96 protein-coding genes and 2 pseudogenes (1 of these 98 running past the window's edge) are annotated in these 115,343 nt (G+C 55.1%); 45 read left to right on the top strand and 53 right to left on the bottom strand.

The window, feature by feature from the left end; genetic code table 11:
- The coding region (locus tag DHN60_RS00005) for an integrase core domain-containing protein (protein WP_159089057.1) at nucleotides 1-345 on the top strand (345 nt) is incomplete at its 5' end.
- A gap of 341 nt (nucleotides 346-686) precedes the next feature.
- Here the strand turns inward: DHN60_RS00005 and DHN60_RS00010 are convergent.
- Entirely contained in the window at nucleotides 687-1,055 is a 369-nt protein-coding gene (locus tag DHN60_RS00010) for a diacylglycerol kinase (protein WP_234423461.1), read from the bottom strand.
- Nucleotides 1,056-1,198: 143 nt separating this feature from the next.
- Here DHN60_RS00010 and DHN60_RS00015 point away from each other — a divergent pair, with 143 nt between their 5' ends.
- Nucleotides 1,199-3,061: an LTA synthase family protein gene (locus DHN60_RS00015; RefSeq protein ID WP_159089058.1), complete on the top strand. Its 1,863-nt coding sequence runs from the start codon at nucleotides 1,199-1,201 to the stop codon at nucleotides 3,059-3,061.
- A gap of 146 nt (nucleotides 3,062-3,207) precedes the next feature.
- Here the strand turns inward: DHN60_RS00015 and DHN60_RS00020 are convergent, their stop codons facing one another.
- From DHN60_RS00020 to DHN60_RS00050, 7 genes are all read right to left on the bottom strand, one after another.
- Nucleotides 3,208-3,915, bottom strand: coding sequence for an IS6 family transposase (locus tag DHN60_RS00020; RefSeq protein ID WP_108835234.1), 708 nt, complete (start codon nucleotides 3,913-3,915; stop codon nucleotides 3,208-3,210).
- A gap of 76 nt (nucleotides 3,916-3,991) precedes the next feature.
- Complete coding sequence (locus DHN60_RS00025; RefSeq protein WP_108835235.1) at nucleotides 3,992-4,984, bottom strand: ABC transporter ATP-binding protein; 993 nt, start codon at nucleotides 4,982-4,984, stop codon at nucleotides 3,992-3,994.
- Complete coding sequence (locus DHN60_RS00030; protein ID WP_108835236.1) at nucleotides 4,981-6,009, bottom strand: Gfo/Idh/MocA family protein; 1,029 nt, start codon at nucleotides 6,007-6,009, stop codon at nucleotides 4,981-4,983. Before DHN60_RS00030 ends, DHN60_RS00025 begins: the two co-directional genes overlap by 4 nt.
- Nucleotides 6,006-6,845, bottom strand: coding sequence for a carbohydrate ABC transporter permease (locus tag DHN60_RS00035; RefSeq protein ID WP_108835237.1), 840 nt, complete (start codon nucleotides 6,843-6,845; stop codon nucleotides 6,006-6,008). Before DHN60_RS00035 ends, DHN60_RS00030 begins: the two co-directional genes overlap by 4 nt.
- Before the next feature lie 10 nt (nucleotides 6,846-6,855).
- Nucleotides 6,856-7,770: a carbohydrate ABC transporter permease gene (locus tag DHN60_RS00040; RefSeq protein ID WP_108835238.1), complete on the bottom strand. Its 915-nt coding sequence runs from the start codon at nucleotides 7,768-7,770 to the stop codon at nucleotides 6,856-6,858.
- A 63-nt stretch (nucleotides 7,771-7,833) separates the two neighbouring features.
- Nucleotides 7,834-9,087, bottom strand: a complete 1,254-nt coding sequence (locus DHN60_RS00045; RefSeq protein ID WP_108835239.1) for an ABC transporter substrate-binding protein — start codon at nucleotides 9,085-9,087, stop codon at nucleotides 7,834-7,836.
- A 36-nt stretch (nucleotides 9,088-9,123) separates the two neighbouring features.
- Nucleotides 9,124-10,011, bottom strand: a complete 888-nt coding sequence (locus DHN60_RS00050) for an N-acetylmuramic acid 6-phosphate etherase (protein WP_108835240.1) — start codon at nucleotides 10,009-10,011, stop codon at nucleotides 9,124-9,126.
- Nucleotides 10,012-10,179: 168 nt separating this feature from the next.
- On the opposite strand from DHN60_RS00050, the gene DHN60_RS00055 reads away from it, so the two are divergent.
- From DHN60_RS00055 to DHN60_RS00075, 5 genes are all read left to right on the top strand, one after another.
- Nucleotides 10,180-11,061, top strand: a complete 882-nt coding sequence (locus DHN60_RS00055) for a BadF/BadG/BcrA/BcrD ATPase family protein (RefSeq protein WP_108835241.1) — start codon at nucleotides 10,180-10,182, stop codon at nucleotides 11,059-11,061.
- Nucleotides 11,048-11,827 (top strand): GntR family transcriptional regulator, encoded by a 780-nt coding sequence (locus DHN60_RS00060; RefSeq protein WP_108835242.1) that lies wholly within the window; start codon nucleotides 11,048-11,050, stop codon nucleotides 11,825-11,827. Before DHN60_RS00055 ends, DHN60_RS00060 begins: the two co-directional genes overlap by 14 nt.
- Nucleotides 11,817-12,845, top strand: coding sequence for an SIS domain-containing protein (locus DHN60_RS00065; RefSeq protein ID WP_108835243.1), 1,029 nt, complete (start codon nucleotides 11,817-11,819; stop codon nucleotides 12,843-12,845). The genes DHN60_RS00060 and DHN60_RS00065 overlap by 11 nt, the downstream gene beginning before the upstream one ends.
- The gene (gene nagA, locus DHN60_RS00070; protein WP_108835244.1) at nucleotides 12,842-14,011 is read left to right on the top strand and encodes an N-acetylglucosamine-6-phosphate deacetylase; all 1,170 of its coding nucleotides are present in this window, start codon (nucleotides 12,842-12,844) and stop codon (nucleotides 14,009-14,011) included. The genes DHN60_RS00065 and nagA overlap by 4 nt, the downstream gene beginning before the upstream one ends.
- Nucleotides 14,012-14,077: 66 nt before the next feature.
- On the top strand, nucleotides 14,078-14,902 hold the full coding sequence (locus DHN60_RS00075) for a PP2C family serine/threonine-protein phosphatase (protein ID WP_108835245.1): 825 nt from the start codon (nucleotides 14,078-14,080) through the stop codon (nucleotides 14,900-14,902).
- A 214-nt stretch (nucleotides 14,903-15,116) separates the two neighbouring features.
- Here DHN60_RS00075 and DHN60_RS00080 read toward each other — a convergent pair whose 3' ends face one another.
- Together DHN60_RS00080 and DHN60_RS22550 are read right to left on the bottom strand one after the other, a co-directional pair.
- Nucleotides 15,117-15,824: an IS6 family transposase gene (locus tag DHN60_RS00080; protein ID WP_108835246.1), complete on the bottom strand. Its 708-nt coding sequence runs from the start codon at nucleotides 15,822-15,824 to the stop codon at nucleotides 15,117-15,119.
- A 59-nt stretch (nucleotides 15,825-15,883) separates the two neighbouring features.
- Nucleotides 15,884-15,979, bottom strand: a pseudogene (locus tag DHN60_RS22550) (IS6 family transposase); the annotation flags it as partial.
- A gap of 324 nt (nucleotides 15,980-16,303) precedes the next feature.
- On the opposite strand from DHN60_RS22550, the gene DHN60_RS00090 reads away from it, so the two are divergent.
- On the top strand, nucleotides 16,304-19,018 hold the full coding sequence (locus DHN60_RS00090) for a hypothetical protein (protein ID WP_108835247.1): 2,715 nt from the start codon (nucleotides 16,304-16,306) through the stop codon (nucleotides 19,016-19,018).
- Between the two features lie 39 nt (nucleotides 19,019-19,057).
- Here DHN60_RS00090 and DHN60_RS00095 read toward each other — a convergent pair whose 3' ends face one another.
- From DHN60_RS00095 to DHN60_RS00110, 4 genes are all read right to left on the bottom strand, one after another.
- Nucleotides 19,058-20,494 carry a phosphatidic acid phosphatase gene (locus DHN60_RS00095; protein WP_108835248.1) on the bottom strand — a complete coding sequence of 479 codons (1,437 nt, stop codon included), beginning with the start codon at nucleotides 20,492-20,494 and terminating at the stop codon, nucleotides 19,058-19,060.
- A gap of 55 nt (nucleotides 20,495-20,549) precedes the next feature.
- Entirely contained in the window at nucleotides 20,550-22,340 is a 1,791-nt protein-coding gene (locus DHN60_RS00100) for an adenylate/guanylate cyclase domain-containing protein (RefSeq protein ID WP_108835249.1), read from the bottom strand.
- 234 nt (nucleotides 22,341-22,574) lie between these two features.
- Nucleotides 22,575-23,279 carry an IS6 family transposase gene (locus DHN60_RS00105; protein WP_108835250.1) on the bottom strand — a complete coding sequence of 235 codons (705 nt, stop codon included), beginning with the start codon at nucleotides 23,277-23,279 and terminating at the stop codon, nucleotides 22,575-22,577.
- A 121-nt stretch (nucleotides 23,280-23,400) separates the two neighbouring features.
- Entirely contained in the window at nucleotides 23,401-24,300 is a 900-nt protein-coding gene (locus DHN60_RS00110; RefSeq protein WP_108835251.1) for a LysR family transcriptional regulator, read from the bottom strand.
- A gap of 117 nt (nucleotides 24,301-24,417) precedes the next feature.
- Between DHN60_RS00110 and DHN60_RS00115 the strand changes: the two genes are divergently transcribed.
- Both DHN60_RS00115 and DHN60_RS00120 read left to right on the top strand, forming a co-directional pair.
- Entirely contained in the window at nucleotides 24,418-25,047 is a 630-nt protein-coding gene (locus DHN60_RS00115) for a pyridoxamine 5'-phosphate oxidase family protein (RefSeq protein WP_108835252.1), read from the top strand.
- Nucleotides 25,048-25,099: 52 nt separating this feature from the next.
- A complete protein-coding gene (locus DHN60_RS00120; protein WP_108835856.1) occupies nucleotides 25,100-26,080 on the top strand; it encodes an alpha/beta fold hydrolase in 981 nt (326 codons plus the stop codon).
- Nucleotides 26,081-26,385: 305 nt separating this feature from the next.
- Here the strand turns inward: DHN60_RS00120 and DHN60_RS00125 are convergent, their stop codons facing one another.
- The 3 genes from DHN60_RS00125 to DHN60_RS00135 form a co-directional block, all read right to left on the bottom strand.
- Complete coding sequence (locus tag DHN60_RS00125; protein WP_108835253.1) at nucleotides 26,386-27,786, bottom strand: amidase family protein; 1,401 nt, start codon at nucleotides 27,784-27,786, stop codon at nucleotides 26,386-26,388.
- A gap of 371 nt (nucleotides 27,787-28,157) precedes the next feature.
- A complete protein-coding gene (locus DHN60_RS00130; protein WP_108835254.1) occupies nucleotides 28,158-28,595 on the bottom strand; it encodes a DUF6632 domain-containing protein in 438 nt (145 codons plus the stop codon).
- Nucleotides 28,596-28,619: 24 nt separating this feature from the next.
- Complete coding sequence (locus DHN60_RS00135; RefSeq protein ID WP_108835255.1) at nucleotides 28,620-30,548, bottom strand: DUF3604 domain-containing protein; 1,929 nt, start codon at nucleotides 30,546-30,548, stop codon at nucleotides 28,620-28,622.
- A gap of 115 nt (nucleotides 30,549-30,663) precedes the next feature.
- Between DHN60_RS00135 and DHN60_RS00140 the strand changes: the two genes are divergently transcribed.
- The gene (locus DHN60_RS00140; RefSeq protein WP_108835256.1) at nucleotides 30,664-31,662 is read left to right on the top strand and encodes an AraC family transcriptional regulator; all 999 of its coding nucleotides are present in this window, start codon (nucleotides 30,664-30,666) and stop codon (nucleotides 31,660-31,662) included.
- 159 nt (nucleotides 31,663-31,821) lie between these two features.
- Here the strand turns inward: DHN60_RS00140 and DHN60_RS00145 are convergent, their stop codons facing one another.
- Nucleotides 31,822-32,781 carry an IS481 family transposase gene (locus DHN60_RS00145; protein WP_108835257.1) on the bottom strand — a complete coding sequence of 320 codons (960 nt, stop codon included), beginning with the start codon at nucleotides 32,779-32,781 and terminating at the stop codon, nucleotides 31,822-31,824.
- Between the two features lie 607 nt (nucleotides 32,782-33,388).
- The gene (locus DHN60_RS00155; RefSeq protein WP_108835259.1) at nucleotides 33,389-34,102 is read right to left on the bottom strand and encodes a response regulator transcription factor; all 714 of its coding nucleotides are present in this window, start codon (nucleotides 34,100-34,102) and stop codon (nucleotides 33,389-33,391) included.
- Nucleotides 34,103-34,507: 405 nt separating this feature from the next.
- Here DHN60_RS00155 and DHN60_RS00160 point away from each other — a divergent pair, with 405 nt between their 5' ends.
- Nucleotides 34,508-37,024 carry an ATP-binding protein gene (locus DHN60_RS00160; protein WP_159089059.1) on the top strand — a complete coding sequence of 839 codons (2,517 nt, stop codon included), beginning with the start codon at nucleotides 34,508-34,510 and terminating at the stop codon, nucleotides 37,022-37,024.
- Between the two features lie 35 nt (nucleotides 37,025-37,059).
- Nucleotides 37,060-37,407, top strand: a complete 348-nt coding sequence (locus DHN60_RS00165; RefSeq protein WP_159089060.1) for a response regulator — start codon at nucleotides 37,060-37,062, stop codon at nucleotides 37,405-37,407.
- A 124-nt stretch (nucleotides 37,408-37,531) separates the two neighbouring features.
- Here DHN60_RS00165 and DHN60_RS00170 read toward each other — a convergent pair whose 3' ends face one another.
- The 3 genes and pseudogenes from DHN60_RS00170 to DHN60_RS00180 form a co-directional block, all read right to left on the bottom strand.
- On the bottom strand, nucleotides 37,532-38,068 hold the full coding sequence (locus DHN60_RS00170; RefSeq protein WP_108835262.1) for a hypothetical protein: 537 nt from the start codon (nucleotides 38,066-38,068) through the stop codon (nucleotides 37,532-37,534).
- Between the two features lie 333 nt (nucleotides 38,069-38,401).
- Nucleotides 38,402-39,733: pseudogene (locus DHN60_RS00175) on the bottom strand (IS3 family transposase).
- 54 nt (nucleotides 39,734-39,787) lie between these two features.
- On the bottom strand, nucleotides 39,788-40,153 hold the full coding sequence (locus DHN60_RS00180) for a hypothetical protein (protein ID WP_108835263.1): 366 nt from the start codon (nucleotides 40,151-40,153) through the stop codon (nucleotides 39,788-39,790).
- Between the two features lie 352 nt (nucleotides 40,154-40,505).
- Between DHN60_RS00180 and DHN60_RS00185 the strand changes: the two genes are divergently transcribed.
- From DHN60_RS00185 to DHN60_RS00210, 6 genes are all read left to right on the top strand, one after another.
- Nucleotides 40,506-43,661: an AAA domain-containing protein gene (locus DHN60_RS00185; RefSeq protein ID WP_108835264.1), complete on the top strand. Its 3,156-nt coding sequence runs from the start codon at nucleotides 40,506-40,508 to the stop codon at nucleotides 43,659-43,661.
- Between the two features lie 4 nt (nucleotides 43,662-43,665).
- Nucleotides 43,666-45,306: a hypothetical protein gene (locus DHN60_RS00190; protein ID WP_108835265.1), complete on the top strand. Its 1,641-nt coding sequence runs from the start codon at nucleotides 43,666-43,668 to the stop codon at nucleotides 45,304-45,306.
- 44 nt (nucleotides 45,307-45,350) lie between these two features.
- On the top strand, nucleotides 45,351-47,312 hold the full coding sequence (locus DHN60_RS00195; RefSeq protein ID WP_234423462.1) for an McrB family protein: 1,962 nt from the start codon (nucleotides 45,351-45,353) through the stop codon (nucleotides 47,310-47,312).
- On the top strand, nucleotides 47,312-48,811 hold the full coding sequence (locus tag DHN60_RS00200) for a hypothetical protein (RefSeq protein ID WP_234423463.1): 1,500 nt from the start codon (nucleotides 47,312-47,314) through the stop codon (nucleotides 48,809-48,811). Before DHN60_RS00195 ends, DHN60_RS00200 begins: the two co-directional genes overlap by 1 nt.
- The gene (locus DHN60_RS00205) at nucleotides 48,808-51,165 is read left to right on the top strand and encodes a hypothetical protein (protein WP_108835267.1); all 2,358 of its coding nucleotides are present in this window, start codon (nucleotides 48,808-48,810) and stop codon (nucleotides 51,163-51,165) included. Before DHN60_RS00200 ends, DHN60_RS00205 begins: the two co-directional genes overlap by 4 nt.
- A 745-nt stretch (nucleotides 51,166-51,910) precedes the next feature.
- The gene (locus tag DHN60_RS00210; protein ID WP_108835268.1) at nucleotides 51,911-53,674 is read left to right on the top strand and encodes an adenylate/guanylate cyclase domain-containing protein; all 1,764 of its coding nucleotides are present in this window, start codon (nucleotides 51,911-51,913) and stop codon (nucleotides 53,672-53,674) included.
- A 338-nt stretch (nucleotides 53,675-54,012) separates the two neighbouring features.
- Here the strand turns inward: DHN60_RS00210 and DHN60_RS00215 are convergent, their stop codons facing one another.
- A complete protein-coding gene (locus DHN60_RS00215) occupies nucleotides 54,013-55,008 on the bottom strand; it encodes an AraC family transcriptional regulator (protein ID WP_108835269.1) in 996 nt (331 codons plus the stop codon).
- Nucleotides 55,009-55,145: 137 nt separating this feature from the next.
- Between DHN60_RS00215 and DHN60_RS00220 the strand changes: the two genes are divergently transcribed.
- From DHN60_RS00220 to DHN60_RS00230, 3 genes are all read left to right on the top strand, one after another.
- Nucleotides 55,146-55,973, top strand: coding sequence for an NmrA family NAD(P)-binding protein (locus DHN60_RS00220; RefSeq protein WP_108835270.1), 828 nt, complete (start codon nucleotides 55,146-55,148; stop codon nucleotides 55,971-55,973).
- 28 nt (nucleotides 55,974-56,001) lie between these two features.
- Nucleotides 56,002-56,427 carry a DUF4345 domain-containing protein gene (locus tag DHN60_RS00225; protein WP_108835271.1) on the top strand — a complete coding sequence of 142 codons (426 nt, stop codon included), beginning with the start codon at nucleotides 56,002-56,004 and terminating at the stop codon, nucleotides 56,425-56,427.
- Between the two features lie 624 nt (nucleotides 56,428-57,051).
- Nucleotides 57,052-57,822, top strand: coding sequence for a hypothetical protein (locus DHN60_RS00230; RefSeq protein WP_108835272.1), 771 nt, complete (start codon nucleotides 57,052-57,054; stop codon nucleotides 57,820-57,822).
- Between the two features lie 6 nt (nucleotides 57,823-57,828).
- Here the strand turns inward: DHN60_RS00230 and DHN60_RS00235 are convergent, their stop codons facing one another.
- The 3 genes from DHN60_RS00235 to DHN60_RS00245 form a co-directional block, all read right to left on the bottom strand.
- On the bottom strand, nucleotides 57,829-58,677 hold the full coding sequence (locus DHN60_RS00235) for a metallophosphoesterase (protein ID WP_234423464.1): 849 nt from the start codon (nucleotides 58,675-58,677) through the stop codon (nucleotides 57,829-57,831).
- Between the two features lie 64 nt (nucleotides 58,678-58,741).
- Complete coding sequence (locus tag DHN60_RS00240) at nucleotides 58,742-60,139, bottom strand: hypothetical protein (protein ID WP_159089062.1); 1,398 nt, start codon at nucleotides 60,137-60,139, stop codon at nucleotides 58,742-58,744.
- A gap of 55 nt (nucleotides 60,140-60,194) precedes the next feature.
- On the bottom strand, nucleotides 60,195-60,851 hold the full coding sequence (locus tag DHN60_RS00245; protein ID WP_159089063.1) for a hypothetical protein: 657 nt from the start codon (nucleotides 60,849-60,851) through the stop codon (nucleotides 60,195-60,197).
- A 172-nt stretch (nucleotides 60,852-61,023) separates the two neighbouring features.
- Here DHN60_RS00245 and DHN60_RS00250 point away from each other — a divergent pair, with 172 nt between their 5' ends.
- The 4 genes from DHN60_RS00250 (at nucleotide 61,024) to DHN60_RS00265 (ending at nucleotide 62,607) form a co-directional block, all read left to right on the top strand.
- On the top strand, nucleotides 61,024-61,323 hold the full coding sequence (locus tag DHN60_RS00250; RefSeq protein ID WP_108835276.1) for a hypothetical protein: 300 nt from the start codon (nucleotides 61,024-61,026) through the stop codon (nucleotides 61,321-61,323).
- A 101-nt stretch (nucleotides 61,324-61,424) separates the two neighbouring features.
- A complete protein-coding gene (locus DHN60_RS00255) occupies nucleotides 61,425-61,721 on the top strand; it encodes a hypothetical protein (RefSeq protein ID WP_108835277.1) in 297 nt (98 codons plus the stop codon).
- 35 nt (nucleotides 61,722-61,756) lie between these two features.
- Nucleotides 61,757-61,936, top strand: coding sequence for a hypothetical protein (locus tag DHN60_RS00260; RefSeq protein ID WP_108835278.1), 180 nt, complete (start codon nucleotides 61,757-61,759; stop codon nucleotides 61,934-61,936).
- A gap of 56 nt (nucleotides 61,937-61,992) precedes the next feature.
- On the top strand, nucleotides 61,993-62,607 hold the full coding sequence (locus tag DHN60_RS00265) for a hypothetical protein (RefSeq protein ID WP_108835279.1): 615 nt from the start codon (nucleotides 61,993-61,995) through the stop codon (nucleotides 62,605-62,607).
- Between the two features lie 95 nt (nucleotides 62,608-62,702).
- Here DHN60_RS00265 and DHN60_RS00270 read toward each other — a convergent pair whose 3' ends face one another.
- Complete coding sequence (locus tag DHN60_RS00270; RefSeq protein ID WP_159089064.1) at nucleotides 62,703-63,440, bottom strand: STAS/SEC14 domain-containing protein; 738 nt, start codon at nucleotides 63,438-63,440, stop codon at nucleotides 62,703-62,705.
- Nucleotides 63,441-63,613: 173 nt separating this feature from the next.
- On the opposite strand from DHN60_RS00270, the gene DHN60_RS00275 reads away from it, so the two are divergent.
- The 4 genes from DHN60_RS00275 to DHN60_RS00290 all read left to right on the top strand — a co-directional run bounded on the left by DHN60_RS00275 (nucleotide 63,614) and on the right by DHN60_RS00290 (nucleotide 71,820).
- Nucleotides 63,614-63,868 carry a GlsB/YeaQ/YmgE family stress response membrane protein gene (locus DHN60_RS00275; protein ID WP_108835281.1) on the top strand — a complete coding sequence of 85 codons (255 nt, stop codon included), beginning with the start codon at nucleotides 63,614-63,616 and terminating at the stop codon, nucleotides 63,866-63,868.
- 290 nt (nucleotides 63,869-64,158) lie between these two features.
- Nucleotides 64,159-70,470 (top strand): GAF domain-containing protein, encoded by a 6,312-nt coding sequence (locus DHN60_RS00280; protein ID WP_108835282.1) that lies wholly within the window; start codon nucleotides 64,159-64,161, stop codon nucleotides 70,468-70,470.
- A complete protein-coding gene (locus DHN60_RS00285; protein WP_108835283.1) occupies nucleotides 70,467-70,802 on the top strand; it encodes an Hpt domain-containing protein in 336 nt (111 codons plus the stop codon). Before DHN60_RS00280 ends, DHN60_RS00285 begins: the two co-directional genes overlap by 4 nt.
- Nucleotides 70,795-71,820, top strand: coding sequence for an adenylate/guanylate cyclase domain-containing protein (locus tag DHN60_RS00290; RefSeq protein WP_108835284.1), 1,026 nt, complete (start codon nucleotides 70,795-70,797; stop codon nucleotides 71,818-71,820). The genes DHN60_RS00285 and DHN60_RS00290 overlap by 8 nt, the downstream gene beginning before the upstream one ends.
- A gap of 22 nt (nucleotides 71,821-71,842) precedes the next feature.
- Here DHN60_RS00290 and DHN60_RS00295 read toward each other — a convergent pair whose 3' ends face one another.
- The 3 genes from DHN60_RS00295 to glyA all read right to left on the bottom strand — a co-directional run bounded on the left by DHN60_RS00295 (nucleotide 71,843) and on the right by glyA (nucleotide 74,467).
- Nucleotides 71,843-72,094 (bottom strand): YdcH family protein, encoded by a 252-nt coding sequence (locus DHN60_RS00295; protein ID WP_108835285.1) that lies wholly within the window; start codon nucleotides 72,092-72,094, stop codon nucleotides 71,843-71,845.
- 21 nt (nucleotides 72,095-72,115) lie between these two features.
- A complete protein-coding gene (gene ppk2, locus DHN60_RS00300; RefSeq protein ID WP_108835286.1) occupies nucleotides 72,116-73,012 on the bottom strand; it encodes a polyphosphate kinase 2 in 897 nt (298 codons plus the stop codon).
- 159 nt (nucleotides 73,013-73,171) lie between these two features.
- Nucleotides 73,172-74,467 carry a serine hydroxymethyltransferase gene (gene glyA, locus DHN60_RS00305; protein ID WP_108835287.1) on the bottom strand — a complete coding sequence of 432 codons (1,296 nt, stop codon included), beginning with the start codon at nucleotides 74,465-74,467 and terminating at the stop codon, nucleotides 73,172-73,174.
- Nucleotides 74,468-74,641: 174 nt separating this feature from the next.
- Here glyA and DHN60_RS00310 point away from each other — a divergent pair, with 174 nt between their 5' ends.
- Complete coding sequence (locus tag DHN60_RS00310) at nucleotides 74,642-75,403, top strand: NAD kinase (protein WP_108835288.1); 762 nt, start codon at nucleotides 74,642-74,644, stop codon at nucleotides 75,401-75,403.
- A gap of 521 nt (nucleotides 75,404-75,924) precedes the next feature.
- Here the strand turns inward: DHN60_RS00310 and DHN60_RS00320 are convergent.
- Entirely contained in the window at nucleotides 75,925-76,278 is a 354-nt protein-coding gene (locus DHN60_RS00320; protein WP_108835289.1) for an SCO family protein, read from the bottom strand.
- A 288-nt stretch (nucleotides 76,279-76,566) separates the two neighbouring features.
- Here DHN60_RS00320 and DHN60_RS00325 point away from each other — a divergent pair, with 288 nt between their 5' ends.
- Entirely contained in the window at nucleotides 76,567-77,580 is a 1,014-nt protein-coding gene (locus DHN60_RS00325) for a hypothetical protein (RefSeq protein ID WP_108835290.1), read from the top strand.
- A gap of 38 nt (nucleotides 77,581-77,618) precedes the next feature.
- On the opposite strand, the gene DHN60_RS00330 is transcribed toward DHN60_RS00325, so the two are convergent.
- From DHN60_RS00330 to DHN60_RS00355, 6 genes are all read right to left on the bottom strand, one after another.
- The gene (locus DHN60_RS00330) at nucleotides 77,619-78,707 is read right to left on the bottom strand and encodes an SPOR domain-containing protein (RefSeq protein ID WP_234423465.1); all 1,089 of its coding nucleotides are present in this window, start codon (nucleotides 78,705-78,707) and stop codon (nucleotides 77,619-77,621) included.
- Between the two features lie 65 nt (nucleotides 78,708-78,772).
- Nucleotides 78,773-79,405, bottom strand: a complete 633-nt coding sequence (gene upp, locus DHN60_RS00335; protein ID WP_108835291.1) for a uracil phosphoribosyltransferase — start codon at nucleotides 79,403-79,405, stop codon at nucleotides 78,773-78,775.
- A gap of 167 nt (nucleotides 79,406-79,572) precedes the next feature.
- Nucleotides 79,573-80,742 carry a phosphopentomutase gene (locus DHN60_RS00340; protein ID WP_108835292.1) on the bottom strand — a complete coding sequence of 390 codons (1,170 nt, stop codon included), beginning with the start codon at nucleotides 80,740-80,742 and terminating at the stop codon, nucleotides 79,573-79,575.
- Entirely contained in the window at nucleotides 80,742-82,049 is a 1,308-nt protein-coding gene (locus DHN60_RS00345) for a thymidine phosphorylase (protein WP_108835293.1), read from the bottom strand. Before DHN60_RS00345 ends, DHN60_RS00340 begins: the two co-directional genes overlap by 1 nt.
- Nucleotides 82,046-82,444 (bottom strand): cytidine deaminase, encoded by a 399-nt coding sequence (locus DHN60_RS00350; protein WP_108835294.1) that lies wholly within the window; start codon nucleotides 82,442-82,444, stop codon nucleotides 82,046-82,048. Before DHN60_RS00350 ends, DHN60_RS00345 begins: the two co-directional genes overlap by 4 nt.
- Before the next feature lie 181 nt (nucleotides 82,445-82,625).
- Nucleotides 82,626-83,714, bottom strand: a complete 1,089-nt coding sequence (locus tag DHN60_RS00355) for a cupin domain-containing protein (RefSeq protein ID WP_108835859.1) — start codon at nucleotides 83,712-83,714, stop codon at nucleotides 82,626-82,628.
- 198 nt (nucleotides 83,715-83,912) lie between these two features.
- Here DHN60_RS00355 and DHN60_RS00360 point away from each other — a divergent pair, with 198 nt between their 5' ends.
- The 3 genes from DHN60_RS00360 to DHN60_RS00370 all read left to right on the top strand — a co-directional run bounded on the left by DHN60_RS00360 (nucleotide 83,913) and on the right by DHN60_RS00370 (nucleotide 88,598).
- Nucleotides 83,913-86,186, top strand: coding sequence for an NADP-dependent malic enzyme (locus tag DHN60_RS00360; protein WP_108835295.1), 2,274 nt, complete (start codon nucleotides 83,913-83,915; stop codon nucleotides 86,184-86,186).
- 166 nt (nucleotides 86,187-86,352) lie between these two features.
- On the top strand, nucleotides 86,353-86,610 hold the full coding sequence (locus tag DHN60_RS00365; protein WP_108835296.1) for a hypothetical protein: 258 nt from the start codon (nucleotides 86,353-86,355) through the stop codon (nucleotides 86,608-86,610).
- Nucleotides 86,611-86,705: 95 nt separating this feature from the next.
- Complete coding sequence (locus tag DHN60_RS00370) at nucleotides 86,706-88,598, top strand: AMP-binding protein (protein ID WP_108835297.1); 1,893 nt, start codon at nucleotides 86,706-86,708, stop codon at nucleotides 88,596-88,598.
- A 1-nt stretch (nucleotide 88,599) separates the two neighbouring features.
- Here DHN60_RS00370 and DHN60_RS00375 read toward each other — a convergent pair whose 3' ends face one another.
- The gene (locus DHN60_RS00375; protein WP_108835298.1) at nucleotides 88,600-88,803 is read right to left on the bottom strand and encodes a hypothetical protein; all 204 of its coding nucleotides are present in this window, start codon (nucleotides 88,801-88,803) and stop codon (nucleotides 88,600-88,602) included.
- A 98-nt stretch (nucleotides 88,804-88,901) separates the two neighbouring features.
- Between DHN60_RS00375 and DHN60_RS00380 the strand changes: the two genes are divergently transcribed.
- Complete coding sequence (locus DHN60_RS00380; RefSeq protein WP_108835299.1) at nucleotides 88,902-89,516, top strand: VPLPA-CTERM sorting domain-containing protein; 615 nt, start codon at nucleotides 88,902-88,904, stop codon at nucleotides 89,514-89,516.
- Nucleotides 89,517-89,538: 22 nt separating this feature from the next.
- Here DHN60_RS00380 and DHN60_RS00385 read toward each other — a convergent pair whose 3' ends face one another.
- Entirely contained in the window at nucleotides 89,539-90,900 is a 1,362-nt protein-coding gene (locus DHN60_RS00385; RefSeq protein WP_108835300.1) for a sensor histidine kinase, read from the bottom strand.
- Complete coding sequence (locus DHN60_RS00390; RefSeq protein WP_108835301.1) at nucleotides 90,897-91,571, bottom strand: response regulator transcription factor; 675 nt, start codon at nucleotides 91,569-91,571, stop codon at nucleotides 90,897-90,899. The genes DHN60_RS00385 and DHN60_RS00390 overlap by 4 nt, the downstream gene beginning before the upstream one ends.
- Before the next feature lie 138 nt (nucleotides 91,572-91,709).
- Here DHN60_RS00390 and DHN60_RS00395 point away from each other — a divergent pair, with 138 nt between their 5' ends.
- The 3 genes from DHN60_RS00395 (at nucleotide 91,710) to DHN60_RS00405 (ending at nucleotide 95,998) form a co-directional block, all read left to right on the top strand.
- Nucleotides 91,710-92,816, top strand: coding sequence for a tricarboxylate transporter (locus DHN60_RS00395; RefSeq protein WP_108835302.1), 1,107 nt, complete (start codon nucleotides 91,710-91,712; stop codon nucleotides 92,814-92,816).
- 69 nt (nucleotides 92,817-92,885) lie between these two features.
- Nucleotides 92,886-94,913, top strand: a complete 2,028-nt coding sequence (locus tag DHN60_RS00400; protein WP_108835303.1) for a tripartite tricarboxylate transporter permease — start codon at nucleotides 92,886-92,888, stop codon at nucleotides 94,911-94,913.
- Nucleotides 94,910-95,998, top strand: a complete 1,089-nt coding sequence (locus tag DHN60_RS00405; RefSeq protein ID WP_108835304.1) for a 4-oxalomesaconate tautomerase — start codon at nucleotides 94,910-94,912, stop codon at nucleotides 95,996-95,998. The genes DHN60_RS00400 and DHN60_RS00405 overlap by 4 nt, the downstream gene beginning before the upstream one ends.
- Here DHN60_RS00405 and DHN60_RS00410 read toward each other — a convergent pair.
- Entirely contained in the window at nucleotides 95,995-96,669 is a 675-nt protein-coding gene (locus DHN60_RS00410; protein ID WP_159089065.1) for a transporter substrate-binding domain-containing protein, read from the bottom strand. The two genes, DHN60_RS00405 and DHN60_RS00410, sit on opposite strands and share 4 nt — an antisense overlap.
- Nucleotides 96,670-96,790: 121 nt before the next feature.
- Here DHN60_RS00410 and tcuA point away from each other — a divergent pair, with 121 nt between their 5' ends.
- On the top strand, nucleotides 96,791-98,254 hold the full coding sequence (gene tcuA, locus DHN60_RS00415; protein WP_108835306.1) for an FAD-dependent tricarballylate dehydrogenase TcuA: 1,464 nt from the start codon (nucleotides 96,791-96,793) through the stop codon (nucleotides 98,252-98,254).
- Here the strand turns inward: tcuA and DHN60_RS00420 are convergent.
- Nucleotides 98,251-99,879 carry an AMP-binding protein gene (locus tag DHN60_RS00420; RefSeq protein ID WP_108835307.1) on the bottom strand — a complete coding sequence of 543 codons (1,629 nt, stop codon included), beginning with the start codon at nucleotides 99,877-99,879 and terminating at the stop codon, nucleotides 98,251-98,253. The genes tcuA and DHN60_RS00420 overlap by 4 nt on opposite strands.
- Before the next feature lie 122 nt (nucleotides 99,880-100,001).
- Here DHN60_RS00420 and DHN60_RS00425 point away from each other — a divergent pair, with 122 nt between their 5' ends.
- The gene (locus DHN60_RS00425; protein ID WP_108835308.1) at nucleotides 100,002-100,643 is read left to right on the top strand and encodes a sulfotransferase family 2 domain-containing protein; all 642 of its coding nucleotides are present in this window, start codon (nucleotides 100,002-100,004) and stop codon (nucleotides 100,641-100,643) included.
- A gap of 204 nt (nucleotides 100,644-100,847) precedes the next feature.
- Nucleotides 100,848-101,480, top strand: a complete 633-nt coding sequence (locus DHN60_RS00430; RefSeq protein ID WP_234423466.1) for a Hint domain-containing protein — start codon at nucleotides 100,848-100,850, stop codon at nucleotides 101,478-101,480.
- 213 nt (nucleotides 101,481-101,693) lie between these two features.
- On the opposite strand, the gene DHN60_RS00435 is transcribed toward DHN60_RS00430, so the two are convergent.
- The 10 genes from DHN60_RS00435 to DHN60_RS00480 form a co-directional block, all read right to left on the bottom strand.
- Entirely contained in the window at nucleotides 101,694-103,892 is a 2,199-nt protein-coding gene (locus DHN60_RS00435; RefSeq protein ID WP_108835310.1) for a 3-hydroxyacyl-CoA dehydrogenase NAD-binding domain-containing protein, read from the bottom strand.
- Entirely contained in the window at nucleotides 103,874-104,857 is a 984-nt protein-coding gene (locus DHN60_RS00440; RefSeq protein ID WP_108835311.1) for a hypothetical protein, read from the bottom strand. The genes DHN60_RS00435 and DHN60_RS00440 overlap by 19 nt, the downstream gene beginning before the upstream one ends.
- Nucleotides 104,857-106,068, bottom strand: a complete 1,212-nt coding sequence (locus DHN60_RS00445) for an acetyl-CoA C-acetyltransferase (protein ID WP_108835312.1) — start codon at nucleotides 106,066-106,068, stop codon at nucleotides 104,857-104,859. Before DHN60_RS00445 ends, DHN60_RS00440 begins: the two co-directional genes overlap by 1 nt.
- 103 nt (nucleotides 106,069-106,171) lie before the next feature.
- Nucleotides 106,172-106,804, bottom strand: a complete 633-nt coding sequence (locus DHN60_RS00450; RefSeq protein WP_108835313.1) for a glutathione S-transferase family protein — start codon at nucleotides 106,802-106,804, stop codon at nucleotides 106,172-106,174.
- Between the two features lie 220 nt (nucleotides 106,805-107,024).
- The gene (locus DHN60_RS00455; protein ID WP_108835314.1) at nucleotides 107,025-108,182 is read right to left on the bottom strand and encodes an acyl-CoA dehydrogenase family protein; all 1,158 of its coding nucleotides are present in this window, start codon (nucleotides 108,180-108,182) and stop codon (nucleotides 107,025-107,027) included.
- 24 nt (nucleotides 108,183-108,206) lie between these two features.
- The gene (locus DHN60_RS00460; RefSeq protein WP_108835315.1) at nucleotides 108,207-108,419 is read right to left on the bottom strand and encodes a hypothetical protein; all 213 of its coding nucleotides are present in this window, start codon (nucleotides 108,417-108,419) and stop codon (nucleotides 108,207-108,209) included.
- 48 nt (nucleotides 108,420-108,467) lie between these two features.
- Nucleotides 108,468-110,249, bottom strand: a complete 1,782-nt coding sequence (locus DHN60_RS00465; RefSeq protein ID WP_108835316.1) for an acyl-CoA dehydrogenase C-terminal domain-containing protein — start codon at nucleotides 110,247-110,249, stop codon at nucleotides 108,468-108,470.
- Between the two features lie 27 nt (nucleotides 110,250-110,276).
- Complete coding sequence (locus tag DHN60_RS00470) at nucleotides 110,277-110,678, bottom strand: MerR family DNA-binding transcriptional regulator (RefSeq protein ID WP_199913622.1); 402 nt, start codon at nucleotides 110,676-110,678, stop codon at nucleotides 110,277-110,279.
- Nucleotides 110,679-110,869: 191 nt separating this feature from the next.
- On the bottom strand, nucleotides 110,870-111,619 hold the full coding sequence (locus DHN60_RS00475) for a hypothetical protein (RefSeq protein ID WP_108835317.1): 750 nt from the start codon (nucleotides 111,617-111,619) through the stop codon (nucleotides 110,870-110,872).
- A gap of 106 nt (nucleotides 111,620-111,725) precedes the next feature.
- Nucleotides 111,726-112,100: a MerR family DNA-binding transcriptional regulator gene (locus DHN60_RS00480; protein WP_108835318.1), complete on the bottom strand. Its 375-nt coding sequence runs from the start codon at nucleotides 112,098-112,100 to the stop codon at nucleotides 111,726-111,728.
- Between the two features lie 119 nt (nucleotides 112,101-112,219).
- On the opposite strand from DHN60_RS00480, the gene DHN60_RS00485 reads away from it, so the two are divergent.
- The 3 genes from DHN60_RS00485 to DHN60_RS00495 are packed head-to-tail and all read left to right on the top strand — an operon-like array spanning nucleotide 112,220 to nucleotide 114,470.
- Nucleotides 112,220-112,642 (top strand): PaaI family thioesterase, encoded by a 423-nt coding sequence (locus DHN60_RS00485; RefSeq protein WP_108835861.1) that lies wholly within the window; start codon nucleotides 112,220-112,222, stop codon nucleotides 112,640-112,642.
- Entirely contained in the window at nucleotides 112,639-113,139 is a 501-nt protein-coding gene (locus tag DHN60_RS00490; protein WP_108835319.1) for a PaaI family thioesterase, read from the top strand. The genes DHN60_RS00485 and DHN60_RS00490 overlap by 4 nt, the downstream gene beginning before the upstream one ends.
- Nucleotides 113,136-114,470, top strand: coding sequence for an MATE family efflux transporter (locus tag DHN60_RS00495; RefSeq protein ID WP_108835320.1), 1,335 nt, complete (start codon nucleotides 113,136-113,138; stop codon nucleotides 114,468-114,470). The genes DHN60_RS00490 and DHN60_RS00495 overlap by 4 nt, the downstream gene beginning before the upstream one ends.
- A gap of 53 nt (nucleotides 114,471-114,523) precedes the next feature.
- On the opposite strand, the gene DHN60_RS00500 is transcribed toward DHN60_RS00495, so the two are convergent.
- A protein-coding gene (locus DHN60_RS00500) for a quinone-dependent dihydroorotate dehydrogenase (protein WP_108835321.1) crosses the window boundary here: on the bottom strand, nucleotides 114,524-115,343 show its 3' portion. 224 nt of this gene lie beyond the right edge of the window; the window shows 820 of its 1,044 coding nt (coding positions 225-1,044); its start codon lies beyond the right edge, outside the window; its stop codon occupies nucleotides 114,524-114,526.

Raw genomic sequence — 115,343 nt, forward strand, 5'->3', positions numbered from 1 at the left:
AGCTACGTCTCTGGAGAACTGGCTGAATGGTTGCAGGACAAAGGCATGAAGCACTCTCGCGGCGCTCCATATCATCCTCAAACCCAAGGCAAGATCGAAAGGTGGCATCAGACCCTGAAGAACCGCATCCTGCTAGAAAACTACTTCTTACCGGGTGATCTCGAAGCCCAGATCGAAACCTTCGTCGATCATTACAATCACCAACGCTACCATGAAAGCTTGAACAACGTCACGCCCGCCAACGTCTACTTCGGCAGGGACAAAGCCATTCTACAGGAAAGAGAAAGGATCAAACGAAAGACACTCGAAGCGCGGCGCTTGCATCACGGACAACGCGCCGCATAATGCAACCAACCAGATGAGCCAAACTCTCTCTTAGTTCAAGCCGCCATTGGTTCCAAAAACCCTGACGACGGACACCCAAGATTCCGAACTCCCGGTCGTGAACGGCAGCTCAGCGCATCAAAGCTGCCATTTGAGAAAATCGGTCGAATGACTGCATCGAGCCCAAAGCGACGGGTGATGCATCATGTATGAATGTCCGCCAACCCAAGAGAGGCAAGCATCGTTCAACAACTTGCTGTGTAATGAACGGGGTTTTTCACTAATAACTGGCACTTTCGCAGCCATTCCGGAAAGGAACGCCTGTCACAGGACTACGCAAAGTGACGAATGACTAACTATCCCTACATCAACCCAATAAGTACTGCGATCCATCCGATGCCGACCCCGATAGCAGTGACGGCGACTGCTGCTGAGCCACAGTCTTTAGCTTGCTTTGCAAGGTCTCGCTTTTCGAGTGAGATGTCATCTACCGCGCGTTCAATCGCAGTGTTTACGCATTCCATCGCCAGTACAAAGATACCCCCCATCAAAAGCATCCCTCGAATGGCCGCATCCAACGGTAAGATGAACGCTAATGCCGCAAGAAACACGTTGCCGACCAACCACTGTTTTAGTGAGTGTTCAGTCCGGTAAACATGGGTAAAACCCGCCCACGACCAAACGGTTCGTTGCCAAATCCGTTCAACCTGCTCAAAAATGACCCGTTTCATTACGACCTATTTATGGCTTCCAAAACCTTCAAGCTGCAAAGATATCTCGCCGTTTGACGATCTGCCTATTGCTCAATACAACTAGGTTCGTGAGTGAAATAATGCAACCTACCAAGAACCTTGAGTGAGTGAACTTGATGCGAATGTCTCCATTTGAAAAAGTGGTTTGCTGCTATTTTTCCATTTTGTTTGTATGCTATCTGGCCATTCTTGTTGCCTCTCCGGTCAAGCCCGAGGGTTTCACGTGGGGCTTATCAACACTTTTCCTTCCGGCATATGAGTTGACATTTCTTTGCATTGGGACACTGACATTATGGAAGGTTAGTTGGAAAAGTGTCCAATATTTTGTTGTTTTAGTGTGCATTTTGATACCAGCCGTCACTGGATTTTTGTATTTAGTTCAGCTCATATCTATCATAGTTTCTGGAAAATACATCACCGTCCTTGCGATGGAAAACGCAGGAGAGCTGGCCTATGTCACAAAGCCGACAACAATTGCACTGTGTCTTGGCATGGCCTGCCTTGTGGCAATCATTGTCTTTGCCGCCATTAGTGAGACGCGCAAAGGCTTGACAAGCAGGCTGCCTAGCCGCTCCGTTTTTGCTGGGCTGGGGCTAATTTTCCTGATGGGTTTCACTTATTCAGAACGCAATAGTTATATAGATCACGCCAGAAGTTTTGGCATTCCAATATCACTGAATGAGGATTTTGCCCCCGTGCTCGGAATACACTCAACCTATACGGAGTTTTCGCAGACGCGGTTTGAGGAAGGCCAAATTTCACAATTTTTGGATGATGTTTCGAACGGACATATCGTATCGCCGTTTCACTTGAAACCCACGGCGGATTTCCCTTTCCAGCAAACTGGACTGCATGCAGGCTCGCTGCCTTTTGATATTCAGGCGCCGAAAGAGCCAATAAATGTAATTGTCTTGTTTCTGGAGGGCCTATCTGCACGCGCTATGGGCCACTACGGCGGTCCTTATGATGACCTGATGCCCAACCTTAATCGTTTTGCGCGGCATGCGGTCACGATCGACAATTATTACAACCATACGGCGGCGACCTATCGTGGCATACAAGGGTCGCTGTCATCGGGGTTTCCATTGGCTGGCGGCGCCGGCTGGGAAAGTTCGCAGGATCGTTTGGCTGAGTTGAGTTCAGTTTCTTACGCGACCCTTCCAAAAATTCTGAACGCGCGCGGCTATGATACGCGGATTTATTCGCCCCATACAAAATCTAAACCATTCGATGATTTCCTGCGCACGATTGGATTTGCAAAGGTCATAACTCCCGAAGACGTCATACTGGACAGTCCTACGAATTCGCTGAGTGATCGGGATTTGTTTGCGGCGATGGCAGCCGACCTGCGGGCGCGGGATAGATCGCGTGTGGAGATTCCATTTTTTTGGGCGTCCTATAACATTGGGTCTCATGCGTTTTTGGATTCGCCTGTTGGGGCAGCGAAATATAATGATGGCCGCAATTCAGCTCTCAACCGATTTCATGAGCTTGATGTAGCCGTAAGAAAGTTCCTTGATGCTTTCGAGGCATCTACTTTTGTGGGCAACACCTTGCTTATCATCACGACCGACCATTCATCCTATGCTGAGCCACCCGTTGTTGCGGCCTTTTCGGATAGCCCGAAATTCACAACCCACTTCATCGACCAAATCCCGTTTATTCTTCGTATTCCAGGGGTTAGCGAACCCACGCGATTTCAAAATGGAGTGCGAACTTCGCTCGATCTCGCGCCAACAATATTACATTTGATGGGTGTGACAGATGCTGAACATGCGTTCCTCGGCACGTCCATCTTTGATGCCGAATTCGAATACGACGTGAATTGGGGAATGATTTGGCCCAACTTATATCGTATCGATCACACAGGTGTTTCAGTTGTTGCGCCAGACGTTGCGAATACACAGGAAAGTGTAGTGAAAAGTGCCATCATGTATTACAATCAGCTTGAGCTTGAGAATAGAATATTTGATTCGAGACAGTAGGGATTCGATTATCTAGGTTCGAAGTGTTGACCCTATTGGGAGGTTCAAAACACGGTTCTGAACGGGTCGCCGAAAACCGTCATTGGTGTATATGGTGCTGTCAGACCAATTCGAACCAGTCTCAGTTTACCGCAGAACGCGTGAACTTATCCGGAACAAAGCTGACGCCACTCGGAGAGAGCGGCGCTTCGGTTTAGTTTGAAATTGTCTCGTGAGTAGAGGTGGCGCTCCTGGTTGAAGTGGTTGTGGACCGAAGAATGGACTGCGGCGAACTTCTGTAAACATCGCATTTGCCTAAAGCGGAGCATGGCGCGTTCTCGTCGTCGAAAAGGCAGGTGAGAATTCTCCGCCCTATTGTTCACCCAGCGGCCCGTTTCCTGTTTGGTTACGTTACCTATGTCCTTCATCGCAGCGCCGTAGGATCGGAGTTTGTCCGTAACGATGATTTCAGGTTGGCCATAGCGCTTCATTGATTTCCTGAGGAATTTCAACGCTGCTTTACGATCTCGCCGCTTCGTAACGTAGGATTCCAGCACTTCACCTTCGTGATCAACGGCCCGCCAAAGGTAATGCGTCTCACCGTTGATCTTCACAAACACCTCGTCCAAATGCCACTGCCAGATCGAATAAGATCGCATCCGACTGACACGGTTTCTTCGGATCTCAGCCGCGAACATCGGGCCAAATCTGTTCCACCAGAACCGAACTGTTTCGTGGCTGACGTCGATGCCACGTTCGTGCAGAAGATCTTCGACGTTGCGGAGTGAGAGCGGAAATCGAACGTACATCATGACCGCCAGACGGATGATCTCCGGGCTGGTCTTGAAGTAGCGAAATGGATTGGGTTTTGTCATCCAACAAGGCTACGCAACCGCCCTGCCCGCCTCGAGCTGGTTTCTTCTGACAGTGCCTTGACTGGGAATCTTTACCCTACATGCGGAGCCCATCGGCGTTGAAGTAATAGGCCCGTTCCGGAGAATACCCAAAATTGACGGTTTGACCCTGATCGATTGAATGCTGCCCGAACAGGCGCGCAGTGATTTGTGTGCCTTTCACCTGAGCAATAACATTGGTGTCACCACCCAGATGCTCCACGTGCAGGACTGCAGCAGTCAGCTCTCCATCTGTCCGAAGTTGAAGATCTTCGGGACGAAGGCCAAGCGTTCTTGGGTCGCCTTCCGAAACAAACCCGGCAGGCATGAAATTCATCGCGGGAGACCCTAGGAAACCTGCAACAAACTGGTTCACAGGATTGTTGTAGAGTTCCATTGGACTGCCAATCTGTTCGACGCGTCCATCCCGCAGAACAACAATCTTATCTGCAAGGGTCATCGCTTCCGTCTGGTCGTGTGTCACATAGATCATCGAGGCAGCCAGCGCGTCGTGTAGTTTAGCTATCTCAAGCCGCGTGTTCATCCGCAACGCGGCATCGAGGTTCGATAGAGGTTCGTCAAAGAGAAAGAGCTTTGGTTCGCGCACGATAGCACGACCAATGGCAACACGCTGGCGCTGGCCGCCGGACAACTCGGACGGATAGCGATCAAGATATGCCTCAAGGTCCAGCATCTTGCTGGCCTTAGCGACCCGTTGTTCGATAACGGCCTTGCTTTTACGTTCCTGTTTGAGGGCCAGCGACATGTTTTTGCGCACATTCAGGTGCGGGTAGAGCGCATAACTCTGGAACACCATGGCGATGCCGCGTTTTGACGGTGGAGTGGCGTTAACCAGATTGTCACCGATGCGCACTTCGCCAGACGTCGCATCCTCTAAACCCGCAATCACGCGCAATAGTGTGGACTTGCCGCATCCTGACGGTCCGACGAAAACGACAAACTCGCCGTCCTCGACCTCGATATTTATGTCTTTCAACACGTGAACGTCGCCAAAAGACTTGTTCACGTTGGTCAGGGTCAAAGCAGTCATAGATTTGGCTCCTTGAGAGATACGGGGTGACCTGTGCGAATGCTTTCATCGGCAGCCAGGCAAATAGCGAGGGATTGCACCGCGTCGCTCATGTGGCGGGTGAGGTCGATGTTTTCGTGAATTGCACGCAGCACATAGGACTGCTCGGCATCACACAGTTCCTGATGGCCGGGCTCATTGGGCATTTCGATGGTTTGATCACCTTCAGGGCGATGCACCAGAATGCCCCCGACCTTTGTATGGCAGTCGATATCGGCCGAAGCACCCTTGTTACCATCAGTGATAGAGACAGATCCGTTGGGCGACACGATGTCCTTAACGAAGAACGCCGTTTCTGACATCATTGGCCCCCATCCGGCCTCATACCAGCCGACTGAACCGTCCTCAAAGATGACCTGAAACTGGCCGTAGTTGTACATCCCCTCGGCAATCTCAGCCGACAGGCGCAGCCCCATTCCATGCACACGCACAGGATCGGCATCCGTGATCTGACACATCACGTCGACATAATGAACACCGCAATCGACGATTGGACTGGTGGTCAGCATCAACGCCTTGTGGGTCTCCCACTCGACACCGGACGACTGTTGATTGAGGTTGAGACGAAACACATATGGCCCGCCAAGGTTGCGCGCCTCATCGATCAACCGCACCCACGACGGATGGTGCCTCAGGATATATCCAACAACCAACTTGCGGTTTAACCTTTGGGCCGTTTCAACCACGCGGCGCGCATCCGCAACCGTGGTTGCAAGCGGTTTCTCAACAAAGACATGCGCACCTGCCTCCATCGCAGCACAGGCAAAATCCGCATGGCTATCGGAATAGGTCGCGATTATTACAAGGTCCGGCTTGGTCTCCATCCCTTCTTCGAAACTTGTGAAGCGTGGGTAGCCAACCAAGGCGTCCGACAGAGCAATCTCGGATCGATTCACCAGTCCAACGATCTCTGACCCGGCGTGATGATGAGCCAAAGCATGAGACAAACCCATATTTCCCAAGCCTACAATCAGTACTCGGGTCATTTGACTGCTCCGGATGTCAGGCCGCGGATCAGTTGCCGCGAGAAAATCACATATAGTACCAACACCGGCAAGATCGCCATCGACAGCGCCGAAAGGACCGCGTTCCAGTCCGTAACAAACTGACCTATGAAGACTTGGCTACCAAGAGTCAGTGTCTTGGTTTCTTCTGCCGGGGCAAGGATCAGCGGGAACCACAGGTCATTCCAGATCGGGATCATGTTGAATACAGCGACTGTCGCCATGGCGGGTCGCACCAGTGGCAGGACAAGCTGAAAGAAGATTGCATATTCACTAAGGCCATCAACGCGGGCGGCATTTTTCAGATCATCTGAAACCTGCCGCATGAATTCACTGAGAATGAAGACCGCCAACGGCAGGCCCTGCGCCGTATAGACCAGGATCAGCGCCCAGAGCGTGTTCACAAGTCCGCTCGCCACCATCATTTCCAGAATGGCCACGGTCCCGATGCGTATCGGGATCATGATGCCCAGCGCCAGATACAACCCCATCAGCGTGTTACCTTTGAAACGGTACTCCGCCAATGCGAACGCCGCCATGGCGCCGAAGAGCAGGACAAAGAACAGCGAGGCGACGGTCACGATCATTGAGTTCTGGAAATACAGAAAAAAGTCTCCTTGTTTCATCACGGTCTGGTAGCCGATCAGCGAAAAGCTTTCGGCGTCGGGCAATGCGAGGGGTTCGCGAAAGATCGCCTTGCGAGTCTTGAAGCTGTTGATCAGGATCACGAAGACCGGGAAGAGCGCGATCAAAGTGTAGAGGATCAGCGCCCCATGCATGGCGACCGTGTTGAACGGATTAGTACGCGCTTTATTCATCTGTTTAGCCTCACATCTGATAGCGGCGCATCCGGGTCTGGATACCAAACAGGTAGATGCAGACCCCGATGAGGATGATTGCAAACATACCGCCCGCAATGGCCGACCCCATATGCGGATCCCCCAGTTGCAACTGAAAGCCGAAGAAAGTGCGATACATAAACGTACCGAGGATGTCGGTCGAATAGTCCGGACCGGCTAGCGCGCCTTGGGAAGCATAGATCAAGTCAAAGGCATTGAAATTGCCTACGAATGTCAGGATCGAGATTATGCCGATGGATGGCAGGATAAGCGGCAGCTTGATCTTCCAGAAGGCGGACAGACCGGTGATGCCGTCTACTTCTCCCGCTTCAAGGATTTCTTGGGGGATCGACAGCAGAGCAGCGTAAATTAGCATCATCGGGATACCGACAAATTGCCAGACAGAAATCAGAGCCAGTGTTGTCAGAGCGTATTCTTCCTTGCCCAGCCAGGGCGCAAACAGTGATTTCAGCCCGACAAAATCCAGTATGGATGGCGCAATGCCCCAGATCGGCGACAGGATCAGTTTCCAGGCAAAACCGACAATGACAAAAGAAAGGATTGTAGGAATGAAAATTGCCGAACGGTAAAGTGCCGCAAAGCGCAATCGCGGGTGGCTCAGGACGGCGGCGAGCGCCACGCCGATGGGATTCTGAACCAGCATGTGCACGATAAAGAACCAGAAATTGTTCCCAAGCGCGTTCCAGAACTGCTCGGACCAGATCGGGTCAAAAAATAACGTGCGGAAATTGTCGAGACCGACGTAGATACGTTCCTGATCCACTTTGCTGTAGAGCGCGAGGCGCAGCGTGTTAAACAGGGGAAAGATCATGACGGCGGTGTAGACCAGCACGGCGGGAGCCAGAAACACAGCGATGTGCCAGCGTGTACGAGCGCGTTGCATTTGGAAATCTCCTGAAGGGTCCGGGTGGGAAATGCCACCCGGACAAGACAGTAACGGGAGGGGTTACTGCTGTGGTTCGTACCAGCTGGCGAGGCCTTGTTGCAGCTCGGTGCCCAGTTCTTCGGGTGACGAGGTGCCCTTGATGGCCGCCACGGATGCGCCCCAGGTCTCGTTTTCGAGGTTTGGCGTACCGCGAGACAGGATCTGGTAAGTGGAACGGATTGTGCTCTCGCACTCACCACGCCAGCCTACGATTTCCTTGGCCAGCGGATCTGACAATTCCACCGGTTCCTTGGACAGTGGAAAGAAGCCAGGAAGAGCATTGCCGAAAATTGACGCAAATTTGGGGCTACCCACCCAGGCAAGGAACGTTTTGGCAGCCTCCGGGTTATCTGTTGCCGCGTTCATCCCGATGCCGATGTCGGTGTGGTCAGAGATATAGCATGTGTCGCCTGCATTCTGAACCGGTGGTTTGAATGCGCCCATCTCGAAATCCGCTTGCGCGTTGAAACCCGAGATTTCCCACGAACCCGCAGGATAGATCGCGGCGCGACCCAAGGTGAACAGGTTCTGGCTATCCGGGTACGTTTGAGCTTCGAACCCGTCGCCAAGATATGCGCCCCACTTCGCCAGCGTCGCATATGGAGCGACCCAGGCCTCGTCCGTCAGCTTCTGTTCGCCCGCGATCAGCGCGCGACGGCCTTCTTCGCCTTTCCAGTAATTCGGACCGATGTTGTTGTAGCCCATAGTGGCGGCTTCCCACTGGTCATTGGTGCCCATAGCCATTGGGATGTAGTTTCCGTCTTCTTTGAACGCCTCAAGAGCGGCAAAGAACTCAGCTTCGGTGTTCGGCACATCGACGCCCACTTCCGCAAAAGCGTCCTTGTTGTAAATGAAGCCATGAATGACCGAGGCCATCGGCACGCAGAACGTCGCCGCGCCGTCATCTGTCTGCCACGCCGATTTCGCAACGTCCGAGAAGTTGCCCATGGCGTCCATGCCAGCAAGATCGGCCAGATGGCCCGCCTCAAAGAGCGCCAAGGATGCGTCGAACGGACGGCAGGTGATGATGTCTCCTGCAGAGCCAGCATCCAACTTGGAGTTCAGAACGGCGTTGTACTCAGCCGGGGCAGATGGTGTGAAGTTCACCTTGATGCCGGGATGCTCGGCCTCGAATGCCGGAATGATCTTTTCCTGCCAAAGCACCAGATCGTCATTTCGCCAGCTTTCGATGTTTAGCGTGACGTCTTGCGCCATGGCTCCGGTGGCGGTGAGCGCCGTGCTCAGCAAAGCCAGTTTGATCGTGTTGCGGGTCATTTTGGTTCCTCCCAGATTGCAACGAAAGTGATGATTTTAAACCGAGCGCTCCAATATGGGGCGCAAATGTCCATTTGTATCTTTTAGTCGGGCCTGTGCTGCATCCCGCGACAGCCCCATGGCGGCCATCAAAACAGCCGCTTTGACGTCGCCACCTGCAGCATCCAGCACCTGTTGCGCCGTGGCCTCCGACACGCCAGCGATCTGGACGACGACCCCACAAGCCCGGGCGCGCAGTTTGATATTGTCAGCATTTACGTTGACCATCATGCCATCATGGACGTGGCCCAGATGCGTCGCCATCAAGGTTGACAGCATGTTGAGTGCAATCTTCTGGGCCGTACCCGCTCCCATCCGGGTCGATCCGGACAAAACTTCGGGCGGCGTCTCGAGCAGTACCGCATAATCGGACATTTCAAGCAATTCAGAACCTGCATTGTTGGCAATGCCAATGACGGTCGCGCCCTTAGACTTGCCGATACGCGCCGCAGCAATCGTGAATGGGGTCGACCCGCTAGCCGACACCGTGATCAACGTGTCCTTTTTGGACAGTTCCGCCAAAGCTGTGGTCAGCCCATCGGTGGCGTCTTCTGTATCACCCGACATCTCGACGCCGGACGGCAACCCACCGGCCATGTGAATCCGCAGTTGCACTGCAGGAATGGAAAATGTTCCGCCGAGCTCCTGTGCGTCCGCGGCGGCCATCAATCCCGAGGACCCTGCAGCCGCATAGTGCAGACAAGCGCCGGCATTTATTGTGTGCGCCATGGCCATTGCGCCTGCGCAAATAGCTGGGATTGCCTTTTGAACACTCTCGGCCGCGGCAACTTGCCCGCCCGCAAGAAGCGCCGCAATTTCCGCTGGAGGACGTTGATCCAATCCTGCGGCGCCGTCATGCAATTGTTCCGTCGTCTTCGCAGACACACGATTCTCCCTCAAGCTTCGACCAGGATACCTTTTAAATACCATTTGTCTACCATTTAATTTCTTGCCGCAATTCTGCCATGTTTTGTGCGATTGCAAAGCATATATGTTGATTTTGGTACTATTTGGGCCTTTAAAATTCAACAAAGGTATTATAAAGGTATCTTCATGAAAGATTCGCGCAACACACCAGTCCTTGCTATCGACGGCGGCGGAACACGTTGCCGCTTTGCCCTGCAGACGGCAGAGAAGCGCGTGGTTGCAGAAACCGGGTCGGCCAATGTGTCAACGGATTTCGACGGCTCTGTTTTGCGCCTGCAAGATGGAATCGCCGCTCTGGCGGGCATGGCAGAAACTCGGGTCGAAGCCCTTTACCATCTGCCAGCTTTCGTTGGACTGGCGGGGGCAACCGGAACAGCGGAGGTCGAGCGCTTGATGTCCGCACTGCCGCTGAAGAACGTATGTTACGCCGATGATAGGCGTCCCGCACTGCGCGGTGCCTTGGGGCAAAACGACGGGTTTGTCGCGCATTGCGGCACCGGTTCCTTCTTTGCCTCGCAGATGGGCGGCAAAGAACGCTTTGGTGGTGGTTGGGGTGCGACCCTTGGCGATGAGGCTTCAGCGCAATGGGTCGGGCGCAAGGCGTTGACGCAGCTGTTACGCCAAGTTGATGGGTTCGCCTCCGCCTCCGCATTGGTACAAGACTTGATGACCCATTTTCAGAATGCAGACAACGTGGTGGAATTTGCCCGAACTGCAAAGCCAATCGACTTTGGCACCCTCGCGCCGCAGGTCACCGCGCATGCCGAAAGCGGTGATACTGTCGCGCTGAAAATCCTGCAATCCGGGGCTGATCACATCGCCACCGACCTCGGACACATGGGGTGGACGCCCGGCCTGCCGATATGCCTCACGGGTGGGATCGGCCCGCAATACGCCCCCTTTTTGCCCGAAGGCATGAAAACCGATCTCACCGAACCGCTTGGGCAGCCCCTTGACGGGGCGATTGCGCTCGCGCGGGAAATGGAAATGACACATGGACATTGCTGAATTCCTGCGGCCCGAAGGCTGGTTAAGCCGGTCCGCTGGTCCGCGTTACGTGCAGTTGCGCAGACGGCTTGAGGCCGGGATTGAAGATGGCATTCTTGCCCCAAACTCCTCTCTCCCGCCTGAACGCGAGATCGCGGAAATAACCGATCTTTCTCGTGTTACCGTTCGCAAGGCCATTCAGGAACTTGTGCGCGAGGGCACCGTAGAGCAACGCCAGGGGTCAGGTTCTTTCGTACGCGAGCCTGTCACTCGCGTGGAACAGTCGCTGTCCCATCTGACCTCCTTCACCGAAGACATGCAGCGACGCGGGCTGGAGACCACGTCAAAATGGCTTGAGCGGGGGATCTTTATGCCCTCCCCTGACGAGGTACTGGCCCTTGGTCTTTCCGCGGGCGATCAAGTCTCGCGGATTTACCGCTTGCGCGAGGCGGGCGGGCGACCAATGGCACTGGAACGCGCGGCTCTGCCGCTCGATATTCTGCCAAATCCCACTGCAGTGACGACTTCACTTTATGATTTGCTAGAGCAATCCGGCATGCGCCCGGTCCGCGCCGTTCAAAAAATCTCTGCCATCAATCTAGAAACTGAGGAAGCGGACCTGTTGAACGTTGCCGAGGGTACTGCAGGGCTGCGCATACAACGTACCTCTTATCTGCAAAGCGGGCGGGTCGCGGAACTCACCCGCTCGATCTATCGCGGTGACGCCTACGATTTCGTAGCCGAACTACGCCTCTCTCATTTAAAAGGTTCTTCTGATGAATTCTGACACCACCCTCATGCGCCAGGAAATCATTGAAATCCCGGATGCTGTGGACCGTCTTCTGTCCGACGGCGGTGATGACATCCGCGCGGCCGCAACAGCAGCGCGCGACATGAACCCAAGCTTTCTTCTTTCGGTGGCACGTGGGTCATCGGATCACGCCTGCACCTACCTGAAATATGCTAGTGAGCTGGTGTTGCGCCGCCCCATGGCCTCGGTCGGACCTTCCGTGAAATCCGTCTACGACGTCGACCTTGCAGCGCAAAGCGCGCTGTGCCTGTCGGTGTCACAATCGGGAATGAGCCCTGATATTGTGCGTATGACGAAATCTGTCACGAACTCTGGAAGCATGACCGTTGCGATCACCAATGATCCCTCCTCCGATCTTGCACAGGTCGCCTCAAACACCCTGCCGATCCATGCCGGTCCAGAACTTAGTGTCGCCGCCACCAAGACCTTCGTCACCTCCCTTGTTACCGGGCTCTGGTTAATCGCCGAAATCAAGCAGGACTCCGATCTCATTTCCGCAATCCATACCCTGCCCGCCCATCTGGCCAACGCGACTGCCTGCGACTGGTCCGAGGCCGCCGCTGTTATGGACGGGCGATCGCTGTTTACGCTAGGGCGCGGCCCGTCCTGGGCTGTTGCCAATGAGGCCGCGCTAAAATTCAAGGAAACATGCCTGATACACGCGGAAAGCTATTCTTCCGCAGAAGTACTGCATGGCCCGGTTTCCATCGTCGAACAAGGTTTCCCGGTTATTGGTTTCGCGGCAGGTGATCCCGCAGAAAGCAATTTAGCCGAAGTCGCCGATACATTGGCCGACAAAGGTGCGACGGTCTTTGCAACATCAAACAAACTCAAGAAGGCAACCGCGTTGCCACATATACGGACGGACCACTGGCTGACCGATCCCATCGCCGCAATCGTTTCCTTTTATGGGATGGTCGAGACGGTTGCACGCAGCCGAGGCATCAATCCTGACACACCTCGGCACCTCAAAAAAGTGACCGAAACAGTATGACTTTGGCAACCGTAACATTTATTGGCGGGCACATTTTTGACGGCGAACACCTGCATGACGCCAAGGCTGCACGGTTTCATGATGGCGTGTTTGTCGGGTTGGTACCGGACTCCCGGATTTCCGCCACTGAAACCGTCATCAATTTGAATGGGGATATCCTGTCACCCGGCTATGTCGACCTTCAGGTCAACGGCGGCGGCGGCGTCATGTTCAATGACGATCCAAACCTTGAAAAGCTGAAATTGATCGCCGAGGCGCACAGGTCACTCGGCTCGGCCTCAATCCTGCCGACGTTGATCACCGCCCGCAGCGAGAAAATCACGGCCGCCATAGATGCCGTGCGCATGGCCTTGAACGCAAATGTTCCCAGTATTGTCGGGTTGCACCTTGAGGGACCGCATCTGTCTGTTTCACGCAAGGGCGCACACGACGCATCGCTTATCCGGCCCATGACCGATGCAGACCTTCACCAACTGCTTGCTGCCAAGGCTGACATTCCGGTCCTCAAAGTCACGATTGCACCTGAAAGCGTTACGCTTAATCAGGTCACCACGCTGGTCGAGGCAGGCATTCTCGTTTCGCTCGGTCACTCGGACACCAATTTTGACACATGCCGAGCCTACGCCGAAGCAGGCGCATCCTGCGTGACGCATTTGTTCAATGCGATGAGCCAACTCGGAAACCGCGAACCAGGCCTAGTCGGAGCCGCATTGGAATTGGGACTACTGTCCGCCGGCTTGATCGCTGATGGCATTCACGTGCATCCCGCAACCATGCGTGCGGCCTGGAAGGGAAAAACCGGACCAGGCAGGATCTTTCTTGTCAGCGATGCAATGGCCGTAGCCGGAACGGAACACATCGAATTTTCCCTCGATGATCGCCGGATATCACGGCGGGATGGCAGATTGATCCTTGATGACGGCACGCTCGCAGGCGCTGATCTGGACTTGACCAAAGCAGTAAGCAATGTTGTCAACAAGGTTGGAATAGGTGTCGAGGATGCGTTGCGTTCTGCCACGTCTATACCGGCCGATATCATCGGCATTTCGAGTGGTTTGGTTCCTGGAGAAACCAACTTGGCCGACCTCAATCGGATATCTGGGGATTTGGCCGGCTTGCGGCCACTTGAAGCCACTGCAGACCCAGAGCATCTTTCCAATAGTTGATGAGCTGGGCACGAAGTGGTCGGTCTCTGCTGGGCAAACAGTTCATAGTTAGAGGAACCGAGCGGCATGCATTTCGAAGTTCTTCAAGTCGTCAGCATCAATGGGCACGCTGACAAACCGAATGATGACCGATGCGGATCAATCGCCAATCTGGCTTGGGTCGTCGACGGAGCAACCGATTTGTCTGAACCTGGCCTACTCGGCAGTCAGGGAGGAGCTTCGTGGCTCGCATCAGCAGCCAGCAGCACCTTCGCGATTTCAGAAGCAACAGATATTCAACAGACTTGTCAGGCCGCATTTTCGCAAATTGAGGCCCAGTTCGAAGCGCAAAGGACCAGGGAGGTTTCCAACCCTTGGGAAATGCCGAAAGCAGCGTTCGCGGTCGCCCTTCTAAAGGATGATGTTCTTTCGGTTGCTTGGGCCGCTGATTGCCCGATTTTGCTGATTTCAAACGACAATAACGTGTGGTGCACAGACGAACCCGACTCCAGTGCGGAAATGGCAGAAGCACGTGCACTCGGGGCGGGCGTCGGCACATATCCAGTTTTGACAGGCGAAGTATTGGAAAACCGTCGCATAGATCGGTCACGGGAAAACCACTTCGCACTCAGCCCAAATGCAAATTCGTCGACTCTGGCGACCCACTATGCGCAATTCAATATCTCTATCGGCGACGAAGTGATTTTGATGAGCGATGGATTTGCAAGTATTGTCACAGACTATAGAAAATATACGGCCCAAGAGATGGTTGAAGTCATAAAGTCCAAAGGCCTGGGGACGATTGTCGAAGAAATACGGGTTATTGAAAGAAAAGATTCCGCTTGCAGGCAATTCCCAAGGTTCAAAGTGAGTGATGACGCCACTGCTGTATGGGTTAGGGTATCTGGCTGACTTCTACTGCCAGGCACCTCCAATAATGGTGTCAGACGGGTGCTGTCATGTGTGGACGGCTCCGTTTTTGCAAGGGTTGATCTGAGCTGATGTTGATCTTCGCAGGTTGCGGTCATGTGTCCGGCCTGTTTACGCGGTACGTCTGACCGCTGGCCCTGATGGGTGCTGTCAGACGAATTCGAACCAGTCTCAGTTTTCCGCCAAATCCGCGAACTTATCCGGAACAAAGTTGACGCCACTCGGAGAGAGCGGCGCTTCGGTTCAGTTTAAAATTGTCTCGTGAGTGAAGATGTCGCTCCTGATTGAAGTGGTTATGGACCGAAGATTGAACGGCGGCGAATTTCTGCAAACATCGCATTTGCCTGAAGCGGAGCATCGCCCGTTCTCGTCGTCGAAACGGCAGGTGAGAATTTTCCGCTCGGTTGTTCACCCAGCGTCCCGTTTCCTGCCTTCGCGCGTTGCCAAAAACTTTCAAAGCGGCGCCATAAGAGCGCAGTTTGTCCGTCACGATCACTTCCGGCCGGCCATACCTCTTCATTGATTTTCTGAGGAATTTCAACGCAGCTTTGCGATCTCGCCGCTTGGTGACGTAGCTTTCCAGTATCTCGCCTTCGTGGTCCACAGCCCGCCACAAGTAGTGCGTCTCGCCGTTGACCTTCACGAAAACCTCATCGAGGTGCCACCGCCAATTCGAATAAGATCGCATCCGACTGACCCTGTTTCTGCGGATATCTGCTGCGAACATCGGGCCAAATCTATTCCACCAGAACCGAACCGTCTCATGGCTGACTTCGATGCCGCGCTCATGCAGAAGATCTTCCAAGTTCCGCAGCGATAGCGGGAACCGGACATACAGCATCACCGCCAGGCGGATGATCTCAGGGCTGGTCTTGAAGTAGCGAAATGGATTGGGTTTGGTCATCCCGCGAAGCCACAAAGCCGCCCTGCCCGCCTCAAGCTGGTTTCTTCTGACAGTGCCTTCCTTAGCGACAGCGGGAACCGAATGTACAGCATCACCGCCAGGCGGATTATCTCGGGGCTGGTCTTAAAGTACCTGGAGGAGGCAGGTTTGGTCATTTCCAAACGCTACCCACCCACTATGCCCCGCTCAAGCCAAGTTAATCTGACAAGACCCTGCCCGGCTCAAGCGATTTTGCTCTGACAGTGCCACTATCGACAATGACAAACTTGAGCTATGTTGGTTTCAGTTGCCCATTTTGGCACCCCACCTTTTTGAGGAAAGGGAGCACTGATTTGACTATTAAATTTCCAAGCTGGCCCAGTGAACCATACAATACCAGCAGTTGGCGCGACTATTGGCTTCGGTTTGAAAAAGAGTACCCAGGATCTGGAAGGCCATCGCGTTTGGTCTCGCATTCAGTCGCCCCATATATTGCAATAGTGACCGGCGACGCACCGGATCAAAAAACTCTGGGCGACATTGCGACGAATTATGTCTCTCAGCTTGCGTCCTTTCTGGAAAACTATGATCTCCTTCCTGGAGAAATCAGGAAATCTCTAGACCCACCGGTTGGCTGGAGCGAAAATCTGGTTCGCAACAAGGACCGAACACTTCCCGACGTCGACTTGATGCATTGGCTTGATGTTTGGCCGCACGTTGGTGCCCGTGAAGTTGAAAAACCTCCGAAGATTGCGTCGTGGAATTTGTCACGCAATGCAGATCATCAACTGCCCGCCACGATCATTATGGTTGCGACAGAGCTTTTTGCACTGGGAAGTGAAATTGCGCAGTTTACGGCCGGGTTGACCGTTCCGATGCTGGTTGAGGCAACGGGTGCTGGTATATTTAAAGTCACCATTCGGTCCATGACGGCAGAGTATCCAAGCGACCCACAACAAAGCTGGTCAACGGTAAGTGAAATTACGGAGCTATCGGACCCCGCTATACGGCAAGATCTGTTGAGCGCAATGATCGGTGACCTGACCACCTACGAGTCTGATATCAACAAACAGATCGGCGCTTCGGCTTCAGTGCTTCCTGGGTCTGTCAGTTTTGAACAGTTTTTCGTGGTGTCTAAGGTCGATGCCGACTTCGCAAAGGAGTCGATGGTCATTGAAGCGATGTTTAAGGGGCTTGGGGTGATCGGAAGGTTCCCGAACCCGTTGAGCTATCAGATCGTTAGTCAAATTGAGCTCACACTAGTCAACCTGGCTCCAGACTCTAAATTCAGCATGAAGGTACTGGGAACGCACACCTGCGAATTGATCACACATGTCAACGCCGGAGAAGCTAAGGTTCTGACCCAGTCGCCGCCAGCTTCCGATTTGCCCGCAGATTCTGCAAAACCTGATGCCGCGTTTGACTGGACGCTGCGGCGCCCCACCCGCCCGGATGATATGCTTGATCGGTTTCGGGAAACGATTAAGCTGTCCGTGGGCGACACTAAAACATTGAAAGATCCGGGGTTTGTGGTGCGGCGCTGTCCAGAGTTTGTGCCGCAAGACAAGGACGATTTGGGTAACCCCGATCCCACCAAGGTTTTGCATCTGCCTGCACACAGGGAAATAGCCCCGAGGCGAAACGAGTTTTCTGCGCTGAGCGCCTATTACAATTGCAGCGACTTTTTTGAGATGCTGAATGCATACGGCATCGACCCTGATGAATTTGTAGCACGGGCTGAGACTGATATTCAGATCTTTTACCGCTATGGCATTGCACCCGGCCCCGGTAAGGACGGGCGTACAATAAATGCGCAGGTGGCGTTTGATTGTTCGGCAACGGATGCGACGCGGCCCATCATTCGGATGAACCTCGCATTAGCCGAGCTGTCACGCTGGGACCGTCCGAAAAACAGTTCGGGCAAGCGCACATGGGCACAACCGCTTGGCATCGCTGCAGACCGGCGTTGGATGCTACATGAATTTGGCCACTACCTGCTTGCTGCGCGTCTTGGAAAGCTGGAATTCGATTTCGCCCACAGCGCGGGTGACGCAATGGCCGCCATTGTTTGCGATCCCAATTCCCGATTGGCGGACCAACGCAACGGTGTTGCCGAGACCTTTCGAGGCATAACATATCCATTTGTATTCTCAACCCGCCGTCATGACAGATCGCCAACATTGGGTTGGGCTTGGTATGGAGAGTTGAACCGGTCGGTGATTCAGTCACCGCCTGTTGGTTGCGAAGAGCTCAAGGGATATTTGACCGAGCAGATCCTGTCGACGTCCCTTTTCCGCCTTTATCGCGCGGTGGGGGGCGACAGTATGGATGGAGATGTTCCGGATGTGTATTTGCGCGAACGGGCCTCCTTCCTAACGATATTTTTACTGATCGAGGCCATTCATGGTTTTGGACAATCGCCGTCCAAGGCCGAAATGCTGGAACTCGGCATGGAACAAGCCGGAAACCTGCAAGGCGGCGTATTGGATATGGTGCCACAACCGATGTTGGCTAATGCGATGCAACAGCCCGATCAATGGAAAGGCGGGTTGACCCACAAGGTCGTTCGCTGGGCTTTTGAAACGCAAGGGATGTTTGTCGACGATGTCGAAGTCACCCACAACGGAATGGGAAATGCACCTGACGTGGATGTCTATATCCAAGACCGACGCCCCCAGAGCGAAATGGTCAATGGCAGCAGTTTTGCCTATGGCTATGGCAGCTATTGTCCAGTGTCCCTCGATTGGGGCGATGCACCGCTGTGGCAAACACCTTTTGAGATCACCATTGGAAACCGTGGCTCGCAAAACGCAGCCCTATGCCATATGCGCAAGTGGTTCGGGTTTGTCTTCAATGCAAATGAGGATTGGGGCCTTACCTCCAACATCATCTGGTGGCCCCATGCTCTGAACGAGAACGTGGCCGATATTGCTGCCGGCGAAAGACGGATCTTTACCGCCGAAAATGCAAATGCAGAAAATGAGGCAATCGCAGCTATTAGGGCGCTGGCAGACGAACAGGCACCTACGCTTGCCACTGTTCATGGCTTTGTGCTGTACGAACTTACCTGCCCGAATGACCGCGCCAACACCGACCCGCTGCAAGACTTGCCAGTAGCCGTTGATTTGTCGGTTGCTGATCTTCCAAAGACACCACGCGCATTAACGGATCTTGTTGCCAACGATAACAATCTGGGACTGAAACAAGTTTTCTAATTTAGGTCTAACCTTGGGCAGATCGGTTCCGCCGTTCGACTATTCGCTGGCTGGTTCCGGCTCCCAGGGGTTTGGCCATTCGACCTTGGCAGCTTCCAGAACGGTAAGAAGCGTTGGGCAGTTGATTTGCTCTATCGGGTTCCCGTTCTCGTCGGTCGTATTTTCGTGGTTGATCAACGCGTCCCAGATACCTGCGGCCAAATGGCGGCTACCAGAACTGTCGGATGGATAATGAACCCCGATCCGTTCGCGGTTTACGGCAATCCGATGCGCGATCGACAACAAAGGCGATGGGATCGGGTCCGTTCCTTGCAAATCGTTCCAATTGGGTTTGCGCAGCAGGTGCCCATTCTCCGGGCTATTTTGCACCATATCGCCAGCACTGTCTTCGATAGACTCTACGAGGACACCGTTGCGATAATAAAGGCCGGGTATCTCAAGCAAAAGCAGGGAAATAAAATGCGCAAGGAAGGAGTGGCCACTTGGAAAGGCCGGGTGTGCGGGCGGCCCAAACGGCACTGTCAGTCCGGGGCGCAGGATTGAAGGGCGCACCCTTTTGTAATGCGCCTTGTAGGCCATGTAGGTCACATTACCAATCGCCAATCCCACTTCGATCAGTTTGAGGGTATTAGGGTGATCGAATGAATTGATTCCCAGGAAATGAACCATGTACTCCGGCAGACCGTCGGCCTGGATATCACTTTCGACTAGATAGTTTTGTCGGTCGTCTTGCATGTAATAGACCAACTTTTCCAGCTCGCCCTTTATAAAATCGAACGCGGTCTTGTTTTCTGCGTCGGACGCGTCAGTGGCATTGACCGGTTTGATTCCGTTATGTTGCCATTTCAGGTCCTTTTCGTCTAACCAATTCAAGTCAACGGGATTGATGCCGGAAAGGGGACTTCCAGCCACTTCAGGTAGCCATTTTTCGTATTGCCCGGCAAATTCCAATGCCGCCAGCATTCCCGGTTCAGATCTGTCAGCCGCGCGCAACCATTCACCCAAATGCGGGTCGAACAGTGCCGTCCAGAACCGCAGCGCCGGATCCCAGTCCACGGTTGTCCATTCCAACGGGGCTTTCCCTGGTTGATAAGGATTGATGATGAACTCAAGCGGGAACGGCGAAACGCCGGAATTATCTGGCGTAAAGTCGAGCGTCCAAGGCAGCAGGGCCAGTTCCATAGGGGTTGCATAGTAGCTGCGGATAAAACCGATGCCGCCATCGGCGCCGACCGGAATGGCTCCCATGCCATTACCCATGCCCATGCCGTTACCCATGCCCATGCCCATGCCCATGCCGTTACCCATGCCCATGCCCATGCCGTTACCCATGCCCATGCCCATGCCGTTACCCATGCCCATGCCCATGCCGTTACCCATGCCCATGCCGTTACCCATGCCCATGCCGTTACCCATGCCCATGCCCATGCCGTTACCCATACCCATGCCGTTGCTCTTGCCCGTTCCCGACGTCATTAAGGTTCTCCTTGTCCTATGCTCTCAGCTTGAAAATACGTCAGTTCAAAACCTGTCAGAGTGGCAGGCTCGCAATAAATAAACCGCTTTTTAATGCCGATTTGTCTTCTCCACGTACAAAAGGGTACCACGAAACAAAGCGATCAACTGAAAAATTTTTGTCCAGCGCCAACAACTCGGCACCGACGGCGCGGGCCTGATCTTCTTTTCCATCCATAGCGAGGCTCGCCGCTAGGATCCTTAAGGTTGCGATAAAACGGGGATTAACGTGTCGCGCCTTTTGCAGCCAGGACACTGCTTCGCCGTAGTTGCCAGAGACAAACTCAGCGATTCCGGCTCCGGTCCACCAGGTAAAATTCAGCGTATCAAACGGGCTCAATTTGAAGGCATTGCGGAACCGTGACATCGCCTCCTCTCCACGCCCCAGATAGGACAATGTTACGGCACTTGTGGCCCAACCCAACGCGTTATTCTGATCAAGCGACAAAGCCAGATCAAACATCGGCATGGCATGATGCGGGTTGCCTTCTATCAGGCTGGTTAGATGGCCCGCGACCACCTGACAAAAAGAGTCGTCCGGATCCAGAGCAATGGACTGCCGCGCATGTTCAATCGCTAGTTTCTTGTCGCGCTCGGGATCATCCGAGCGCCCTTCACCAAACAGGTAATTTAACCGCCATGCCGAATACGCATAGGCGCGCGCATATGTTGGGTCGAGTTCCATCGCGCGGCGCAAAGCGATGCCCGAATGGCGATAACCTTCATCCGTAAAGCGATAGAGTTCGGACGCCGCCTTTAGAACACAGTCATAGGCATCAAGACTGTCCGTTGACCGATTACGAACCCGATTGATCCCGTGTGCTTTGAGGCGCGGTTCAAATGAACCTACAACAGATGCGACGATTGTGTCTTGAAAATGAAACAGGTCCTCGGCGTTCCCGTCAAATGTTTCTGACCAAATCGACCGGTTCAGCGAAACGTCCACCAATTCCGCAGAAATCCTCAGCCTTTCACCTTGACGGCGGACACTACCGTCCATCACATAATTGACCCCAAGTTGAGATGCGATGTTCTGCAAATCTCTTGCCTTATCGGCAAACCGCAAGGTCGAGGCCCGTGCAATGACATGGAATGCGTGGCTGCGCGACAAACCGTTGATAATGTCTTCGGTGATCCCGGATCCGAAGTATTCTTCCATTTCGTGTCCGGACGAAGAGCGAAAAGGTAATATCGCGACCGAGGGGCGTGACGTCCACTCAATGAACGGCTGATGCAGCTGAGAATGTTCATTCTTCTCAGCATCGTGGATTGGCTCCACCAAGAAAATATGGACGATCCGCTTGATGTTCTTGAGCCGCGGCGTACCCAAATCGACAAACCGGACATTGCCCCTATTTCCGACGAGCTCCCGGACAATTCCCGCCGCCACGATTTGCCCCGGTTGAGCGGCGTCGTGTATGCGCGAGGCGATGTTGACACCATCGCCCAGCAAGTTGTTTTCGTGCACTAAAACGTCATCAACGTTGATGGCGATCCGCAACTGCAAGGCTTCTCGCCCGCTACTCGGAATATTGTTTTGAGTCACTTTTTGCGCGTCCACTGCCCATTTTACCGCGGCAATGACGCTTTTGAATTCAACAAGAATGGCATCGCCTGCTGTTTCGACCAGTCTACCTTTGTGTTGGTCTAGCAAGGGCAGCAAAAGCTCCTCGCGCAGGTGTTTCCATTGGCTACTTGCCCAGAGGTCATCCTGAGCCATAAGCCGCGAAAACCCAGCCACATCAGCAAATGCTACTGCAGCAAGTCTTCGCGTTTCCATTGAATGCGGCATTAGATCGATCGCCATTACTAAACTCAAATACAAATAGTAGTGAACCGGTAATTGGCCCTACCAAAACCTTATTACATCAATGGGGATTGGTCTATCAGGCATTGTCAGACAAAATCAGCTTGAGCCGGGCAACGCGGCTGGAACTGTCAGAATGAGACGGGGGTGGGTGGCGGACCAGGGGGTGGGGGCATGTTTAGGTGCTGTCAGACCAATTCGAACTCGTCTCTGCAAGGACAATATGACTGCCCTTTATGCCTCACCGAGACCGCGCCACTCGGCAAGAGCAGCGGCGCGGTTGAGTTTGAAATTCGTTCGACTTGAGAGGCTGCGTTCCTGATTAAAGTGGTTGTAGACAGAAGCGTGAACGGCGGCGAATTTCTGCAAACTTCGCATGCGCCGGAAGCGAAGCATGGCCCGTTCTCGTCGTCGGAAAGGCAGATGTGAATTCTCCACTCGGTTATTCAGCCAACGACCCATTTCCTGCTTATCTGCGACGCCAATCTCTTTGAGAGCAGCGCCGTACGATGCCAGCCCGTCCGTCACAAGAACTTCAGGACTGCCGTACTTACGCATTGCTTTCTTTAAGAATTTCAACGCAGCTTTCTTATCGCGCACCTTTGTGACGTAGCTTTCCAGAACTTCGCCTTCATGATCGACGGCCCGCCAAAGATAGTGTTTCTCGCCGTTGATCTTCACGAACATCTCGTCAAGATGCCAGCGCCACTTGCTCGATTTCATCCCCTCAATCCGTCGCTTTCGGATCTCGGACGCAAACATCGGGCCGAACCGATGCCACCAGTATCTCACCGCTTCATGGCTGACATCGATGCCGCGCTCGTGCAGCAGATCCTCGACATTCCGAAGGGACAGCGGGAACCGGACATAGAGCATCACCGCTAGGCGGATGATTTCTGGGCTGGTTTTGAAATAGCGAAATGGGGAGCGTTTTGTCATCCGGTGAGGCTACGCAACCGCCCTGCCCGGCTAAAGCTGGTTTTGTCTGACACTGCCCGTTGCCGACACCAGGGCCGATTAGACTGGAATTCCGCCTTTTAGACTGGGCCGCACAGCATTCTTAATTGATGTGCTTATCTGTCCGAAGGCGCTCCACCATGAAGTCAACAAATGCTCTGACTTTGCCGCTGACCATGCGACCTTCTTGATGGACGACATGGATTGGCATCGATGGCAATTCGAATGCTTCTAGCACTGGTTTCAATCGGCCTGCTTCGATGAACGGCGAGATTTGATAAGATAGCACTCTCGACAGGCCCCATCCCCGCTGCGCCATTTCTATTGCGGCATCGTTTGTGTTCATCTGCACACGTGGTTTAACGTGAACCGAAGTCCGCGCACCGTTGACTTGAAAATCCCACGCGTGAGAGCCTCCAGCCGCCACAGACTGAATAAGTGTGTGATCTTTCAGGTCCTCCGGGTGCTTCGGCAGCCCATGTTTTTTGATGTATTCGGGCGCGGCAAAAACAACCTGCCGAACAGTGCCGCAGCGTACCGCAGTGAGCGAGGAATCCGGTAAGTCGCCAATTCGGATGCCAACATCCAGCCCTTCATCAATCAAATTCACGACGCGATCCACGAACATCGTTCGGGCGTCAACATGCGAGAAAGTGTTGAGGAACTCGCCGAGCGCAGGCGTTACGAACATGCGGCCAAATAAAACCGGGGCCGTAATGCTCAACTCGCCTCGTGGTTCAGAATGTGATCCAACGGCCGCGTTCTCTGCCTCCTCCAATTCAAGTAGGATCCGCCGCCCATCAGCCAGAAACCTTTTGCCGACATCTGTGAGCCCGATTGAGCGGGTCGTACGCATAAACAGACGTGCCCCAAGGTGTTCCTCTAGCATCGAGATGTATCGCGTGACTGCGGGCGGGGACATGTTCAACCGGCGCGCAGCAAGTGCGAAACCTTGGCAGTCAGCCACAGCAATAAACACCTGAATGGATCGAAGTCTGTCCAATTGATTATTCCATATTATTGAATAATTAATTTACTAATACAAGCATTCTGCTAATTCAAGGAACAGACTAGCTATTGTTCAACGAGTGACAGCCACTCAAACGAACAGGAGCACCCCATGCCACGCGCATTCGCAGAAATTAGTTTTACACCTTCCCTTCTTGCCCTGCAGGCACAAAACGGATCGGCGCAAGGGTATTCCAAATTTCTTCATCCGGACGCTGAGCGTGGTGATCGGATCGGCCCCGCTGAAGCGGAGTTCATCGCACGCAGAGATGGCTTTTATCAGGCCACCGTTTCAGATTCTGGGTGGCCTTATGTGCAATTTCGCGGCGGACCCGTGGGGTTCCTTAAGGTGCTGGATGATCAAACGATTGCCTATGCTGATTTTCGGGGAAACCGCCAATATTTGAGCGCAGGCAATCTTACGGATAATGATCGCGTCTCGATGATCTTGATGGATTACCCAAATCGGCGAAGGCTCAAAGTTTGGGGACGCGCAAAGCTGATCGCGGCAACCGAAAATCCGGAATTGATAGCCCAACTTCAGGACACGTCCTATCGCGGGCGAATAGAACGCGCCATAGTCATCGCGATTGAGGCGCTTGATTGGAACTGCCCACAACACATCCCGCAGCGGATGACGTTAGAAGAGCTGGAATCACAGCTTGAACCCATACGCGCCGATCTTTCCCGTCTGAAATCAGAGAACAAAGAATTAAAATTGGCGCTTGGTCAGACCGACTGATCAGCGCGTCATATTCTCCCTCACTATCACCACATCCAAAAAGGAAACCAAAATGACCAATCCGATTAAGTCGGTACTATCCGCGAGCCTTCTGGCTTTGACCCTTGCATCCCCCAACATCGCCGCGTCGCCCGCCTTCGCAGTTGAAACCAATGCTGTGATTGATGTTACACAAACGTCGTTTCACTCAGAAATCATAGATGGCATTAGGATCGCATATCGTGAGGCTGGTGATCCGGCCAAACCTACGATCTTGCTTCTGCATGGCTTTCCAACGTCGTCACACATGTTCCGTAATCTCATCCCCGAACTTGCCGCCAACTACCATGTCATTGCGCCCGACTACCCCGGATTCGGGGCGTCAGACATGCCATTGGCAAGGGAGTTTGATTATTCCTTCGCTAAGGTCGCGGACATGATGACCACGCTTTTGGATCGCAAGGATGTCGACGACTATTCAGTCTACCTGATGGATTACGGCGCGCCTGTCGGCTTCCGGATGTTTGCGGAACACCCGGAGCGGGTGTCGGGCTTCATAATTCAAAACGGCAATGCCTATGAGGAAGGTTTGCGCGAATTCTGGGACCCGATCAAAGCTTATTGGGCTGAACCTTCAACCGAAAATGGCGACGCACTGCGCGGATTTTTGGGAATGGAAGCGACGAAATGGCAGTTCACTCATGGCACGCAAAACCCTGATGCGATCAGCCCTGACAATTTCTGGCACGTTCAGTACTTGCTGGATCGTCCGGGCAATCAAGAGGTGCAACTGGCCATGTTCCTCGACTACGGCACCAACGTAGCTGAATACCCAAAATGGCAGGCGCTGTTTCGTGAATATCAACCGCCGACATTGCTGATGTGGGGCAAGAACGACCATATCTTCCCTGCCGATGGCGCACACCCGTACAAGCGCGATCTGGATAACATTGAGTTCCATTTGCTCGATACCGGTCACTTCGCGCTTGAAGAATTCGGCAGCGATATCGCGGCTGGGATGATCCAGTTCCTAGATCAAAACACCACCCCATAACGCGCCAGCAGAACCGGCAGATACCGCATCTTTCAAAGAGTTGCGGTATCCAGCCTGACTGACTGACAGAAGGAAATACCATGTTCATGACCTCTCATCCTACAATTGCCAGAGTTCCTTTTTGGAAGCGGATTTACCACGTCATCGCCGCCTATGAGGACTCGATGGATTTTGGTCCCACTGAACGTGTTAAGTCCGCAACTTGAGCATTGGTGCCGAACATAGCAAATGACAGGTCCAAGCGCGAAGCAGCCGCCCCCGCGTGCAATCGCGAAGCTCTGATCGCGTGGACTGGAGGCCCGTTTTCAATCCCAGTTCGGTTCAGCAACTTGGATTGGTTCACCCGCAGCCTCAATATCCAAGCCTGCGGCCAAAAGAATATCTTCTCGGTAATGCGGAGCAATTAACTGAACGCCAATAGGCCGGCCACGTATGCTCCCGGTTGCGACCGAGAGAGATGGGAGGCCGATCGCGGGCAGAGCCCTTTGTGTGAGTTGCGCTTCGAACACCCCTGCGAAGTCCGCTTCTGACTGCACATCCAACTGCTGGTCGAATGGCAATTCCCCTGAGACAGGGCAGACAACGATCGGGTATTCACGCAAGAACAATGCCCATTCCCTGACCAGTCCGGCGCGCGCTTGCAGGGCATTCATCAAGCCATCCAGACCGATGTCCCCAGCATCTTTCGACATCTGCTCAAACACAAACTGCGCGTCCGGGTCCGCCTCCTCTCGGATCAGACCTTTTGCGCCGAACTGTGTTTCCGCCATCCAAAGATGTGCATTGATCTCTGCCGCGGGTCGCATGGGCGGACATTCTATCTCATCAACGGTCCAGCCTGCCGCTCTGAGTTTGTCCGCAGCATCAGCCAAAGCCGCACGAATATCTTCTGCCACATGCATCCCATCCGGCGCGACTGTCAGCGCGGCCCGCTTGGGGAAGTCCTGCTGTGCAAGGGATACTGGCATATACCAAGGGTCGCGAGCATCAGGCGCTACCATGGCAGTCAGCGAGATTGCGATGTCTGAGATGCTGCGTGCGATCGGACCGGAGACTGCCATAAGCTGCGCGCCGATATATCGATCCGCAGCGCTTGCATTGTAAGCGGGTACCCGACCAAGAGACGGTCGCAGCCCATGTAAACCACATGCGTAGGCAGGATATCGGATAGAGCCTGCGATGTCAGTGCCGTGGCCCAACGCACAAATGCCGGCCGCGACTGCTGCGGCCGCGCCGCCGGAAGAGCCGCCGGGTGTGATGTCTCTGTTATACGGGTTCAGCGTTTGCCCGTGCAGGCTGTTCTTCGTGAACCAGCGCAGGGAGAACGCAGGCGTATTCGTACGCCCGACAATCACCCCTCCAGCCTTGCGAATATTCGAGACAACTGGGCTGTCGTGCTGCGCCACCTGATGTTCAAGGAGGCGTAAGCCGTTGGTGGTCGCATATCCTTTCTGATCGACATTGACCTTGATCGTGACGGGTACACCACACAATGCGCCCGGGTCTTCACCGCGGGCAACAGCTTCGTCCACCCGTTGGGCAGCGTGCATTGCATCTTCACGGCAGTCCTGGACAATGGCATTGATCTTAGGATTTACGTCGTCAAGGCGCTCTAAATGCGTGCCGGCAACTTCAGTCGCGGATATCTTTTTCGAACGCACTGCAGAAGCAATCTCGCTCGCTGTCATCTGCCATATCTGGTTCATTGCACTTCTCCACATCGTCCACTGCCTGCGCGTGGGTTTATCCGATTTAACGATCTGAGTTTCGCTGCGCCCGCATTAGGCCATATTGTCCGCATAGCATAAGTAGACCGGTTTTTCGTCACTGTCCGCTTTCGGTGAAAGCAGTCGTTCAGGACCAAAACTTCCAATTTCCGGACACGAACGGCAGCTCAGCGCGTCAAAGCTGCCGTTAGAGAAAATCGGTCGAATGACTGCATCGAGCCCAGAGTGTACGTTCCAAGTTCGCCGCTCTTCACTCGGCGGGCGTGTAAAATATTCCAATGAGCGGGTTGCTTAGTGCAATCGGCCAAATGATCAGATTTATCTCTGAGCACCTTGTTGGACCAGAATTTCTAATCCCGACGTCGGGCAGGATGCCAGGTCCACATCACGGCAGCGAGGACAATTGTCAGTGGGATATCGGCCCAAAGATGGGCATGTTCGTTTGGGTAAACGAAGGCCTGCGGTATCATGACGATGCAGTGCAGCAGGTTGGCAAAAATGCCCCAATCGAACAAGGCGACGTTCCTTTCGGGATCATCGGCCCCACGAACAAGCAAAACAGCCCAGGCGGCATAGAGGGCGACCAGCATGAACACGTAAGGATGCAGCCCGTCATAAGGTGACGCGGGATGCGCCGGGCCGATCTGGAGAGTTTCGGGAAGCACCCCCCAGACAAAACCCGGCGAGTAACCGACGAACCCCAGGAGCAGGCCGGGCACCAGAGCCCAGCCGACAACCCGCATGGCCGATGAGGATTTCCGAAGATAGGCGTCCTGTGAGCCGCTCATGATTGGCGTCCTCTCAGGGCCGGATCAGGGCGTGTACCAGATCGGCGAGGTATAGGCGCGGTCCTGCACCGTCATCGGCACTTCACTGGGCATCGTGATCCCGAACCGCTTCGCGTCGTAGGCCGTCCAGCGCGGCGTGGGTATCTCAATGACGCGCATGTAGTAGAAGGCGCTCTGGCTCGGGTCGAAATCCGGGTCCTCCCAGTGGACCATAAACATGGTTTCCCCGATCGAGTTGGTGTAGCTCGCATCAGCGACGTCAACGGTGCTGCCGACGGTTCTGTTGCAGCGGCGGTTCTCAATGGATCGATTGTCGGAACAGGCGACGTCGTAGATCCGCTCTTCCGTGGTGCCATCGGCATTGAGCCAGCCCTTGATGATCTGTATGCGGTCGAGATTGGCGCCATCGGGATCGCGCAAGGCGCGGATCATGAACTTGGGTGCTTTGCTATCGGGGGCGTCTGTCAGGTCCCCGCCCATCGGCACGCCGCGTGCGTAGCCCTGAGCAGCAAAATCGGGTCGCTGGACTTCATCGGGCCGGAAATCCCAGCCGCCGAAGATCCGGACGGTCAGGCGGGTCCCGGTGCTGGCGTAGACCTCCTTGCGGGCCATGGCATCGAATATCTCTTCGCGCGTGTTTTCTCTCGCCCACACAGCGACCAGTCCCGACGCGACCAGCTGCCAGTCGTAGACAAGCACCTCGCCTGTTGTGGCGTTCTTAACGAACACACCTTTGTACCTGTCTGGCGAGGGGTCCTCACTAGGGAGCTTACCAAAGTAATTTTCCTCGCGCGTGGTGGTCATGCTGACATGGTTATCAGTGCTGCCGATCATCCCGAACTTGAAGGGATTGACCCTAAGCTTCTCCTCCAGCCGGATCCCATTCTTCAGTGTCGACCGGGCGTATTCGTACTGCAGCATCCAGTCTTCCTTGGGGTTCCCAAAGGAATCGCCAAAGTCCCAGGTCCCGTAGTCCGCGAACTCGTCGTTGGGCGAAAGGAAGGGATGAGCCTCGCCGTCGCCCTTCTCTTGGGTGACCTCCATCAGGGGCTCCCAGCGCGCGCGGCGCTCGGCATAGCCCGCAGTCATATCGCTGCCCTTGATAACCTCCGCGTACATCTGGCCGTTGCTGATATTGCCGTTGTGGGGGATTGCCAGGATCTGGCCACCGGTATTCTCTTCGTATGCAGCCATGAACTCCCAAAGCTTCTCGGGATCACCGCTATCGAAGGCGCTGAACGGAACGATCTGCTTTACGCGATCAGGCCCGTCGCGAAAGATCACGACCCGGTGCAGGTTGGCGCCCGCCGGGCCAGAGCCGTCTTTCCCATTGCTGACCGTGGACCATTCGTATCCGTTGAGTGCTGTAAAGGTGCCTGGCTGGTTGAACCTTGAGGCAATATCCACGACGTCTTCCCAGACGGTCCGGGTAACCTTGGGGTCGGAGAAGCGCGGTACGCCGGACGTGAAATCCTTCTGCATGGAAACAACGGCTTGCCAGGCCTCCTGCGGGCTACCGTTCATCTTTGCGTACCACTCCTTACCGACGTCGGTTGCCAGCAGCGCGGGGTCTGCCTCGTTGAGCAGCTTGGCAATGCCAAGGTATTCCGCATGATCGGTGACCACCAGAAAGTCCAGTGGCCGGACCAGTTGCACCCGCAAGCCTGAGTTGGACGTGACCTCCTCGCCCCGGGCCAAGCGGAAGCTCACGTCTGGGCTGTTGTTATTCCCTATCATGCCGCTGTCCACGGACAACGAGGAATGGTGGTGGGCATCGCCCCAGAGCACCCGCTGCGGGAAGTGCTGATCCACATAGGGCGAATAGGGTTCCGGCTTCTCAACCACTCGTCCCTGATCCAGCGTTCCGGTATCTTGCGCCCCAGCCGCGCCACCCAGCAAAGCGAAAAGTAGAGTGCCTGCGCACAGGGGCTTAGAAATAAGCTTGATCGACATATTTGCCTCCTGAAAATCCCAAAATATAATCCCGTTCACAACCAAAACTTGACATATCTCAAAGCTGTCCGCTTAGCATTACAGGCCAAATGCCAACAAATTTTAGGAGAGACCTTTGCCCGATAGTGAATTTTCTGCGTTCTTGCTCGCGGGGGTCCTCAATGTTTGTGACAGCGACGGCGTTTCTGCCGAAGATGTTCTGGCGGCAGGTGGTGTAACCCCACATTCTCTTCAGGCGCCCGGCGCGACTGTTCTGCGCAGCAAGGCCGTTGCCGTTTTCGGTGCCCTTGCAGCGGTGTCTCACCGACCAGATGCTGCATTTCGGGCGGGCCTGTGTCTTCCTGTCGAGCGCTCTTCGGAACTGGTGCAACTGTTCCGTTCGGCACCCGATCTTCTGGCATTGGTCGTCCCGCTGAACGCTGCGCTCGGTAGCGTATGCGGTGGAGTGATTGGCGTTTCTGTCAGGAAGGACTTTGCGCGCCTTGGGTTCGGATTTCCAACGTGGAACATCAAGCTCGAAGAGCCCTTTCAAGAAGCGGCGGCAGGCGCTGTCGTCTGTGCGCTTCGCACTCGTTTTGGACCAAACTGGAAACCTGTTCGGGTTCTCATGGGGCACCGGAAGCCCAAACCGGAAATCACAGCTTTCGAGGGCATTCAGGTGGTACTCGGAACTCCAGACAATGCGGTAATCCTGAGGGCGGAGGAGGCGAAATCGGAGCCGCGCCTGTCAACGTCCGGTGGACAGGTTTGTGAACAGATGGAGCCCGGACAGCCGCCCGCGGGCGATGTCGAATTGGCCGACGAGGTCCGCAGGGTTATTCATGGTAGGCTCTTGCTCATGCTGGGTACTGAACTGGATGACGTTTCCAAGGTATTTGGAATGTCGGGACGCACCCTGAAGCGTCGTCTCAGTAAAGAAGGGATGTCCCTCAGTTCTATTGTCGAGGACGTCAGGCTGGCGGAAGCCGAGCGCTTGCTAATCGAAACCAGTTTGCCGATCACCGAAATCTCAGGCGCTTTAGGATACGCGCACTTGCCAAGCTTCACACGAGCTTTCAAGAGTATAACAGGACGGTCTCCGTCAGATTTTCGAAGCGACTCACGGTCGCCCTAGGGTTGATTTGCGCACGTGGCAAACTCGCCAACGGCGGCAACTGTAAATGACCGGTTCGTCCTGCAAGCCGGTCATAGACCGAATTTTGGCCTGCGTCTGCTCTTGGAGTAAGCAGTCATTCAGAGCGAAAAGTTTGAACTTTCAGTTTTGAACGGCTGCTTAGGTGTTCAGTCCCGGCATTTGGTGGATCGGATTTAGGATGAATCGATCAGGCTCTGAAGTCCAGATCTTGCAGATGTATTCGTAAGGCGTGAGGCCGTTGAGGGTCTTTAGCCTGCGTGCGAAGTTGTATGCGTCCATGAAGTCCACGAGGTGCGTGCGTAGCTGATCATGGCTATCGTAGTGGTATCGTTTCACTGTTGCGTCCTTGATCGTGCGGTTCATCCGCTCGACCTGGCCATTGGTCCAAGGATGGTTTGGCTTGGTCAGCCGGTGCTCGATCCCATTTGCTTCGCAGATCATGTCGAAGCGCATTTGCCGCGAATATGCTGTGTTACGGTTCCGGGGCTGCTCAGCGAACTGGATGCCGTTATCAGTCAGGATCGTGTGGATGCGATAGGGGACTGACTGAAGCAGACGCTCGAGGAACTCCCACGTTGTCTTGCGATCCGCCTTATCCACGAGTTGCGTGACTGCAAACTTACTGGTCCGGTCAATGCCTACAAAGAGATAAAGCTTGCCCTCCACCGTCTGAACTTCCGCGATATCGATATGAAAGAAGCCAATCGGGTAACGCTTGAACTTTTGGCGCTTAGGTTTGTCGCCCTCGACGTCAGGCAAGCGAGAGATCCCGTGCCGCTGAAGGCAACGATGCAATGCCGACCGGGTCAGATGTGGAAGCGATGGCTGCAGAGCATAGAGGCAATCATCCAGCGGCAGCAGCGTGTGCCGCCGGAATGCAACGATCATTGCCTCTTCAGCTTCAGTGAGAACGGTTGAGCGCGGCTCTTTTGGCCCGGTCTTCAAGTCCTCCACCGTCGCCCGCTTGCGCCACTTTGCAACGGTCTTGGGGTTGATACCCAACTCCTTGCTTAGCTGCGCGAGCGAAGCTTGCGATCGCTGTATTGCAGCTCTGACGGCGTGCGTTGTCGTGGCGCTCCCGTGACGAACTTGTCCCATAATGCTTCCTTCCAAGCCTGAGAAAGGATCGCACCATCAAACCGCGGGATCAAACACCTAGTTCGAATTGGTCTGACAGCAATGTGTCAAAGATTGCACGCGTTTAGGACTGAGCTTGCAACAAAACGTCACACAAATTCGACTTAGGGAAGTTATCAAATGACCACGAAATGGTTTTTGGAGAGTGGTTTTGCTGGGAAGTTTATTCATTGGGATGATGTTCGGTACAGTGATCTCTATTTTAGTGCTGTGTTTGGGTGGTGGCATCTTCAATGCTCTGCTGGCATATTCACTCAGTGGGTCGTGCGTTATGGTGGCGCTGTCTTTTGTGCCTTTTATGCGAGTTGTTTCTTCAATCAGATCTGCGTTTACAGTTCTGATCCCCGAACGAAGCGACCGTGATACGTGAGCCTGATAAGGCGCGAATGTCGCTGCCTAGATACACTAATTTAAGGGTCACTAAGGGGGACAACTTGTACCTCAGAGACCGCGCGACCCCTCGACGTTAGTCTGCAAGAGTTCAGATAAACCTCTGCGTGCCCGCCAATACGAACAACTATTGCGCGTCAGCACCGGGAAACACAAAGCTAATAGAGGCCAGATATGTTCAAGTGGGGCTGCGAAGCATGTACCCCACTCCTCTAACTGTTTCGAAGTTTTCTTCTATCATCGGGTCTACCGAAAGCTTCTTAAGCATACGACTCACCAGACCATCGATGGACCTGTCATAACCGGCCCAGTCACGCCCTCTGATGGAAAAAATAATTTGTTCCCTGCTCAAAACTCGATCAAGGCTTTTCACGAAGGTTAGCCAGAGGTCAAATTCCAGCTTTGTAAGTTGAATTTTCTCACCAGATGGCTGAAACACCTTTCGGGTCTTGGGGTTGATTGTCCAACCAGCGTATCCTATCGATGTTGCTTCCTCGTCTAGCGCCATTGTATGCACGTTTCTGGTCGCCAATCGACGAAGCAAACTTCTGATCCGTGCGACAAATTCAGATCGCGCGAAAGGCTTTACCACGTAGTCATCGGCGCCTAGCTCCAAGGAGACTACTTTGTCGACTTCGCTTAGTTTACCTGACAGCACCACTATGCCAGCCGCGCCTAAGTAACGAACTCTTCTGATTATTTCATGTCCATGACCGTCAGGGAGGAGAAGGTCCACAATGTACAGGTCGAATGCACGGTCAGCTGTCCGTTGCTCGAATTGCTGAAGGGTTCGTGCAAAACCGACATGGTATCCCTGTTCGTTCAAAATTTCTGCAACTTCATCGGACAGTTCAATATCATCATCTATAACCAGAATGTTGGTTTCTTTCATTAAATATTCTTTCCAGCCGTTGATTCCAATGGATGAAACAGAGTCATATATTTACGACTGTTTAAGATGATCATGGCAACTACATGCCACACCATAGGTAGAATAGGCTACCGTCAAAATCCACTTTTGCACACAAATTTTATACTTTTACACTGAAACTGCACCCATTGTCATACAAGATAACACAAAATACACCTTGTCGAAATGGTTTGGTAGCCGGGCACTGTCGCCAAGACTTCCATTTCCAAAATTTGGCACGCAACAATGGAACAGCCTATGTCAAACTTTGGTCTACTTCGGTTTACTGGGCCCCTTAAAGCCAAATTTGAAAGCTTTACGTTCCGCTTCGCATTAGGACTGTGTTTTTGCCTATGCGCCTACTTTGGCAATGTTCTAAACATAAACATGTTTTTTGGGGTGCATTTCTTATTTGGAAGTGTTTTTGTTTGGCTTGGCTTGGCAACGTTGGGGCCGTTCTGGGCCATTACCGCAGCGTTTATTGGAGCTTTACACACAATTGAGCTGTGGGGACATTCGTATGCAGTGCCAATCCTCACCTTGGAAGCAATTTTTGTTTGTACAATCTCGAGGTGGGGTTGGGCTGACCGATTAAGTATCTGGGTATTGGCATACTGGATCCTCTTGGGTGGACCGTTGGGATTTTTTCTTCTCTATCAGTTAATGGATTTTTCTTCAGAAACGGCGCTTCTGATAACTTCTAAGCAGGTGCTCAATGGTTTGCTGAATGCATTGTTAGCGGCGCTCATTGTCAACTTGAGTTTGTATTTTTTCCCAAAACTACGGATTAAGAAGGAAATTAAAGACAGAGCTTCATACAGTGGGCTTCTTCACGCAATTTTTGGGGTGTTACTAATTTTTCCGTTTCTATCGTCAGAGATCTATGATCTGAGAAATTCCTTCAAGCAAAACTTAGAATCCATAATAGCTGATGCTGAAGGCAGAATCGGCCCTGTGTCCTCTAATCTTAAAACGTTTCTTGAACTTGAAACAAGTCACTGGGGCGTCTTGTTATCCAACATTGAATTGGTCGAAAATAATCCTGAAATTCAGAATTTTATAGCGAAAGATAAGTCAGCTGCACCTTCACAAATTTATGCTGTATTAAACGACGGCAGTCGGATTTTGCTTTATGGATCGGATTCTCCGATAATCTGGTCTGAAGATGAGAACTACAATTTCAAAAATAACAACAAATCTGTCAAGGGCCAACTGTTAGGGTGTTTATTAGGTAACATTACCACCTTGAAATACTTGCCAAGAAACAAGACAACACTTGTGTTCACCTGGTCGCCTGAAAAAATTATTCACAATGTTGATGTGTCGTTTTCTCCTGAGAATAATTTAAGATGCCTTCCTAGAAATAATTTGAATTTGAAGGATAATTCGAAAAATACTTCAGTCGAGTTAATACGCGATTTGAGTATATCAAATAACACTCTGAGATCTTGGCTTACTGCTTCAGTGGTAGCCCGTATAAATTTGGACTACGTGTCGCCGGCGGTTCTAGAAACTACCAGATCACTCAAGCCGATGGTTCTCCAGATTCAGAAGGAAACCGCTATTATGGTCGAAAGGCTCTGTCTTCTTCTCATTCTCATTATAATTGGGGGACAGATTCTTGATTTCTTGTTCCTCCAATGGATGGAAAAGTTTAGCCGCATTTCCGAAGCATATATTAAGTTTCGAACGCCTCCTTCTACCTACCTTAATCTGAATTTTCAGGAAGACCGTAAAATTGTAAATTGGCTAGATCAATTTGCAAAAGTGGCCGAGAATGCGGAGGAGGATTCTTGGCTTGCGCAGCAGAACTTAAAAATGTTGCTCGTGAGAGCTTCAACTCCCGTTTTTGGGACAGATCCAGAAGGGAGAATCAAAGCCTGGAACCCCGCCTTGGAAGCCCTGTCTGGTTATGGGCAGGATGAAGTATTGGGCAAACAGCTTGAAGATTTTCTTGAAGCAGGAACCGAAACTCAAGTTGCTCTAGATGGCCAACCGGCTACTGACCTGTTGATTGATCTTCGAACCAAGGCTGGGAAGTCGGTGCATCTGGTTGTAAGCCAACTTCACATCAACCCAAGCGATGTTACTGGCGGTCAAAATATCGGAGATGGTAACTTTGGTATTCCCCCAATTTTCTATTTCGTTGCACAAAACCTGAACGAATTGAAAGTTTCCCAAGCCAAACTGATTCACGCATCAAGACTTGCAGCACTCGGGGAGATGGCAAGTTCATTTGCCCACGAAATCAATCAACCTCTCAATGTCATTGCATTATCGGCTGGAAGTATATTGGAACGAGCAAAGGCAGGATCCGTCCCAAGAGAATACTTGATCTCTAAAGCGGAACGTATTGAAGGCCAGGCATTGAGGGCAGGAAAAGTTATACAGGGTATTCGGAACTATGTCCTCGAAATTGGTGATGAGGATTTAGTCGTATTTGATCCAGTAAAAAGGTTTGTCGCAGCCCAAGACTTAATATCAGAACAGCTGCGCCTTGATAGCGTTTGTGTACATTTGGAAACTCCATCCGATCCAATTAGGATAAAAGGACGTCCAATAATGTTTGAGCAAGCGATTGTGAATTTGCTCATGAATTCAAGGAACGCAATGAAGGAAAATAATGGTTCTGAGCGAAAAATTAATGTCCATTTCATTGTTAAGGGGGGTGACCTAAAAATTCTAGTGCGAGACACTGGACCTGGAATACCAAAAAAGAACCTTGCCCAGATATTTGACCCTTTCTTTTCAACAAATAAGAAAAACGGTGGTAGTGGGATAGGGCTCTTCATGACTCAAACGATTGTCAATGAGCTAAATGGTTCAATCAAAGCGCTTGATGTTTCTTCCGGCGCTTGTATTGAAATCACCTTTCCTACCTCATCGGTGCAGACAGCTAGCTAATGGTAGATAAGTTAATGAATCTTAGGGTGCTTATTTTGGATGACGATGAGTTGATCGTAGAAGCGATCACCGAGTCAGTTGCATTGACGGGGTGTTCGTATGATGCTTTCTCCGACCCGGTTAAATGCCTTCAATACTTGAAAAATCATCGAAACTCTTACGATTTTGCCTTCATTGACTTGGCTATGCCTATGATCAATGGAGTGGAGTTCTTAAACCTTGCATCACACTTTTTTGTGAATTCTCCGCAGAAATTCATTATGACTGGTTTAGCGGAGCTAAGCGGCAAAGAAGTTGTAGACACTTCAAATTTTCAAGTTTTGCAAAAGCCTTTAAGTATTCGGGAACTTAAAAAGAAAATGGGACTCGACTTCCTAGATTAGCAAGCGAGCCCCAGTAGGTTCCATCACCCCCAAGTGGAACGGTCCGACCCAATTTTCTTACAGAATTTCCGTGAGTGTTTGCTTGGAGGGCAGGATTATATTTCTGTTGTGGCTATTTTGTGTGTCATGGTCGTTTGCAAAGCTGATTTACAGCGGCTCGCCCAACATCACCGTACTGACTGCCCCAAAACTTATTTGCATTATGTGCTATCTGAAGTGAAATGGATAACTCTTCTTGTGACCTTGGTTCTTCCACCACACAATCTGCATATGACACAGGATGAGTGCGTGCACCTGGTGACTTTTGCTTTTTCGACATGACCATCACCGGGATACGAACATCCATCATCCGAATGAGTCGGACATAGGTTTCTACGCGCTCTTCTTTGATTGGTTGGTCCAGCCGGATTATTATCATCGCCCATTCTTCAGGATCTTCTGCAACAACCTCAAAAGTGATATCTAGTGATGAAGAGCACGCCGCCTCAAAGCCCAAGCTCTGCAAGTCAAGCATTACATTGCGGAAAGAGCCTTCATCAGCCACGACGCAGGCAACATTTTTTGCCTTGAAGTTTTTGGCAGAGAAAAGTCGAGCCTGAGCGTTTCGTGCAACCTTGAGTGCTCCGACACTAAACAGCACTTCTTCTCCGTAGGTTCCCATTGGTACATCCTTAACTTAACTTTACCATTAGGTCCCTTCCTAGGAATTGAGTGTCCCAGCGGTTCGACAGAACAGTAGAATCCTGTGCATTTTTCGTGCAAATTTGATTTTTGTAATTTCTTGAGTATGCTGACGTGGCAGACGATGCGCCGGAGACGTTCTGCAGGAGTGACTTGGTCAAAGAGTTTGCAGCTCTCTATGCGCTTCACCAAGATAAAATTGGGCCCGCTGCAACTGACGGAAAATCAATTTCTTTTGGTGTCGGTCGTCAGAGTTTTTGGAACCAATGGCGACCTAAACTAAGAGAGAGTTTGGCTCATCTTGTTGGTTTGATTATGCGGCGTGCTGGCGGTGATGCAAGCGGCGCGCTTCGAGCTTCTTTCGTTTGATCCTTTCCCTTTGTTTTAGAATGGCTTTGTCACGCCCGAAGTAGACGTCGGCGGGTGTGACGTTATTGATGCTCTCGTGATAGCGCTGATGATTGTAGTGATCGACGAAGGCTTCGATCTGGGCTTCGAGGTCGCCGGGCAGGAAGTAGTTTTCCAGTAAGATCCGGTTCTTCAATGTTTGATGCCAACGCTCGATCTTACCTTGGGTTTGCGGATGATACGGCGCACCGCGCGAGTGTTTCATCCCCTTGTCCTGCAACCATTCAGCCAAGTCGCCGGAGACGTAGCTTGAGCCGTTATCGCTGAGCAGACGTGGCTTGTGGACGACATGCACCTGATCACAGCCAGACGCCTGCAATGCGAGGTCCAATGTATCCGTCACGTCCTCGGCTCGCATATTGGTGCAAAGCTTCCAGGAGACAATGTAGCGGCTGTGATCGTCGAGGACCGTACTGAGATAGAACCAGCCCCAGCCCAGAACCTTGATGTAGGTGAAGTCGGTTTGCCAAAGCTGATTGATCGCAGTCGTTTTGTCTCTGAACTCATTGGCTGCCTTGATAACAATGAAGGCGGAGGTCATGCGCCTTCAGCACGCGATACACTGTGGATTCCGAGACAAAATAACGTTCTTGATCCGTGAACGTCACCGCTAACTCACGCGGGGACAATTCCGTCTCCCGCAAGGCGAAGTCGACGACCCTGCGCTTCACCTCGTCGGGCACCCGGTTCCAGACATGTTTTGGCTTGGGAGATTGATCCTGCAATCCGGCCTCACCGCGCTGAAGGTAGCGGTCGTACCAACGATAGAACGTGGTCCGTGGAATGCCGAGCTTGGCCAGCGTCAGGCGCGCCGACAGGTGGCATTCCTCGACCAGCCGTATGATCTCCAACTTCTCAGATGCAGAGTACCTCATTCGTGGTCGCCCCCATCGCCTGTCATGCTTTTTTTGAGAAGACGCAGTTCGAGCGTCTGCTCTGCAACCACCTCCTTGAGGTCTTTGGCCTCACGACGCAGCTCTTTCACTTCGTCAGTGTTTGCGGCGCGCGCTGTATCCCCAGCCAGGCGCTTCTTCCCGGCYTCCATGAAGTCYTTSGACCACTTGTAATAGATGCCCTGAGATATCCCCTCCCGGCGACACAACTCGGCAATGCTGTCCTCCCCACGCAGACCATCAAGGACGATCCTGATCTTCTCTTCGCTAGAATAATGCTTGCGCGTGGCGCGCTTGATATCTTTGACGATCTTCTCGCCGGAGCTCTTCGTTGTCTTTCTCATCGTCCACTCCTCGGTGGCTACGATGAGCAACAAACACTCTCTTAGCAAATGACCCTATTTGGACCCATAAGCGCTGACGTCAGACAGCGCGTCGTTAGCATCTACAAGGTCGATCAGGGCGGTGAGATGTTGTCGAGCGCGACCTTCGGGCAGCGCTAACGGGTCGATCTTGCTCAGTTGCGTATCTGAAGTTGACGACAGCAGTGTGTATAGAGCTTTTTCGACAACAGCCTGAACTTCGCGCGGAGCAACACTGGAACTTTCGCTCCAAGGTGCACCTCTCGCGCCGAGTTGCGCGTCCCAATGAAAGTCCCTGGGGCGTGGGGCCAAATAAGCGTCGGCCAAAAGATCGGGTGATAAATTTCGATATGCCCCAGTTTCTGGATGCTGTGTGATTAGATTGCCCCAGTTGATAGTCATTTTGCTATCGTTTCCTTTCGTCCGTTCTTGAAATCTGCACTACTCGCAAGGCGGCAAAACCTCGGCACGATCTCAATTGAATTAGTTGATGGAACTTGACGACTTTAAGCAAGACCTTTGAAGCATCATGATGGCCGGACATTCTCGGGCTATGAGACAAAACTCCCTTTGGTAAGAGGGGTTTGTTAAAAATACAACTTAACATTGTGCTTCGGATCGGAAGCTGTGACTATAGAGAGAAGAGCGTTGGTAGCCGCTCTCATTTGGCGTGCTTTCGAAAGATTTTGGCCAAGAATCGAAAGAACGAAAAACTCCGAAAGACTAGGTTTTAAGCAACCGGGAGCTGATCCATTTGAATATTGTACTTAAAACTGTCGAAGCATTTCCGAAAGGACGCACCAGTCAGGAGTTATACGCGCTTCTGGATACTGACTTCAAAGCCAGTCGTCGGGAGGAAATCCTGGCCGAATTAATAGCGCTACAAAAACAAGGATCAATTCTACTTGGCCAAGACAGAAAGTGGCGCGCAGTTAGCAGAACTATAGTCAAAGGCTTGCCTTCAGTGCCTCAAGGCATCGCAGGACAGGCAACACTTACAGCGGGCCCCCTGACTGCATCACCCGCACGCTTTGGGACAGAACCCGATGCCGATGTTTTATCGGCAGATGACCTCGAAGAATCTAACGAAATTGATGCAACCGCACTCCTTAAGTACTATCGTGCTGCTCTTCAAAGTGATCCGCGCGGTGCTCTTACACAGGCAGATGATCGTCACGGTACAACGTATCAGCTGTTGAGCGGCGCTGGCGACCTCTTTCCTGAGGCTGATGAAACTGGTTTCATCCGCGTGAAACTCGACCATTTGCCCGACAGCTTCCGCGAAGCTTTGACGCGACGAGAGTCGCATGATCCAGCTCTGGCGGTCGGGTGGCCAATCGCAATCGGAAAAAAATCTGGGGCACCTGCGATCCGGCCGGTTGGTTTGGTGGCGGCGACCTGGAACCGAGACGAGGAGGACCTTATTGTCCAGATCGAAGCTGATGATGTCTTGGTCAACCCTGACTGGATAAAATCGGCGGCTGCGGGTTCGGCATGGTCATCGTCCAATCTTTCGGACGTGTTCGCCGGGCAGGCGGGAGCTGGCCTCAAGCGAGATGATTTTCTAAACCGCCTTCGTGAGGCAGCAGCGAAATCTGCAAGGGGGCGCATCACCGGCCGAAGTTTTGTTGCCAGTGTCGATCCATTGGACGAAGGCATTTTTGATGCCATTGGATTGTTTTTGCCTTCGGAGAGCTCGTTTACGGCGGGAGCGGTACGCGATCTGGACGAAATCGCAAGTTGGGACCAAACTAAGATATCCCGAACGGCTCTTGGCCCAATTCTCGGGCTTGCACACAATGGGGAAATTGAAGCGACGTCCCCCATTAATGTCGGACCTCTTAACCATGAACAAATTCGCGCTGTCGCCAATGCGACCTCTCAACCTCTTTCGGTTGTTACAGGCCCGCCAGGTACTGGAAAAAGCCAAGCTATTGTAGCAATGGCTGCAACGACGATGCTTCAGGGTGGCTCTGTCGTAGTCGCTTCGAAAAACCACCAAGCATTGGACGCGGTAGAAGAACGGCTTTCCGCTATGGCGCCGAATGTTCCGTTTTCCGTCCGAACTTTGGACCCGTCGCGTGAGATCGACCAAAGTGTGAAGAATGTAGTCTCGGCTCTGGTGAACGACACTGGCGGAGCGGGGATCGGGGCCGATCCAATGCTTGTTTCTCAGCTATCATCGCTGGCAAATCGTCGCTTGTTTGCACTTGATTCTATTGAAGCGCGTCGCGACCTCAACGCACGATTGGCGGATCTGACCGAGACCCTTGAATTGCGAAGGGAGGAAGTAACTCCAAGAGAGCAACCCATAGAAAATGGCGAAAAAACCGGGTGGTGGAAACGGCTACTCCTTTGGTTGTTTCCTAAGCGTTTTAGCTCGACAGAAATGGAAGAATTGCCGCTCAGCAGAGTAAGGCTGGAGGACCTCAGAAACGAGGCAGACAAGATAAGGAGCGATGTAAAAGAGCAAGCTGAGCCAGAAGACCCCGTCGCTCTGACAACAGAGATTGAAACGCTGGCACAATCGGTGCTGCGGCGCAATTTGGGTGAACGATGCTCACTGACAGAAGAACAAAGGCTTCAGCTCTCTGGCGAGCATGATGACCTTCAGCTTCACGGCAGTTCGGCCATGTCGCGCGACATTGCAGAAACCGTCTTATACCATCGACCTTTGTGGTTGGCATCCGTTCTGGGCACTCCCAAGCGTATCCCTTTATACGAAGGACTATTTGACCTGGTGATCTTTGACGAAGCCAGCCAATGCGACATTGCGTCTGCGTTGCCGTTGTTGGCTCGAGCTAAGCGTGCCGTCATTGTTGGGGATGATCGACAACTCGCTTTCATATCGCAAATTGGAGTTAAGCAAGATCGAAATTTGATGTCAGCCAACGGTCTGCCTGACCGTGGTACCGGTCGTTTTTCTCAAGGGCGAAAAAGCCTTTTCGACCTCGCACGAAGCACGCCAGGGGTCCCAGCAGTCATGTTGCGCGACCAATACCGATCCGCAGAACAGATCGTCCAATATATCAACGAGATGTTCTACGGAGGTAAGTTGCGTGTTTCAGCTAATCTAGCGGCGATGAAGATCCCTAAAGATCGCAAACCAGGATTGGCATGGACGAATGTCCCTGGCCCAACGTTACCTTCGCATGAAACCCAAAATATCAATGCTGAGGAAGTCGCTGCGATCACCGCTGAAGTCGAAGATCTATTGGTCCGCAAACGATATCAGGGTTCCATTGGTGTGATTGCTCCGTTCCGTTCCCAAGTCCAAGAACTGAACAGGGCGCTCAAAGCAAAAATACCAGCCAAGTTGTGGCAAGAAGCTGAGCTACGTGTTGGAACAGTCGACGGGTTTCAAGGACAAGAACGAGACTTGATCCTTTTTTCGCCGACGGTACATGCCAAGATCAAGTCCTCAGCAACCGCGTTTCTGCAAAGAGATTGGCGGCGCCTAAACGTAGCGATCAGCCGGGCTCGGGCCGTCGCCCATGTATTTGGTGATTTGGACTTTGCGCGGTCAGGTCAGATCAAACAGCTCCGCAGCTTGGCTGCTCGAGCAACCGAACCTTATGTGAGCGCGGTTGGGGAGGGCGTTTTTGACAGTGAAATTGAGCGGATTGTGTTCCACAAATTGAAGGAACATGGCTTGGAACCGCACCCCCAATTCGAGATCGCAGGGCGCAGGTTAGACTTTGCTCTGTTCGGGGCAGGGGACATCAAGCTGGACCTCGAAATAGACGGTCGTCGTTGGCACCAGGATGCAGACGGAAACCGTAAACTTGATGATCACTGGCGTGATCACCAGATGCGCTCGCTTGGCTGGAAAGTCCAGCGCTTCTGGGTGGATGAATTAATGCAGGATATGGAGGGATGCCTTGACCTCGTCAAACGAGAACTCGGTTAATCAGATGCCGAAACACGAAGAGTGGCGAAAGTCGCGCACGTTCACATGGATGGCTGTTACGGCGTCAGTCTTAGTCGTAGCCGTATTTGGCTATACGCTGTTCAAAGTAAATGTTCTTGAAACCGAATACGGAGAGATCCAAGGAAACAAAGTACGGATTTTGAGGCAGATCGAAAACCGGGAGGAGCAACACGCAGAACTTCTGGCCAAAATTCAAAAACTCGAAACCGAGAAGTCGCTTCTCGAGGATGATCTAGCGGTGTCTCGTGTGCGGCAGGAAGAGCTTGCGGCCCTAAACGAAGGGGTCGCTTCTTCCGAAGCCACGCTCAAGGACCTGCAAGGGGCCATAGTCGAGGCCAATCAAAAGTTGATGGAGCAAGAATCTGTCGAAATAGCGCTGGAAGAATCTCGTGGCGAGCAAAGTGAACTGGCCCAACAGAAAGTTCGCCTAAATGCGGAGATCGCGAGCCTTCAGCGTGAATTAAACACTGCGAATGATGAAGCGCGTGAGGCGAAAAATAAACGTGACCAATTCCAGGACGAAGTTTCAGATCTGCTGGAAAAGAAGCAGCAACGAGACGAAGCTGAGAGCGAACTAAACGCGGCACAAAATGCCCTGACGGCCATTCAAGACAAACTAAGAAATGCAGATAAGAACCTTGCGGAGAGGGAAGCCTCAGCATCAGATGCCGAACGCCGCTTCTCTCAGGCTGAAAAAGATCTGACATCGCTGAGTGCTCGCATCGCTACTAGGCAAACGGAGCTAGAAAGCAAAAGCAATGATGCGAACGCCGAAGCTACCCGCTTGGCCGGGCTGGAGCAAGATCGCGAAAATCTGTCTGAACAGGTTGATAGACTGAAAGCCGAAGAAACGCGGTTGAAACTGTTCGTCGAGAGGAACGCAAAAGCTGAAGCCGCGCTGGAAAGCACCTCACAAGCTTTGCAGCTTGCTCGCGACGAGAAAACCGAGATCGAAGCTGAGCTAGTCGCAAAACGCAACGAAATCCAAGACGAACGGATCAAAATTTCCGAAGTTAAGGTTGAAGTCGCCGCGCTGCGTCAAAACATTTCTTTGCTTGAAGCTGATCGGCAAGAAGCCACAAACAAGCGCGACGCCGTCGATTCAGAAATTCTAGCGAAATCCCAGACGCGTGAGACTTTGGCTGAACAGTTGAACACGGTATCGGCAGAACTTGCATCTGAAACGACCTTGCTTGCCCAGAAAAGTGGTGAGCGGATAGCCGAAGAAGCAAGGCTGGCGGACTTGCAAACCAAAGCCGTGGGTTTGAGTGAGGTTGAGGCTAAGCTTGCGGAGCTGCAACCCCAACTGGACGCACGTGAAAACGCCGCAAAAGCTGCTGAAATCTCGCTTGCCAAACTATCCGGTAAGATCGAGGCGGAACAGATCAGTCTGAGTTCGCTGCGCCAGGAGATAAACGACACTTCAGGTGATCTGGACAGTTTGAACAATCAGAAATCGAAACTGGACGCGCGCATAAACGAGCTCGCCGCAGAAAAAGCTGATTTTGAAGCAGAAGTTGCAGCGTTGGAGCAACTGATAACTAACCGTGAATCATCGCTGAAGCCCCAACCTACCGATCAACCAACCGATGATACCGGTGCGCAACCTGAAGGAGACAACTGATGGGATCTCTCGTTTTGACAGTCCTAATTGCAGGCTTTGCTCTGTTGGCGCTGGTAATCATCATGGTGGTCGTAGCTGCGCGGGCGGATCATGCCAACACACTCAAACCCCCGCTGGCCACACTTGGTGAAATTGACGCGCAAATCCGCGGCAAGACCTCTACATTGGATGACTTGGAAGCTGAGCTGGGCAAACGGCGAGACGCTATTTCGAGCATTGCTGACATTCAGGCTGAAGTTGATGCCTTGGTTCGGCAGAAGGATGAGTTGCTTGCTGAATGGCAGCAAGCAGAAGATCGGCGCCAGGAAATCTTAGCCCTGCGCCAGGAAACTGATGAAGCCCATACGGCCCTTGCCACGGCAACCCGCGATCTGAGCGAGAAGGCCTTGGAACTTGAGCAGGTCGAAGCCCGCCTACAAAAGGCGGAGCAGCTTGTTGCCCAGATTTCCGAGCTAGAGGAAAGCAAAGCTAAACTTGATGAAGCAGTGGTGGAACTTCGCGGGGAGCTGTCGGATTTGCAGACGTTGCAAGCTCGAGAAAAGGACCTTCGCGAAAATATCGAACGGTATTTGCGGGACTCTTCGCGCCTTGAAGGTGAGATCGACAGCTTTCAGTCCCGTCGCGATGAAGCCAAGGAGGGCGCACGTTTAGCCCAGGAGCGATTGGAAGAAATCAAGGCTGTTTACACCGGTGAAGCAGCCAAACTAGCATCTCAACAAACCGAGCTCACACGGATGGACGCACAGCGAGCCGGGTTGTTGGCGCAAATCGAATCCATGAAAGAAAAAGCTGGCTTGGCTGGCAGTGACGGAGGAACGGGCGCCGATCCGTTAGCCGAACTCCAATCGCTCCCCCCGGTGCTGTCCGGGATGCAGAAATGGGCTGAACACGCAGCGCGCGAACTGGAAACCGACGCCCTGCATCGCGTTACGGTTCACATGCGAGCTTTGGGATTGGACTATCATCCGCGCGTCATTCGCGCTTTTCACACCGCGATGAAAGTGAACGAAACTACCCAGATGGCTGTGCTTGCTGGTATCTCTGGAACCGGGAAAAGCCAGTTGCCGCGCCGGTATGCTCAGGCAATGGGTATTGGCTTTCTTCAGGTCCCGGTTCAGCCGCGATGGGATAGCCCGCAGGACCTTATGGGTTTTTATAACTACATTGAAGGCAAGTTCAGGCCCACTGATCTGGCACGGGGACTTTACCATCTGGATAAGTGGAACGGCCCAAGTGAGAGCCGCGAACTTCAGGACCGAATGATGTTAGTTCTTCTGGATGAAATGAACCTTGCACGGGTGGAATACTATTTCTCAGACTTTTTGAGCCGGCTCGAAAGTCGCCCAGGCATCGATCAGGCAGATCGTCAGGAATTGCGCAAGGATGCCGAACTGGAGTTGGACATTCCGATGCCAAAGGGTGAAAGTTCACCGCGCATCTTCCCTGGATACAACGTTCTCTTTGCTGGCACGATGAACGAAGATGAAAGCACTCAGTCGCTGTCGGACAAGGTCGTGGACCGGGCAAATGTGATGCGGTTTGCAGCGCCTAAAACTATCATGGCCGGAACTGGGGAGGGCACCCCTATTGAAACCAAAGCACTGTCGCGCAGCCAATGGCGAACGTGGGTCAAAGGTGTCGATGGGCTTGGCGCCGAACGAAACGCGGTCGAAAGCCATGTTGAAAAGATGGTCGGCCACATGACGGCTTTGGGCCGTCCGATTGGCCACCGATTGGGTCGCGCCATGATCGCCTACGCCGCCAACTATCCAGAAGACAATGGTCGCCGAGATGTACAAACTGCACTGGCAGACCAGGTCGAGATGCGGCTCCTCCCAAAATTGCGTGGCGTCGAGATGGAAACGGCTAGCAGCTCTCTTGATCAGTTGGCCGAGTATGTTCAAGCGGACCTAAACGATACGATCCTTGCCGACGCGATCCGTGATTCCGCACGGCTGGCAGATGAAGGTACTGGGCAGTTTGTATGGCGAGGAGTAACGAGGTAATGTATCTCGTTCGCCGCCCCTGGTCGCTTCGTTCGGAAGACGCGGAGGAGACGGTTTTCGGTCCCGAGGATTGTTTTCTTGGTGACGCTGAATCCGGGATTGATCGCAACAGTCGCCATACGAAGCTTCTGTCCCGCGAAAAACGCGAATTGAGACTGTTTCCCTATCCGAAAACAGGGAGTGCAGATGCTCCGATCCGAGTTTCGGGCCTTCCCGCGCGCCCAAAGATAGGCCTTGAACCGAAGACGCCCGAAGAAAAAACTGCTGTCGAAGCTTCGGGCCGTATGCATCGGGTTCTTGCAAGGATAGCAGAGCTTGAAGGGGCATTGGACGATCCTGAAAACCTTTGGCAACGCCTACAGGAGGCTTGGGATCGAGCTGAAGACGAGAGCGATCCACGAATGTCGGAGATCGTCCGGCAATCAAACCAAATCAAACCTCATTTGATTGAGTTGGAAAAGCGTATCCGTAGGGTGCTTCGCCGGAACCGTGAACTGACACCGCTTAATCGTGTCCAGGAAATGGACCGCGCCTCCATGCTCTGGATGGTACGTCAACCTGGGAAAAACACGGCGGAGAGGGCGGGGGCTGACCAACGTGTGCTTGCCATCGTGCGGCATGAGAATTTTGACACGCTGGAGAACAGGGTCTTGCACGCTTATCTCAAGTTGGCTTCACATTTTGCCCGCCAATGGCTTCGAGAGCACAAACGGGCGAAAAGCAGTGCGCGTTTCAAGATGGTTGAGTCCTACTTCCGGCTCTGTCGCCGGATTGCGCGCGAGCTGGCCAATTTAGGCGTTGCAATTGCCGAGCCAGGTGTCCCTGCGAACTATGTACTCATGGAGGACAGAAGTTACCGAGCGGTCGATGAAGCGTGGGATAGATTACTTCGACAGGACAAAGCGGAGGATGAGCTTTGGGCATGGCAGGCAGAAAGCTGGACAGATTTCTGCGTGCTCGCGGTCACGCTTGCCCTGCATGGATTGAATGAATCCATACTTATCGCTCAGGCACCTTTGGTTTGGGTGGATGAGGCCATACAAGGTAGGCGTTTCCTCCATGACCGGCCACTTGCGGTGTTCTGGTTGCGCGAAAGCGGAATAATCGTGGAGGTTCAGGCGCGGCCGGAAGAGATTTCGGCGAACCAGTTTGCCGCAAGGGCGAACTTGTGGCTTCGCGTTACCGACCTGAAAACCGATGCCGTCGAAAGACGGATCCCTGTTTGGACCCCTCATTCGTTTAACAGGATGTCTGCGCAGTCAGAAGCGCAAAGCGCCTCCACATTGGTGCACGCTCTCCGCAATCGGCCGGGACAGGAAGTATTAAGGGAAGGGCTGATATTGATGCCCGCACACGGAGTTACAGAAACCTACGAGGCGACGTCAGGCGGCGGGCGCGTCCAAGCAATTGCAATTGATGCTGTTGGCGAAACACTCAAAGAAGGAAAGACGGCCCTGGCCAACTTTGTGCGGACTTGTTTTCAAGAGAGTGAAGCATGAAGCGGCTTGTAGGCTATGATCTGAATGGCTGGAGCGATTTTTCTGCCCGCAACTGGCTTGAGGTTCCCGGTCAGGAAACTCTTGAAAACCAAGATCAGGTTATTCAAGGGGGCATTGGCGGTGTCGTGGTGACCGTTAAAGAAAGTCCGCAAGGCACCGAGTTCATCGGGGGGATGCAAGCGCAACGCGCACCGCATGGAAGAGGCACCGGCTGGGGCGCTGTCGGCGCAAAAGAAAATCGGTCAAGTTTGCTACAATTACTTGAAAAGCCAAACGACTATACGCGTGAAATTTCAAGCGCGTTGTTCGCAATGGCCGACGCTCGCAAGGCAACGGCTGTTTTTTCAATTCCTGACATACCTGCGCTAGTCGAAGATCACCAAGAGGCATTTCTCAAATGCTTGGAGACTCTGCGAGCGGGCAGGCGGCTACTCGTCTGGCGACCCGTTTTGGCCGTGCTGGCGGCATTTGAAGAGTGTTCCAATGTTCAGTGGGACGATGTCAAAGACATCGGAGTTATCATCCACACTTCAAAGGGCTTTTCTTCGCAGCGATTACAACTTCGCAAAGAAAAAGTCTTTGCACCAGAAAGGCGATATTCGGGGCGTCATCATGACTGCGATTTGGGTCTTGAGGCACTTTGGGGTCAAGCAAAAGCAGCGCTGAAGGCGCGATGCGCTAACCCCGAAAAAGCCGACCATGTCGATGCGTCTCAACTGCCCTCGAAACTCGCTTTGGGGCACGAGTGGGATGCAGAACCTCTTAGGCGGTGGAATGGCTCTTGGGAAATTGTTACGCCACCGGAAGAGTTCGATATTGCACGCGGCAAAGTTCCAGAGGCTCTCGCTGACCATCTTTCTGATTGCAGTATAGTTCTATTCCAATCGCCAACTGTTGGCGTGGTTCGTGACTGTGTTGTTCAGCGCCTTACGACCCAGCTCGGGTGTAACCTCCATTGTTTGGAACCGCAGGCAATAGCCCGCGGTGCGCTGGAAGCGGCGCGTCGCCTTTCCGAAAATCTGCCGATTTACTATGATTTCTTGCCTCAGATCTCGACCATTGTTCAGGATGCAGATGGAGCGAAAAGCTACGATCTCATCCCAACCGACGCTCTGTTGCCCGCCGGGCAATCATATCGAAGTGACCAACCTGCTCGGTTGGGACTGCTGGCTGGCATGGAAGAAATCAAGATTCATCTCAAAAAAGAAACCGATGCAACACCCCGCCGCGCTGTAGTCACACTTACGACACCACCCGCAAAAAACACTCCTATTGAATTGCATTTACAACAAACACCAGCGGCGGGCCGTGCTCGAATGACCTTGGTATCCGAAGCGTTCTCGGGTCCAATAATTGTGGATTGGGAGACAGCAAGAGAGTTAGATCAAAATTGGGAAGAAGTCATTGAGAGCCTAGAACCTGAAAGGCCAACTGTACCCAATCGTTTAGTTCTACCTTGCGGAACGGACACATGGTTCGAGCAAGACAACAGGCCAGGTCTTGAAGACCTCCTAGTACAAGAGCTCTCAAGTCGAGATCCAAAATGGAATACACTCGCCTCCAAATTATCAAGCCGATCAAACGGAAAATATTCGATCTCGAGCGACGGGGAGTATCCCAGCCAGCTTCCTCAACCCTCCAGATATTTGCTGGAAGATGCTATCAGCCTCGCTGAGAAAGATGTGCAAGAGCGTCTTGCGGGAAGGGGAACCAACAATAACCATTCGTTGCGGTTTCTGACCTGGCTATTCCACATGTGCCCTGACTGGGTTGTGCCGCATCTAATTGATGGTGCAGAGGCCAGAACCGGATATCATGCATTCGTGCAATCTGGTGGATCAAGGGGGCTCATGCTGCAAGCAATTGGTAGAACAGCACAAGATCCAGAGCATCAGAAAAGGGCTTTCAAACATCTTTTGCAATTGCCTTTGGGCAGGTGGAAAAAGGACCAGATCGCCTGCGCCGCATTCTTGTTGTCTCGAAATGACAGCGCACCATTGTTGCTCGAAAGGAGCGAAGTCGACTTTCTTGCAAAGGTTGCCGAAACAAAAGTGCTTGAGGCCGTGGGAAAGGATTTTACGTCTGCTTACATTTACGGCCCATACCTTTTGGTAGGTCTGCTAAGGTGGCGCCTTCGAGATCCATGGGCCTTGGTTGTGGGTCGAGATCCAGTCGCCGATGATTTACTTTCGGCTACCCGAAAGTTGATGGCGCATCTGAAAAGGAGAATGTCCCGGGACGGCAATTTGAAACGCTACCATGATATCCTAGACCAGGTTTGCGAAGAGCTGGAAGGGAAGGGCACTAACCCGGATATCTTGATCGACATAGAAGGTCTGGCCTCAAGTCGGTGACACACGTGTGTTGAGTGTCACCGAGATCTGAACCGGCATCCAGAAGATCTGACCTGACTGCGAATACGGAGCAGACTGACGGAAAAGGTTAGAAAGGACTATTCGGTTTTAGTCTGACCCCAGACGCCGTTGTCCTTGCAAAGTGAGTTAACCGCAAAGTCGATGGAAAGAATGGATGTTTATTGCTGTACCATTTCTGTACCATCGCAAAGAATGTGGACAAAGCTCAATCTATACGGAAATCCATGTCTGCTGAGGCTTCAACGACCCTTAAGAAGTCTTAAAAACTTATTTAAATTCAGTTGCTTGCTTGTTGTCGCCCCAATAAAACATGATACAATGTCAAAAGTTTCTATTACTGCCATATTGGATTGAAAATCCTCGTGTCGGTGGTTCGATTCCGCCCCCGGCACCATCAAAATCCGATAAGAAATTGATTTTGAATGGGATTTTAGAAATTTTTAATTCTCTATCCCCCTAATTATCCTCCCTTAAGCCGTTGGTGGATTTTTGTTTGGGACCTAGACCTACAAAATTCTAACGCACCAAAATGCCACAAAGCGGACCTTCGATGCGCGATGCCCCAATGACCGAGTTGCGGACTAAACCGTCGTTCGCTACGGCTTGCACCAATGACCGCTGGTTGCGGACTAGCGGCCTCAATTTTGTTGAGCGGGAGAGGCAATCAGAAACTGGATTCCTTTAATTTCTGAGTCTAGTCTTCGGCGTTTAGGGAGGTGCGTGCATGAAACGAAGACTTGCTGCCATACTTGCAGCAGATGTCGTGGGTTATTCGCGCCTCGTCCGCTCTAATGAAGAGCAGACGTTAGAGCGATTGCGAGAACTACGGAAAAACGTCATTGAGCCCGCCTTTGCAAAACATGAAGGTCGAGTGGTCAAATGGATGGGAGACGGAGTACTGACGGAGTTTGCAAGTGCCGTCGACGCGGTTTCATGCGCCTACGATATTCAAAAGTCTATCCATTCACGCAACGGAGACTCTGCAGTTGATGAGGGGATTATTTTTCGCGTCGGCATCAATATCGGCGACGTCGTGGTGGAAGGCGACGACATTCATGGCGATGGGGTTAACGTAGCCTCAAGGTTGGAAACGCTGTCCGAGCCTGGTGGAATTTGCATTTCGGCCTTAGTCTATGAACAGGTCAAGCACCGCCTCCATGTGCCTTTTCAAGACGCGGGTGACCAGCAGGTTAAAAATATTGCAGAGCCAATCCGCGTCTGGAAATGGGTGGATAAGGCAAACGATGAAGCAACCACTCAAGATTCCGTTGTAAAGTCAGGGCTAATTTTGCCTCCTAGCCTGCCAGACACTCCGTCTATCGCGGTTTTGCCGTTTGACAATATGTCAGGCGATACCGAGCAAGAGTACTTCGCAGACGGCATGACAGAGGACCTGATCACCGACCTATCAAAATTGTCTGGCTTGTTAGTCATCGGTCGCAACTCTTCATTTGTTTACAAAGGCAAGGCCGTAGATCTGCGACACGTCGGTAAGGAGTTGGGTGTGCATTATGTCCTTGAGGGAAGTATCCGCAAGGCAGGCAATCGGGTTCGCATGAACGCGCAGCTAATTGAAACAGCGAATGGAACCCACGTATGGGCCAATCGCAGGGACGGAACGCTAGAAGATATTTTTGACCTGCAAGACGAGATTACAAGAGAAATTGTCGATGCGCTGTCTGTTCAGTTACGGGAAGGTGAAGAAAAGCGTCTTGGCAGTCAGTACACAGAGAATATTGAAGCGCGTGACTGGTTTCTTAAAGGGCGACTGCGCTATCGCGAACCGGGTCCGCAAGCCAACGCCGAAGCCCAGCTACTGTTCACCAAAGCTTTAGAAGCTGACCCAAACTTCGCCTATGCATTGGCTGTTAGAAGCTACCTTAAATTCCATGCTTGGTTCTTCAAGTGGAACAGCCACCACAATGCGTTTGACGAAGCATTGGCTGAGGCCGAACATGCTGCCAAGATGGATCCTAACCTAGCGGCAGCTCACGCGTATCTAGGTTGGATGCATATGTGGGGCGAGGGATCCGAAAGAGCTCTTTCTGAGCATGAAACAGCTTTATCACTGGACCCCAATTCCTCAGATGGACATTTGTGGCAGGCTTCTTCGCTCATCTACGCGGGAACGCCTGAGTTGGCAATTACTCCGATGGATCGAGCAATGCGGCTAGAACCGCACACTCCACCCATTTACCTTCTTAATTATGGTCACCTGATGTTGCAGCTTGACCGGTATGAAGAAGCTATCGAATATTTGCAGGCGGCAATAAGAAACGCTCCTCAGTTTCCTATGAACTACATATTTTTGTCGGCGGTAAAAACTGCGCAAGGCAAATTGCAGGAGGCAGAGGAGGCTGGCTTGAGACTTCTCGGATTGATCCCAGTAGCTACGGTATCCACACTGAGTTCCCAATTGCCCTACGTAAAGGAAGAGCACAGACAAAAAATTGTGGCGGGCCTGAAAGCCGCAGGGTTGCCTGATTAGTGAAAAGCAAAGAAGCCCGCTTTGGGCTCAGAGCAGCCATTCGCTGCAGAGCGGCTCAAGGTCCGCTTTGTCGTCAATCGCCAGCTTTTGGTATTATCGGTCCCGAGCCACAACTAAGTCTGCGGTCCATCCAAAGAAAAGCAAAACAAATTTGGCAACAAACAACGCTAATTGTCCGGTAGAACAACCTGCGCCTGTCCGCACCGATTGATACGTTCCCTAAACTCCACTTCAGTTTCGCTTTCTATCCGTTCTAATGACTGTCCAGAATTCATACCGTAAGCGGAGACCGCTTCTTTGGTTTGCGCACATCCGTCTCCTCGCACTGTCGTCTTCAATTAAGCATGGGTTTCTTTCAGGCTATGCAATTTTCGGACCTTCCCCGGAGGTACTTCAAAAACCCTTTTGAAAGCCTTGTTGAACGAAGGTTCGGATAGGTACCCAACCCTGGCCGCGATCTGCGAGATCGGCTGGTCTGTTTCAATCAACTGTTCTCGAGCCAAATGCATGCGCCATGTTGCAAGATATTGAATGGCCGGAACGCCGACGAGTTCCGTAAACCTTGCTGAGAATGCTGACCTCGACATTCCTGCAAGCTGTGCAAGCGACTCGACCGACCAGTTTGCGGCTGGGGCGCGGTGAATGGCTACTATGGTGCGCCCAATCTGCGGATCTCGCGCCGCTTTCAGCCAGCCGCGATTTGCGTCGGGCGCGCTGTTGAGCCATCGGCGAATGGCCTCGATAACCACCACATCAGCCAAGCGTGTAATGACCGTTTCGCCACCCGGTCGCAGTTCACGTGCCTCTTTTGCAATGAACTGCAGGGTTGCCTGTAGCCAACTCCCGGCGTCCTCCTCCCATGGATCGATTTTGATTATGTCAGGCAGCAAGTCCATCAACAAACCGCTGGCTGCATGATCTATTCTGACCAAGCCATACATGATGCCGGTCTCTGCGCCACCACCACCATATTCGAGCGTTTCCAAGATCTCTGTCACCTTGCGTATCGGCAACTCTTCCAGAGTTAAAAGCGGCGTATCTTCTGAACTGAAGAAACCGATAGGCGCGCCTTTTGTCATCAAAACCAGATCGCCTTTTTCGACTTCAAAAGGGTTGTCCTCCCCAACCCGCATAAAGCAACGCCCGTGTGTAATGACTGCAAAGCTCAGGATGTCGGGAAACCCAGGGATCGCGACGCCCCAGGGCGCCGACAAGCGTGACTGGCAATAGAATGTGCCTGTGAGCTTCAGAAGATGAAGAATTTCTCCCAGCGGGTCGCCAATGGGTTGGGCCAGTGCATCGGGGTCGGGGACGTGTGGTTCAATCTGGTTCATCTCGTGAGTTTGGTCGAAATTGCCCTGTCCGTCCACATATGTTGGACGAATGGATAATAAGTAAGGATTATCGAGAATAGATCATCTCGCTCGATTGCCTATCTGTGGGTCATCAACGGAAAACATGGAGATGATCAATGACACAGCAAACAATTCTCGTACTTGGCGCAACAGGCAAAACCGGGTCGCGGATCACGGCGCGCCTCGAGGACAAAGGGCACAAAGTCAGGCGTGGATCGCGTGGCAGTGAAACGCCCTTTGATTGGGGAAAACCGGAGACTTGGCCTGCGGTCCTAGACGGCGTTTCGTCCGCCTACATTTCTTATTTTCCCGACATCGCATTTCCAGGCGCGGTCGAGCAGGTCGAGGCCTTCACGGCATTGGCCAAAGAAACTGGATTGCAACGCCTTGTGCTTTTGACTGGGCGTGGTGAGTTCCACGCCGAAAGAGCCGAAGAAGTTATCCGAAACTCTGGCATACCGTTCACGATCGTACGTGCCGCGTGGTTTGCACAAAACTTCTCTGAGGGTGCATTGCTTGATCCGGTTATGGCCGGTGTATTGCCAATGCCTGCTGGCGAAGTGCGCGAACCGATCGTCGACGTAGACGACATTGCGGACGTTGCCGTTGTTGCATTGACCGAAGAGGGCCACGCCGGTGCGCTTTATGAAGTCACAGGGCCACGGCTCATGACATTTGCGGACATGGCCCAAGAGCTTTCAAGCGCCATGGGCCGGACAGTGCAATACCTGCCGATCTCCTTTGAAGATTTTCATGCGGAAATTGCGAGTGCGAATGGGCTGATGATTGCCGACGTAATTACAGACATTGCCCGCGAAACTCTTGACGGACGCAATGCCACCCTTGCTGACGGTGTTCAACGCGCCCTGGGACGTGCGCCGCGCGACTTTGCTGAGTTTGCCCATAACGCCCAATCGTCGGGTGCGTGGACCAAAGCCGCCTGAGGCAAGTTGACAAAGAAAGGAGCCAATCATGGAATTTGGTTTTAGACGCAGACTGGTCCTGGGCATTTCCGGATTGGCTGCAATCACTGTCGGTCTGGCTATCACACTGGACCCACAGGCCTTCTACGCCAGTTATGGCATCGTGCTTACGCCGCAACCAAACTTGATGAGCGAGCTTCGTGCACCTGCTGCCAATCTTGCGGTACTTGGCCTGATCATCCTGTCTGGCGCCCTTTACAAAAGGATCACGCATTCAGCCGCGTTGCTTGGAACGGCCGTATTTCTGGCTTTCGCGATGGGTCGAGTGGTTAGTCTGGCCCTTGATGGTCGACCATCTGACAGCATTCTTGCCGCGCTTGGGATTGAGGTCGTTCTTGCGTTGCTATGCTTGTGGGTTGCTGCTCCAAGAAGACAACGCGCGGATAAAGTTAGCGGAGCTGGCGTAGGCGCTTGATTAAAAAAGTCAGCCCTGGCGCAAAGTGCCTTTTGGTTCACCGCCACCCGCACCTTTTGGGGCGGGTGGCGGATATTTATCCTCAGCTTTTTGCTTTGAAAAACTTGCAAAGTTCAGCTCGTTCCGCCCCCTATACACACGGCCGGCTTGTCGGTTTACCTGCTTCAGTCGTCGCTTACCAAACGAGCTTTCGCGTCAGTCATCTTGTTCTCGGCTCGGCTCGGCTCATCATCACCTCGTGTTGATCTCTCTGTGACTGGATCATCGGAGTGTTGTTAATCATCCCACACCAAAGATAGGCCCGCACTTTTCCCTCGCATGTTCGTGGGCGCGCGCTAACGCAAGGAAAAGAAGCGTGCGGGCATTGGAAACACTATGGTCGCGGTCCAGCTTCAGACTGGTCAAGATATGCACGATTTTGCTCGTATGTTATGCCCCTTTTGCCGTTTCATCGTGATGGTCCGTAAACGCAGACGGCAGCAAGATCACGGTGAGCGACTGTATTTCTATGGGTTTGGATTCGTCGCTGGGGGCTGACCTTTCAATGTTCTGCTTGCTTGCACATCATTGTGTTTTGCGGCACCCGTAGGAACAGGATGTACCTTTGGATAAGCAACTGAAGCCATGAGTTGGAAGCAATCGATTTTACTTTTAGCGCTCCAAACTCTGCTGTGGGTCGACGCCGCGGCTGCACAATCATTTGTTTCCGATGCAACCAGCAATTTACCAATCGCCAATGAAGTCAACATTGGCGGTGGTGGATGGGCGCAGATCTACAACCAAGCGGAGCTTGCCGCCTTTGCGATTGATGTCGTTGTTGCACTCGCGCTGGCGACACTGATTGCTTTGCACCCGGTCAGGCGTGCGGCGCGGTCGAAAACTATTGATTTCATCCTTCCACGTCTGTTTGCTTTTTACGCGCTGATTGGAATGGTCGTTGGTTTTCTCGTGGATCAGCACGGTTACATCATCGGCTTTGTGGTGTTCGGCATCGGCGCTCTGTTGCGCTTCCGATCAAACCTTGATGACCCGGTCGATACGGTTGAAATGATCCTTGTGACAGTGCTTGGGCTTTGCGTTGGGCTTGATTTGCCGGTCATGGCGATCCTGATTGGCGCTGTGAGTTGGGTGTTGATCTGGGTGAGCGGTCGCCGCTTGCCGATCGAATTGCGCCTGCAGGCCGACAGCATGGAACGGCTTGAGCATGCTTTGGATCGTGTTCATCAAATTGCACGGCAAGAGCAGTGGAAAGAGGGCTATTTGCACCGATCGCACTCGAAAAACAGCGCGCGTTTGATTTTGCTGCTTCACGCCTCGATCGGAGAAGAAGGCGTCGAAACCGCATTGCAAAAAGGGTTGGATGGCGAGGGTCTGATCTGGAAAGTTGGCAACTAGGCCGCGCTAGCGCATCAGGTCCAGGCGCCTCAGCACACCGATGTCTTTGGGCAGCGATCCGAAATCAATGGCCCTTGCATAGTCAGGTCCGCGGCGTGCCTCGACATCGATTGTGCCGTCCGGTGATATCGTCAGAATGGTTAGCGCGTGAGGCGCCCTGTCGCGTGTCCCGATCAAAGCCCGTGGTCCGCCGCCCAGACAGGCCTGACTGACATAGGCGACACCGTCCTTGTATCCCGGCCAGAATGCGTGGTGATGGCCGGACAGGTGAAGATCAACGCCCAGTTCCTGATATAGCTCTTCAAGTGCCGGATCACCGATGATCTCCCTTTCGCGTTTGATTGCGAAGGGAAAGAGGGGCAGGTGGCTGAACGTCACTGCTGTATTGGCTTGCGACATCGTGGTTTTCAGGCGGTTGTGTTGATCACCCCGCAAAGGCCCCAACGTGGTTGCGTCCAAAGAGGCAAAACGCACGCCACCGATTTCGAAGACGTAAAAGAATGGGTATCCAGCATCGTCGATGAACTTGAGGTCCGGTTTGCGATCTTCCCACTCGGCGGCAAAAATCCGTCTCTCTGCCGCAAAGGCTTCGTACGCGCTCGCATCATGATTGCCCGGAGTGACCGCCAGAGGAATCCCCGCGCGATCAAGCGGATCGCTGACAGTTTCGTGGAACGCAGCCCACATGCGCTTAACGTGCGCGTTGGACAACACCGGACTTCGCTGTCCTGCCACCATGTCGCCGGTGGAGATCACCAGATCTGGTTTTGTCTTAATGATCCAGTCCACTGCGCGGGACACGCGCGGCGCGTAGTCGGTGGAGCCATAAGAGCCATTGAGGTCTGAGATGACCACGACTTTTATTGGCTTGGCGCAAGAGACACCCGCCCAGCATATCAACAAAAGCGCGGCGAGAGATTTAAGCACCACAGGCAATCTGTTGTTCGACAACCGCGCCGGTCAGAAAGAACTCCTTTGGGGACAGGTCGAAGCGGAGGTTACCCGCTTCACAGGTCGCTTTCAGTATCCCGGTGGCGAGGCTGGTGTTTTTAACGATCTGATCAATCTGCCCTTCGTTCAGACCCACAGACGCAGAAACCCATTCAAAGAGTGGACCCTTGGATTGGAGGTCCTGATCGAGCGCCACTAACTTTTGGTAAGTGTCCGCACTCATGTGCCGCAGCTTTTCGAGCATCTGAGTAGACTTCGCGAAATTGGCATATTGCACACGCCCGCCGGCATCGTTGTCGTTAAGGTTTGTCCGGCGGATCAGTTTTGCTTGTGCTGGGACAGAGGCATCGCCGGGCTCGTGGTGCTTTGCCTTCTTATGCTTCACCTCGCCGTTTTCTACCCAGTAGTAGTAGGGGGTAAAGTCGATGTTTCCGACGCGGTCTTGTTGGCTAAAGATGAAATCCATAACCACAATTTCCGACAGTTCTTTCATCCAGAAAACCATCTGTTCGGGAGCGGTGTCAGCCCCCAGATCACGGGCGATTTGTGGATCACGGGCGCCTTTGGCCAACCCGTCCGTTATTGCGTCGGCTAGTGGTTTTTCCGAGCGCAAAGCCAGAAAGGCGGGCGTTTCCTGAAAGTCGAAATTCTGTCCCTTGCCCCAGCCTGATTTTCTGGTGCCATTTATCTCTGAGCCATATCGGTGCCCCGGGCTTGATGTCAGTACCCCAAAGATTTGCTGCCGGTCCGAGGTAAACAACTCATCGGTTGGCGAATACTTGTCTGGGTTCTGGTCCGCTGCCACAAGCATCTGCCAGCCGGCATTGTTCATACGCGCGCTGCGGTTATGCCCAGATATCGACAAACCTGGGCGCGCCACTTCGCTCAGGTGCATTTGTGCATCCATCGAGCGCCAGACCGTGACGGGGACTTTGACCGTCGCGTCGAAGTACCGTGAAAAGTGGTAGTACAGCAAAGCGGACGGCGAGAAGGTTCCCGAAGTGCCGCTGGCATTCATCGTTGGCTTGAACTTTGCAAGGTCAGTCTTGGCGAGACCTTTTGCCGATTTTCCTTCGGTGCAGGCATTGCGTTCAAAGCCTGTGCGATCCATCGCGTAGTTGCCTTCCGAAACATCGTAGATCATCATCCCCGGAGAGGTGCTCCACGTCTTCGGGCACAGGGCAACTGCCGGTGCATAGAGGTCGATCTGGCAAAAGGCGGTCTCTTCTTTGAGATCGCCGTTACTGTATTTCCCCCCCGGAATTTGGGCGATGCGTACACAGCGTTCCGCCAATCCGTTTGGACTTTGAAAAGTGGTTTCGGTGCCGATCACGTCGTCTGACGCCAACAGCGGTGTGGTGGACATGAATACAAGTCCTGCGAGCAGTGTCAGGCGCATAGCAATCCCTCGGTTGATAGAACTATTTCGGGCAGATAGCGGCGCGCTGTGCGTCAGAAATCGCAAGCGATGGGTCCACTGAGAATTTGGCAAATTTCCCGTCTATCCAGCCGTCGCAACCTCCCGAGCACGGGGCACCGTTGCGCGCCTCGTTCCAGTAGTCTTTTGCCCGTGCTTCAGACCATCCGCAAAACTGCACAAGGGCCATGGCAGACAACGCGCCGGACGAATGTACGCCCCACATGCAATGCACCAGCACCGGGCCACTGTTGTTGACGATTGCCTTGTGAACGTCCTTCATCACTGCCGCAGGCCGCGAAGACCGGGCTGATTTGTATTCGAGCGATCCAGCACCACAGGAGGTTGTTCCATACGACGTGTTCTTTCCAAAATCCGCATAGAAAGCTTCTGAAAAACCGGACTGACACAGGCTTTGTTTTTGCGGTTCGGACAGCCCGGTGCGCCCCTTGTCCCCGCCCTGAAATCCACCGCGATAGAGAACGCCGGACAAAACCGGTCGAAAGAAGGCCATTCCATCTGGCTGGCCAGACATCGACCGTACCATCATTGCTTTATCGCTTGGCCCGCCTGAACGCGCTGTAAAACCGTCGGCGGCCGTGACCGTCGGCAATAACAGTACAAACACGAGCCAGAAGTAATTTGGAATTTTTGCAAACATCTTGAACGGCATCCCCCGTGGTTTGTGACGAACGCGGCGTTGGTAGCCTTTGCGTTTTCTACGTCAGCTTGTTTTTATAGCTCGGCGGCTTTAAGCAAGACTACCGTATCACGAAAGCGTCACCAAGCAAGGCGTGCACCGTCTGTGCGTGGGGCCAACAAGGAGGACACTCATGTTCAAAAAAATTTTGGTAACACTGCCTGCTTTGGCCGTTCTAGCGGCTTGCGACGAAGGCACAACAAGCCAGAGCGCTTCAAGCGCTGAACCCACTGCTGCCCAACAGGCATGTTTGCGGGACGTGACGGCCACAACGAACAATCCGGATGTTGTCCTTCTTGGTTCTGAATTCTCAGAGGCCGGTACGCTGGTGCGCGTCGGTGTAGGCCCCGACCGGGCGCCTTGGCAGTGCATCGCCTATAGTGATGGCACGACTGACGGCATCCAATCCCTGACGAACGAAGGCACGCTGTAGTATTTTTTGAGTTTGCCCCGAGTGCTGGCGGCCGATGATCGGCCGCCACCTTGGCATGTCTCAACACCGCGAAACGTCTTAAAGCAATCAGAGGAAACGAAATGAAAATCGTAAACCTATTGGTCGTTGGCGGAATGACCCTTGCCGTAGCCGCATGTGACGATGGCGCCAGCGCCCCCGGACAACCTGCCGTTGGCAGCAGCACAGACCTGAGCGCATTTCAGGGTGCAGGTGCGGGACAAGCCGAATTGGGTATTCAAAACCTTGGCTACGAACTGGTTCGCAGTGAAGGGTTGACCAGCTATTGGTTCAATCGCGAAACTGGTGCCTGTGCGGAAATTACGACGTCCGAAGGCGTCTATTCATCCGTTAACATGCTGCCAGCCGGAGATTGCTGAAGCCGCCCCATACTGGAATTCGGAGTTAATCAGCCATGCATTTTGACTTGGCCCACGCGATTGTCACGGTCGCGCTGCTTTTTGCCACTCTGTTTGTGCTGAAAAAGGTCGGCGTGATCACAGAAGGTGAAGAACGGAAATTCAGTTGGACCGCGGTCATCGCAATGGCCATCGTCGTCTTCATCCTGAATCTGATCTGGCCATATGGGCCTTAATTGAGTGGACCGGATTTGACCGCGACACAGAAACTGCGCCGACAGAGGTATCACACATGAAAAATTCTACACTTCACCTTGCTGCCGTCTTGCTTGCAATGAGTGGCGCACCCGCTTTGGCAATGACGGACGAAGAAGACGCGTGCATTGACGAACTCCGCCGAGTTGGTGGGCCAGATGGGCAATCCGGCATTATTGAAAGCTCTGAGTTTTCTGAGGCCGGTACTCTCGTCATGCTGCGTGATGGGGGCGGCAGTCTTTATCGGTGCATTGCCTACAAGGACGGTAGCATCGGAGAGATGACCGCAGTGGACGCAATGGATGACGGTGATGGCGCGTTGTCTGCTGAGGCCGGTGCGACGGCAAGCCAACGCGTGCAGTTCGATGCTGGTGCGACTGGCGCTGAACTGACTGGGTCACTCGCGCCGGGAGCGTCGGCACAGTACCTGATGGGCGCCAAGAACGAACAGTTTTTGTATGTGCGTGTCGCCCCCAAAAACGGCGCGTTGGACTATGTCATCCGAAACCCCGATGGATCGGAACTGTTGGGGTTGATGACAGCTGATCAGGAATATCGCGGACAGCTTTGGCAAACCGGCGACCACATTGTCGAGGTCATAAACAGAGGTGCCTCAAACGTCGATTACAATGTCATCTTCGGAATTGAGTAGTCTTTAAACCGGATCGTGAAAGGGTTGGGGCCTGCTTATCGCAAGAAGGTCCCGCCTTACACATTTCGTTCGATGAGAGGGGCGCTAAACCCCTCTTATGTCCTGATCCAAGCCTTGGCGTCTTCGAACTCGTCATTGTCAAAAACCATAACTTCGGTCGGCATCAGGCCGCCAAACAGCTTTGCGCTTTTGCGTATCCAGTCGATATCTGTGACCAAGGCCAGCTTTGAAAACGTGGTGAAGTGCGAAAACCCAAACCGCATGTCGTCCCAAACTGCTCCCGCTGAATAGCCGTCAAAGTACTGGTCCAGAACACATAACAGTTTCAGCTTGTCATGTTCTTTTGCAGCCTCATCGATCAGCGGTACGAGGCTGTTTGAATAGTCCTGCGACGTGATTAACCCGGAAAAGCGCAGGGCAATGACATCTCTTGGAAAGCCTTCCATTTGCGTGATCGCACCGGGGTGATCTTCTTCCATGGCGGCCCAGTTCAGCGCGTCCTCAAGGGCCTCTGATTTGAAACGCCTGATCTTCGCAGCCGTAAAAACATCAGCGAGAGGTCGTGCCAACGAAAGGAGAACGCTGTCGGTCACGAAGGCTACTTTTGGGACGATCTTGTGGCGGTCATGAACGAATGAAAGATGCGACTTCAATGCATCGAAACTGTCCCACATCGGGGCGCTGTCCGTCTTTATGACAAGGCTGGGGACTTTGTCATACTCGTTGATGTACCCGTTCATTGCCGCGACAAGGCCGTCGATATCTTCCTTAGAGATCGCTTGTTCGGGTGAAATCACCATGATGTTTTCACGGTCCCTTAGGTCCAGTTTCATTGGTCGATCCCCCTGTTTGAGAATGCGAGCGTACCATAAGCAGCGATTCTGCTGAACGGCCAACTGGGCGCATGGGATAACCAAGGCGGTGCCCATCAGAAACACTAGGCTTGAGTATTCTCGTGCGGGCAGCGCATGGTTGGGTTGATCAAAACCTAACGAGAGGAACAAACATGACGTTCGGAAGCATCATTGCAATGTTGATCATCGGAGCACTTGCCGGCTGGCTGTCGGGCAAGGTTATGCAAGGTCGCGGCTTTGGACTGATGGGCAACATAATCGTAGGGATCGTTGGCGCATTCGTGGCAGGATTGATATTCCCGGCGCTCGGGTTTTCGGTTGGCGGTGGGCTCATTTCCTCAATATTCCATGCCACGATTGGCGCGATCATACTGCTGTTTATCATTGGGTTGATCAGACGCGCTTAGAATTGGCTGCTGGCGGTGCGCCACACCAATTGGGTCAAAGCATGAGCAGCGGCGTGACAAAGTGCACACCAGTCAGCCTGACAGCATAGATCGCTTGCCTCAGCCCGCCTGACGCCCCTAAGCTCGGAGTGTTCTATTTAGCATCTAAGTCGTTTTTGAATGCGATATCTTGAGTGGCGGGGGATTAACAGGACTCGGACAACGCAGATCAATCTTCGTCCGAAATTGGGTCCGGTCACACGGGGCGTAGCAAACTAAGCCCAGATGATCTGCAGGCCCAGCTGGCTGCGATGTCAGAGATCATGCAAGTGATCAACGCATCGCGCCATGATGAAGCCCCGATATTCGCCTCTATCCTCGACCACGCCAGAACCCTGTGTAACGCGCCGATGGCGGGCCTCATCCTCGCGCGCGCGGGCGACCCCCACCAAAGGCTTGCTGCGCATATCGGAATGGCGCCGGCTGGAATAGCGCTTTACGAAAGCGGTCAAATGAAAATGGACGCGTCGCTGTCCTATGCCGCCAGATGCATTCTGAACGCCGAATTGATCGCATTGCCCGACATGGGGCAGAGCGATCTTTATAAGGCGAGCAGCCCAGTTGTCCGATCGATGGTAGACGAAAGCGACATACGGAGCATTCTCTTTGTCCCGCTGATCCTGAATGGTGCGGCCATCGGTCTGATCACGCTCTTTCGGCAGGAGGTGAACCCGTTCACGGCCAGTGAGATTGTCCTGCTCAAAACCTTTGCCGCGCAGGCTGTCATTGCAATCGAGAATACGCAACAATTCAATGAGACCCAACAGGCACTGGCTCGCCAGACCGCTACGTCAAACATCCTGCGGGTCATCAGCGCGTCACCGACCGATACGCAGCCTGTGTTTGAGGCGATCATCAAAACCGCGACGGAGATCAGCAAGTCGAGTTACTGCATGCTGCTGCGTGTTGAGAACGGCATGTCCTACTTCAGTGGCAGCTACGGGTATGGCGAGGATGAATTGGCCGACAGCGATGTTCAGGCCCCAATCGCGTTAAACGACAACACGATCGCAGGGCAGACTGTGAAGTTGGGCCACACGTACCGGTTAGAGGATGCCACGACTCCTGATTACCACGACCACCGCCTTGCGCGCAGCAAGGGCATCGAATTCGCAATAGGTGTGCCGATCCACGTAGGCAAACGGGTCTGGGGCGTGATCTCTTTGGGCTGGCCCAAGGGATACAGACCGCCCGAAGCGGATATCGAACTGGTCGAGACTTTTGCCGATCAGGCGAGTATCGCGATCGAAAATGCGCGCCAGTTTGACGAGACTCAAGCCCGAACTGCCGAGGTCGAAGAGGCGCTGGAGTATCAGACGGCGACGTCCGAAGTGTTGGATGTCATATCGCGCTCGCCCAACGAGTTGATGCCTGTACTGGATGCGATCCTCTCTGTCGCAGCCCGCATCTGCGAACCGCATTATGCCTATGTGGCGATGCTGGACCCGGAGGACGGTCTGTATCACATGGTGACCTCGTTGAACGTGGATGCGGAATTCTTTGAGTATCTCAAGGCCAACCCAATTGAACCGGGACGAGGGACATGCACTGGACGCACTGCGCTATTGGGGCGGACTGTCTATATTGAGGATACGGAACACGACGACAGCTATGAGTGGAAAGAGGCGGCGCGGCTGGGATCGTTTCAGTCGACCGTGGGCGTTCCACTGATCAAGGACGGTATCACCGTCGGCGTCATTTCATTGGCCCATTCTCAGCCATATGGGTTCGCGAAGAAACAGATCAAGTTGGTCGAAACCTTTGCCGCCCAAGCTGTCATTGCGATCAGCAACGCGCGGCTATTTGACGAGGTGCAGGCCCGAACGGCTGAAGTCACTGAGGCGCTTGAGTATCAAACCGCAACGTCTGAGGTGCTGGATGTCATCTCTCGCTCTCCCAACGAAGTGCAGCCAGTGCTCGAAGCCATATTGCGCGTGGCGGATCGGATTTGTGGACCCGAAGCGGCATATGTCGCGCTGCTCAATCCTGACACTGGCATCTACGACGTCGTGGCGACACAGAAAGGGAACGACCGCTTCAGAGAGGTGATTGCTGAACAGGTGTTCAAGCCCAGCAAAGATACGGGAACTGGTCGTGTCGCTTTGACCGGCAAGACAGTCTACATTCAAGACGTCAGGACGGATCCCGACTACGGCTGGAAAGAAAAATCGCAAGCCGCGGGGTTCATGTCTATTTTGGGCATTCCTCTAATCAAGGACGGCGTGACCGTGGGTGTGATTTCGCTGTCCCACGGCAAAGTTGCTGCATTCAGCAAAAAGCAAATCGCATTGCTGGAAACCTTTGCTGCGCAAGCCGTGATAGCACTGAACAACGCCCGTCTGTTTGACGAGGTTCAGCAGCGTACCACTGAAATTGAAAGTGCATTGGTGCGCGAACAGGCTAGCGCGGACATCCTGCGGGTCATCAGTGAGTCTCAGTCCGATCTGGAGCCTGTCTTTGAGGCCATCCTCAGCCGTGCAGCACAACTATGTGATGCGCCGATGTCGAGCCTGAACATCGTCAATCCGGAACGCACGCACGCCAATCTTGTGGCCCACTACGGCGAAACATTGCAGGCGCTTGAGGTGGGCAAGACGCAGTGGCCTTTGGATGGCCCGCTGTCAATCGCAGCATCAATCATAAGCAAACGAGCAGTGCTCATCGAGGACTTGAAAGACACGGACGGGTACCGCAACGGCGAGGAGATCCGACGCCACGCAGTCGATGAAGAGGGGGTACGTACTTTTCTTTCCATACCGCTGATCCACAAGGGTGAAGGCATAGGCTGCATGGCGCTATACAAGCGTGAGGTTTCCCCATTCAGCGCCGACGACATCGCACTCTTGGAAAGCTTTGCCGATCAGGCGGTAATCGCCATCCATAATGTGCGGCTTTTCAACGAGACCCAGACCGCCCTCGTGCGCCAGACCGCAAGCGCGGATATTCTGCGCGTCATCAGCGGGGCGCAGACTGATGTGCTGCCGGTGTTTGAGGCAATCTGCACTGCCGCCACAGCGTTGCTGACGAGCGATCTGGCTTTTGTGATGACAAGCGACGGGAAAACCTATTCACCTCTGGCGGGTGCGACGCCCGATGGCGTTCTTGATGATCTGGGCCCTCAAAACATACCCGTAGATCCCGAACAAAATTACCCGTCGCGCGCTATCCTCAGCCAAGAAGTACTGCATCTGCCCGACTGGACCGCGCTTGATTTGCCTGCGCATGAGCGTGTGGTTCACAAGAACTACGGTGTGAATTCGGCGCTCTATGTGCCGCTGATCAGCAAGGGCAAGTTTCTGGGCCTCCTTGTTTTTGCCCGCCGCGAAAAAAGAGCCTACTCGGACGATGACATTGCGCTCGCTCAGTCCTTTGGGGATCAGGCCGTTATCGCCATCGAAAACGCGCGACTCTTCAACGAAACCCAAACCGCCCTCGCGCGGCAGACAGCAAGTGCCGACGTATTGAGGGCAATCAGCGAGTCACCGACCGATGTTGCGCCTGTATTTGAAGAGATCGTAAGCTCTGCCATCAGCTTGGTATCCTGTGACAGGGCCGTCCTTATTCTTTCTGATGATACGTGCCTCTGGCAGGCCGCCGTTGCGACTCAACAAGGTCATACGTCTGATTTTTCTCGCACGCGTCACCCAATTGATCCGGACGACAACATACCGTCCAGCGTAATTGTCTCAAAAAAGAAATGGCACATTACGGACTGGTTGGAAGAGGATTTGCCGCCAAAAGACGTGGCGATACAAAAAGAAAGCGGATACCGGGCATCTTTGGCTATCCCATTGCTCAGCGGTCAGAAATGTTTTGGCATGATCGCGTTTCTGCGCCTGCAGGCCGGGGCTTTTAGCGATGGTGAAATCACCATGGCGGAGTCTTTTGGGGATCAGGCAGTCATAGCAATCCAGAACACGCAGCTCTTCAACGAAACACAAACATCCCTTGCGCGGCAGACAGCCAGTGCGGAAATCCTGCGCGTGATCTCGCAGTCGCCGGATGATCTGCTACCGGTCCTGGACCGGATCACCCGCAGCGCCACAGAAGTGTGCGACGCGCGGTTCTGTATGTTGTGGCGCTACAAGGACGGTATGATCCATTACCGCTCCAGCAGCGGATTCACGCCAGAATTCATGGAGGAATACCTCAAAGACTATCCGATGCCGACAAGGGAAACCTCGATCGCCGGTAAGACAATCGAGCGTGGTGGGCGATATCATTTGGAAAATGCTCAAGACCCAGAAGCGTACTTTGACTGGGAGACGGCGCGCATACATGGGTTCAAGCACATCGTCGGTATGCCCGTGATGACAAAGGGGCAGACTTGGGGGGTCCTTATTGTCGCCTGGCCAGAATCTATCATCCCGGACGAGGGACACTTTGAACAACTGAAGGCTTTCACCGATCAGGCCGCTATCGCGATCCAAAACGTCCGTCTTTTCAACGAAACACAGACCGCCCTCGCCCGGCAAACTGCCAGTGCCAACATCCTGCGCGTCATCAGCGGATCACCAAACGATACCACTCCGGTGTTCCAGGAAATCGTGAAATCGGCGGTGAAACTGATCGACTGCGATATGGCGGTTGCTCTGATCAAGACGCAGGAGACACTGTCGCAGGTGGCCGTCGCAAATCGGGATGGTTTGGTTGAAAAACCCGCCGAAATTAGCGTTCAAATTGACCCGGACCACAATCTGCCATCCAAGGCCGTCGTATCTCGCAAAGTCTTGCACACACCGGATTGGGATAGGGCCGAGCTTTCGCCCATGGACCAAACAATCAGAGAGCGCGTGGGGATCAAGTCGACGATCATGCTGCCGCTGATCCACGGTGACGATTGTGCGGGCACCCTGAACATCTTCCGTTTTGAACAAAAGGCCTTCACTGACGAAGAAATTGCCTTGGCGCAGACCTTCTGCGATCAGGCTGTGATCGCCATCGAGAATGCGCGCCTGTTCCGCGAAGCACAGGATGCACGCGCCGCTGCGGAAAAGGCAAACGAGGCCAAGAGTGCCTTCCTGGCGACAATGAGCCACGAAATCCGCACACCCATGAATGCTGTGATCGGAATGAGCGGGCTGTTGATGGACACGCCCCTAGACCCCGAACAGAACGATTATGCCCGCACGATCCGCGACAGTGGTGACGCGTTGCTGGGTATCATCAACGAGATCCTCGATTTTTCAAAGATCGAGGCTGGGCAGATGGATATCGAGGATCATCCCTTTGATCTGCGCGACTGCGTTGAATCCGCCCTTGATCTGGTGAGCGGCCTTGCCGGTAAAAAGCAACTTGATCTGGCCTATATCATGGACGACCAAATGCCTGCTGCGATCAGTGCTGACCTGACGCGTATGCGGCAAATCTTGTTGAACCTTTTGTCCAACGCCGTGAAATTCACGGACGAGGGCGAAGTTGTGTTGTCTGTGACCTCCGAACCCGAGACTGATGGTGCCGTTCTGATCAACATAACGGTGCGTGATACCGGTATCGGATTGACCAAAGACGGGATGGAGCGTTTGTTCCAGTCCTTCAGTCAGGCCGACAGTTCGACAACCCGCAAATATGGTGGCACCGGTCTGGGGCTCGCCATCTCAAAACGCTTGGCTGAATTGATGGGGGGGACCATGTGGGCCACCAGTGATGGTGCCGGGCATGGATCCACCTTCCACTTCACCATCCGTGCCAAGCCCGCCGCACTGCCAAAAACGCAAGCCCGCAGCCTGACTGGCGCGCAATCCGAAGTCGAAGGCAAGCAGTTGCTGCTGGTAGACGACAACGCGACGAACCTGAAAATTCTCAGTTTGCAGGTCGAGAAGTGGGGCGCGCAGGCGCAGACATTCCTGAACCCACGTGAGGCCCTGAAGGCGCTTGAAAATGGTGCCGCGTTCGACCTTGCCATCCTTGATATGCATATGCCCGAAATGGATGGAATCGCCTTGGCAGAGGCAATGGTGAAACTACGCCCGGAGCTGCCCCGCATCCTGTTCAGCTCGTTGGGTTTGCGCGACGGGGATGCGCAGAAAGACCTGTTTGCCGCCTACCTCTCCAAACCGCTCCGCCAGTCCCAGTTGTTCGACACGCTGGTCACTGTCTTTGCCCCCGCTGATGCCCCCAAGGTCGCCGCTGCGCGCCCGGACAAGCCCAAGACTGATCCAGAGATGGCCAAACGCCATCCGCTTAGGATCCTTTTGGCCGAAGACAATCTGGTGAACCAGAAACTGGCCACGCGGCTACTTGAACAGATGGGCTATCGCACAGACCTTGCCAGCAATGGCGTAGAAGCACTGCAAAGTGTGGCACGGCAAAACTACGATGTGGTGCTGATGGATGTCCAAATGCCGGAAATGGATGGGCTTGAGGCGTCACGCCGCATCCATGCTGACCACCCCGGCGACACGCGTCCGAAAATCATCGCAATGACGGCCAACGCTATGCAGGGGGACCGCGAGATGTGCATCGCGGCCGGTATGGACGACTACATCGCCAAACCCATCCGCGTGGACCTCCTGATTGACGCGCTGTTGCGTGTCCCGCCCAACATCAAGGAAACATCATGACAGACGCTTTGATCGATGAGGCTGTTTTTACAGAGCTTGCGGATGCAATGGGGGCTGAGTTCGCCGCCGAACTGGTCGATACGTTTTTGAGTGAGGCTCCGGGCATGTTTGCCGAATTGCGCGCCGCCTTTGTGGGGCGAGATGCGGACAACTATCGGCGCGCGGCCCATTCCATCAAGTCCAACGCAGATGTCTTCGGTGCCCGTGCGCTGGCAGATCAGGCCCGCGCGATGGAGATGTCCGAACTGCCAGAAAATGATACCGCCATTGCGACCCTTGACGCCATCTATGCGGACACGTCCGCTGCCCTGAAGGCCCGGTTGCATGACTGAGAGCCAAGCGCATCTGCTGATCGTGGATGACAATAAGGTCAACCGTTTGCTCATGTCGCGCAGCGTGGAAATGCTGGGGCACCGGGCATCATTGGCAGAGAATGGCAGAGTTGCCATGCAGATGCTGCAAACCGGTCGGTACGATGTCTTGCTGCTGGATATCGAGATGCCCGAGATGGACGGGTTCGAGGTGCTTGAGGCCCTGAAAGCAGATCCTACTTTGCGCGACTTGCCGGTGATCGTCACGTCCTCGGTCGAGGGGCTGGACAACATTGTGCGCTGCATCGAACTGGGCGCTGAAGACTACATTCCCAAGCCCGTCAACAAAACTTTGCTGAATGCGCGTCTCAATTCCAGTTTGGAAAAGAAGCGGCTTTATGATGAGCAAAAGAAGCTGCTTCAGCGTTTTGCCACCGATGAAGTGGCCAAGGATCTGAACGAACAGGGGTTTACCATCGGCGGGCGACGGATGACGGCAACGGTGCTGTTTTGCGATATCCGCGACTTTACAGCCTTGTCCGAGGATATGAGCCCCGAAGCGACCATTGAGCTGCTCAATACCTTTTACACTTTGATGTTTGATGCAGTCACAGGCCATGGGGGCATTGTCAGCTTGATGGTTGGGGACGGTTTGATGGCGCTGTTTGGGGCGCCGCAGGCTTTGGAGAACTCCGCTCAAAGTGCGGCATCCGCCGCACAAGAGATGCGCGATATGATGGGTGTGCTCAATCAAGAACGCGATGCGATGGGCGAGAGTATGATCAAGGTCGGCTTTGGCATCGCTACCGGAGAGGTGGTGGCGGGCTATGCTGGCACAGATGCGCGCGCCACCTACACCTGCATCGGCAAGACTGTGAACCTTGCCGCAAGGCTTGAAGCACACACAAAAGTGGCAGGTCACACGATCCTGTGTGACCTGCAGACGCAGCGTGCGCTTGTAGATGGGGAGGGCAGCGCGCCACTGTCGCCCGTTCAGTTCAAGGGTTTTTCCGAGGCGCTGGATGTCTTTGCCCTATAGGCGCGGACCGCACTGGGAAACTTTATGACTGCGCAGTCTGCTGCATCAGATAACGATAAATCTCGTCTTTGAGATGCATCCGTTCTTTGCGCATCTGGACCAGATGGTCGTCCGAAGTTGGTTCAACATCTGTCTCTGCCCGGTGCACCGCCCGATTGGCGGTGTGATAGGCGTCGCTCAGCTTGGCGAAGTGGGCATCCTTCTCGCGCAAATCGTGCATGAGTGCGGTGTGTTCTGGAAAATCCTCGGCAAGTTCGTGGGGTGTATGAGACATGTATTGTCCTTCTTTGTTGGCTTAGTTGGTGGTTTTGCGCGTTTGCGGGTGCAGGGACGTGGCAAGGATGTGATCGGAATTTTGCACCACGTGGTCCGCGTGCAGAACGATCAGCGGGTCGGGCAGGGCCGCAACTTCGGTGTCTTTGTCTGGATAGTCCAACTGCGAAAGAAAGTGTTTCATGCAGTTGAGGCGCGCCCGCTTTTTGTCGTTGGAGCGGATGACGGTCCACGGCGCATCGGCAGTGTCTGTGTAAAAAAACATCGCCTCCTTGGCTTCGGTATAGTCATCCCAACGTTCAATGCTGGCGCGATCAATTGGCGAAAGCTTCCAACGTTTCAGCGGATCGGTTTCGCGTGAGGCAAAGCGGCGCCGTTGTTCTTCCTGCGTGACTGAGAACCAGTATTTGAACAGTTTGATGCCCGACCGGGTCAGCATCCTTTCGAATTCTGGGGTCTGTCGCATGAACTCGAGGTATTCGTTGGGTTCACAAAACTCCATGACCCGCTCTACGCCGGCACGATTGTACCAGGACCGGTCATATAAAACGATCTCACCAGCTGTGGGCAAGTGTTTGATATAGCGTTGAAAGAACCACTGGCCGCGCTCTTCTTCGGTTGGTTTGTTTAGCGCCACGACACGTGCATCACGCGGGTTCAGGTGTTCCATGAACCGCTTGATCGTGCCCCCTTTGCCTGCGGCATCACGCCCTTCGAACAGCATCACAAACCTTTGGCCCGTATCGGCAACCCAGTGCTGTACCTTCAGAAGCTCGACCTGAAGTGCCGCCTTCTCGGTCTCGTAATCGTCGCGCGAGATCTTGTTGGGATAGGGATATTCACCTTGCTCGAAACCGACAACCTCGGCTGCAAGTGGGTTTGCATCTGATTTGCTGTTTTTTGTGACCTTATCGAGCATATGGTTTCCTTTCCAATGAAAGGACCCTAGGGGCTGTTATCCTGTTCTGCTTTGATATGTGTCAAACGACGTTGTTACGCCCCAAATTTGGCCCAACGTGCAAAAGAAAAAGCCCGCAGTCTGACCTGCAGGCTTTGTGTTCTAAAGAAAGCGAAGGGCTTACAAACCGGGATACATCGGGTAGCGCGCGCATAGGGCAGCCACTTCGGCCTTGACCTTGTCTTCGACGGCGCCGTTACCGTCTTCGCCGTTTGCGGCCAATCCGTCGACCACTTCGATGATCCAATCGCCGATCTGACGGAATTCCGCTTCACCAAAGCCGCGCGTCGTGCCTGCGGGGCTGCCAAGGCGGATGCCGGACGTGATTGTCGGTTTCTCGTCATCAAAGGGCACACCGTTCTTGTTGCAGGTGATATGTGCCCGCCCCAGCGCTTTTTCGGTCGCGTTGCCTTTTACGCCTTTGGGGCGCAGATCGACCAACATGACGTGGGTGTCAGTGCCGTGCGTGACCGTGTCTAACCCGCCTTTGTGCAACTGATCAGCGAGCGCTTGTGCGTTCTTGATCACCTGTTGCTGGTAGGTTTTGAACGACGGATCGAGCGCTTCGCCAAAGGCCACAGCCTTGGCGGCGATTACGTGCATCAATGGCCCGCCCTGAATGCCGGGGAAGATGGCGGAGTTGAATTTCTTCGCCAGCGCCTCGTCATTGGTCAGGATCATGCCACCGCGCGGGCCGCGCAGGGTTTTGTGCGTGGTGGTCGTGGCCACGTGCACATGCGGGAACGGGTTGGGGTATTCCCCTGCCGCGATCAGGCCAGCAAAGTGTGCCACATCGGCCAGCACCCATGCGCCAACCTTGTCTGCGATCTCGCGGATGCGGGCAAAGTCGATGACGCGCGGGATGGCAGACCCACCGGCGATGATCATCTGGGGTTTATGCTCCAGCGCCAGCGTTTCGATCTGGTCATAGTCGATGTCGAGGGTGTCGCGGCGCACGCCGTATTGCACAGCGTTGAACCACTTGCCGGACTGGTTTGGCTTGGCCCCATGGGTCAGGTGCCCACCTGCATCCAACGACATGCCGAGGATCGTATCGCCTGGCTGCAACAGCGCCTGGAACACACCTTGGTTGGCTTGAGAGCCTGAGTTTGGTTGCACATTGGCAAAGCCGCAATCGAACAGTTGTTTGGCCCGCTCAATGGCTAGGTTTTCGGCCACGTCGACGAACTGGCATCCACCATAGTAGCGGCGGCCCGGATACCCTTCGGCATACTTGTTGGTCATCACTGACCCTTGTGCTTCGAGCACGGCGGCCGAAACGATGTTCTCGGATGCGATCAATTCGATTTCGTCGCGCTGGCGTCCCAGCTCGTCGCGGATCGAGCCAAACAGCTCTGGGTCGCGGTCGGCGAGGGATTGGGTAAAGAAACCGTCGGTGCGATGGGGCGCGTTCATGGGCACTCTCCTGATGATCTGCGAGTCGGGTTGAATTTGAACCGTTTCCTATCGGAAACCACGCCGGGCGCAAAGGATGTAAAGCGACGAATCCCACGCGATCGGCGGCAATGCTGGTAAGGGGTGAAAATATATGGTTCTTTCGGCACAAAGACACCACCATAGGAAACGCATATGTCGCTGAAAATCGCTTTTGCTGCCAGCGGCGCACCTGTGGCGCAGTCGGCGCGTGCCGCGCTTGTGGGTCGGTATGGCGACGCTGACCTTGAAGATGCGGACGTGATTGTGGCGCTTGGGGGGGATGGCTTCATGCTCCAGACCCTGCATGGCTCGCAGCACCTCAATGCCCCCGTCTACGGGATGAACCGTGGCACAATCGGCTTTCTAATGAACGAATACAAAGAGGCGGATCTCGAAGCGCGCCTTGATGCAGCGGAAGAGGCAGTGCTGAACCCATTGACGATGAGCGCTCGAGATGTGGATGGGCATGAACACAAAGCCTTGGCCATAAACGAGGTGTCGCTGCTGCGTGCGGGGCCGCAAGCGGCCAAACTGCGTATATCGGTGGATGATAGGCTGCGCATGGATGAGTTGGTTTGCGACGGTGCACTGGTCGCAACCCCCGCTGGTTCCACGGCCTACAATTACTCCGCCCACGGACCTGTGCTGCCGATTGGTTCTGACGTGCTCGCCTTAACGGCTGTTGCAGCGTTCCGCCCGCGTCGATGGCGGGGGGCTTTGTTGCCCAAAATGGCACGCGTGCGCTTTGAGGTTCTTGAACCCGAAAAACGCCCCGTTATGGCCGAAGCGGACTCCCGCGCCATCCGAAATGTAGTGTCAGTTGAAATCCAGTCCGAACCGGCCGTGGTTCACCGTATCCTTTTTGATCCCGGTCACGGGTTGGAGGAGCGGCTGATTTCAGAACAGTTCTCCTGACCCTGCGCGATCCGGTTCCGCCATCCCCGTGCACTGATTGCGGGGTGTCCCGGATGACCGACCCAACTGCCTGTGGGACAGCGCGCCAGTTCATCAACCCAGATTATCCGGGGCTTGAGCGCGCCGTGCATTGCCTGCCAAAATGAAGAACATGGTTCCAGATCATTTATGGCAAATCGCGACGCCCTACGGACTAGTCGCCAAAGAAGTCGAAAAATCACCCGTTTCTTATGACTAAATTTAGCGCGGTGGTGCGCGCTCTAACACCCCCGGAGCAGATCATTTAGGTTAAGACCGTAAAGCGCAAAACCATGTGCCCTAGCTTTGCGGGTCCAGATATCCACGCGCAACGCTCACCATTTGACCCAAATCCAAGACCGGACGCAGCAAGGTCAGAAATTCGCCCTCCGCATCCACCAGATGCACAAACCTGCCATGGGCATGGATCCAGCCATATCCCGGGTTCTCGAACAACGGGTGATCTCGACGGCAAAGGCGGCATAGGCCGCTTGCTGGGCACTCTAATCTCTGGCCAGCCCGACGAACTCGGGATGGATGTCGGCGAGGGGCGCACTCATTGCGTTCCCCCGATCCCGATGTTGGGCGGCGGTGATCATCACCGGGGTCACATCAATCCCGTCTTCGGCGCGCACATCAACATCCTGCGCCATCAGGCGCAGGGCAGCTGAGCGGATGTTGAGACAATTTGCGCACCCGAAAAACACGAGCTGCGCATTGCTGTTCGCAACAACCTCTGTGCGTACCCCCCCGTTCTGATCGACCAGTGTGTAAGGCCCGCCAATATTGACCGGAAATGAGCTTTGCCCAAATGCTGGCAGTACAGCGCAACACACGGCAGCAATAAGAGGACGCATCGCTCAGAAATTCTCTTCTATATAAGCCATTATCAATGGCGGGTCCGAGACACCCTTCGGATTCGATCATACCCTTCACGCGCGGGTCGCGGAGGAACCATGGGTCCTTGCCATTGGCTTCGGCGCGTTTCTTGGCCCCTTTCGATATGCTTTGAGCCTACGAAGAAAAGCCTACGCGTCAAATCGCGCTTTGGTTGCACGCATTTGTGATCGCTTGGCGCTGTCGGTCACGCATGCTAGTGTTGTGACAATTACAAAGAGGCACGAGCGGGCCCGGCACACACTGACATGACGGCACTGAGCAAATATGAGCGGCTCGAAGCGACGGGCTTGTGGCGCAGCGCGCCTGATGGGCAACGGCGCGAGGTGTTCGTGTCTATTGGCGATGCCACTCTGGTGATCAGTGATATCAACAACCGTGCGGTGACCCACTGGTCTCTGGCTGCAATTGAACGTGCGGCAGATGTGGATGGCCGCATTGTTTTTCACCCCGATGGAGATCCGGGTGAGACGCTGGAATTTGCCGCCTCAGAAACCGAGATGATCGAGGCGATTGACACGTTGCGCCAAGCTGTGGCGCGTGCCCGTCCGCACCCGGGGCGCTTGCGCTGGATGGGGGCTGCGGTGTCGGCATTGGCCGTTGGCGCGCTCGCTGTGCTTTGGCTGCCCAGCGCGTTGGTTGATCATGCAATGCGGGTCGTTCCCCCGGTGAAGGAGGCAGAAATTGGCGCTGCTTTGCTTGTGCGCATCGAACGTGTGTCCGGCGTGCGGTGCCGCAGTGTGCAGGCCCGCGACGCCCTGACGGCGCTGGCGCGACGTACTGGGGCTGCACGGATTGTGATCGTGCCCGGTGGTGTGCGCGAGGCCTTGGCGCTGCCCGGTGGAACAATTCTTCTTAACCGCGCTTTGGTGGAAGACTACGAAGAACCGGATGTGGCGGCGGGCTATGCCTTGGTCGAGCAGGCACGCAGTGTGGCCGTGCCCCCTTTGCGGACCTTGCTCGAACACGCCGGCGTTCGCGCCTCTGTCACTTTGCTGACCACAGGCGCTGTCCCGCCCAAGGCTTTGGATGACTTCACCGCTGCGCAGCTGTCACGCTTTGCACCCACCTTGCCCGCTGAAGAGGTCCTACCCGCATTCGCAGACGCCGCATTGCGCAGTACGCCATATGCGCGGGCGCGCGACATTTCGGGGGAACAAACGCTAGAGTTGATCGAGGCGGACCCAATGGCCGGTCAAGTATCTGACCCGGTGATGCCCGATCGTGATTGGCTACAGCTTCAATCCATTTGCGAAAGTTGAGCGTAGGGCGGATCAGGATCCGCCTTACACTCTAGCGCTTAGCGCACAAAGGCATCTTTGAAACCGACCTCGCGGCTTGTGTTCAGTGCTTGTGCAAGGCTGTCTGAACTTTCAAAGGGCCCTGCGACCACAACCTGATAGCGTTTTAGTCCGCGCCGGATCTTGCCAATGCGTGCTGGCAGACCTGCGCGTATGATACGTTGCGCGGCGGCTTGGGCGTTGGCTGGCTTGTCGTAGGTGCCGACCTGCACAAAACGACCCTTGCTGTCTGCCTTGACCTTGGCTGGAACGACCGGCTCGATGGCGGAACGTGTCGACACCGTCGGCGCACGGGTCTTGGCCTTGTTGCGCACAATCCGTTTTTGCAATTGGCCGTCGCGGTAAACAAGGGTCACACTGCCCAATTCGCGAAACTGCGTTTCCATGTCCGTGTATGGGTAAACCAATGCGATGGTGGCCGTCACATCCTTGCCAGACGTGCGATCCACAAGGCGGCGGGGCACCGTCTGGGTCCAGACCAGCTGGGTGCGAGCAACGCCTTCGAGCGATTGTTCGGCACGGCGCGGGTTCAGACGATCATCGTCCCACACGCGACGGTATCCTTTTGGAACCGGGAAAACGTCCTGCCGGGGCCGCGTTTCGTAAACCTGGCGTGGCACAATACGCGTGCGCGGCGTGACCACTGGTGCTGCGGGGGTCGCTTTGGGCGCTGTGCGCACAACTTGCGGTATCGCAGCAGCTGGCGCGGTGCTGCTTGCAACCGCCGCGGGGGCGGGTCTCGCTTGTGGCCTTGCGGTAGGGGGGTCAGCTTGGGGGGCTGTGGTTTCGGCGAGGACTGGCTGAGTGGAGTCTGAAGCAATCGCCTTTTGCGTTCCACTGAGCGTGGGCGTCTGCCCACAAATCAGTTGGCGTTGCTGGTTGACCCGCGGGACCCAGTTAATGTTGCCATCAATGCCTGCACGAATGAACACACATCCGTTGCTGTCGACGTATTGCGCGCCACGATAAGACGCCGGCGGCAGCTCAGCCGGTGCTTGAACAGCGCTGGTGGTCTGAGCTTGTGCAGCACCGGTGCCAAAACCCAGTCCAATGACAGTGATCGCGGCAATTCTTGTTAAATTCATCATATCCCCCACAAGATATAGGAGAAATGATGCCTCAAACGCGCTTGTTAGTAAAGCCGCAGGTGGCTTTATTTGGTGCCAAACATGCGATCACCCGCATCGCCAAGGCCCGGAACGATGTATCCTACCTCGTTCAGGCGCTCATCAACCGCCGCGGTGACGATGGGCACGTCGGGATGGGCTTCTTTCATACGCGCGATTCCCTCGGGGGCAGCCAGCAGGCACAAAAAGCGGATATTGGTCGCGCCGGCCTCTTTCAAAAGATCAATCGCCGCGGCGGACGAATTGCCGGTGGCGAGCATCGGATCAACCGCAATGACCAGACGATCCTCCAACGCTTCGGGCACTTTGAAGTAATACTGGACTGGTTGCAGGGTCTCTTCATCCCGGTAAAGACCGACAAAACCAACACGCGCTGATGGGATCAGCTCCAGCACGCCATCCAGCAATCCATTGCCTGCCCGCAGGATCGAAATGAGCGCCAGTTTCTTGCCCGCCAGGGTCGGCGCGTCCATCTCGGTCATTGGGGTCGCAATCCGCTTTGTCGTCATTTCAAGATTGCGTGTCACCTCATAGGCCAGCAATTGGCTGATTTCGCGCAACAACTGTCGAAACACAGCCGTCGGCGTGTCTGCATCGCGCATGATGGTCAGTTTGTGCTGGACGAGGGGGTGATCAACGATTGTGAGGTGGTCAGACATAGCGGCAGGCTCCTTGCTTACCCCTTAGTGCCGCGCCAGCCCGCCAAGGACAATCCCCTGACTCATTCCGCCCTGCTTCTCTGATTGAGAAAAATCCCGGGGTTTGGGGCAGCGCCCCAAGGCACGTGCGTCAGCACAAATTGAATCGTGCGCGCACGACAGTGCGCTCACTTTGGTGAAACGCCCAGATGTTCCGCCACGAGGGCCGCCACATCGACAAAACCCATCAACCCCAGTGGTGGCCCGTCGTAGCCCTCAACCAGTACCGGCACACGTTCGCGGGTGTGATCGGTGCCGACCCACGTGGGGTCATTGCCATGGTCAGCTGTCAGCACCAACAAGTCCCCCGGACGCAGGCGCGCGCGCAGCGCACCGATTTCGCGGTCAAACCACTCCAGATGTCGTGCATAGCCGGCCACATCCCGGCGGTGCCCGTAAAGGCTGTCAAACTCGACGAAATTGGCAAAGGTCAGACTGCCGTCTTCAGCGCTATCCACAAGATCAGACAGGTGGGTCATCAAGGTGGCATCGTCGCCTTTGCGGACCTCGTCAAAACCTTGCATTGAAAAGATATCTCCAACCTTTCCAATGCCATAGACGTGGCGCCCTGCATCCCGCACCCAGTTCGACAGGATTGGGGCGGGCGGCGTGATCGCATAGTCCTTTCTGTTGCCGGTTCGCTGAAATGATCCAGGGTCTCCCACAAAAGGGCGCGCGATCACGCGGCCTACGCGCATCTGGTGCAGTTTGGGCGCAACGGCCGCGCAGAGATCGAGCAGTCGGTCGAGGCCGAAATGCTCTTCATGTGCTGCAATCTGGAACACACTGTCCGCCGAGGTGTAGCAAATGGGCCAACCCGTTTTGATATGCTCAGGCCCGTGAAGCGTGATGATGTCGGTGCCTGATGAATGGCAGTTTCCCAAAATCCCGTCAGTTCCCGCTGCATCGCAAACCGCCCGCACAACATCCGATGGAAAGGATGGCGTGTCGTTGGGAAAGTAATGCCAATCCCATGGCACTGGTACGCCCGCCAATTCCCAATGGCCCGACGGGGTATCTTTGCCGCGCGACACCTCTGTTGCGGCGCCTGAGCGAGTCGAAGATGCTGTGCCGCCTGCCGCCAAGGCCATAACTTCGCGCAAGCCCATTTGATCAAGCGTCGGCACAGCCAGCGGCCCACTGCGTCCCTGATCAGCTGCACCTGCGGCACAGGCGTCAATGATATGACCAAGTGTATTGGCGCCGGTGTCTGGCACAGTGCCGTTGAAATAGGCATCTGCGTCTGGTGCACCGCCGATGCCTACCGAATCCATGACGACAAGAAAGGCGCGGCCCATCATCCGATCCGATCAAGGATCAAGTCGGGTGCCGGAACCGGGCTGGCGGAAATGGTGATCGCGGCGCGCAGTGCTGTTTCTGCCTGATCGGCATCACTTGCGCGTCCCGCATGCACCACAGCCAGTGGTTGGCCGCGTGTAACCTGTGTTCCGATACGCACGACATCTGACACGCCAACAGCAAGGTTCAGGGCCTCACCTTCGACTTTGCGGCCACCGCCCAGATCAACAACTGCCATACCCAGCGCTTCGCCGTCGATCGCAGTGACATAACCTGATGCAGGTGCCGCAATCTCGCGGATAACCGTGGCTTCTGGCAAGAAGCGCGCCCAACTCTCGACGAACTGAACCGGTCCGCCCATTGCGGCGATCATCGTGCCAAAGCGTTCAGCTGCGCGGCCATCGGCAATCGCGCCGGTGATTGCATCGGCACCCGCCTGAACATCCTCGACCAAATTCGCATCGGCCAGCAGTACGCCTCCAAGGCTGGCACACATCTCAACGAGTTTACCCTTGGTCTGTCCGGTCAGGACCTTCATCGTTTCCGCCACTTCAAGGGCGTTACCAAGGGCGGGGGCCACCGGCTGGCTCATGTCGCTGATCAGGGCCGTGGTTTTGCAGCCCGCAGCGTTCGCTGTCTTTACCAGCGCTTCGGCAAGTTCGTTTGCCGCTGCGCGGTCCTTCATGAACGCACCCGCACCGACTTTGACGTCCAGCACAAGGCCATCAAGCCCTGCTGCCAGTTTCTTGGACAGGATCGATGCGGTGATCAGATCAAGGCTTTCTACAGTCGAGGTCACATCGCGCACCGCATAAAGCCGCTTGTCTGCAGGTACGATGTCTGCCCCGGCACCAACGATGGCGCAACCTGCGCGGGTCACCACATCGCGCAACTGTTCGACACTCAGTTCGGTGGCCAGACCCGGGATCGCGCTCAGTTTGTCGAGCGTACCGCCTGTGTGCCCAAGGCCTCGCCCTGAGATCATTGGCACGAATACACCGCACGCGGCGAGGGCCGGAGCGAGGACAAGGCTCACACAATCGCCGATCCCGCCGGTGGAATGCTTGTCCAGAACCGGACCACCCAGATTCCAATCCAGCACCCGTCCCGAATCGCGCATTGCCATCGTGAGTGCGACCCGGCCCACATCACCGAGACCATTCAGGCACACCGCCATGGCAAAGGCCCCGGCTTGCGCATCTGTGACAGTATGGTCTGCTAGGCTCTGGGCAAACCAGTTCAATTCTTCGCGCGAAGGAGTCTGACGGTTGCGCAGTTTGCTGATTATCGTGCGGGCATCGCTCATGACCGGGGTTCCATATGGTCGGCGGTAAAGGCCCCGGGCAAAAGTTCGTCCATGCGCATTGTTTGTTCGGTTCCACCCGTCGTCGCCATTGTGATGGGCACGTCTGCTCCGGCGAATTCAGCGAGTTTCTGGCGACAGCCACCACAGGGGGGCACGGGCGTCGGGCTTCCTGCGATCACATAGGCGGCCGCAATCTCACGCTCGCCTGCGGCGATCATCGCTGCGATTGCGCCCGCTTCGGCACAGGTTCCTTGCGGGTAGGCGACATTTTCAACATTGCAGCCTGAAAAGACGGCCCCGGACGGAGTAAGGATCGCAGCCCCCACTAAAAACTTGGAATAGGGGGCATAGGCATTTTCGCGCGCTGACATTGCCGCCACCTTCAACTCATTCATCTCTCATACTCCGTTCACACCCACGCCATGTCGCACCGCGATTGTCGGAAAATCAACCCTTGGCGGCCGGTGACGGCGACCAAAATCGGGTCGATGCAGGATTTGTGGCGAAGGTCGCGGTGTTTCCGATCACCTTCGCCAACCTGACCCAGCACAGTCGTTCGCGCCGTTCGGGAAACTCTTATGCAGGTTGTGCGTCTTCGGTCTTAAAAATGCCTGGCAGCGAAACCTCCAACAATTCGAGATCGCTGGATGGATCAGCATAGCGCACAGCCAGTCCCGGCGGGATCACGAATGCATCGCCGGGGGCAAGGTCGACCGGGTCGCGCTGGTCGGCCTCAAGACGCATGCTGCCCTCCATCACAAAAGTGAACAGGATGTCACTGTCATGGGTGCTCCATGTCGATGGCCCTTCGGCGCGCCGGGCGACGTGCACACCCGCAACCCCCTGAGTGCCATCCGAAATCCCCGTGTCACGCCCCTCAAAGCCAGCGAGACGAAAGGGTGTCCACGTTGCCTCATTGACCCGGTGATGGACAAACCGCTGGCCCTGAAAACGCCGATCCGGGTTGGCAGGTCCATTGGGCAGGGTCATGTCATGATCGATGGTGGTGATATGCTCCGCTGGGACGCCGATCTCGATCACCTCGATATTGTCGCTGGCAAAAAGCACACGATGCCGGATTTCAGGGGGCTGGATAACACAACACCCTTCCTCAAGGCGGAAAGGTTCGCCCTGATCTTCGTAGACCAGATCAACCCAGCCCTTATAACAAAAGATGAGTTGAAACCCGACCGTGTGGTAGTGAACGACATCTGGGACTGGGCCGCCATCGGGAATACGGATGTGGCTGGCGATAATCGATCCGCCAAGCCGGTCAGGAATGAGATCGCGGTAGTGCATACCGGCCCGTCCAATAACCCAAGGGGCTTGGTCGGCCAGACGACGGACAACGAAACTGTGGGCCGTTTCCGGCATCTGAAGAACTGGGTTCAAATCGCAGACATCAACACGCGTGCCACCCGGCGACGTGAATGAGCGTTCATCAAAACTGTCCGGATCATCTGTCGCAATGCGCAACGTGCCAGTTGGCGCATCTGTTCCAGCCTCCAGACGCAGGCGCACTCCAAGGCCCGAAAATACGGCCACGGAGGGATTATCTGCAGGAAAAATCGTATCCATCCGCATGCCCAACCGCTTGGTGAAAAACGCAATGTCTTCCCGCAGATTGGATGTGGCCAGACAGACTTCGGCTTGTGTTCCGCCCATAAATGCCCCCTTCTTCATGCAAAGCTAACTCTGGGAACAGTGTGGATGCAATCCGCGCTGGGGGCAAAGCCTCTAAAAATGTTGTGGGCGCAGCCCGCATCGGGATCAGTTTCTTTGCCCCGCAAGAAAAGGTGAATTGTTGGGTTGAAAAAAATAGTTTAACGCTAAACCAAATTGGGAACTCCCGGGGGGGAACAGATGTCAGATCAACCAAGTTTGCGGCAGGCCGCGCTCGACTACCACGAATTTCCCAAGCCAGGAAAACTGGAAATCCGCGCAACCAAGCCGATGGCAAACGGGCGCGATCTGGCGCGGGCCTATTCTCCCGGTGTTGCTGAGGCTTGTCTGGAGATCAAGGATGACCCGGCAAATGCGTCCCGCTTTACGGCACGCGGCAATCTGGTGGGTGTGGTCAGCAACGGCTCCGCCGTCCTCGGTCTGGGCAATATCGGCGCGCTTGCTTCCAAACCGGTGATGGAGGGCAAAGCAGTCCTGTTTAAGAAATTCGCCTCGATTGACTGTTTCGACATCGAAGTGAACGAGACTGACCCTGAGAAACTCGCCGATATCGTCTGCGCGCTGGAACCCACCTTCGGAGCGATCAACCTTGAAGACATCAAGGCGCCTGACTGTTTCATCGTGGAAAAACTGTGTCGTGAGCGCATGAACATCCCAGTGTTCCATGACGATCAACACGGAACTGCCATCGTGGTCGGGGCGGCAGTCAAAAATGCCCTGCACGTTGCCGGTAAAGCATTCGAGGACATCAAGATCGTTTCGACCGGCGGCGGGGCTGCTGGAATTGCCTGCCTGAACATGCTGCTGAAAATGGGTGTCAAACGTGAAAACGTCTGGCTGTGTGACATCCACGGTCTGGTCTTTGAGGGGCGCGAGGTGGATATGAATCCGGCCAAGGCAGCCTTTGCACAAGCGTCTGACAAACGCACTCTGGACGACGTGATTGATGATGCCGATTTGTTTTTAGGCCTATCTGGCCCCGGCGTGTTGAAGCCGGAACATGTGGCCAAAATGGCAAAACGCCCCATCATATTTGCACTTGCTAATCCGACGCCCGAAATCCTGCCTGATCTGTGCCGCGAGGTTGCCCCGGATGCGATCATCGCCACAGGTCGCAGCGATTTTCCCAATCAGGTCAACAACGTGCTCTGTTTTCCATTCATCTTCCGTGGAGCGCTGGATGTCGGGGCAACGACGATCAATGACGAAATGGAACTGGCCTGTATTGATGGAATCGCGGCCCTTGCCCGCGCGACCACCAGTGCCGAGGCAGCTGCCGCCTATCAGGGTGAACAACTGACTTTTGGTGCGGACTATCTGATTCCCAAACCGTTCGATCCCCGCCTTGTCGGCGTCGTCAGCTCTGCAGTGGCGCGCGCGGCTATGGAAACAGGCGTTGCCACCCGGCCGATAGAAGATCTTGAGGCCTACAAGGTGAAATTGGATGGTTCTGTTTTCAAATCCGCACTTCTGATGCGCCCAGTTTTTGAGGCGGCACGTGCCAAGACGCGGCGCATCGTGTTTGCCGAGGGCGAGGATGAACGGGTGCTGCGCGCTGCGCAGGCCATGATCGAAGAGACCACCGAAACACCAATCCTCATCGGACGGCCCGAGGTGATTGAGGCCCGGATTGAACGGGCTGGTCTGAACCTTGAACTGGGCAAGAATTTCGAACTGGTGAACCCGGAAAACGATCCCCGCTATCGCGACTATTGGGAAACCTATCACGAATTGATGTGCCGCCGTGGTGTCTCACCAGACATCGCGCGCGCGGTTATGCGCACGAACACAACTGCCATCGGGGCTGTGATGGTCCACAGGGACGAGGCCGACTCGCTGATTTGCGGCACGTTTGGTGAATTCCGCTGGCACCTTAACTATGTCACACAGGTGCTGGGGCGCGAAGGGCACAACCCCGTTGGTGCGCTGTCGATGATGATCCTTGAAGACGGTCCGCTGTTTATCGCCGACACCCAGGTTCATCTGCATCCCGAACCCGACAAGATCGTGGAAATCGCCGTTGGCGCGGCCCGCCATGTCCGACGTTTTGGGATCGAACCGCGGATTGCGTTCTGCTCGCAATCCCAGTTTGGAAATCAAGGGGATGGCTCAGGTTGGCGTATGCGCGAGGCCGTACGTCTGCTCGACGCGCAAGGCCATGACTTCTGTTATGAGGGCGAAATGAACGTCGACACCGCCCTTGATCCGCAATTGCGTGCGCGCCAGTTCCCGGCCAACCGGATGGAAGGGGCGGCCAACGTTCTGGTCTTTGCCCATGCCGATGCGGCGTCGGGTGTGCGCAACATCCTGAAAATGAAGGGTGGGGGGCTCGAGGTTGGTCCGATCCTCATGGGCATGGGAAACCGGGTACATATCGTCAGCCCATCAATCACGGCACGCGGGTTGTTGAACATGTCGGCGGTGGCTGGCACGCCAGTGACGCACTACGGATAACGTGCTCTGGCAGGAGGGCGGGAATGACACCCAGCCCCCCTGTCGTGTTTTTGAAAATTGCCGCGGTGCCCGGGTGCAAACCTATCTTATCGCGCTATATCTAACGGTGTTGCTTCGATTTTGCGCCACCGAATACTGATTTAGAACCCTTCACGGAGAGTGACCAATGACCCGGTTCATCCCACTTCTCATCGTCGTATTCGGCCTGTCTGCCTGCGCCCAAACGGTTGGCGAAATAGAAGGCACGTTTGTCTACAATGGCCAAAGCTACCGATCGGTTGAACGCCAGTTTGTTTCGAACGATCGCAGCTATTCGCGTCGGTACATATCCGTCGGAGCCCGAAGCGTGAGTTGTTCAGCGACGGATGATCTAGATTGCAATGCCGCCATCCGTGAAACCCGCGATCGCCCGTTCGATCCGTAGTGTAAATTTTGCACGACTGTTGGCGCTCACACCCCTTGCCCCTCCCCCCTAGGGGGGCGTAATCCTCAACCTTAGTAACGTCGGGGAGGAAGACCATGGGCTATCGCGCGGAGTATGACAGCTGGAAAGCGGACCCGGAGGCGTGGTGGATGAATGCCGCGCAAGCGATCGACTGGGTAACCCCGCCAACCCAAGCGCTGTTTGATCGCGGCGACCACCTTTACGAATGGTTTGCTGACGCAGAGGTCAACACCTGCTGGAATGCCGTTGACCGGCATGTTGAAGCCGGGCGCGGTGAACAGGTTGCGATCATTTACGATAGCCCCATCACCGGCTCCGCCTCTAAAACGACGTATGCCGAATTGCAGACCCAAGTCGCGTCTTTGGCCGGTGCCTTGGCTGCCAAGGGCGTCGGGCTGGGTGATCGCGTCATTATCTACATGCCGATGGTGCCCGAAGCCCTTGTGGCAATGCTGGCCTGCGCCCGTCTGGGCGCTGTGCATTCCGTGGTCTTTGGCGGTTTTGCCGCCAACGAATTGGCGGTGCGCATCGACGATTGCGCCCCCAAGGCGATCATTGCCGCCTCATGCGGGATCGAGCCGGGCCGCGTGGTGGCTTATAAACCCCTGCTGGACGGCGCCATTGAACTGGCCGAGCACACTCCGGACGTTTGCGTGATCCTTCAAAGGGAACAAAGCCCCTGTGATCTTGGACCGCTGGACGTCGATTGGCATGATTTTCAGGCAGGCGTCGCACCGGCCCCTTGTGTTCCGGTTCCCGGCAATCATCCGGCTTATATCCTTTACACCTCTGGCACCACGGGCGCGCCCAAAGGCGTTGTCCGTCCCACCGCTGGCCATCTGGTCGCGCTCAATTGGACCATGAAGAATATCTATCAGGTCGATCCGGGCGAAGTGTTCTGGGCGGCTTCTGATGTCGGTTGGGTCGTTGGACACTCCTACATCTGTTATGCGCCGCTGATCCACGGCAACACGACGATTGTGTTCGAGGGTAAGCCCATCGGGACACCCGATGCCGGGACATTTTGGCGCGTGATCGCTGAACATGACGTCAAATCTTTCTTTACGGCACCGACGGCGATCCGCGCGGTAAAACGCGAAGATCCCAAGGGCCTTGAGCTCAAAAAACATGACATCTCTGGCCTGCGTGCCTTGTATCTGGCAGGCGAGAGGGCCGATCCGGATACGATTGAGTGGGCGCAAAACCTGCTGGGCGTGCCAGTGTACGATCACTGGTGGCAAACCGAAACGGGTTACACCATCGCTGGAAACCCTGCCGGGCTTGAGGCTTTGCCGGTCAAAATCGGTTCCCCCACGGTCGCAATGCCGGGCTACGACGTTCAGATCCTCGATGAGGCCGGCCATCCTGTCAAAGCCGGTACGCTTGGCGCAATCGCCATCAAACTGCCGCTGCCCCCTGGCACCCTGCCGACGCTTTGGAACGCCGAGGCGCGGTTCAAGTCGTCCTACTTGAACGCCTTTCCCGGTTACTATGAGACTGGGGATGCCGGGATGATGGATGAAGACGGGTACCTCTACATCATGGCGCGCACGGATGACGTCATTAACGTAGCAGGGCACCGTCTGAGCACGGGTGCCATGGAAGAGGTCCTTGCCGGGCACCCGGACGTGGCCGAATGCGCCGTGGTTGGGGTGTCTGACCCGCTCAAAGGGCAGGCACCGCTTGGCCTTCTCTGTCTGACCAAGGGGGTGAACCGCCCCCATGATGAGATCCGCGCAGAATGTGTGAAGCGGGTACGCGAACAGATTGGGCCGGTGGCTGCGTTCAAGTTGGCGCTGGTTGTCGACCGTTTGCCCAAGACCCGTTCAGGTAAAATCCTGCGCGCAACCGTAGTCAAGATTGCCGACAACGAAGCATTCAAGATGCCCGCAACCATTGATGATCCAGCTATTCTGGACGAGATCAGGGACGCGTTGCAAACCATTGGGTTGGCCAAGGGCGTTTGAATTAGAGCAGGGCCAAGCGATAGCTTAGCGCGAAACCCACGGCCGGGTGGGTTTCGCAGGCGTCGATTGAACCCATAATTTTCCCGAGTTTAAGAACCACACTGCGCATATCCGCAGTGGCACACGCCTTTGTGCGCCAGCCCCAATGATTTAAATCAATTTGCCACAAGATCGCCTTGGTTGTGCCGCCCTTGAGCCAAAACACCGAGCAATTTGGAGGGCGCTGGGTCGTACGTTCAACTGTGCGGGACTGTGGGGGTATTTGAGTTTTGTGATCGCGAATGGCGGTCAAAGGGAACGAAAATGAAAGTAGTCAAAACGCTCGCTGCCGCGACGATCATGGCATTTGTTACCTTGACGGCTGCGCAAGCTGCCACCGTGATCAACCAAGCATCTGGGCTTGCCGACCCGGACACGCTGATTACCTTTGATGAAGGTGCGCTTGCAGACAGGACATCTGTCTCGAACCAGTTCGATGGGGTCTCCTTTTCTGCAGGCATACAGATAAATACTTTTACTTATCCGTTTCCAAACGTACCCGGTCGGAACCTGAGAAATTTTTCCCCAATAGCAGGCACGTTTTCGATTTTCTTCGATGCCGATGTCACGGACGCGACATTCTCAATGATCACAAACACAGGAATATCGTCCTTTACTGCATTGCTGGACGGCGAAGAGGTTGAAACGTTCCGGGGCCTGACAAGGGTGAACTCGGCTTTGAATTTCTTTGGCTTTGCCGATATTCTGTTCGACGAAATCCGCATAGCAGTCGGTGGTTTCAACTCTGCGATGTTGCTCGATAATCTCGCCTACAACGTTGAAATCCCGCCCACAGTGCCAATGCCAGCAAGTCTGCCACTGATGTTGGGTGGGCTGGGCGCCTTTGGTGTGATGAGGGCCCGGCGCAAGAACGCCTAACGGCTTTAACCTCAGGCACGCATTACGACAGAGGCAAAGCCACCTGTATCGCAGCACCCCCATTGTGATCCAAAATACGCAACCGCCCGCCGTGGTTTTCCGCGACCCTGAGCGCAATAGGCAGGCCCAGCCCTGAACCCGCTCCGCCTCCGGCCTGTGCAAAGCGGCTTATGGCGGCGAGACGTTTGTCGGCTGGAATGCCGACGCCATCGTCAATCACGTTCAGAACGGCCATGCCGTCAATTGTCCTCAATGAAAGGGTAATGGTCGTCACGTCTGGACCACCGTGTGTTGTGGCGTTGGTTAACAAGTTGAGAATGGCCTCGTGCAACATCACGGCCTCACCTCGCACAACGACCGGATCGTTGGGCAGGTCATAGACAAGTCTGGCGGCTCCGTCCCCGGCAGCGGTGATGTAAGTTGCACCGACTTGTTGGATCAGCGCGCTCAGGTCGAGGGGTTCACCGGACTGGCGCATGTCGGTCCCGCTTGCCCGTTCAAAGGACAACAGCTTGTTTGTGAGCGCGCTCGCCTCTCGGGCAGCCTGCACCAACTCAGCGCTGCGTTCCTGTGCTGCGTCGGGGTTGGGCGCGTTCTGTACAGCTTCGGCCAATGCCAACACACCGGCGACTGGATTGCGTAGCTGATGCGCCGCGTTCGAGATGAACTCGTCCTTTGAACTGATCCGCCGCGATATCCGGTCGAGCAGGCTGTTGAGTGTTCGGACAAGGCCCTGGGCCTCGACCGGGACGGGCCGCTGGATTGGTTCCAGTTCGGTCGGGGTGCGTTTGGCGATTGCGCTTTCGAGGTCCACAAGTGGGCGCAGGCCCAACCCCACCCCGAACCAGACGACCACAGCGACGCAGAGAACCAGCAGGGCGATTACGCCAAAGGATCGGCTAAGCACGTCGCGCACAAAATAACTGCGCACCTGAGCACTTTGCCAAACAGTAATGTTGAACACGCCGGCAATGCCGCTAACCACGGTAACATCTTGGAACCGTAAGACACGGACGTCTTCGCCCTGATACCGCCCATCATAAAAGAACGGTTCGGTCAGGGTTTCGGACGCTTCGGGCGGCAGGATTGGCGGCGTTGAATAGCCCGTCACAAACACGCCGTCCGGGGCGTAGACGTGATAGAACAGTTCACCCCCTGACGTGTCGTTGACCAGCGCCCGCGTTCCCGGGCTGAGTGCGTCACCATCCGACACAGCCACATCGCGCGAGATCGCGAGTGCCGCGGATAACAGACCACGATCAAAAATGTTTGCGGCGCGCTGGGTCGTATTGCGGAACTGCCATGCTGCAGCCACCAACGCGATCACCAACAGCGGCGTCAAGATGATCAGGATCAGGCGGGCGCGCAGGGAATTGAGTTTCATGCCTCGTTCCCAACAAGCATTTGGTACCCAAGCCCGCGCCGGGTGCGGATTATGATGCCATAGGGCTTCAGGCGGCCGCGCAACCGCGAGGCATAGACTTCGACCACCGTTTCTTCGGCATCCGCGCCCACGCCATAGACATGATCCAGAACAAGGGACTTGGACACGGTGCGCCCTTCGGCCAGCAACAGGCACTCAAAAACAGACAACTCGCGCCGGGGGATGTCCAACTCAACCCCGTCCGAAAACAACTGGCGCGCGCTGGCATCATAGTCCAGTGCCCCGATGCTGCGCAGATGTTGCTGGGGCACGATGCGGCGGCGCAGAAGGGCGCGCACCCGCGCCTCCAGCTCTGCCATCTCGAAGGGTTTGATCAGGTAGTCGTCCGCACCCGCATCCAAACCGCGCACCCGGTCGTCGGTATCGGCGCGCGCGGTCAACAGGATGACGGGCCGCGCATCGCCACGCTTGCGCATGTCCGACAGCAAGGTCAGACCGTCTGTGCCGGGTAGGTTGATGTCGAGAATGACCAGATCCGCGCCATCATCCTTCAGATAGGATTGCGCCGCACTGCCGTCATGCAGCGTGTTCACCGCATGCCCGGCATCCTCAAGGCGATAGCTGATACCCTTGGCGAGGCTGATGTTATCTTCGACCAGAGTGATGCGCATTCTATGTATTTTTGCCCCTGCAAGCCTAACGCAAGGTTCGCAGGTCAAGACAGGGACATCAACAGGGGCGGACACCCCTGTACGATTCTATTCAAAGCCCCTTTGGGAGAAGGGGTTTTACATAACCGGGAGGAACATATGTCCACTTTCAAAACCACGCGTCGCGTGGCCATGAGCCTTATGGCCACGGCAGCCGCAACATTCGCCACATCTGCATATGCGGGTGGCCATGGCATTGATCTGGAAGGCAAAACTGTTGAATGGATCATCCCATTCTCCGAAACTGGCGGATCGGCCAAATGGGCGAACTTCTACGCGCCTCTGCTGTCCGAAGCGCTGCCAGGCCAGCCCACAGTCGTTGTGAAATTCATGCCCGGTGCGGGTTCGACCAAAGGCGCGAACTTCTTTCAGGAACAGAAATATGAAGACGGAACGCTGATCTTCGGCTCGTCCGGCTCTACGCAGTTCCCTTTCCTGCTTGGCGATCCACGGGTCAAATTTGACTACGCCGACTGGAACGTTGTTCTGGCCTCCGGCACAGGTGGCGTTGCATATCTGCCGCCAGAGCTGGCAGAGAAAATGGACGGCATGGATGCCTCCGGCCTTCAGGGCGAAGACTTCATCTACGGCAACCAAGGCGCCACCCGTCTGGACCTCGTGCCAACGCTGGCATGGGAAATGCTGGGCCTGAATGTTGAGTCCGTCATGGGCATCAAAGGTCGCGGCGATGGCCGTCTGATGTTTGAACGCGGCGAAGCCAACATCGACTATCAGACATCCTCGTCTTATCTGTCCGGCGTCACTCCGCTGGTCGAGGCGGGCACAGCTGTGCCAATGATGACTTGGGGTGCGTTGGATGACGCTGGCGATATCGTGCGTGACCCAACATTCCCTGACATCCCAACCTTCAAGGAAGTTTGTGATGCGACCCCTGCATGCGAAACATCCGGCGAAAAGTGGGATGCATGGAAAGCCTTCTTCATTGCCGGTTTCCCAGCGCAAAAGATGGTATTCCTGCCAAATGGCGCCAGCACCGATGCGATTGTGACGTACACAAAAGCCTTTGAAGACGTCAAAGCACGCGCAGATTTCGCTGAAATCTCTGGCAAGCGTCTGGGCAAGTACCCACAAATGACTGGCGATGCCGCGGCGACAGCCAAGGCAAGTGCGACTCAAGTGTCGCCCGAAGCAAAAGAGTTCATCGTGAACTGGCTTCAGGAAAAGTACGGCGTGTCGCTGAACTAAGCCTTTGCTTTTTGAACACCCCGCTGGAAACGGCGGGGTGTTTTTCCAAGTAAAGGGGAGGGCGGCGTCATGGAAGTCATCATGGAGGCCTTGCCAGCGTTCGGCGACGCATGGGGTTTGATCCTGCAGCCGATTGTGCTGGGATATTTGGTTCTTGGTGTTGTGATGGGGCTGTGCATTGGGGTGTTCCCGGGCCTTGGCGGCATCGCTGGACTGTCTCTTTTGCTGCCGTTCATGTTCGGAATGGACCCTGTCTTGGGCCTTGCCCTGATGATCGGTATGGTGGCCGTTGTGCCGACATCCGATACATTCGCATCAGTCCTGATGGGGATACCGGGGTCTTCTGCATCGCAGGCCACTGTGTTGGACGGCTTTCCCATGGCTAAGAAAGGGATGGCGGCGCGGGCCCTTTCAGCGGCTTTTGCCTCGTCTCTGTTCGGCGGGCTTGTGGGGGCCAGTTTCCTCACAATCTTTATTCTGATCGCGCGGCCCATCGTGCTGGAGTTCCGCACGCCTGAGCTGTTGATGATCACCATTTTTGGCCTGTCCATGGTGGGTATCCTTGCGGGCCGTGTCGCGATCAAGGGCATCGTGGCCGCAGGGCTTGGCATGTTGATCGGCACGATTGGTGAAGGTGCATCGTCAGGTGATCTGCGCATGTCGTCCTATGACTTTCCCTACCTCACGGACGGTTTGAAACTGGTCATCGTCGGCCTTGGCATCTTTGCCATTCCCGAAATCATTTCGCTGCTGCGCAAAGACCGGGCCATTTCGGATCAGCCGCAACTGGGCGGTGGCTGGATCGTGGGCGTGCGGGACTGGTTTGCCAATATCTGGCTGTCGATGCGCTGTTCTATCATCGGGGTGGTCGTGGGTGTGATCCCTGGTTTGGGAGGGTCCGTGGTGGATTGGATTGCCTATGGTCATGCGGTGCAAACCACGCCGGACAAGTCCAACTTTGGCAAAGGCGAAGTGCGCGGCGTGATTGGGCCGGAAAGCTCGAACAACGCCAAAGAGGGTGGGGGACTGGTGCCCACGCTTCTGTTCGGCATCCCCGGTTCTGGTTCAATGGCGATCTTTATCGGGGCCATCGCGCTCTTGGGCTCTGGTCAGATCGAAGTCGGCCCGGCCATGCTCAAGAACAACCTCGACATCACCTATGCCATCGTGTGGCTGCTGGCCTTGGCCAACGTCGTGGGCACTGTGATTTGCATCGCGGCCTCGGGCGGTATTGCAAAGCTGACGACGATCCGCTTCGTTTTGCTTGCTCCATTCCTGTTCATGATCATCAGCTTTGCTGCGTTCCAGTCGGGACAAAACCTGATGGACCTCGTCGCACTGTTCGCCATCGGGTTCCTCGGTATCCTGATGCGCCGTTTTGACTGGTCGCGTCCGGCCTTCCTGATCGGGTTCGTGCTGTCCAACCCGGCAGAGACCTATGCCAACCAGGCCGTGCAGATCGCAAGCTCGCGTTTCCGCAAGAGCTTTGGCGAAGGGATCGAGTACATGTTTACGCCGATCGTCATTGTTTTGCTGATCATCACAGTGCTGTCGGTCGTCATCGGGTTGCGTCAGGCCAAACACATCATGGCCGAAGGCGACGTGAAATCCGGCTCAAAACGTGCCCCTTTCGTCTTCATGCTACTGGTCACAGGCTACATCGCCTATGCGTTCTACGATGCTGCCTCGATCCCGTCATTCAGCCGGGACAGGACGTTCCCGATGTTTGTGGCCGGTGTAAGCCTCGTTGGGTGCGTGGCGCTGATCATCCGAATGATGCTTAAACCAGAAACGGACGTCATGTTTGCTGACCGCGAACGTGAGGGGGATGACGCCGAAGCCACCCATGGCCTCTGGCCAACGTTGGGATGGTTTGCGGCTCTGTTGGTGTTGACGTCCTTGCTGGGATTTATTCTTGCGCTGGCGGTATTCCTCTTCAGCTTCATGTTAATGCGCGCGCGTCTGAGTGCACCAATGGCGGCGGGATACACGGCAGCCGGCATCATGTTCATGTGCACGATGGCGTGGCTGTTGAACCGCGACTTCCCGCCCGGTTTGCTGCAGGAATACGTTGATCTGCCTTGGCCGCTGACATGACGCAAACGGCAATCCCATTTGTGTTCATGCGCGGCGGCACGTCGCGTGGGCCATATATGAACCGCGCTGATCTGCCCGAAGATATTGAGACCTTGGCCAAGGTGCTGGTCGCCATTGTGGGATCGGGCCACCCCATCAACATTGACGGAATTGGGGGCGGTGTTGCTGTTACGACCAAAGTCGCCATGCTGTCGCGCTCTGAGGATGACTGGGCGGATGTCGATTACTTCTTTGCCCAAGTCAGCGTGGACGACGCCCAGGTTGATTTCAAACCGACCTGTGGGAACATCCTGTCTGGTGTCGGCCCTGCCGCAATTGAAATGGGCCTTGTCGCAGCACAGGATGGCGAAACACCCGTCAACATCCGCGCTGTCAATACAGAGGCCCGCGTGGCTGCCGTGGTCCAGACGCCGGGTGGCGTGGTGAACTATGAGGGGGACGCACAAATAGATGGCGTGCCCGGAACCGCTGCACCGGTCGCATTGCAATTCATGGAAACTGTTGGCGGCGTGACGGGGGCTTTCCTGCCCACGGGCAACCTCGTGGATGATATCGACGGGATCAACGTCACGTGCATGGACGTGGCCATGCCGATGGTCATCGCGCGGGCATCCGACTTTGGACTGACGGGGTATGAGTCTGCCGCTGAACTGGACGAAAACACTGACTTCTTTGCGCGGATGGAGGCTGTGCGCATCAAGGCGGGTGCGCTGATGGGGATGGGGGACGTGACCAAATCGGTCACGCCCAAGTTTGGACTGCTGGCCCCGGCAAAAGAAGGGGGCACCATCGCGACCCGATATTTTATGCCATGGCGCACGCATCCGACTATGGCAGTGACAGGCGCGCAGTGCCTTGCCTCTTGTGTGCTGACCCCCGGCACAGTGGCGGATGGGCTTGCAGCCAAGCCCAATGAAACGCCTGTGACGATCACGCTGGAACATGCAAGCGGGCAGATCGACGTGTTGGTGGACTATGATCAGACTGATGTCGGTTTCGAGATCAAGTCGGCAGGCCTTGTTCGCACCGCGCGCAAGCTGGCTGCTGGAGAAGTATTCGTGCCGGCATCCGTTTGGGGCGGCTAGCTGTTCGCCTTTACAAAACCGCTGTCGATGGCCCGCTCAACGAACGCATCTAATGCCGCAAGCCGTGGATCGTCGCGGCGGGGAAGCACCATGGCTTGACGCACGGACGTCAAAGCGCCCGGTAGCAAACGCACGTTCGTGTCACCTTCAAAAAACCCTTCGAGCGACTGTCGTACCCCGGCAACGGCATCACAACGTCCGTCACGGAATGCTGCAAAACTGTCGGGCGGCGTGCCGAACCGTTCCAGCGTGGCCTGCTGTAAGGTGTCGGTCAGGTACATGTCATAGGCTGACCCTTTGGCGGTGAGCACTTGCACGCCTGCACGGTCAACGTCCTCAATTTGTTGAAAGGGCGCATCCGCGCGAACCGCATAGGTCGCCTCGATCACGATATAGGGTCGGGTAAATGCGATCTTTTCGGCGCGTGTTGGATCAATGGCCAGAAACCCCACGTCCCAAACGTCGCGTTCAGCATCCGCAAAGACTTTGCCCGCGCCCTCATAGATCACATGCTGCAGACGCCCCCCGATTTCATCTGCAAGGCGCCGGGCGAGGGTCGGGCTTATGCCACGCAACAGCGCGCCATCCTGCTGCACCAACGCACGATTGCCGGTGTTGATGGCCACCCGCAAAACGCCGTCTCTTGCAAGGCTAGTGAGGTCGTTTGTCATAATATCCACCTTGTTGTTTGCGCGCTCTGTACCGGATCAGGGCTTGCCATTTCCACTGACTCATTCTAAGCACAGATAAATTGTATCCGCTTGGATACAAAATTAGACTAGAGGAAAAGAAATGTCAAAATCCGTGATCGTTGTGGGAACTGGAAACGCCGCCCTTTGTGCTGCCATCGCGGCGCTGGAGAAGGGCGCGCGCGTGACCTTGCTGGAAAAGGCGGACGAAGCGCTGGCCGGGGGCAACACCAAGTACACTGCGGGGGCGATGCGTTTTGCCTATGATGGGGCGGAAGACTTGATACCTTTGCTGCGTGACCCGAATGATCCACGGCTGAGCGCCACCGACTTTGGCAGCTACACCACCGACAAATTCGGAGGCGACCTGCTGGGCTTTAACGACGGTCGTCCTCTGTCGGAAGAACAACAAACGCTGGTCAACACGTCGCTTGAGACAATGGGATGGCTGGCGTCGCATGATGTCAAATTCGAACCGATCTACAGCCGCCAAAGCTTTGAAAAAGACGGGCGGCATGTGTTCTGGGGCGGGTTGACGCTCGCGGCCGAGAACGAAGGCGTCGGCCTATTTGACATGGAACTGGCGGCAGTCGAGCGGATGGGCGGAACTGTACGCTACAACAGCGCTGTGACTGGGCTGATCATGGATGGTGCACGTGTTGTCGGCGTGCGCATTGGTGACGAAGAACTGCATGCCGATGCTGTAATCCTCGCGTCCGGCGGGTTTGAAGCGAACGAAGAGATGCGCATTGCTCACATGGGCCCCAACTGGAAAGCGGCCAAGGTGCGCGGCACCCCGCACAACACTGGCGACGGTCTGCGCATGGCTGAGGCTGCGGGGGCAGAGCCAAATGGCTTTTACAAAGGCGGGCACGCCACGCCGATGGATCTGCATATGGCGGATTTCGGCAACCTTGATCTGCCCCCGGGGGAGCGCAAGAACTATCGCAAGATCTGCTACTTCCTTGGCGTGATGCTAAATGCCAAGGGTGAACGTTTCGTGGATGAAGGCATAAATTTCCGCAACTACACTTACGCGCAATATGGTGCTGTCATTCTGGAGCAGCCCGGACAGTTTGCCTGGCAGGTTTTTGACTCCAAGGTTTTTGACCTGCTGTATGGCGAATACAGTTTCCATGACGCCCATTTTGTCGAGGCCGATACGCTGGAGGCCTTGGTGGCCAAGATGGAGGGCGTGGAGCCGAAAGGTGCCATGGCGACCTTGACCGCTTACAACGCGGCTGTGGATACAGAGACGCCGTTTGATCCGACCTCTCTTGACGGTAAAGGCACAACCGGGCTCGCTCTTGCCAAATCCAACTGGGCGCAAACGCTGGACAAAGGGCCCTTCCGTGCATTCCCTGTCACAGGCGGCATAACCTTTACCTATGGCGGCGTAAAAGTGGACGACCAAGGCCGCGTAATCGGAACAGATGGCGCCCCAATCTCAGGGTTGTTCGCATGTGGCGAGATGGTGGGCGGCGTGTTTTTTGCAGGCTATCCCGGCGGGTCGGGCCTGACGTCGGGCGCGGTGTTCGGGCGGCGTGCGGGGTATGGCGCGGCCTAATCGGCCGCCGCCAATTTCCGCAGCTCGAATTTCTGGATCTTGCCCGTGGATGTCTTGGGCAATTCCTGGAACACGACTTTTTTTGGGGCTTTGAACCCGGCCAGTTTCTCCCGGCTGAACGCGATCAGGTCGGCCTCGCTCGGGGCCGTGCCCGGTTTTAGTTCAATGAAGGCGCAGGGTACCTCACCCCATTTATCATCTGGCTTGGCCACCACGGCGGCAAGGTTCACATCCGGGTGTGCCATCAGCACACCTTCGACCTCGACCGAGCTGATGTTTTCGCCGCCCGAAATAATGATGTCTTTGGCGCGGTCCGCGATCTGGATGTACCCATCCGGGTGCTGGATCGCGATGTCACCTGAATGGAAGTAGCCGCCTTCAAAGGACTCAGACGTCGCTTGCGGGTTCTTATAGTACCCCTTCATCACCGAATTCCCGCGGATCATGATCTCGCCCTGCGCCGCCCCGTCCATCGACACCTGCGCCATGTCTGCGTCCATGACCGTAATGTGTTCCATCATTGGAAAGGCGACACCCTGACGGGCCTTGATGGCCGCCTTGTCGTCCTGAGGCAGTTCATCCCAGTCTTCGCCCCGCCACACGCATTCTGTGACGTGACCATAGGTTTCCGTCAGTCCGTAAACCTGGGTGACGTTGAACCCCATAGTCTCGATCTTGCCCAGTGTTGCCGGGGCAGGAGGTGCGCCCGCAGTAAAGACCTCGACCAGGTGATCAAACGGACGGCGGTCACTTGCGTCGGCGTTGACCAGCATGTTGAGAACGATAGGTGCACCGCCAAAGTGGGTGACCCCTTCGTCAGCGATGGCGTTGAAGATATTCGCGGCCGTAATATCACGACAGCACACAATCGCACCGCCAAGTACGGGCATCATCCATGTGTGGTTCCACCCATTGCAGTGAAACAGAGGCACGATTGCCAGATAGACAGGGTGCAACGTCAGCTGCCAGCTTACCACAGTACCCATTGTCATAAGATACGCACCCCGGTGGTGATGCACGACGCCTTTGGGTCGCCCCGTGGTGCCGGACGTATAGCTAAGCGCGAGGCTTTCCCATTCATCCTCGGGCATGATCCATTCAAATGCTGGATCAGCGGCTGCAAGCACGTTTTCATAAACCGGGTGCCGTCCAGTTGCGGGAAAGCCCGCAGCCTCATCAGGCACTTCAATAATCTCGGGGCCGGATCCTTCCATACCGGCAAGTGCGGCCTCAGCCAGTGGGACAAATTGCGTATCGACAAGCGCCACTTTGGCACCGCCATGTCCGAAAATGTAGGACACCGTATCCACATCAAGCCGCGTGTTGATGGTGTTCAGAACCGCGCCGCATGCAGGCACGCCGAAATGCGCTTCGGCCTGCGCGGGCAGGTTGGGGATCAGGGTCGCGACGACGTCTCCGGGCGCTACGCCGCGCGCAGCCAATGCAGAGGCAAGTCGCGTGCAGCGTTCGTAGTATTGGGCGTAGGTCACGCGATGTGCGCCATAGATCACCGCCGTGCGGTGGGCAAACACGTGAGCTGCGCGGCGCAAATGCGAAAGCGGCGTCAACGCCACATAGTTCGCTGGCGTCTTGCCCAATCCCGTTTCATCGGCCATCCAACCCATCACGTTTCTCCCCATAACCGCAATACGATGTCGGCAGACTATGGCGCTGTGCGTCCGGGATGAAAAGAGAGGATGCATCGCAAAACATTGGACGCGGGCGCTTGCATCACTAGGGTGCGAACATGATCCTGAGTTTAGGCCGCCAGTACGTTTTTATCCATGCGCCCAAAACGGGGGGCACGTCCATGGCGCTGGCGCTTGAAGGGCGCGCCATGAAGGATGACATCATGCTGGGCGATACGCCCAAAGCATCAAAGCGGCGCAATCGGGTCAAGGAAGTCGAGACGCGTGGCAGGCTTTGGAAACACAGCACGCTGGCCGATATCGACGGACTGGTCCCAACGCTTGATGGGCTCTTTGCGTTTACGCTGGTCCGCAACCCGTGGGATCGGATGGTCAGCTATTACCATTGGCTACTGGATCAAAGCTTTGATCATCCTGCGGTCGCATTGGCCGCGCAAACGGAATTTGTTGATTTCGCCTGTGCGTCAGAAACCTGCGCTGCCATGCGAGCGACCCCTGCGCGATATTACATGACCGATGCCACGGGGCAGGAACGGTGTGACCTCTACATCCGGCTGGAGGCGTTTGAGGGGGACGCGGCACCACTGTGGGATCATCTGGGGTTTAGACTGACCCTGCCGCAATCAAACGCATCAACGCGTGGCCCGGATTACCGGGATTACTACACCCCGGCCGCTCAGAAGGCGGTGGGGGAAGCCTGTGCAGAAGACATTGAGAGATTCGGGTATGCCTTCGAATAATCCCGTCTAAAGAGAATTTTCTTCGAAATTGTCCCAAATGCGGAGCCAATCTTGGAAACTTGACGAGGATTGTACGGCAATGTGGCGACAGTGCCCAAGTTCGGCCTTATTCGTGGCAAGTCTTTGCCCCGAGAATCATCCCAACTGGTTCCATCAAACGCAACCGGCGCACCAAAAGGCGCCGTCACCATGGGGATGGATGAGATGTTTGGATGGACGAAGAAAACTGCGCCGCGCTACATGCCAGAAACGTCTGGGGCGAGCGATGGTGTTGCCTTGAACACGGCCGGATTGCTGAGTGGATGCTATGTGGCGACTGCCACTGGGTGGCGACCAGTCGAAGCCATTGCGGTTGGCGACATGATAATGACATTCGACTGCGGGTTGTGCCCGGTCCGCGAAGTGCGTCGAGAGACGTTTTGCGTCGCAGGCATGATAACGCCCTCGGTTTACGACTCGGTCTTTGTGCCTGCGGGTGCACTTGGAAATTCCAAGGATGTCGAATTGTTGCCGGATCAGGGTGTTCTGATTGAAAGTGACGCGGCTTGTGATGCGCATGGCGACCCGTTTGCCGTTGTGCTTGCACGGTCTCTGGTTGGGTATCGCGGCATCAGCCGTACCCCGGCCCGCAGACAGATCGAAGTGATCACGCTGGTCTTTGACAAGGCTCAGGTCATTTATGGCAATGGCGGCGCTCTGATATACTGCCCGCCAGCTGAAATCTGTCTGTCAGATTTCGGCAAACAGCGCGATGCCTACGACGTCATTCCGGTGGAAGAGGCAGAGTTTCTGGTCGAGTGCATGATGGTCGAAGATCGCGCTCGAGCAGCCGCCTGACCTCAGTTGAATATGTCAACGCGCTGAAACCAGCGCGCTGATGCCCTCCAAGCAAGAATGCCTTGTGCCTTTGGAGTAATTGCTCGTGCCCTCGGGTTGTTCCAGGCATCCGGCGGTGATGGTTTGACCCGTTCGCGAGTCGGAGAAAAGCCATCCACAAATGAGAAAGGCCACGCATATGCGTGGCCTTTCTTTTCAGTGTTCTTGAGTTATTCAAGCGGCTTGGGCGTCTTTCGGACCAAACCTACCATAAAAGCTCTGGCCTTTCTCGGCCATCTCGCGCAGCAGGGCAGGGCATTTGAACCGCTCGCCATATTGCGCCTCAAGCTGATCACACCGCTCGGCTGCGTAAGGTGCACCGATGATGTCTAGCCACGACAGCGGCCCACCGGACCAAGGCGCAAAGCCCCAGCCCAGGATCGCACCGACGTCACCTTCGCGGATATCCATCAGCACGCCCTCTTCCAGTGCGCGTACAGCCTCAAGCACCTGGGAGAAAAGCAGGCGGTGCTGTACTTCGAGCAGTTCCGGTTGATCGTCGGCCAGCGGGTATTTTTTATTCAGACCGCTCCACAGTCCGGTGCGCTTGCCCTTGTCGTCATAGGCGTAAAAGCCTGCATTGGCTTTGCGCCCCAGACGTCCTTCGCCTTCCAACCAGAAGATCAGGTCGTCAGCACCCGAATTTGGGTATGCATCGCCCATCGCCGCCATGGTGGCACGCGCGATCTTGGCCCCGAGGTCGATGGCCGTCTCATCGGTCAGTTGCAGTGGCCCAAGTGGCATGCCCACGAGCTTTGCTGCGTTTTCGATCAGCGCAGGTTCGATCCCCTCGGTGACCATCCGCGCGCCTTCGTTGACGTACGGAATGATGCAACGGTTGGCGTAGAAGAACCGCGCGTCATTTACAACGATTGGTGTCTTGCGGATCTGACGGACGTAATCGAGCGCCTTTGCGACGGCCCGATCGCCTGTTTCGTTGCCTTTGATGATCTCGACCAGCAGCATCTTTTCAACAGGAGAAAAGAAGTGAATGCCGATGAACTGGTCCTGATTTTTGGACGCCTTGGCGAGTTCAGAGATCGGCAACGTTGAGGTGTTTGAGGCAAAGATGCAGTCTTCTGGAATGATCGCCTCTACCTTTTGGGTGATTTCCGCTTTGATCTTTGGATCTTCAAATACCGCTTCGATGATCAGATCGCAGCCCTTGAGCGCCTCCAGATCTGGCGTCGGGGTGATGCGCGCAAGCAAAGCGTCGGCCTTGTCTTGCGTGGTCTTGCCCCGCTTCAATCCACCCTCGGTGTATTTCTGTGCGTAGGCCTTGCCTTTGTCCGCGGCCTCCTGATCGCGGTCGATCAAGACAACCTCGATCCCCGCCTGTGCGGATACCAGCGCAATACCGGCACCCATCAGCCCCGCGCCGAGAACACCCAGTTTTTTCACCCGCTGATCAGGCACACCCGCAGGGCGCACAGCGCCTTTTTCCAGTGCTTCTTTGTTCAGGAAAAGAGAGCGGATCATAGCACCCGAAGAAGGGTTGAGCAGGATGTTCGTAAACCAGCGCGCCTCAACCTTGAGGGCTGTATCAAAGGGCACAAGCGCGCCTTCGTATACTGCCGAAAGAAGCGCCTTGGCCGCCGGGTAAACGCCTTGGGTCTTGCCGTTGACCATGGCCGCTGCACCAACAAAAGTCATGAAGCCTGCCGGATGGTAGGGCGCGCCGCCGGGCATTTTGTAACCCTTAGCGTCCCATGGCTTGAGCAGATCGGCGTCCGTTGCACTTAGCACCCATGCGCGGGCGGCGGCGACCGGATCATCAACCACTTCGTCGACCAGTGTCCCCTTGGCCTTGTCCGGGGACAGCATCTTGCCTTCCAACAGGAAAGGAGAAGCGCCCATTGCGCCCAGTTTGCGTACCAGTCGGGTTGTGCCACCAGCGCCGGGGAAGATGCCGACCATGATCTCTGGCAGGCCCACCTTGGCCTTGGGGTTGTTCGCCAGGAAAATGCGGTGCGTGGCCAGTGGCAGTTCCAGCCCAATGCCGGCGGCTGTGCCGGGCAGGGCTGCGGCGATCGGTTTGCCGCCCTTGTTGGTTTTGGGGTCCATGCCCGCCCGCTCGATCTTGCGCAGCAGTCCGTGCATTTTCATTGTGCCATCAAAGAGGCCCTTTGCGGGATCGTCGCCCGCGTCTTCCTTCATCTTGGCCAACAGGTTCAAATCCATTCCGCCGGCAAATGTGTCCTTGCCAGACGTGATAACGACACCCTTGACCGCATCATCGGCCAGCACGTCGTCGATCATGTCGTTGAGCAATTCGAGCCCTTCGAACGACATGACGTTCATGGATTTTTCGGGCACATCCCACGAGATTGTGGCGATGCCTTCTGCGTCCTTGACTAGAGTGAAGTCGGCCATGATTTGGTCCTTTCCTGAATATCACGGTGCGTCAACAGAGCATCTGTCGGCTCTGGCGCGCTATACGGGTATGTGTCGTTGGCGATGGAGTCGGTGACGTGTTTCAGCTTCCAGCCCATGCCGATATGTTTGAGGATCATGCGTGTTTTAATTGCGGGGATGGCCGCTTGGCCGTCCTTGGAAAACACGCTGTTGTGGTAGCCGCACATGATGTTGGGACCCATGAACTGAGCTGTTTCAGCCTTGCGCTCAAACGTGTCGGCCTTGCCGCCGCTTATCATGTCCACCGTCATGTCGAATAATGGGCGGACGTCCTCGGGCGTGGACATCAGAGTGTCCAGCGCGTTGCCATGATACGTGTAGGGTAGATCACACAGCGCGATGTAGGCGTCAAAATCCCGTTCGCGGGTGGCATCTGTCAAACGATCCAGAAACTGTTGATAGACGCGCAGCGGGTTGTTCACGTTGCGTCTTTGATCGTGCATGTCCTTTGGGTTGCGGACAGTTCCTTGCGACGCGAAATGCATGAGGTTTATTGGCCAGCCGCGCGATTCAAATTCGCTTGCCACTTCAATTGTACGCCAAACGCCATCGACGTGTTGCAGCACGATCCTGTTGAGGTAACTCGGCACCATCTTTGTCGCATTTCGCAAAGCGTGCGTTACATAGTGACCTTCGATCATTTGGTCATTGATAAACTCGGCATCTGTGGCAAGTCGGATCAGTTGGTTCACGCCAAGACTGCGCAACGAGTTGGAGAAAGCGCTGACGCCCGCATGCAAATCCGCCTCGTTTTCGACAATCAGGTCCACATCCATTGTGATACGGCGATAGGGCGTGTTTAGTGTCGTCCGCATCGTAGCGACGTCGCCGTCAAGCAAAGCGCGGGACTGGGTGTCCAACACGTCCTGCATCAACGACATCGCATCGGCGCGTTGGATATGGTTTCCTGATCCTTCGACCATCAGACGCGCTCGATTATCGTAGCAGCTCCCATGCCGGAAGCGATGCACAACGTCGCAAGGCCCACCTCTTTGTCTGCACGCTCAAGTTCGTCCAGAAGAGTGCCGATGATCATCGCGCCTGTGGCACCCAACGGGTGACCCATCGCAATAGAGCCGCCGTTTACGTTGACCTTGTCGTGGTCCACATCAAAGGCCTGCATAAAGCGCAACACGACACTGGCAAAAGCCTCGTTCACCTCGAACAGGTCGATATCGGAGATGTCCATGCCGTTGTCCTTCAGGATCTTTTCGGTCACGGGCACAGGGCCAGTTAGCATGATGGTTGGGTCGGTCCCGATTTTGGCAGTGGCCCGAATACGGGCGCGGGGTTTGAGGCCCCATTTTTCACCAAATTCCTTGTTGCCGATCAGTATGGCCGCCGCACCATCAACGATGCCAGACGAGTTGCCCGCATGGTGGATGTGATTGATCCGCTCAAGGTGCGGGTACTTCATCAACGCGACTTTATCAAAGCCGGGCATGACTTCGCCCATCGCTTGAAATGCAGGGTTCAAGCTGCCCAGCGACTGCATGTCGGTTTGGGGACGCATGTATTCGTCGTGATCCAAGATGGTCAGACCGTTTATGTCTTTGATCTCGATCACCGACTTGGCAAAGCGGTTGTCATCCCATGCGGCCTTGGCGCGCTGCTGGCTGGCGACCGCCAATTGGTCGGCGTCGTCGCGGGTAAAGCCGTATTCGGTGGCAATGATGTCCGCGCTGATGCCCTGAGGGACAAAATACGTGTCCATAGCAATGCTGGGATCTGCCGCAATCGCCGCCCCGTCCGAGCCCATAGCAACACGGCCCATCATCTCGACGCCGCCAGCGATATATGCATCACCCGCCCCGCCGCGCACTTGGTTGGCGGCCAGATTGACGGCTTCCATTCCGCTGGCACAAAAGCGGTTGATCGCAAGGCCCGGAATCTTTTCGTCGAGGTCCGATGCAAGCACGGCAGAACGCGCAAGGCATCCGCCCTGTTCCATGACTTGGGTGACGTTGCCCCAGATCACGTCTTCGACCGCGTGCCCGTCAAATCCGTTGCGCTCTTTGATCGCGTTCAGTGTCTGTGCGGACAAGCGCAGCGAGGTCACTTCGTGCAGGCTGCCATCTTTGCGCCCCTTCCCGCGCGGGGTGCGGATCGCGTCGTAGATATAGGCTTCGGTCATGATGTTCGTCCTTTCGGAATGGGCGTCGTGTTCATGTCATAGGTGGAGTAGACCGGTTGGTCTAATCAAGAGTGACGTTACGGCGATTTACGTAAACGTTAAGTCAGGCGCGGTCCGCAGGGGACCCGGGCATGAGGTCGTAAGGTGCTTTCCAGCCTTCAAGCCCCTGCAGGTTGGTCAACCAACGATCAATATTGGGCCAATCGGCACGCGAAAACCCGAACGGTTCTGGGTAAAACAGATAACCACAGCAGCTCAGATCCGCGTTTGTGACGCCATCACCCACAATCCAGTCACGGTTCGCAAGATGTGTATCAAGTACGGTGTAGGCCCCTTTTAACCGCCCCTGATTGAAGGCGATGACCTCTTGAGGCCGTTTGTCTTCGGGCAGGAAATTCATCAGGAACCGAGTGAGGCCGCACATGGACGACAGCTTGTGATTGTCCCACAAAACCCAGCGCAAGACTTCGTATTTGTCTTCGCCCTCTCCTCCGAACTTGCCAGTTTTGTCTGTGATGTATTGCTGGATCACGCCGGACTGGCTGATCTTTTTGTCGCCATCAATCAACAGAGGGGCTTCGCCCATTGGGTTCAGCGCGCGGTAAGCATCGCTGCGCGCGGCGCCGCTGAAAAAGTCGACGTATACCGGTTCCCACTCAAGACCGGACAGTTCCAAGGCAAGAGCAGCCTTATAGGAATTTCCACTTTCGCCGAAGCAGTGCAGTTGGAGCGTCATGTTGTAGACCCTTTTTGTCGGTGTGATTGAAGTGGCGGGAACGGGGGGTTCACACCCCGAAACCTCCATGGAGTTTGTTGCGCGGGTTTAAGCATCGCCTCAGATCTCTTCGCAGAGATGTGAGACGAGTTAGAATCTTGGGGTGCCGGTCCTGTCGTATCGCCGGAAAAGCTTCTGACGGAAGCTCTCTTGCTCAGGGATCTTGCTGTAGCGGAAGACGTCAAAACGCCCTCGCGATAAGCTCTTTCATGATTTCGTTGGTGCCGCCGTAAATGCGTTGGACCCGCGCGTCTGTCCACATCCCGCCGATGTCATAGTCTTGGGTGAACCCATAGCCACCGTGCAGTTGTAGACACTCGTCCAAAACCCAAGCTTGCGTGTCAGTCGTCCAGTATTTGCACATCGCGGCCTTGTCGACGCTCAGCTCTCCGCGCAGGTGCTCGGCCATGCATTCATCAAAAAACGCCCGGCTGACCATTGTTTTGGTCTTTGCCTCGGCCAGTTTGAAGCGAGTGTTCTGAAACTGCATGATCGGCCCGCCAAAGGCTTCGCGTTCTTTACAATACGCTATCGTACGCTCAACCGCGCCCTCCATCGCACCGACTGCGGAGCAGGCGATGATCAGCCGCTCCTGGGGCAATTGCTGCATCATCTGATAGAATCCCTGACCCTCAGTCCCGCCAAGGATGTTTTCTGGTGGGATTTCGACGTTGTCGAAGAACAGTTCGGACGTGTCAGAAGCATGCATGCCGATTTTGTCTAGGTTGCGTCCCCGTTCAAATCCGGCTGCGCCGTCAGTTTCCACGGCGACAAGCGATACGCCCTTTGATCCCAATGCAGGATCGGTCTTGGCCGCCACCACGATCAGGTTGGCATGTTGACCGTTGGTGATAAACGTCTTGGACCCTGTCAGCTTGTAGGCGTTGCCCTCGCGGATGGCGCGGGTCTTGATCGCCTGCACGTCTGATCCGGTCGAGGGTTCGGTCATAGCAAGCGCGCCAACCATCTCGCCCGTCACCATCTTGGGCAGCCAGCGCGACTTCTGATCTTCGGTGCCATAGGCGAGGATGTAATGGGCAACGATGCCGGAATGTATGCCGTGACCCCAGGCCGCCAGATTGCAGCGGGCTGCTTCGATCAGAATGGCCGCTTCGTGACCAAAGTCGCCGCCAGCGCCGCCGAATTCTTCGGGGATGGAAGGGCAAAGGAGGCCCAATTCGCCCGCTTGGCCCCAGGTGCTGCGATCCATCTCGCCCTGTTTGCGCCAGCGTTCGAATTCGGATGCCCACTCATTGGTGATGAACTGCGCGGTCATATCCGCGATCATCTGATGCTCGTCGGTCATCCAGCCTGCGGGACTTTGTTCCAGATCCTTCATTTTCTCCTCCCCAAAAGAAAAAGCTCAGCGTTTGCGGGCCTCAAGTTCTGCGTTGAACAAGCGTAGCCGCGCCGTCAGGTTTTCTTCATTAATCACACTGTCGAAGTTTTCGAAAAGAAAAGACAGCGCCTCGCCCTCATCTAATCCTGCCTCGGCCGCGAACCGCTTGAGCCGACGATACCCGTCTTCGGTCATGGCAACAGGAAAACGGCGGGTGAGGCGAAAGCGTTTGGGCATGAGGACAACTCTGAAAAGGGTAGGGCGGGGATGTCCCCCGCCCCAACCTTAGAAGTTTGCAGCCTCAAGCGCCATAACTGTATCGCCGCCTGACTGAATACGCGTCAGGTGCAGCGCCGTGGCAGGCAACTGGCGCGCCATGTAGTAACGCCCGGTGGCCAGCTTCGTCTCATAGAACTCAGGATCAGATGTCCCGTCAGCCAGTGCGGCGCGTGCTGCTTTGCCCATCCGTGCCCACATAAGGCCAAGGCAAACGTGACCGAACATGTGCATGAAGTCATAAGACCCTGACAGCGCGTTGTTGGGGTTCTTCATCCCTTGCTGCATGAAGTACATGCCCGCAGCTTGGAGATCTTTTGATGCTGCCTTCAACGGGTCAAGGAACTCCTTGTCAAAGGCCTCGTCTTGGCCTGCGTTGTCTTTGATAAAGGATTTCACGAGGTCAAAGAACGCCATCACGTGTTTCCCGCCATCCTGCGCCAGCTTACGGCCCACAAGGTCCAGCGCCTGAACGCCGTTGGCCCCTTCGTAGATCATCGCGATCCGGGCATCGCGGGTGTATTGCGACATGCCCCATTCTTCGATGTAGCCGTGTCCGCCATAGACCTGCTGGGCTTTGATAGTGTTGTCATAGCCAACATCCGTCAGGAAGCCTTTGATGACCGGGGTTAGCAGCGACACAATGCCGTCCGCATCCTTGTCGTCAGACCGGTGGGCCGCGTCGATCATTGTCGCACCCCAAAGGATGAAAGCGCGAGCGCCTTCGGCAAATGACTTCTGGTCCATTAGCGAGCGACGGATATCGGGGTGCACGATCAGTGGATCGGCCGGGCCCTCGGGGTTTTTCACGCCCGTGACGTCACGACCTTGCAAGCGGTCTTTGGCGTAGTCCAGCGCGTTCTGGTATGCGACTTCGGCCTGTGACAGCCCTTGCATACCCACACCCAGACGTGCCTCGTTCATCATGGTGAACATGGCGCGCATGCCTTTGTGCTCTTCCCCGATCAGGTAACCGATGGCCCCATCATAGTTCATCACGCAGGTTGAGTTGCCGTGAATGCCCATTTTTTCTTCGATGTTGCCGACGGCCACGCCGTTGCGGGCACCAAGTGATCCGTCTTCGTTCACAAGGAACTTGGGCACGATGAACAGGGACACGCCCTTGATGCCTTCAGGACCGCCGACGATCTTGCCCAGCACAAGGTGGATGATGTTGTCGGCCATGTCGTGCTCACCGGCAGAGATGAAAATCTTCTGACCTGTAATCTTGAAGCTGCCATCGTCTTGTGGCTCGGCCTTGGTGCGCATCAATCCCAGATCGGTGCCGCAATGTGGTTCGGTCAGGTTCATGGTGCCGGTCCATTCGCAGGACACCATCTTGGGTAGATAGGTATCTTTCTGCTCTTGCGTGCCATGCGCCAGGATTGCCGAGGCCGCGCCGTGCGTCAGGCCTTGATACATCGTGAATGCCATATTGGCTGAGCTGAACATTTCCCCAACAGCCGAGCCGATGACGACGGGCATATTCTGCCCCCCGAACTCTTCGGGCATATCGAGGCCGGGCCATCCACCTTCTTTGACCTGCTCGAATGCGTCCTTGAAACCGGTTGGCGTGTAGACGATGCCGTTTTCAAGGCGGCACCCTTCTGTATCGCCGACCACGTTCAGGGGGGCGAGCACTTCGGAAGTCAGCTTGCCCGCTTCTTCGAGGATGGCAGAGGTAAAGTCTGCCTCCAACTCCTCATAGCCGGGGATCGTGCTGCCTGTGATGTTCAGCACATCGTGCAGGATGAATTGCATGTCTTTGGTGGGTGGTGTGTAGCTTGGCATGGTTTTCTCCCGGTCGTAGCGCGCCGCTTATTCAGCGGCGTTTTTGGCGGTGTTCATAGAGGCGAGCATTTTCTCACCCCATTTCAGTTGGTCTTGCAGATCGCCGATGGCTTCGTTCAACTCGTCGCGCTGGGCGACCATGTCTGCAAGGCGATCGCTGGCAATTTCGTAGGTGCGTGCCAGTTGGGTCTGTTGCTGGTCGCCCATGTCATACAGGTCGAGCAGTTGTCTGATCTCTTCGAGGCTGAAGCCAAAACGCTTCCCACGAAGAATCAGTTTGAGCCGGGCCCGGTCGCGTTTCGTGAACAGGCGCTTTTGCCCTTCGCGCACTGGGAACAGCAGTTCCTTGGCTTCGTAGAAGCGCAATGTCCGCGGTGTGACGTTAAATGCGTCGCACATTTCACGGATGGTCATGGTTTTATCAATCATCTTTGGATCACTCGCGTGTCTTGTCACGCCAAGTACATGGGAGAGCCGGTGATGCGATGCAACAGCACAGTGACGTTTACGTAAATCATACGTTACGTCACTTTCAAAGTTGACGTGCCTGTTGTCCACGTCAAGTGCGAAAGCAAGTGGAATTTGAGACAAACAGCCGCATTTTCGGCGACATTGGGGCCTCAGGTGGCGGGCTGATCTGACGCCTGTGCGCTGTTACCCGCGCTGATCCACAGCTGATCCAGCTCATCAAGGCGTTCTGTGGAATAACTCGGAGCCGAATCCCAATACCGACCTGACTCGACGAAATAGCCGAGGGTGTCTTCGTAGCCTTGCGCCCGGTCAAACGCCAAAGGGTTGGCGCGTATCTTCGGCATAGCGCTTTGGCCGATGTCGTTCAGTTCCATTGGCGGGAATATGAGGCGGCTTTCTCCGCCCGGGGCACGAACGCAGGCACAACCCTGTCCCGAAGCATGCAGCATCAGGCGTGCCGACTTGGCTTCAAGATTTCGCAATGTGATGTCCTCGCGCAGAGGGTCCGCCGATCCTGTGCCATAAAAATGGGGATTGCCGGTGGTGGGATAAACCATGTCACAGCCGACAAAAATCATAGCCGAAGGGCGCAACGCGGCAAGAACCCAATACCCGGCCGTAAAGGCCATGGTCGCCCCCGCATAAACAATCCCGCCGTACGTGTTGTTGGCGGGTACGTATTCGGCCGCACCGATGCGCGTTTGCCCAGGTGTCAGATCAGTTGGGGCGCGGTCCGTCGGAAAATCTTCCGGCGAGATGTGATAGTCCCAATCGTTCCGTACGCTCCACGCATTGTTAATGGCCACGATCGAGGAAAACAGCGTCTTGGGCAGGTCCCGTGCCGCCAGTACACCCGGAGCGCTGCCGAGGATGAGTACCGGTTTCGTCGATTTTGTCATTGCAGCGTTTACCTTGGCCTGTGCTTCCAAAGGTTTAGGACGCGTGAGGCGGAGGTCAAACGAAGTACATCTAAAAAAGGACCCAAGTCCAAAAAGTGGGAGGGGCCTATTTGCCGGCCAATTCGTTTGCAACGCTGTCGCGCAAGTCCTTCAACTCGGCTGTGGCTTCGGCGAGTTGTTTGCGCTGTTCTTCCAGTTCGGCCAGTTGACCGTCAGCCAATTCGACCCAAGCCCGCATTTGGGCTTCGTTGCCTTCGTTTTCGTAGATCAGCAGCCACTGGCGGATGTCTTCCAGCTGAAACCCGAACTTTCGGCCCCTCAGGATAAGTTTCATCCGCGCATTATCGCGGGCGCCGTAAAAGCGTGAACGCCCTTCGCGGTCAGGCTTGAGCAGCTCAATGTATTCGTAATAGCGCAACGTGCGCGGCGTTACATCGAACTGCGCGCACATTTCTTTAAAGCTCAAGCGCTCATCTGACATGGCTTGCCTCTCCCCTGCAGCGAATCCTAAGGCGGGATTTCTCTGAGGGCAACAGGTGCCTTGCTCTGATCGAGGGGCGCGCCCATAACGTGATGACAGTCCAGAAAGAAAAGAGCGATATGCCTGACCGACTGAAGAATATACGCCAGTTCATCGAAGCCCTCCCGCATTCTCGCGATCTGGGCATGGAACTTGTTAAAGTGACGGGCGGGGAGGCAGTGATTTCGGTGCCCTATGACACCCGTCTGATCGGTGATCCCGAAACCGGCGTGATCAGCGGTGGGGCCGTTTCGGCACTGATGGACACTTGTTGCGGAGCGGCCGTTATGGCGCATCCTGCAAACACCGGCGGCACCGCAACGCTGGATCTGCGCATCGATTACATGCGCGCGGCCACTCCTGGACAGGCGATCACGACCCATGCGACCTGTTACCATGTGACCCGCTCCGTCGCCTTTGTTCGTGCCACGGCCGTGGATGAAGATGCCGACAATCCGGTGGCCACCGCGACCGGGGCATTCACTGTGGAGGGTGCGCGATGAAACGACCCGAACCCGTTCAGGCCGTCAAACAGCGGCGCGATGCCGCCCTGCGTGCGCTGGTGGATGGCGTGCCATACATCCAGTACCTCGGTGTTAAGATTGATCGTCGTGGGGACGAATTGACGGCTATCCTGCCTTTCGCCGACAAACTTATCGGAAATCCCATGCTGCCGGCCCTCCACGGAGGAGTGACGGCCGCCTTTCTTGAGGTGACGGCAGTGATCACGCTCAGTTGGTCCTACATTTGGGACGATATCGAAAGCGGTGCGCTGGATTTTGAAGTCGCGGGTTCGCCGCCCTTGCCACGTCTGCCGAAAACCGTCGATTTTTCGGTAGATTACCTCCGCTCCGGCTTGCCACGAGACGCATATGCGCGGGCACGGATCAACAGGTCTGGGCGGCGCTATGCCAGCGTCCATGTCGAGGCGTGGCAAGACAATCGCGATCGGCTTTTTGCGCAAGGCACAGGTCACTTTGTCATGCCCCAGCGGCGGTGAGTACAAAGGCAAACCCAACTGCGCCTGCCGCCCCGCTCACGCATCGCAGGGTGCTGAAAATCGCGCTGCCCATCGTCTTGTCCAATGCCACGGTTCCGATCCTTGGGGCGGTGGATGTTGGGGTGGTTGGACAAATGGGAGAGGCCGCGCCCATTGGGGCCGTCGCCATGGGCGCAATCATCCTGACCACAGTCTATTGGATCTTCGGCTTTTTGCGCATGGGTACCGTTGGTCTCGTCGGGCAGGCGGCCGGGGCGGGCGATGAGGATGAAGTGTCGGCATGGCTGACACGCGCGCTGTTGGTTGCGGGGCTTGGTGGTCTGAGTCTGATCGTGTTGCAAGCCCCGCTGTTCTGGGCAGCGTTCCAACTGTCACCGGCCAGTCCCGAGGTTGAAAACCTTGCGCGTGGATACCTGACCATTCGCATCTGGACGGCTCCTGCGGCGATCGCGGTTTACGCCCTTACAGGTTGGCTGATCGCGATGGAGCGCACAGGCGCTGTGTTCTGGATTCAGCTGGGCATGAATGGGGTCAATATTGCGCTGAACTTTGTCTTTGTTCTCGGCTTTGGCTGGGGGGTTGAGGGCGTGGCCATCGCCACGGTTATCGCCGAAGTACTGGGCGCGGCCTTGGGCCTTTGGTTTTGCCGCGCGGCCTTTGTGCGCCCCGCATGGCGGGACCGCGCACGGGTACTTGAGCGGGCCAAACTGGTGCGTATGGCGTTGCTGAACACAGACATCTTACTGCGTTCAGCCATGTTGATGGTCATCTTTTCCAGCTTTGTTTTCATCGGCGCACGTTTTGGGGATGTGACGCTCGCGGCCAACGAAGTGCTGATCCAGTTCATGTATATCACCGCACACGCGATGGACGGGTTTGCATTTGCCGCCGAGACGCTGATCGCGCGGGCCTATGGTCGTGGAGACGGGCGCCGTGTCCGCCGTGCTGCACTGATAACGGGGATGTGGGGATTGATGATTTGTGTGGTCACTGCGGCTGCATTCCTGCTGGCCGGTCCTTGGCTGATTGACGTGATGGCAAAGGACGCAGACGTGCAACAGGAGGCGCGGGCCTATTTGTGGTGGATGGTGGCAGCACCCTTGCTGGGCTGTGCGGCGTGGATGCTGGACGGTATTTTCATCGGGGCCGCGCGAGGGCGGGACATGCGCAACATGATGGCGCTGTCATTTGTCATCTATTGGGGTGCGATTTTCCTGTTGTTGCCGGTGATGGGCAATCATGGCTTGTGGGCGGCTTTGCTGATTTCATTTGTCGCACGCGGGGTGACGCTGGGTGCACGCTATCCAGCGCTGGAACGGGCCGCGGGGTAAGAACCGGGGCGCTGCCCCAACACTTGGACTTCAGTTTGTGAGATCAAAGCGGGTCAGAGCCAACTTTGCGTTTTGGTTCCCACTGCATCCGCTACCGATGCGTGCCCGTCTTGCTCCAACAATACGTCCAGACCTCGAGCGATGTCTGCCGCAAGGCCAAGCCCGCCATAGACAAGGCCGGTGTAAAGTTGAACGGCTGAAGCGCCTGCGCAGATCTTGGCATAGGCGTCTTCTGCAGACGAAACGCCGCCGACCCCGATCAGCGGGATGTCCGTCAACGCGTGCAGCTTCGCCAGCACTCTCGTCGATTTTTCAAACAGGGGCGCCCCGGACAGCCCCCCCTTTTCCTGCGCATGGGCGCTGCGCAAACCAGAGCGGTCAAGCGTGGTATTGGTCGCAATAATCGCGCTGATCAGGGCGTCTTGTGCCACTTTGGCAATGTCGGCCAGATCCTGATCCGACAGATCTGGCGCGATTTTGAGAAAGACCGGTATGCTCCCGCGCACCTGCATCACACCATCAAGCAGCGCGGCAAGGGCCATGGGCCCCTGCAAGTCGCGCAAGCGCTCGGTGTTGGGGCTTGAGACGTTCACGGTGGCAAAGTCGATATGAGGCGCGCAATGCACCAGCACCTTGGCAAAGTCCTCGGCGCGGTTCGCACTGTCCTTGTTGGCCCCAAGGTTGAGCCCGACAGGCACCCCTTTGGGCCGTTTGGAGAGTCGATGCGCAATCGCATCCATCCCGTCGTTGTTAAATCCAAAGCGGTTGATTGCTGCCCCGTCCTCGGGCAGGCGAAAGAGGCGTGGGCGCGGGTTGCCGGGTTGAGCGACAGGCGTGGCCGCACCCACCTCGATCCAGCCAAACCCTGCGCGT

This window comes from Tateyamaria sp. Alg231-49 (assembly GCF_900143535.1).
Taxonomy (GTDB): domain Bacteria; phylum Pseudomonadota; class Alphaproteobacteria; order Rhodobacterales; family Rhodobacteraceae; genus Tateyamaria.

Excerpts from the sequence above, each read along its gene's own strand:
- DHN60_RS00200 (WP_234423463.1), top strand. The coding sequence starts at position 47,312 with ATGTATCTCGTTCGCCGCCCCTGGTCGCTTCGTTCGGAAGACGCGGAG.
- DHN60_RS00025 (WP_108835235.1), bottom strand. The coding sequence starts at position 4,984 with ATGACTGCTTTGACCCTGACCAACGTGAACAAGTCTTTTGGCGACGTT.
- DHN60_RS00015 (WP_159089058.1), top strand. The coding sequence starts at position 1,199 with ATGTCTCCATTTGAAAAAGTGGTTTGCTGCTATTTTTCCATTTTGTTT.
- glyA (WP_108835287.1), bottom strand. The coding sequence starts at position 74,467 with ATGAACGCGCCCCATCGCACCGACGGTTTCTTTACCCAATCCCTCGCC.
- DHN60_RS00405 (WP_108835304.1), top strand. The coding sequence starts at position 94,910 with ATGACGCAAACGGCAATCCCATTTGTGTTCATGCGCGGCGGCACGTCG.
- DHN60_RS00260 (WP_108835278.1), top strand. The coding sequence starts at position 61,757 with ATGCATTTTGACTTGGCCCACGCGATTGTCACGGTCGCGCTGCTTTTT.
- DHN60_RS00040 (WP_108835238.1), bottom strand. The coding sequence starts at position 7,770 with ATGCAACGCGCTCGTACACGCTGGCACATCGCTGTGTTTCTGGCTCCC.
- DHN60_RS00420 (WP_108835307.1), bottom strand. The coding sequence starts at position 99,879 with ATGGGTTGGATGGCCGATGAAACGGGATTGGGCAAGACGCCAGCGAAC.
- DHN60_RS00295 (WP_108835285.1), bottom strand. The coding sequence starts at position 72,094 with ATGTCTCATACACCCCACGAACTTGCCGAGGATTTTCCAGAACACACC.
- DHN60_RS00395 (WP_108835302.1), top strand. The coding sequence starts at position 91,710 with ATGTCCACTTTCAAAACCACGCGTCGCGTGGCCATGAGCCTTATGGCC.
- DHN60_RS00170 (WP_108835262.1), bottom strand. The coding sequence starts at position 38,068 with ATGGGAACCTACGGAGAAGAAGTGCTGTTTAGTGTCGGAGCACTCAAG.
- DHN60_RS00080 (WP_108835246.1), bottom strand. The coding sequence starts at position 15,824 with ATGACCAAACCCAATCCATTTCGCTACTTCAAGACCAGCCCTGAGATC.
- DHN60_RS00210 (WP_108835268.1), top strand. The coding sequence starts at position 51,911 with ATGAAACGAAGACTTGCTGCCATACTTGCAGCAGATGTCGTGGGTTAT.
- DHN60_RS00045 (WP_108835239.1), bottom strand. The coding sequence starts at position 9,087 with ATGACCCGCAACACGATCAAACTGGCTTTGCTGAGCACGGCGCTCACC.
- DHN60_RS00360 (WP_108835295.1), top strand. The coding sequence starts at position 83,913 with ATGTCAGATCAACCAAGTTTGCGGCAGGCCGCGCTCGACTACCACGAA.
- DHN60_RS00470 (WP_199913622.1), bottom strand. The coding sequence starts at position 110,678 with ATGATTGATAAAACCATGACCATCCGTGAAATGTGCGACGCATTTAAC.
- DHN60_RS00430 (WP_234423466.1), top strand. The coding sequence starts at position 100,848 with ATGTTTGGATGGACGAAGAAAACTGCGCCGCGCTACATGCCAGAAACG.
- DHN60_RS00310 (WP_108835288.1), top strand. The coding sequence starts at position 74,642 with ATGTCGCTGAAAATCGCTTTTGCTGCCAGCGGCGCACCTGTGGCGCAG.
- DHN60_RS00245 (WP_159089063.1), bottom strand. The coding sequence starts at position 60,851 with ATGTTTGCAAAAATTCCAAATTACTTCTGGCTCGTGTTTGTACTGTTA.
- DHN60_RS00055 (WP_108835241.1), top strand. The coding sequence starts at position 10,180 with ATGAAAGATTCGCGCAACACACCAGTCCTTGCTATCGACGGCGGCGGA.
- DHN60_RS00475 (WP_108835317.1), bottom strand. The coding sequence starts at position 111,619 with ATGACAAAATCGACGAAACCGGTACTCATCCTCGGCAGCGCTCCGGGT.
- DHN60_RS00355 (WP_108835859.1), bottom strand. The coding sequence starts at position 83,714 with ATGGGCGGAACACAAGCCGAAGTCTGTCTGGCCACATCCAATCTGCGG.
- DHN60_RS00190 (WP_108835265.1), top strand. The coding sequence starts at position 43,666 with ATGCCGAAACACGAAGAGTGGCGAAAGTCGCGCACGTTCACATGGATG.
- DHN60_RS00445 (WP_108835312.1), bottom strand. The coding sequence starts at position 106,068 with ATGACCGAAGCCTATATCTACGACGCGATCCGCACCCCGCGCGGGAAG.
- DHN60_RS00350 (WP_108835294.1), bottom strand. The coding sequence starts at position 82,444 with ATGAATGAGTTGAAGGTGGCGGCAATGTCAGCGCGCGAAAATGCCTAT.
- DHN60_RS00275 (WP_108835281.1), top strand. The coding sequence starts at position 63,614 with ATGACGTTCGGAAGCATCATTGCAATGTTGATCATCGGAGCACTTGCC.
- DHN60_RS00075 (WP_108835245.1), top strand. The coding sequence starts at position 14,078 with ATGCATTTCGAAGTTCTTCAAGTCGTCAGCATCAATGGGCACGCTGAC.
- upp (WP_108835291.1), bottom strand. The coding sequence starts at position 79,405 with ATGTCTGACCACCTCACAATCGTTGATCACCCCCTCGTCCAGCACAAA.
- DHN60_RS00440 (WP_108835311.1), bottom strand. The coding sequence starts at position 104,857 with ATGGTCGAAGGATCAGGAAACCATATCCAACGCGCCGATGCGATGTCG.
- DHN60_RS00345 (WP_108835293.1), bottom strand. The coding sequence starts at position 82,049 with ATGAGCGATGCCCGCACGATAATCAGCAAACTGCGCAACCGTCAGACT.
- DHN60_RS00270 (WP_159089064.1), bottom strand. The coding sequence starts at position 63,440 with ATGAAACTGGACCTAAGGGACCGTGAAAACATCATGGTGATTTCACCC.
- DHN60_RS00220 (WP_108835270.1), top strand. The coding sequence starts at position 55,146 with ATGACACAGCAAACAATTCTCGTACTTGGCGCAACAGGCAAAACCGGG.
- DHN60_RS00285 (WP_108835283.1), top strand. The coding sequence starts at position 70,467 with ATGACAGACGCTTTGATCGATGAGGCTGTTTTTACAGAGCTTGCGGAT.
- DHN60_RS00240 (WP_159089062.1), bottom strand. The coding sequence starts at position 60,139 with ATGTCCACCACACCGCTGTTGGCGTCAGACGACGTGATCGGCACCGAA.
- DHN60_RS00255 (WP_108835277.1), top strand. The coding sequence starts at position 61,425 with ATGAAAATCGTAAACCTATTGGTCGTTGGCGGAATGACCCTTGCCGTA.
- DHN60_RS00180 (WP_108835263.1), bottom strand. The coding sequence starts at position 40,153 with ATGACTATCAACTGGGGCAATCTAATCACACAGCATCCAGAAACTGGG.
- DHN60_RS00460 (WP_108835315.1), bottom strand. The coding sequence starts at position 108,419 with ATGCCCAAACGCTTTCGCCTCACCCGCCGTTTTCCTGTTGCCATGACC.
- DHN60_RS00425 (WP_108835308.1), top strand. The coding sequence starts at position 100,002 with ATGATCCTGAGTTTAGGCCGCCAGTACGTTTTTATCCATGCGCCCAAA.
- DHN60_RS00365 (WP_108835296.1), top strand. The coding sequence starts at position 86,353 with ATGACCCGGTTCATCCCACTTCTCATCGTCGTATTCGGCCTGTCTGCC.
- DHN60_RS00145 (WP_108835257.1), bottom strand. The coding sequence starts at position 32,781 with ATGGGACAAGTTCGTCACGGGAGCGCCACGACAACGCACGCCGTCAGA.
- DHN60_RS00370 (WP_108835297.1), top strand. The coding sequence starts at position 86,706 with ATGGGCTATCGCGCGGAGTATGACAGCTGGAAAGCGGACCCGGAGGCG.
- DHN60_RS00155 (WP_108835259.1), bottom strand. The coding sequence starts at position 34,102 with ATGAAAGAAACCAACATTCTGGTTATAGATGATGATATTGAACTGTCC.
- DHN60_RS00215 (WP_108835269.1), bottom strand. The coding sequence starts at position 55,008 with ATGAACCAGATTGAACCACACGTCCCCGACCCCGATGCACTGGCCCAA.
- DHN60_RS00225 (WP_108835271.1), top strand. The coding sequence starts at position 56,002 with ATGGAATTTGGTTTTAGACGCAGACTGGTCCTGGGCATTTCCGGATTG.
- DHN60_RS00060 (WP_108835242.1), top strand. The coding sequence starts at position 11,048 with ATGGACATTGCTGAATTCCTGCGGCCCGAAGGCTGGTTAAGCCGGTCC.
- DHN60_RS00325 (WP_108835290.1), top strand. The coding sequence starts at position 76,567 with ATGACGGCACTGAGCAAATATGAGCGGCTCGAAGCGACGGGCTTGTGG.
- DHN60_RS00020 (WP_108835234.1), bottom strand. The coding sequence starts at position 3,915 with ATGACAAAACCCAATCCATTTCGCTACTTCAAGACCAGCCCGGAGATC.
- tcuA (WP_108835306.1), top strand. The coding sequence starts at position 96,791 with ATGTCAAAATCCGTGATCGTTGTGGGAACTGGAAACGCCGCCCTTTGT.
- DHN60_RS00250 (WP_108835276.1), top strand. The coding sequence starts at position 61,024 with ATGTTCAAAAAAATTTTGGTAACACTGCCTGCTTTGGCCGTTCTAGCG.
- DHN60_RS00390 (WP_108835301.1), bottom strand. The coding sequence starts at position 91,571 with ATGCGCATCACTCTGGTCGAAGATAACATCAGCCTCGCCAAGGGTATC.
- DHN60_RS00115 (WP_108835252.1), top strand. The coding sequence starts at position 24,418 with ATGCCACGCGCATTCGCAGAAATTAGTTTTACACCTTCCCTTCTTGCC.
- DHN60_RS00035 (WP_108835237.1), bottom strand. The coding sequence starts at position 6,845 with ATGAATAAAGCGCGTACTAATCCGTTCAACACGGTCGCCATGCATGGG.
- DHN60_RS00450 (WP_108835313.1), bottom strand. The coding sequence starts at position 106,804 with ATGACGCTCCAACTGCACTGCTTCGGCGAAAGTGGAAATTCCTATAAG.
- DHN60_RS00385 (WP_108835300.1), bottom strand. The coding sequence starts at position 90,900 with ATGAAACTCAATTCCCTGCGCGCCCGCCTGATCCTGATCATCTTGACG.
- DHN60_RS00135 (WP_108835255.1), bottom strand. The coding sequence starts at position 30,548 with ATGTCGATCAAGCTTATTTCTAAGCCCCTGTGCGCAGGCACTCTACTT.
- DHN60_RS00380 (WP_108835299.1), top strand. The coding sequence starts at position 88,902 with ATGAAAGTAGTCAAAACGCTCGCTGCCGCGACGATCATGGCATTTGTT.
- DHN60_RS00410 (WP_159089065.1), bottom strand. The coding sequence starts at position 96,669 with ATGACAAACGACCTCACTAGCCTTGCAAGAGACGGCGTTTTGCGGGTG.
- nagA (WP_108835244.1), top strand. The coding sequence starts at position 12,842 with ATGACTTTGGCAACCGTAACATTTATTGGCGGGCACATTTTTGACGGC.
- DHN60_RS00480 (WP_108835318.1), bottom strand. The coding sequence starts at position 112,100 with ATGTCAGATGAGCGCTTGAGCTTTAAAGAAATGTGCGCGCAGTTCGAT.
- DHN60_RS00230 (WP_108835272.1), top strand. The coding sequence starts at position 57,052 with ATGAGTTGGAAGCAATCGATTTTACTTTTAGCGCTCCAAACTCTGCTG.
- DHN60_RS00160 (WP_159089059.1), top strand. The coding sequence starts at position 34,508 with ATGTTTTTTGGGGTGCATTTCTTATTTGGAAGTGTTTTTGTTTGGCTT.
- DHN60_RS00485 (WP_108835861.1), top strand. The coding sequence starts at position 112,220 with ATGCCTGACCGACTGAAGAATATACGCCAGTTCATCGAAGCCCTCCCG.
- DHN60_RS00455 (WP_108835314.1), bottom strand. The coding sequence starts at position 108,182 with ATGAAGGATCTGGAACAAAGTCCCGCAGGCTGGATGACCGACGAGCAT.
- DHN60_RS00120 (WP_108835856.1), top strand. The coding sequence starts at position 25,100 with ATGACCAATCCGATTAAGTCGGTACTATCCGCGAGCCTTCTGGCTTTG.
- DHN60_RS00490 (WP_108835319.1), top strand. The coding sequence starts at position 112,639 with ATGAAACGACCCGAACCCGTTCAGGCCGTCAAACAGCGGCGCGATGCC.
- DHN60_RS00320 (WP_108835289.1), bottom strand. The coding sequence starts at position 76,278 with ATGCGTCCTCTTATTGCTGCCGTGTGTTGCGCTGTACTGCCAGCATTT.
- DHN60_RS00435 (WP_108835310.1), bottom strand. The coding sequence starts at position 103,892 with ATGGCCGACTTCACTCTAGTCAAGGACGCAGAAGGCATCGCCACAATC.
- DHN60_RS00290 (WP_108835284.1), top strand. The coding sequence starts at position 70,795 with ATGACTGAGAGCCAAGCGCATCTGCTGATCGTGGATGACAATAAGGTC.
- DHN60_RS00265 (WP_108835279.1), top strand. The coding sequence starts at position 61,993 with ATGAAAAATTCTACACTTCACCTTGCTGCCGTCTTGCTTGCAATGAGT.
- DHN60_RS00100 (WP_108835249.1), bottom strand. The coding sequence starts at position 22,340 with ATGGCGATCGATCTAATGCCGCATTCAATGGAAACGCGAAGACTTGCT.
- DHN60_RS00205 (WP_108835267.1), top strand. The coding sequence starts at position 48,808 with ATGAAGCGGCTTGTAGGCTATGATCTGAATGGCTGGAGCGATTTTTCT.
- DHN60_RS00330 (WP_234423465.1), bottom strand. The coding sequence starts at position 78,707 with ATGATGAATTTAACAAGAATTGCCGCGATCACTGTCATTGGACTGGGT.
- DHN60_RS00280 (WP_108835282.1), top strand. The coding sequence starts at position 64,159 with ATGTCAGAGATCATGCAAGTGATCAACGCATCGCGCCATGATGAAGCC.
- DHN60_RS00400 (WP_108835303.1), top strand. The coding sequence starts at position 92,886 with ATGGAAGTCATCATGGAGGCCTTGCCAGCGTTCGGCGACGCATGGGGT.
- DHN60_RS00030 (WP_108835236.1), bottom strand. The coding sequence starts at position 6,009 with ATGACCCGAGTACTGATTGTAGGCTTGGGAAATATGGGTTTGTCTCAT.
- DHN60_RS00465 (WP_108835316.1), bottom strand. The coding sequence starts at position 110,249 with ATGCCAAGCTACACACCACCCACCAAAGACATGCAATTCATCCTGCAC.
- DHN60_RS00105 (WP_108835250.1), bottom strand. The coding sequence starts at position 23,279 with ATGACAAAACGCTCCCCATTTCGCTATTTCAAAACCAGCCCAGAAATC.
- DHN60_RS00130 (WP_108835254.1), bottom strand. The coding sequence starts at position 28,595 with ATGAGCGGCTCACAGGACGCCTATCTTCGGAAATCCTCATCGGCCATG.
- DHN60_RS00095 (WP_108835248.1), bottom strand. The coding sequence starts at position 20,494 with ATGACGTCGGGAACGGGCAAGAGCAACGGCATGGGTATGGGTAACGGC.
- ppk2 (WP_108835286.1), bottom strand. The coding sequence starts at position 73,012 with ATGCTCGATAAGGTCACAAAAAACAGCAAATCAGATGCAAACCCACTT.
- DHN60_RS00125 (WP_108835253.1), bottom strand. The coding sequence starts at position 27,786 with ATGAACCAGATATGGCAGATGACAGCGAGCGAGATTGCTTCTGCAGTG.
- DHN60_RS00340 (WP_108835292.1), bottom strand. The coding sequence starts at position 80,742 with ATGGGCCGCGCCTTTCTTGTCGTCATGGATTCGGTAGGCATCGGCGGT.
- DHN60_RS00010 (WP_234423461.1), bottom strand. The coding sequence starts at position 1,055 with ATGAAACGGGTCATTTTTGAGCAGGTTGAACGGATTTGGCAACGAACC.
- DHN60_RS00065 (WP_108835243.1), top strand. The coding sequence starts at position 11,817 with ATGAATTCTGACACCACCCTCATGCGCCAGGAAATCATTGAAATCCCG.